We start from the raw sequence: 115343 nt of genomic DNA, 5'->3' as shown, positions 1-115343 counted from the left end.
GAATGCGGTCAACGGAACCGATTTCGGACAGCATGTTGAGCGCTGCTTCGTTGGCGCCGCCGTGTGCCGGGCCCCAGAGGCAGGCAATGCCAGCTGCGATACAAGCGAACGGGTTCGCCCCGGAAGACCCGGCGAGACGAACGGTCGAGGTGGAAGCGTTCTGCTCGTGGTCGGCGTGCAGGATGAAGATACGGTCCATGGCGCGGGCCAGAACCGGGTTCACCTTGTATTCCTCGCAAGGAACCGCAAAGCACATGTGCAGGAAGTTTGCCGCGTAGTTCAGGTCGTTGCGCGGATAAACGAACGGCTGACCGACGTGGTACTTATAGGCCATGGCTGCGATGGTCGGCATCTTCGCGATCATGCGCAGCGACGCAATCATGCGCTGGCGCGGATCGGAGATGTCGGTGCTGTCGTGGTAGAAGGCGGACAGGGCGCCAACGACACCGCACATGACGGCCATCGGGTGTGCGTCGCGGCGGAAGCCGGAGAAGAAGCGCGACATCTGCTCGTGGATCATCGTGTGATAGGTCACACGGCTCACGAAGTCTTCCTTTTCCGGCTTGGTCGGCAGGTCGCCGTAAAGCAGCAGGTAGCAGGATTCCAGGAAGTCGCCATGGTCTGCAAGCTGTTCGATCGGATAACCGCGGTAGAGCAGCGTGCCCTCGTCACCATCGATATAGGTGATCTTGGATTCGCAGGACGCCGTGGAGGTGAAGCCCGGGTCGTATGTGAACATGCCGGTGTCCTTGTACACGGACGAGATGTTCACCACAGACGGCCCGATGGTTCCGTCCAGGACGTCGAAACCATGTTCGCCGCCGCCTACGGTCAGCTTGGCGTTCTTGTCAGCCATTCAGATAACCTCCTATGTCAGAAACTCGCCGCAGCCCCCGGCGTGAATGCAGGAATTGCCCGGATGAGGGCCGGACAGAGACCCAGCCTGAGGGTGCTGGAGGAATGGTCGGCTCTTGCGTAGCCCATTTGTTGCGGGGCCGCAAGCGCAGGACCATACCGCTTTGGTCAAATCCGTTGCCGGAATTTTGCGCCGCAGGGCAGGCGATGCTGCCCTGCGGTATATTTCGTCAGGATGCCTGGTCCGCGATACGGGCGAGGCTCTCGTCGCGTCCGAGGGCAATGAGAACGTCATAAATGCCCGGAGATGTGCCCCGGCCGGTCAGCGCGGCGCGCAGCGGCTGGGCGACCTTGCCAAGCTTCAGTTCCTTTTCTTCCGCATAGGCCTTAACGGCTGTTTCCAGTGCCCCGGCTTCCCAGAGATTCGCTCCGCTCAGGAGCTTGTGCAGGTCTGCAAGGATCGCCTTGGCTTCCGCGTCAAGGATCTTGGCTGCTTTCTCGTCCACGTCCAGCGGGCGCTGGCGCCACAGATAAGAGGCGCTCTCGGTCAGCTCGACAAGCGTCTTGGCGCGTTCCTTGAGGCCGGGAAGGGCGGTCAGAACGGTGGCGGTGTTGTCACCTGTTGCCATCCAGTCGAGCACCGCCTTGCCGTCCTCGCGATGAGCAAGGCAAGCCTTCCAGTGCTCCAGGAGCTCCGCATCGTCCGTGGAGCGCATGTAGTGGCCGTTCAGGTTCTCCAGCTTCTTGAAATCGAAGCGGGAGGGAGACTTTCCGATGGCATCCGTGCCGAACCACTTGATCATGTCTTCCGTTGACATGATTTCCTCGTCGCCGTGGCTCCAGCCAAGACGGGCGAGATAGTTGCGCATGGCCGCCGGCAGGTAGCCCATGGCGCGGTAGGCCTCCGCACCGGTTGCGCCGTGACGCTTTGAGAGCTTTGCTCCGTCCGGGCCGTGGATCAGCGGAATGTGCGACATCTCCGGCACGTCCCAGCCCATGGCCTGGAAAATCAGGGTCTGCCGGGCTGCATTGGTCAGGTGGTCGTCACCGCGGATGATGTGGGTCACGCCCATGTCATGGTCGTCCACCACCACAGCCAGCATATAGGTTGGCACGCCGTCAGACCGCATCAGCACCAGATCGTCCAGATCCTTGTTCGGAAAGACAACACGTCCCTGCACCAGATCGTCAACCACGGTTTCGCCTTCCAGCGGTGCGCGAAGACGGATCGCCGGGGCAATGCCTTCCGGGGCTTCGGATGCGTCGCGGTCACGCCAGGTGCCGTCATATCGCGGCGGGCGGCCTTCAGCGCGGGCCTTCTCCCGCATTTCGGTCAGCTCTTCCGGGGTGCAGTAGCAGCGGTAGGCTGTGCCATTGGCAAGCATGGCTTCGACCACTTCCTGATGGCGGGCGACACGGGCAAACTGTGAGACCGGTTCACCGTCCCAATCAAGCCCGAGCCAGGTCAGGCCATCCAGAATCGCGTCAACCGCTTCCTGTGTGGAACGGGTCCGGTCCGTGTCCTCAATGCGCAGCAGCATCTTGCCGCCGTGGTGTTTGGCAAACAGCCAGTTGAAGAGAGCCGTGCGGGCGCCGCCGATGTGAAGGAAACCGGTGGGGGAAGGCGCAAAGCGCGTGATGACGTTATTGGCCATGGTGGTTCTTGATTGTCTCTGCCAGAATGATGCCTTGGCGGGAAACCGCCGGGTTGGCGCGGTCTTAGCATAGCAGCGCCAAACTCCAAAGACCCGGGGAGGGTTTTCGCCTTGGCCGGCACGGGGGACAGGTCCGGATCGGGACCTGATCGGAAGGAGCCGGGGCAGCGGGCGGGCCGGGGACTGGGACGCAAGGGCAGGCAGGAGCCTGATACCCCAGCGTCCGCCGGAGCAGCGCAAGGCCCCAAAGATGACACGCCGTCAGCTGGCGCGGTCTCAACTTCTGATACCGGAACTTTAATAGCCCGCGGGAAAGAGACACGGCTTGGTTTTGAACGGCCGAACTGGACCCGTCCGGAGGCTTACGGCTTTGCGCCAGCAAAGCGGGACCATGAGAACGCCCCCTATCGCGCGCCTAAGGCTTTGCGGGAAGGACGGCTCAGGGAAGAGCAGGGGCTGCTCTGGGGTGGTTTCGCTCTGGCATCCGGAATACTGGCTTATTTCTCCTTGCCCGAAGAGCCGTCCGCGCTGGCGGTTATAGGCGCCGCGCTGGCGCTTGGCCTCTGGGCTGCCTGGCGTGACCGCTCGCGGGGTTTCAGCCTTGCGGTGGTGCTCAGTCTCTGGTTTGCCGCAGGCTTTACTGCGGGAACTCTGCGCACCGCTCTTGTGGCCGCGCCGAAGCTGGAGGCGGCCCGGACCCTGGAGATCAGCGGCATCGTCGCGGAACGCGAACAGGCCGCTTCCGGCCCCCGCCTGATCATCGATGTTCTTCAGGCGGGTAATCGCGGGCGCATGGCGCCGCCAGGGCCTCAGCGTCGCGGCCCGGTCATTCCAGCGCGGATCCGTGTCTCCGCTCCGCAAGAGAGCGGCGCCAGGGCGGGGGATCATGTGCGGCTGAAGGCCCGTCTCTTCCCGCCGTCCTCTCCCATCCGTCCGGGGGGCTACGACTTTTCCTTCACCGCCTATTTTTCCGGGATCGGCGCGACCGGATTTTCCTATGGCAAGCCGGAGATTGAGGCGCAACAGGCAGGTTTCGGTTTCCGGCGGGAGCTGGATGACCTGAGGCAATTGCTCGCCGCAAAAATCCGCCGCACATTGCCGCCGGGCGACCCTGCGGAACTGGCGGTCGCTCTGCTTGTGGGGGAACGGGCAGGTCTGTCAGAACAGGCAGAGGAGAGCCTGAGGGCCGCCGGGCTGGCCCATGTGCTGGCCATCTCGGGCCTTCACATGGCTCTGTTCGCCGGAGGGGCCTATACGGCTCTGCTCTTGCTGCTGGCCTTGTTCGAGCCGCTGGCGCTACGGCTTCCCTTACACAAGATTGCGGCTAGTGCCGCGCTTATGGCTGCGGCATTCTATCTGCTTCTGTCCGGGGCGTCCGTCTCCACCCAGCGGGCCTTTATCATGATCTCGCTGGTGTTCATCGGCATTCTCACCGCCCGGCGCGGGCTGACCCTGCACAGTGTCGCTCTTGCGGGCATCACACTGCTCCTGGCCCGGCCGGAGCAATTGTTCCATCCAGGTTTCCAGATGTCCTTCGCTTCGGTGATCTGCCTGATTGCCGTTTATGGCCGCTGGTCGGAAAGCCGGCTCCGGACCCTGATGAGAACAGGGCACGCACATGAGACAAGCCTTGCGGTGAGGCTGGCGCTGACGCCGCTTCTCTGGGGCGGCGGGGTTCTGGCGACAACGGCCATAGCGGGCCTTGCGACCGGCATCATCGGCGCGCATCACTTCGGGCGGATTGCGTCCTATGGAATGATCGGCAACCTCCTTGGCATGCCGCTGGTGTCGCTTGTCATCATGCCCATGGGCGTTCTTTCGCTGGTGCTGATGCCGTTCGGCCTCTCCGCGCTGCCGCTCTTCGTCATGGACAAGGGCCTCTCCATGCTGCTGGCCGTGGCGGCCTGGACTGAGGCGCTGGATGACGGCAAAGGCGCCCTGATACCGCCCGGGGCCCTGGCGACCCTGTTCCTGACCACTGGTCTGTTCTGGCTGCTGCTGACACGTGGCAGGTGGCGTTTTGGTGCTGTTGCACTTATTTGCGCCGGGTGGGTGGGGCTCTCATGGGAAAGGCCGGCGGACATACAAATTGCGGACCTTGGCGGGGTGATTGCCGCAAGAGATGCGGAAGGCGTTCTGAGATTATCGTCGGTAAGGGCGAGCTTTGCCGGAGAGATGTGGCTTCAGGCAGAAGGAGTATCGCCCGAGGGGCTGAAATCACGAAAGATGGCAGCGGATCAGGCCGCCTGCGATGAGACGGGCTGTGTCTATCTGGCCTATGGGCCTGATCCCACGGGTCCGGAACGGAACTGGGGCGGCATGCTTATGTCGCTGTTCGGGATTGGACCAGGCGTTTCAGGACAGGGGGAGGGGGTGGGTAGAATAAACGTTCGAAAACAGCGGTCTAATCCGGCTTCTTCAGATTCCGAATCGGATTTGGTTTTGCGGCAGCCCTTGCGAGTGGCCTTGCCGAAAACGCCGGAGGCGCTGGAACTCGATTGCCTGTTTGCGGATATCATCGTGACGGCGCTGGATGTTCCGTCTGACTGCGCCGTCCCGCTGGTGATCGGCGGCTCTGACCGGCTCGAAATTGGGGCACTGTCTTTCTGGCTCAAAGACTCACAGGTTACAGACAGCCTGGAGCGGCCCGGAGGCGTGACCGGTGCCCGCGAAAATACACAAAAAGATCCGGCATTGGGCGCAGGTCCTGCCACTGGCGGGGAGCGGCCTTTGCGGGTGAAAACCACTCTCTCAGCCTGGACCGGAGCCAAGACGAGGCCACCGCGCCCATGGCACAGATGAGAGGCATCTGATGATGGCGCAGCTCCCGGCCGCTCATTCTTGAGGTGCCCGGGAGCAACTGCCCGGTACAGAGGATCAGTATTGGCGGATCAGTATTGGCGGAACAGGGCGACGAGACGGCCCTGAACGCGCACACGGCCGGGACCGAATATGCGGGTTTCATAGGCCGGGTTGGCAGCTTCCAGGGCGATGGAGGCCCCTTTCTTGCGCAGGCGCTTCAAGGTGGCTTCCTCGCCATCGACCAGCGCCACGACGATATCGCCGCTGTCGGCGGTGTCCGTGCGGCGGATCAGAACCGTGTCCCCATCCAGAATACCGGCCTCGATCATGGAATCGCCGCGCACTTCAAGGGCGTAGTGCTCGCCCTTGCCGATGAGTTCCGGCGGAACGGTGATGGAATGGCTGTGGGTCTGGATCGCCTCGATCGGAACACCGGCGGCAATGCGGCCCATGACTGGAATCTCAACACCCGAGGACACCTCGACCGGCGGCGGGGGCGGTGTCTTGGCAGGCGCCTTGCCAAGATCCCCTTCGATGACCTCAGGAGAGAAGGAGCCGCGGGCGGGCGGTGTGGCAAGGCCAGGGGCAATGGAGTCCGGCAGGCGGATCACTTCCATCGCGCGGGCCCGGTTCGGCAGGCGCTTGATGAAGCCACGCTCTTCCAGGGCGGTGATCAACCGGTGAATGCCGGACTTGGATCTGAGATCGAGCGCGTCCTTCATTTCATCAAAGGACGGCGGCACGCCGGTTTCCTTTAATCTCTCATGAATGAACATCAGCAGTTCGTATTGCTTGCGCGTCAGCATGCCCGGTGATCTCCACTGCGGCGATAGTACAAATCAGGAACGTACCATACCTGTTCACAGTGTGTTCTACAAGCGTTAAGGGTTTCTTTCGAGTGTTCGCCTTTGGTCCCAGTGGTGGCGAACTGACCGAGAGGGAGCGGAGAACACGGAAAACGGCGGCGGGGCAGAGGAAAAACCGGGCGTTTGCCGCCAAACAGAGACGCTCTGGTGCCTTGATCAAGATACCAGCGCCGCCAAGCCCTTGGCCGCGCCGTTTTCAGCCTGGATCCGAAAACAGATCAGCTGCCCGGCAAGACGGCAAGGTGGGATTGGGGACTCGATTTTGGAGCATTGTGAGCTGCCCAAAATGATAGCCTTTCCGGGCAAACAATGGCCATAACAATGCCCCTGCCAGGAGCCGTTCCGCCGGAAATCTACGCTGTGGGCAGTCCGCGTAAGATTTAGCCGCCGCGCGCTTCCTTTTGCAGCTAATAGCTGCATAACGCGCAGCTGTCACGGAAGCGACTTTGCGCCGCATTAACTGCGGATGTCCGTTTCGCTAGTTTCTAAAGCCGAAACAGCCATCGCCCAACGATAGCCACCGCCAATCTGCACTCTTCGCGGAGGATAGATGTCCGGTCTCGGGGCCTCGCGCTGCGTGGCTGCAGATCTGGCTCAAGATCATCAAAACTGCGAGGTCCCGCTAATTCGCGGATAGGACCGCGAGGACTTTGCCCACCTCCTGCTCCCGCACCACAAATGGCAGCTTGGATGCCTAGCCGTAAAGCAGCTTGGGCAGAAAGGTGGCGAGGCCGGGGAAGAGGGCGACGAGGCCGAGGGCGGCCATTTGCAGCAGGATGAAGGGCAGGATGCCGGCGTAGATCGCGGAGGTTTTCAGTTCCGGCGGGGCGACCTTGCGGAAATAGAACAGGGCATAGCCGAAGGGCGGTGTCAGGAAGCTCATCTGCAGGTTCATGCTGATCAGGATCGCGAACCAGACGGGATCGATACCGGCGGCCATCAACGGCGGCCCGGCGACCGGCACGACGATGAAGATGATCTCGACGTATTCGATGATGAAGCCGAGCAGGAAGATGACCGCCATGACGGCGAGAAGCGCGGTGCCGCTTCCTCCGGGCAACCCCTGCAGTAAATCCTCCACCATCCGGTCGCCCTCAAGACCGCGGAACACCAGCGACAGCATGGCCGCTCCCAGAACGATCAGGATCATCATTGTGACCATCCGGGCCGTGTCGCGGGAGACCGCCAGAAGATCGCCCCGGCGCAGTTCCTGCCAGACCGCGAGACTGATGCCCGCGCACAGAATGGCGAAGGCGGAAGCGCCAAGGCCGAACAGCCGGGGCATGGCGCCAGAGCCGCCATGGAATTTCAGAAGAACAAGGGCCACGGCGGCTGGGATCGCCGACTGAAGCAAATGTCTTTGCCAGCGGGCCTGTCCGCCCCGGTCGAGCGCCACCATGATCAGTGCACCGGCAGCCCCCAGTGCCGCGCTTTCGGTAGCCGTTGCCACGCCGCCGAGAATGGAGCCGAGGACCAGCAGGATCAAAACCAGCGGAAGCAGCAGGGGCTTGAGGTTTGCCGGGCCTGAAACAGGGCCTTCCTGCTGGGTTGAAAGGGTTTGCCGCGGCACCGGCGGGCAGGTTTCAGGGTTCAGCCAGGCATTGACCGCCGTATAAGCCAGATAGAACAGCACCAGCACGAGCCCGGGCAGGATCGCTCCGGCAAAGACTGCGCCAGTGGACACCGGTTCGGGTGAAAAGGCGCCTGCCGCCCTTTGCCCGGCCTGATAGGCGTTGGAGACCTGATCGGTCAGCAGGATCAGCAGGATCGACGGTGGAATGATCTGGCCGAGAGACCCCGACGCGCAGATGACGCCTGCGGACAGGCGCGGCGAATAGCCCGCATCCGACATGGCGGGCAGGGCGATCAGCCCGAGCATGAAGATGGTGGCACCGATAACCCCGGTGGAGGCGGCGAGCAGCGCCCCGACAATGATCACCGCATAGGCGATGCCGCCCCGGCGCTCGCCAAAAAGAGCCCCTGCCGCCAGCATCATCCGCTTTGCCATGTCCGAGCGTTCCAGGAGCCCGCCCATCAGCACGAACAGCGGCAGGGCCATGAAGATGGGATTGACCAGGACACCGAAGGCCCGCGCGGGAAAGGCGGCAAGAAAGGCCATGTCGAAATGGCCAAGCATGGCACCGAGGCAGGCCGTCAGAACCGGCGCGCCCAAAAGGACGAAACCCACCGGCGCGCCGGAGAGAATGCCGCCGGTCAAAAGCACGCCGAGAAAGATCAGGAGCGCGCTGCTCATGGCGCTTCCCGCCGGTAGGGACGCCGCTTGAGGCCAAGGACGAGCGCGGTCAGGGCGAGGCTGGCGAAGAAGGCGGTCATGGCCCCCTTCAGCAGGAAATAGCCGGGCAGTCCGCCCACGCTTGGCGAGGCTTCCAGCACCTTGAAGGAGCTGATGGTTTCCGGCAGCGACACCCAGGTGGCCCATGCCATGGCCGGAAAAAGCAGAAACAGAAGAGCAATGCGGTCGGCAAGGGCCCGGTGCTGATCACTCCATCTGGCGTAGAACACATCCACCCGCACGCTGCCGTCAGCGATCAGGAGAGCCGGGGCCGGGGCAATGGTTGCCAGAAAGAACAGGTAGGTGAGAAGATCCAGGGCCCAGGGTGTGCCATAGGAAAAGACATAGCGCAGCGCCACGACCAGGACCTGAAACAGAAGCAGCGCGATCAGAAGGGCGGCTGCCACGCTCTCAAGAGCGCCGGAAAGCCGGGCAAAGCGGCCTTTGGCGCATTGAACAGAGGGGGGCTGGTCCGGAAGCTGGTCGGTCATGGGCGGAAGATCCGGAAACGATGTGTTCAGAGGCGGGGATCAGGCAGCTAAGCGGTGCAGAGGTTCCTCCGCGGTCATCATCAGGTCTGCCGGTGGACGGGGCAGGACAGAGTGGATCGCGTCTGGCTAGTCTGCCGGGCTCTCCTGCCAATCTTCGCGGCCGTGGCGAACGCGGACGATCAGTACATCACCTTCCTCATCAATCAAGTAAATGACGATATGTGACCTGAACGGATGAATACGGACGGGCGGGTCAATCTCGTGCCGGTGGCGGGCAATTTGCGGATTGTCAGCCAGCAGCTCGAATGTTGTTTCCATCTCCGCATGATATTTTTCAGCTTGGGCAAGACCGAAGGCGGCAACACCTTCGATATAGATGTTTGCAATATCTTCAGCCGCTTTCCGGGACAGTTTATATGTCATCTGAAGAGCGGGCGGTTCCTGTCTGCGCGCGGACAGCCATCAAAATATCGGTCATCGACCGATCGCTTATGCCGCTTTCAAGTCCTTCGGCCACCAGCTTCTGCAGAGCCGAAATCTTGTCAGCACGTTCCTGATCGCGGCGGATCAGATCGCGGACATAATCGCTCGCGTTTGCGTAACGCCCTGTTGCCGTTTGTGCTTCCACCCAGTCCTTCATCGGATCGGGCAAGGACACATTCATTGTTGCCATGGCTCTATCTCCTTCTCATTAGGATGACAGAAATTGGCAAAGACTGTCAACTTACATTAAGGTTTGCAGGTGCTTGTTTTAGTGCGGCCAAGAAGACACGAACCAATACCGTCTATCCGCGGTGATTTCCCACCGGCTTGCAAACTGCTCGATCAATGAGAGAAGGGTTTGAACGGCGTCTTAACTCTCCGCCCTCGGCAGATGTGACAGGAACGCTTCCACAGCTGCGACCTTGGCCATATCCGGCAGGCAGACCGCATAATGGGCCGCGGCCAGATTGGAGTCGGGAATTGGAATGCCCTTGAAAGGATCTGCGGGAGAAAGCTCCACGTCCAGAACCACCCCGAAACCCAGGCCGCTTGCGATCATGGCGCAGATGGATTCCCAGGAGCCGAGAGACAGAATCGTTTCCGGCTCAACACCGGCAACTGTTGCCGCTGCCTCAAAGATCTGGCGCGTGCCCGAAGATTTTTCCCGCTGGATCAGGGGCAGGCCCGCCACAGTCTTCCAGTCGAGAAACGGCTGCAGCGCAAGGTCATGGTCCGTTGGCACGGCCAGAACGACTTTGGTGGCGCACAGCTTCAAGCCAGACAGGCCGGTTGGCAGCGCGCGGGCGGTGATGAAAGCGACGTCGATCTTGCCGGCCTCCAGCATGATCAGGAGATCGGCACTCGCCGCCGACAGCGCCTCAATGGAGATCCCCGGATAGTCATTCATGAAAGCGGAGATTTGAGGGATGGCAAGCTGGAAGGCGGAGTAGCCGATCCGCAGCTGCCCCTTGCTGCCCTGGCTCTGGTCCAGAAGCTCAGCCTCAAGGTCATTGGCAAGGCTCAGCAAGGCCCTGATCCGCGGCAGTAAGGCCGAGAGAGCGGGAGAGGGCCGGGCACTATGCCCATCACGGACAATCAAACGGGCCTTGAACCGGTTTTCAAGCGCCTGGATGTGATTGGAGACGGACGGTTGCGCGATGCCCAGCGCCTTTGCGGCCAGGGAAAAGCTGGAGGTCTCAACAACCGCATTGAGAGCCTGCAACTGGGCCAATGTCAGCCTTGAGCGGGGTCTGTCAGCCATGACTGCCTGTTTCCGGTGAGTGGGATCGTCCTGCTGCTGGTAGCACTTGTGGCCCCGTTTGGGGAAGGCGGGCAGCGCTTGGGGAGGGTCTGGTCCGGTTCCCGGGCGGCTTGAAAAGACAAAATCCCGATGGCGTTCTCTTGCCGCCAAGGCTATCAAGCCGGACTGAGGCGTGTCTGGCCAGACGGGTCAGACCTCCCGACAGGAAAGGATTCCCAATGACTGAAATCACCCGTCTCGACAAGGGCCCGCGCATGAGCCAGGCCGTGATCCATGGCGGCCTGGTCTGGCTGGCAGGCCAGGTCGGAGCGCCGGGCGAAAGCGTGACCGAGCAGACCAAGGCCGTGCTGGCGAACATTGACGCTCTTCTGGCCCGCGCCGGTACCGACAAATCCCGTCTGCTGAACGCCACCATCTGGCTGGCCGATATGGGCGATTTTGCCGAGATGAATGCTGTTTGGGACGCCTGGGTCGATCCGCAGAACGCTCCGGCCCGTGCAACCGGCGAATCCGCTCTGGCAACGCCGGACTATAAGGTCGAGATCATTGTGGTCGCGGCCTTGAAGGACTGATCCGAAAAGATCATCGAAAGCGGGCGGCGGGAAACGCCGCCGTCCGCAACAGGCATGGCACTGGCGGGAAGGTGAATTGGTAAGCCGAAGGCCCCGGCGGGTCCTCCTGCAAGATTCCTGGAAAACACTTCCCGGAAGTTTCCTGATCCGAAGTCTTCGCAGGAATGCATGTGCGGCAGACTGGCGGCATGATCAGGGGGGACAAAAAATCCCACAATTGCTGCGATTGCGAATTTCTTTCCCCATCCAAAGTGGAATTATGCCGCGGTTTTTTGTGCCTGTCTTGATATCTGTTTGTTTTGTATTCGAAAAGTTATTTGCTTCCGGACTTTGATGCCATCTCGCATTAGCGCTGTTTTTCTTGTGCGCTGCAAGAGGTGCTAATTCAAAGGTATTATATTCCGTGCAATTATCGCGCGCGTCTATAGTTGTCTCAATGGTTTGTCTTGATCGTTGCCTTTCTGGCTTGCTACTCTCCTTGATCTCTAGGGAGGAGACGTCGGATGAGCACAAAAGGCGATCCGCAAGACCAGCTTGTGATCAAGTCCATTCTGGTCATTGATGACCATCCACTTTATTGCGATGCGCTGGCCGCGACGCTGGAGAAACTGTTCCGCTCGCGTTCTGTGAAAACCGCCACATCCCTGAAGGAAGGGCTGCGGCTGGTGGGAACACGGTTCCAGCCTGATCTTGTCATGCTTGACCTCAAGCTGCCTGACGTGACGGGGCTGAGCGGCTTCCTGAAGGTCCGCAGTAAACTGCCAGACGTGCCGGTGCTGGTGATTTCGGCGGAATCATCAGACGAGACCATTAGCGCACTGCTGTCCGCAGGAGCCGCGGGGTTCATTCCCAAGGACGCGACCCACAAAATCCTGCAGCAGGCGCTGCTGGATGTGAGGGAAGGGCGCAGGTTCCTGCCGCCAGGGTTTACCCCGTCGAAGCGCACCACGGCCCAGGAAATGACGTCCCAGCAGGTGGCTCACAAGATTGCGGAACTGACCCCTCAGCAGAACCGCATCATGAAGCTGATCTGCGCTGGCAAGCCCAACAAGCAGATCGCCTATGAGCTGTCTCTGGCCGAGGCGACGGTCAAGGCGCACATCACGGCTCTGTTGCGGCGTCTTGGGGTCAACAACCGCACCCAGGCGGCGGTCCTTGTCCGCAGCGCCAGCCTTTCGGCGGGGCTTCCTGCCATGTCGGAGTCCGACGCCCGTGCGTTGCTGAGCTAGTAAAGCTGGTATGAACATGAACCTCTTTCCTCCGGGGCTGCCGCGCTCCGGCAACACCGGCCAGGGCGCTGCGCCGGAAACGGTGCAGGTAGGGGTTTCCTATGCCGTAACGGCGGCAGAGGCGGTGGCTGAAGCCGCATCTGGCATGGATGCTCTTGCCGCTTGTTTCCTGCTTGTGTTTGTACCGGACAGTCTGGATCCGCGGGATGTCGCTGCAGAATTTGCCCTCCAGCTGCCCCGGACTACCGTGTTCGGGTGCAGCACCGCCGGTCAGATCACGTGCAAGGGCTACGAGAGTTCAGCCCTGTTTGTCATTGCCTTTCCAAAGAAGCATTTCCGTTGCTCGTCGGCGCTGTTCAAGCCGTTGAAGCCGGTCTCGATCGAGAAGGCTGCCAATCAGGCCCGGTGCCTGTCCGCTCGCTTCCGGCCAACGGCAAATTGGAAAAGGGTCGCGCTGGTCTTCGCGGATGGCCTCTCCAAACAGGAAGATCTTCTCGTCTCTGCCCTGGAAGCGGGCCTTGCCAATATTCCGGTCTTTGGCGGATCTGCCGGGCACGGTCTGGCCTTTGATGAGACCTTTGTTCTGCACGGAGGTGCAGCCCATACGAATGCCGGGCTGCTGCTTCTGCTGGAAACCAACCTGGAGTTCTGCGGGCTTGGCTTTGATCACTTCGTGCCGACACCGATCCGGATGGTCGTGACGCGGTCTGTTCCTGAGGAGCGGCTGGTTCTGGAGATCAATGGCGCGCCTGCGGCCAGGGAATACGCCCGTTGCGTCGGCCGCAAGATCGAGGACCTGTCACCTAAGATCTTTGCGGAAAATCCGGTGCTCGTGCGCAACGGCAACAGCTGGCATGTACGGGCGATCCAGCAGGTGGAAGAGGGCGGAGGCCTGTGGTTCTTTTCAGCCATCGACGACGGTCTTGTCCTGACCCTCGGCCAGGGCACGGAAATCCTCTCGATGCTGGATAGCGGCCTGCGCCAGGCGTCCTCGATGGGACGGGAGCCTGATTTCATTCTCGGCTTCGATTGTTTCCTGCGCAAGCTTGAGATCGAGCTGAATGATCTGGTGGAGGATGCCTCTCAGATCTTGCGCAAGCACAGTGTGCTGGGCTTCAATACCTATGGCGAGCAGCACCTGGGCGTGCATGTGAACCAGACCTTTGTCGGAGTAGCTTTCTACCCGCCGGTTTCAGGAGGGGGTCTTGATTGATCCGCAGGAGCCACTTGAAGTTCAGATAGAGCGGCAGGCGAAGATCATCGATGCTCTGATCCAACGGGCCACGCGCGAAGATGATATCGGCGGCTCGGCCTATTCCCTGTTCCAGTCTGCCATCGCTCTGCAAGGGGAAGTCTGGGAGAAAAACCGGGAACTGGAACGGGCGCTGGATACGCTTGGACGGGCAAGCAATCAACTCCGGATCGCCGAGTTTGCCCGGGAACAGACACAGCGCAATCTGGCCGATGCGATGGAGGCGATGGAAGGCGGCTTTGCGCTGTTTTCCGATTCAGAACTTGAGATCTGCAATGACCAGTTCAAGCATCTGGTACCTGACCTCACCGATATGATCGTGCCCGGCCTCCGGATTGAAGAGTATCTCGGGGCTCTCTATCAGAGCAAGGATGTGATCTGGGATCCCTCTGCAGGAGGCCCGGCTGCGACACGGGGAATGGGTGTTGAGCGGGCGGATGGATCCATCGTGCCGCCTGTATTCGGGTTGCGCGGCGACCGCTGGTTCCAGATCACGCACAAGCGGGCGAGCGAGCGCAAGATGGTGCTCCTTTCCACGGAGATCACCAGCGTCGTCCGTCAGAACCGCTTTGAAAAGGACCGGCTGATTGACGAGCAGACCCGCTTCGTTCAGGCTGCCTTCGATCACATGACCCAGGGGGTCTGCACCTTCTCCGCACAGGGATCTCTTCTCATCCACAATGACCGTTTCAGGGAATTGTTGCGTTTGCCAGTGCAGCTGGTCCGGAAGGGAACAGCCGTTGCACAGATCCTGGACTTCATTTTCCGCAACAATATGCTGTCGAGCATTGTCGAGCCCCTGGAATTAAGAGCTTGGGAGGAGCAAATCAAATCCGGCCAGGGTTTGAGAAGGCAATTCCGGCATCTCAGCGGCGAAACGCTGGATATTCAAATCCATGCGCTGCCCGACAAGGGCTACATCATGAACGTCATGGATATCACCGCCGAGATCCATACGACCCATATCCTGGAACAGAGAGTGAAGGAGCGCACCCTGGCACTTACGCGCGCCAACGAGAGGCTGAAGCGTAAGAATGAAGAGCAGGCGCGTGTTGATGAGCAACTGCGGATCGCGAAGGAGCAGGCGGAAGACGCGATGCGTTCCAAGACCCGGTTTTTTGCTGCGGCCAGTCATGATCTGCTTCAGCCCATCAATGCGGCTAAGCTCCTGATTTCAAATCTTTCCGAATATGCCGGAGATCTGCAGATCGGGGATACTGTCAAACGGCTTGACCGCTCATTCGTCTCCATCGAGAGCCTCTTGCAGGCGCTTCTGGATATCTCGCGGCTGGATTCGACTGGCACGGAAATGTCGATCGGGAACTTCTGCCTCGGGGACCTCCTGACGGGAGCACGGGAAGCCTATGCGGGACTGGCGGAGGAAAAGGGCCTTCGTCTCGATGTCGTTACAAGCAGCCTTTGGGTGCGCAGCGACCAGCGGTATCTAAGCCGGTCGATCCAGAATCTCGTCGTCAATGCCATTCAGTACACTTCGAGAGGCCGGGTGCTGGTTGGCTGCCGCCGCAGGGGGGACAAGGTTGTTCTGGAGGTCTGGGACACAGGGATCGGCATTTCCAAGAAGGATCAGCGCCGCGTCTTTTCCGAATTTACCCGCGTCACGTCCGACGGTGCCGGCTTCGGCATGGGGCTGGGCCTGTCGATCGTCGACCGGGCTTGCCGCCGTCTCGGGCATCCCGTGTCCGTGCGGTCAAAGCCCGGTATCGGCTCAGTTTTCTCGATCACCTTGCCGATGGTGGTTCAGGAAAAACCGGATGCTTGCTGCGATCTTGATCAGAGTGATTCACCTGCGGAGGACCTGGATCTCATTGTCTTGATTGTCGAGAACAATCCGGATGTTCTCTTTGCCACCACGCGAAAGGTCGAAAGCTGGGGCGCCAGCGTCTTGACCGCGTCCTCCACAGCAGAGGCCCTGGCGCAGGTCAGTGAACTGGGGATGGCGCCGGATATCATCCTGGCCGACTATCAGCTCGACGGTGATGATAGTGGCATCAAGACTATTTTGTCGCTGCGCCGGGAAACCGGCGCCCACATTCCCGCAATCATGATCACCGCGAGCCGTGAGGAAACGCTTGCCGCAGACAGCAAACGGCATGATTTCACCATTCTCACCAAACCGGTGCAACTCTCGCGCCTGAGGCCGCTGATCGACTGGAAAACCAGCAAAGCCTCCCAGAGGGGCGAAGAGGAAGAGGACGAGGAAGAGTCCGCTTGACCTGCATCTGGCCTGCAACGCCGACCTTTGTCTGCGGTGACAGAAGGACCAGCGGGGATAGGCTCGGAACTGGGCAGACAGGCGATGGCTTGCAAGGGGGAGGCCTTGCCGCCGTGCCAGATGCATCTGGGAGGATTTGCTATCATGCGCCGTGTGACGCGCCAACTTCTGGCCGGTCTCGCCGGTCTTTCCCTGGTTCTTGGGGTCATGGCCGGGCCGCTTCAGGCCGGGTCCAGTGATAAAGTCAAGGACACCACCACTTATGACCTGATCTTCAAGGAAGGGACGCTCGACGGCCTGGACCGGAATGTCATGCTGACTTATAGCAAGCAGGCGGAGGCCAAGGGGCGGCCCGACATCGGTGAAAAGACTTCCGGCACCATCCGTCTGGCTTTCGCGCCGGACAATATGGCCGAGCTGCGCTTTGCTTCCAAGGGAGAGGAGAGCGGCCGGTTCCGGACGCTGGCAGAGTTCCCTGCATCCGTGGGCAATCCACTGATCCTCTATTTCGTCGAGACTGTTGTGCGTGACATGGCAGCGACAGCTGGCGGCAGCCCCTATTATATCCGCAACAGGGTCAAGGCCTCCCTCCTGGAGACCGTGCCGGTTGAGACGGCAAGCCAGTCCTATCAGGGGAAGGATATCGACGTTCAGAAACTGACCCTGAGGCCTTTCAAGTCGGATCCCAACCGGGACCGGATGCAGGGGTTCGCAGATCTGGCCCTGACGGTGACGGTCTCAAAGGACGTGCCAGGCTGGTATCTGGACCTTTCCGCCACAGCACCTGCAACCGGAGGGGAAGAGCCGGTCTATAGCATGGTCCTGCATCTGGAGGGCGAGGGCGTCTCTGATACCCCCGTGAAACAGGAGGCAACGCAATGAGGGTTCTCCGCAAACTAGGTCTTCCGGCCGGGCATTCTGCCCGGCGGAGCTATTCTGCTAGGGGGAGCTTCTACACGGCAGCTTGGACGCGAAGGGTGCTGGGCGCTGGGCTCGTCTCCCTCGTGATGCTTCACACACCCGCCGTCTTGGCTGCGGGGCCCAAACCGTCCGTCGCGGATCAACTGAATGACTATCCAACCGAAGCGCGGGCAGACTACGTCTTCGGCTGCATGGCGACCAACGGGCAAAGCAGTGATGTGCTGCGCCGCTGTTCCTGCTCCATCGATGTGATCGCGTCCATCCTGCCCTATGACAAATACGTGGAGGCAGCGACGGTGCTTTCCATGCGCCAGACCGGAGGCGAACGCATGGCAATCTTCTCCCAGGCTGCAAGCGCGAAGGAACTGGTCGCCAACCTGCGGCGCGCTCAGGCCGAAGCGGATATCGTCTGTTTTTGAGTTTCTGTCCGTCAGCCGGTTCTGGCGGACACGAGTGCCGAGCGGTCTGGTGCGGAACCCGGGTTTAGCCCCGGTGCCTTGGCGTTATCCTTCAACCTGCTTGGGCAGTGTCTTCTCCCAGCTGTTGCCTTCCGTATCTTCCACATGGACCTTCAGGTCAGGTGAGCCGTTGTCGGTGTAGCTGAACCGGAAAACCGGGTTCTCGCTGATCGAAATGCCGCCCTCCATGGAGAACAGCAAGTCGTCGCCCTGATAGACGTCCAGCTTGTCGATGAAATGGGCGGCGATGAAGAGCTGGGTGATCTGATCCCTCTGCAGTCCCGAGTAGTTCGGGTGCCGGATCATGACCTGGGTTTCCCGCCGCTGTCCCTCTGGTGTGGACATGGCTGCGGCCGTTCCGGCCTGCGGGAAGTTGCGGACGCGGATTTCGCCCATCGTCGACAAGGCAAGCTGCGGATCGCGTGTCGCAGGCGCGGAACATCCGCCGGACGCCTTGACGAAACGGCCGGTCATCACCGGTCCCTGTTCCGTATCGGCAACAAGGCGCACATTGGAATACTGGTTGACCCGCACCCTGAGCTCCATGTCCAGAGGATGCATGGCGGCGCCGAAGGTCAAGGTGGCAGCAACCGGCGCAGGATTCTCGTCGATGATCAGCTTGGCGGACAGAATACGCGGGGCGGCAGCGCTGGGCTGGGACAGCACGATGGGAACTGTTGCTGCATCATTGGCACGGTAGGGGGCGCCGACCGAAATGATACCACTGCCGTCTGCCGGAGCCTGGTCTCCCAGGATATCCGCCTTCAGATCCTCCCAGGTGCTGCCGGGTTGAAGAGGTGGCGCTGCGGGCTCCTGTTTGGCGGCAGGGATGGCTGATAATTTGCCGGCGGCAGGTGTCTTCGTCTCAGCCAGCGCCAGGCCGGACGCAGCCATGAGGGCTGGCACAATGACCGCAGCAGCGGCAGCCCGCATGAGAGGCGGTTTGGCAGCGCGGAGGATCGCGGACGATGATCTGGACATGAGAATTCTCCCCTGGCGGGGGCAGACCCCACGGGGACAGAGCCTGCCCTTTGCCAGCCAATGCATGCATTTTAAGCACTGAAGTCTACGCCCAAGTTGACGCTACGGGAATACAGCCTTCCGGATATGTTGCCTGTGCTGCCCCGGAGCGGGAAGTTGGGATCCGAACAGGCAGGATGCGCAAGGACGGGAGCTAGGCGGCCATGTTTGAGATTGTGGTGATGCTCTGCCTTGCCTCTATGCCTGCAAACGGCCCGTCCGCCCCGGCAAAAGCGGAAGAACCGGTCTGCAGACAGGTTCTGTTGCCCGGCCATGAGGCCCTCGATCTCAAGGCCTGTGAGACTGCTGCCCGTGCGTTGGAGCTTCCATCCATCTGGCCGGAGGGCATCTTTGCGGAAGGCCGTCAGGAGGTCCGGGGGGAACCTGTCTGTGCCCCTTTGGGCAAAGCGCTTGATGTGACGGAAATTTCTCCCGGTGTTTTCGTTCATGAGGGAGCTATTGCTGAACCTGGACCGGGCAACGCTGGTGATGTGTCCAACAGCGGTTTTGTAATCGGGAAGAGCTCGGTCGCGGTGATTGATTCCGGTGGTTCCCGGCAGGCTGGCGAACAGCTTTACCGCGCCCTGCGGCAACATACGGACTTGCCGGTCAGTCATCTGATTCTGACGCATATGCATCCCGACCATGTTCTGGGCGCGTCCGTGTTCCGGGAGGCTGGCGCCCGCGTGGTCGGCCATCCTGGCCTCGCCCGGGCGTTTGAGGACCGGGCCGGATCCTATCTTGCCTCTTTCGGGCGTTTGACTGGCGATCCTGCTTTCATTGGAACGCGGGTGATCCTGCCCGATGAAGCGGCACTTGATTCTCTGCCGGACATCGATCTGGGGGGGATGAAGCTCCAGCTGAAAGCCTGGCCTCTGGCGCATAGCCCCACTGACCTGACCGTTCTGGAGAGTGCGTCCGGAACGCTTTTCACCGGCGATCTGTTGTTCGACCGTCACGCGCCTGCGCTGGATGGATCGCTCAAGGGCTGGCTGCAGGCTCTGGATGAGCTGGCGGGGGAACCCGTCTCTGTCCTCGTGCCGGGCCATGGTGGTCCGGTGTTGAGGTCTCCGGGAGGGATTGAGCCCTTGCACCGGTATCTGGACGTGCTTGCCAGTGACACCCGGAAGGCCATTGCGGCAGGGGAACCCTTGAGCACAGCTGCCCAGCACATTGGCGGCAGCGAGGCGCCCAACTGGGCGCTCTTCGACCTCTACAATCCGCGCAATGCAACGGCGGCCTATTCCGAGCTGGAATGGGAATAGGCTGCCAAAGCAGTGCAATCAGTTGGCTGCCGGCTCCTGAAGCAATTTCGACAGGGCATAGAGGCGCTTTTCCAGAAGAACAGGTGTTTCACAGACATAGGTCAGCGATTTGGTGCGGTCCGTATAGACGCGCTCGTCCCAGTCGATCTGAACTTCGAGCTTGTCGACCGCGTCATAATCCGGTTCGGGCTTTGCCATCAAGGCCGACATTTCCGTGCGTGCCTTTTCGATTCGCTCCGACAAGGCGATCTGTTTCTTCGAATAGCGCTCGATCCCCGACATAATCCGGCTGCGGTCACCGGAGAGTTTCTGGAACACAGTCAGAAAGATCTGGGTCATGAGCGCTTCATCCGCATCCGGATGGGCAAGGCGGAAAGCATCAACAAGGGGGGCTGCCTCCTCAACGGAGATCCGGCGCAGGGCCAGCTTTTCCGCCAGCGTTTTCGCGTCCTCACTCAGCTTGCCACTTGGTTCTGTCTGGATAAGTCCAGGCCACATCAGGCCAGGCGACAAACGCTCGACCTTGCGCTGCTGGCAGGGCCAGCCGGGATCAGAAAAGTCAGCAGCGTGAACGCCTTGCGGTATGACCGCGCCAAAGAGGGCGGCGGCGGTCAGAGCATTGAGGAGCATGCGCGCCATTGTCATTAACCTCCCGTGACTGGCTGAAGGGATTTTGAACCGGGTGAGCACGGGGCAAAACCCACACCAAGGTCGCAATTGTCCGCTTTGACCCCGCTCTTATAGTCGGAAGAACAGATCTGCTGCACCGGATTACGTAGCGGCGGACGGAGGAAACCCGGAGTTTTTTGATGCAGACGAGAGCGGCTTTGGCGGTTGGGGCGGGCAAGCCCCTTGAGGTGACGACGGTCAATCTTGAAGGTCCGAAGGCCTTTGAGGTTCTGGTCGAGATCAAGGCGACGGGCGTTTGCCACACGGACGAGTTCACGCTGTCTGGAGCGGATCCGGAAGGCCTGTTCCCGGCGATCCTGGGCCATGAAGGCGCGGGCGTTGTGGTCGAGGTTGGCCCGGGCGTGACCAGTCTGAAGCCGGGCGACCACGTGATCCCGCTTTATACGCCCGAGTGCCGCCAGTGCGAATACTGCCTCAACCCGAAGACCAACCTGTGCCAGTCGATCCGCTCGACGCAAGGGCAGGGCCTGATGCCGGATGGCACGCCGCGGTTCTCGACGCTGGATGGGGATCCGATCCTGCATTACATGGGCACCTCGACCTTCTCCAATTTCACGGTGGTGCCCGAGATTGCACTGGCGAAGATCCGCGAAGATGCGCCGTTCGACAAGGTCTGCTACATCGGCTGCGGCGTGACGACGGGCATTGGCGCGGTGATCAACACGGCCAAGGTGGAGATCGGCTCCAAGGCGATCGTCTTTGGTCTGGGCGGCATTGGCCTGAATGTTCTCCAGGGCCTGCGGCTTGCAGGCGCGGATATGATCGTCGGCGTGGATCTCAACCCGTCGAAGGTTCCGATGGCGGAACGGTTCGGCATGACCCATTTCGTCAATCCTGCCGAAGTGGAGGGCGATCTGGTTGCCTATCTGGTCAACCTGACCAAGGGCGGTGCGGATTACACCTTTGATGCCACGGGCAATGTGAAGGTGATGCGCACGGCGCTTGAATGCGCGCACAAGGGCTGGGGCGAATCGATCATCATCGGGGTTGCGCCTGCGGGGGCGGAGATCTCGACCCGTCCGTTCCAGCTGGTGACGGGCCGGTCCTGGCGCGGCACGGCCTTTGGCGGCGCGCGCGGGCGCACGGATGTGCCGAAGATCGTCGACTGGTACATGGATGGCAAGATCGAGATCGATCCGATGATCACCCACACCATGCCGCTCGACGACATCAACAAGGCCTTCGACCTCATGCATGCCGGCGAATCCATCCGCTCCGTCGTCATTTACTGACGCTTTTGGAGGGGCAAGAGCAATGGATGTTGTCTCGGAGAACAGGTGTTTCGGCGGTGTTCAGACCGTCTACAAGCACCGGTCGGCCACCTGCGGCGTGGATATGACTTTCGCGGTCTATCTTCCGCCCGACGCAGAAGAGGGTCCTGTGCCGGTGCTCTGGTACCTGTCGGGCCTGACCTGCACCCATGAGAACGCCATGACCAAGGGCGGGTTTCAGGAGCATGCAGCGGAATATGGCCTGGCGCTGGTGTTTCCTGATACCAGCCCGCGCGGTGAAGAGGTTGCCAACGACGAGGCCTATGATCTGGGGCAGGGCGCGGGATTCTATGTGAATGCCACGCAGGCTCCCTGGAAACCGCATTTCCGCATGTATGACTATGTGGTCGATGAACTGCGGCAAGAGCTGCCAAAGGTTCAGCCTTTCAGCGGTGCCCATGGCATTACAGGGCATTCGATGGGCGGGCACGGGGCTTTGACGATTGCCCTGCGCAATCCCGGGCTTTTCCACTCGTTGTCTGCCTTCGCACCGATCGCCAATCCAACCCAGTCAGACTGGGGGCGAAAACAGTTTTCGGCCTATCTGGGCGATGACGAGGCGGTCTGGGCGGATTATGACGCGACGATCCTCCTGGGTGAGAAGGGCTGGAAGGGCGACATCCTGATCGATCAGGGAACGAGCGACCAATTCATCGACCTGTTGCGTCCACAGGCGCTGGCAGAGGCGATGGCCAGCCGCCGCCAGCCGGGTGTCGTGCGTCTGCAGGAGGGCTACGATCATAGCTATTTCTTCGTGTCCACGTTTGCCGGAGATCATGTCCGCTGGCACGCTGAACGGCTCCATAACGCTGGCCGCGCCTAGTAGAGGAAGGGTATCTATCAGAAAATGCCTACCTACCTAAGTTGGTCTTTTCGCCGTTCTGCCGCACAGGCAGAGTGGAACCGCCGCAAGGGCAGAGTTGCCGGCTCGAACGGGTGCAGCGTCAAGAGCCAGACAGGCACCTGGAGCAAGACTGAGGGGATGAACGCAGATTGGTCATGAACCTGGTCAAAGCTGCTGATGATCTCCTTCAGGCGATGTCCTGACAGGGAAGCTGACGGGATCCTGGACACTCCGGATCCAATCGCTGCGGTCTTTTAGATTTTACGCTGGTGCAATGAGGGGCCTGGCGTCAACCGGAAGAGGGAGGAACGAGCCGAAGGACTGCAACGGGCTTTGGAATGCTGGTTCCGCGTGGCGCTTGATCCGGGAGAGAGTGTGGATCCGTCAGGGGGGCTTCTGAGCGCATTCCGACAGCTGTTTTTCAAACCGTCTTATCACCATGGGAGGTGGAGATGAAAAGGTTACTGACCGCCGTAGGTATGCTGGCCCTGTGCGCTGGCAATGCAATGGCAGATGCCGAATTGCAGAAGATGATGGATGACCCGAACCAGTGGGTGATCCAGACCGGCGATTACAAGAACCAGCGCTATTCCAAGCTGGATCAGATCACCAAGGACAATGTGAAGGATCTCCAGGTCGCCTGGACCTTCTCCACCGGTGTTCTGCGCGGCCATGAAGGCTCGCCGCTGGTGATTGGTGACGTGATGTACGTCCATACCCCGTTCCCGAACATCGTCTATGCGCTTGACCTCAAGAACGATGGCAAGATCCTCTGGAAATATGAGCCCAAGCAGGATCCGAACGTCATTCCGGTGATGTGCTGCGACACGGTCAACCGTGGTCTGGCCTTTGCCGACGGCAAGATCTTCCTGCATCAGGCTGACACCAAGCTGGTCGCGCTGGATGCCAAGACCGGCGCAGAGGTCTGGAGCGTGGTGAACGGCGACCCGTCCAAGGGCGAAACCAACACCGCGACCGTCATGCCGGTCAAGGACAAGGTCATCGTCGGGATTTCCGGTGGTGAATTCGGTGTGCGCGGTTCTGTGACCGCCTACAACATCAAGGACGGCTCCAAAGCCTGGCGGGCTTATTCCATGGGTCCGGACGAGGACATCCTGGTTGATCCGGAAAAGACCACCCACCTGGGCAAGCCGGTCGGCAAGGATTCCGGTACCAACACCTGGGAAGGCGACCAGTGGAAGATTGGCGGCGGCACCACCTGGGGCTGGTATTCCTATGATGCGGAAGAAAACCTGATCTATTACGGAACAGGGAACCCCTCCACCTGGAACCCGGCACAGCGCCCGGGCGACAACCGCTGGTCCATGACCATCATGGCCCGCGACGCGGATACCGGTGTGGCCAAATGGTTCTACCAGATGACCCCGCACGACGAGTGGGACTATGACGGCATCAATGAAATGATCCTTACGGAGCAGGAAATTGATGGCAAGACCCGCAAGCTGCTGACCCACTTCGACCGGAACGGCTTCGGCTATACGCTTGACCGCGTGAGCGGTGAGCTTCTTGTTGCAGAGAAATACGACCCGGCAGTGAACTGGGCAACCGAAGTTGTTATGGACCCGAACTCGGATCAGTATGGCCGTCCACAGGTGGTGGCTGAATACTCCACCGAGCAGAATGGTGAGGACGTCAACTCCACCGGCATCTGCCCGGCGGCACTTGGCTCCAAGGACCAGCAGCCGGCATCCTACTCGCCGGAAACGGAACTGTTCTACGTGCCGACCAACCACGTCTGCATGGACTATGAACCGTTCCGCGTCAGCTACACGGCGGGTCAGCCCTATGTGGGCGCAACCCTTGCCATGTATCCGGCTCCGGACAGCCATGGCGGCATGGGCAACTTCATTGCCTGGGACGGCAAGAAGGGTGAGATCAAGTGGTCGATCCCCGAGCAGTTCTCTGTCTGGTCCGGCGCTCTGGCAACGGCTGGCGGCGTGGTCTTCTACGGCACCCTGGAGGGCTATCTGAAGGCTGTGGACGCCAATACGGGTGACGAGCTTTACCGCTTCAAGACCCCGTCAGGCATCATCGGCAACGTGATGACCTACACCTCTGACGGCAAGCAGTATGTGGCGATCCTTTCGGGTGTCGGCGGCTGGGCCGGGATCGGCCTTGCAGCCGGTCTGACCAACCCGAACGACGGTCTGGGCGCCGTGGGCGGTTATGCCGCTCTCAGTGACTACACCGCTCTGGGTGGCCAGCTGACGGTCTTCAAGCTCCCGAACTAAGCGGGCTTCCCTACGGGGCAGACTGGCGCGGGCTTCTGCGCCAGTCTTTCATCCAGAGAAGGAAATTCAATGCGAAATTCGGTATTGCTGCTCGCAATGGGGATGCTGCTGGCAACCGGGCAGCCGGGTCTTGCGGATGATGCAGAGCTGATCAAGAACACCAAGGCGGATCATGAGGAAAATGGCCGCTGGTACACGTCCGACGATATCCCGACCTATAAGATTGCCGAGGACGGCACTGTAGACTGGCCGACATTCTCAGGCTTCCGCCGCTACAATGCGGAATGCTTCCAGTGTCATGGTCCAGACGGCGCGGGCGGTTCCTATGCTCCGGCTCTTGCGACGTCCGTCATGAATATCGACTACTACAAGTTTTACGAAACGGTGGTGAACGGTAAGCAGGAGGTGAATGCAGCCCAGAACCTGGTCATGCCGGCGCTCGGCGAGAACAAGAACGTCATGTGCTATCTCGACGATATCTACTCCTACCTTCGTGCCCGCGGCACAGGTGATCTGGGACGCGGACGCCCGGCTAAGAAGGAGAAGAAATCTGAAGCCTTTACCGAGAACGAAAATGCCTGCATGGGCGAATAGAGAAACTGGCAAAAGGCTTGTCCGGGCCGGAGGGCTGGCGTTGGCCCTCCTTTCCGGAATGGCCGCCGGTGCCTTGGCGCAGACCTCGGATCTTGTGTCCCGTACAGCCTTGCGGGTCTGCGCGGATCCCGCCAACCTGCCCATGTCGAATGAGGCGGGGGAAGGTTATGAAAACAAGCTGGCGGAGCTGATTGCGGACCGGCTTGGCCTGCCGGTGGAATACACCTGGTATCCGATGGCGACCGGGTTCATCCGCAACACGCTCAGGGCAAACCGGTGCGATCTGGTGATGGGCTATGCCCAGGGCCACGAAATGGTGCTCAACACCAATCATTACATGACCTCCTCTTATACGCTGATTGTTCCGGAGACCGGCCCTCTTGCGGCTGTCACCGCCCTGGCGGATCCTGCCCTGAAGGGCAAGACGATCGGGATTATCGCAGGCTCGCCGCCGGCAACGCACATGGCCCGAAACGGTCTGATGATGAAGGCAAGGCCCTATCATCTCGTGGTCGACAGGCGGTTTGAATCACCTGCCGTCGACATGCTCAAGGATCTCAAGACTGGGGAACTCGACGCGGCCATTCTCTGGGGACCGATTGGCGGTCCCCTGGTGAAGCAAGGCTATCCGGGGTTCAAGGTCATTCCGCTGACCCAGGAGACCCTGCCGCCGCGTCTGTTCTATCGGATCACCATGGGCGTGCGGCAAGGCGAGAAGGTCTGGGAGCGTAAGCTCAATTCCCTGATCCGGCGCAACAAGGCGCAGATCAACCAGATCCTGCAGGAGGCGGGCGTTCCCTTGCTCAACGACATGGGGACCGGCCCGCTGGAGGCGACGAACTGATAAGCCGTCCATATGCCCGTGCGGCGGAAGGCGTTTGAACCGCCGCAGCGGGGGGCAGAAAGGCAGCAGCAATGCAAAGGCTGAGGATGCGGCAGTCTGAAGAGGTGGCTTATGCGGCCCGGTCCGGTTCTGCTGCCCGCAGGGCGCTTGCCGCTTTTCTCACCGTTGTTGTTGCCGTCATTGCCGTCCCGCAGGTGGTCCGCGCGGATGGCGTTGCCGAGCCGCCAAACTACCGCGAGGAGGAATACCGCGGACCGGTCCCGGAGACGCTCAAAGGCGCGGTGGTCGTCGGCACACCGGAGGCGGTGCGGCTCTGGAAGGAGGGCAAGACCGCCTTCATCGATGTGCTGCCGCAGGCACCGAAGCCCGAAAATCTCCCCAAAGGCACCATCTGGCGCGACAAGCCGCGCCATTCCATTCCGGGAGCGATCTGGCTTCCGAATGTCGGCTATGGCCGTCTTGCACCGGTGACCGAGACCTATTTCAAGACGGGCTTGGCCAAGGCCACCGAGGGCAACCCGGACCACCCGGTGCTGTTCTTCTGTCTGGACGAGTGCTGGATGTCCTGGAACGCGGCGAAACGCGCGCTCACCTATGGCTACACCCACGTCTACTGGTATCCGGAAGGCACGGACGGCTGGACCTTTGACGATCAGCCGGTGGAAGATCTGAAGCCGGAGGCGTTTCCCGGGTGATGCGCCGGACCGGGGGCTTGGTGAGCCACAGCGAACTTTAAAATGCCGGATAGGAATGAAAGGCAATGCCGGTCAGGCCGGCTTGCTTTATGCCGTCAACAACGGCACTGGATAAAAAACGGCCCGGATGAACATGCTTGTCTTTCCAGGCATGCGCACTGCCGATCTTTTCCAGACTGAAGACGAAGGCCCCGGTGCGGGGATCAAAGGATACGTTCTGAAATTTTGCCGTGGCGCGATCGCGATCCATGGTGTCAAGGCGGTTGCAGATGTTGAAGAAATACATCTGCCGGGCAAAAGTCCCGTCCCGATAGACAACTTCTATCGGAAAGAACTGATGCACGCCCGGCTCATGGTTTTCGATGATATCCTTAAACGCGCCGGAGACGAGAATGAGGCCCCCGCTCATGAAGACATCGTAGGGCTTGTATCGCTTGCTCTGCCACTCCACCCGTGTCGGAATATTCTCCGGCTTGACAGCACGTCCAGCGTACAAATCACCCGGCTCGAACAACGGACTAAGTCCCGGATCGACAGACGTATCGATGTATTCGATCTTGTCGATATTCCCATCAAGGGGGGGAGCGCCGATGATATGGGGCGCCACGTCCGTAAACCCGAAACTATATACGACACCTTCAGACATGGCATGTTCCTCTTGTTGATTGATCGTGCCCGTGCTGGGCTGATACCCCTGTTCTGGCGTGCGTTTCTCACGGTGGAAAACCGGGCCTTTGCATTGTTCAGGTTGCAGAAAAGATACCCGCGCTTCGATGTCAATATCTCCGTTCTCAAGAACGCTGGAAACGGAGCGCGGCTTTTCTTCAGGTCGTCATCCCGCACTTGATGCGGGATCCATGCCGTTCCGTTTCCGAGAGGAACAGCTTTTCTGAAAGGCAAGGTTACGGCATGGATGCCATGGTCAAGCCATGGCAGGACGAAGAAGGAGAGGCCCCTTTGCGCCAGGCCGTCTGATGGAAACCTGCGGCAATTTCTAATGTATAAGTTTAAAAATTTTACTTAAAGTACCGAAATTATAACAAATCAATACCCGGGAAGCGTAACTTCTGCATCGGAGGTTGCTCCGTCCGTGTCCTGCATATGGACGCCTGCGGTCCGGCCACCGGGGGGGACGGTTAATTCCAGCCGCGGGTTTTCGCTCAAGGAGATGCTGCCGGTGATGTCCACATAGGGCGCGCCATTGACCGAGATGTTCAGCATGTCGATGAAGCGGGCGGGAATATAGAGCAGGGAGATCTGGTCCATCTGCATGCCGGAATGGCTGGGGTGCTTGATGTTGACGGTGAGATCCAGATCCTTGTCCGGTCCATTCAAGACGCCCGCAGCAAGGCCGCTGGCGCTCTGGTTTTCAGCCAGGGGCGCGGTTTTCAGCGCCAGCTCCATCTGTCCGAGGGTTTTCAGGGCTTCCTTCGGATCTGTGCCGGGAGGGGCCGCACATGCGCCCTGGCCGGAGGTCTTGACGAAGCTTTCGGCCATAAACCGCTGGCCGTTGTCGAAGGTTGCCACCGCATGGACCGGGGTTGGGCCGTTGATCCGGAAAGTTCCGGTGATTTGAAACCGTTCAACCGGCTGGGCAAAGGTCAGCCTTGCGGAGACGGGCATGGGGTTTTCGTCCAGGATCACATCCAGTCCGGTGATCAAAAGCCCCTTGGGCGCATGAACCTTTGCGCTCACCAGCGTCCGGGAATCATTGTCCGTTCTGTAAGGCGCGTCGAGCCTCAAGACCTCGGGGCTTTGGGCGAGAAAGACGCTGCCGTAAAGCTCCGGCCTGAGGTCTTTCCAGGTGGAAGCGTCTTCCGCCAGCGCGAGTTGGGATAGCAGAAGCAGGCTTAGCGCAGCCGCTGCAAGGCCTGGGGTTAGCGGGTGCCGCGGCATGGGGTTTCTCCTTCGGGAAACTCGGCGATGAAATGACCGAATGCTCTGGGGCCGTCTCCGGTTCCGATTTCTCCGGTCACTTTCAGGCTCTCAGGATCGGTGAGGCTGACGGTGTTGGAAAACCAGTTGGTCGAGACGATCAGACTGCTATCCGGCGTTGCCTGGATGCCTTCAGGATATTCACCCACATCCAGAACCGCTTCCGGGCTGAAGTCTGCCAAGCTGTAGACGCTGAGCGTATCGGCATATTGGTCCGTGACGAAGGCGCGGCCCCTGGCAAAGGCGACCCCATAAGGCCGCTCTCCAACCGGGACTTCGGCAATCACCGTGCGCTTGGACGGATCGACCACACTGACGGAGTTGGAGCCCACGTTGGCAACGTGCAAAAGCCCATCCGGCCCGGTGGCCAGACCGAAGGGGCGCTCTCCGACGTCCACGCGGGCCAGAAGATCAAGACCGGGGAGCGAGTAGAGTGAGACCTGGTTTGCGTCCCGGTCGGCGGAGGCCACCCAGCTTTCATCCGCTGCGATGGCAATTCCGGCTGGGGCGCCGCCGGTCTCCAGTTCGCGGATCAGCTTGAAGCTCTGCGCCTCCACCACATGGAGGCGGGCATTGTACCAGTCGGAGACGAAGATCAGGCCATGCTGCGGGGCGACCGCAATGCCCGTCGGGCCACCTGGCAACTGGAGGCTGGCGGTTTCTGTGCACGTGCTCAAAGAAAAGCGGCGCAGGGTTTTGCTGTCCGGACTGACGGTGAAAAAGGACTTGAGGGCCTGGGAGACGGCCACGCCTGCAGGTTTTCCGGGAACCGGCACCCGCAGGATCTCCGTCCGCTCTGTCAGGTCGAGCACACTGAGATCGGAGCTGTTCTGGTTGGTGACAAACGCGAAGGCCCCGGCGTGAACCGGGGCCGAAGCAAGCAGAACGGGCAGGGCGAGGAGAAAAGCCTTGCCCCTGCCGTCATGTGAACGCCCGTCACTTCTTCGCAAAGCGTTCCGAAAGCGCATCGAGACCTGCCTGATAGACTGCGCTGACAGCCGCAATCGCCGCTTCGTCATTGAGATTTTCCGGGGGGTCGTTGTTCGGATAGCCGCGGTAAAAAGCGCCGCGCCATTCGATCAGGGAGCCGCCGTCCTTGCCCGGCTTGACCGTGAGATGGGACGAATAGTTGGTGACCGGCAGCACTTCGACCTTCACATCGGTGATACGGTAGGAATAGCTCATCTTCTCGGCGCTGTATTTGTAAAGCACTTCCGAAATGGTCGGTCCGCCTTCCTTTCCGAGCGTTACGACGCGGGTCGCGTCGATGTTGTTGCCGCCTTCACCAGTTGTCGAAAACACGGCGGGATGCCAGCTCATGTCCTGGAAGTTTCCGATCACGGCCCAGACGTCGGCGGGGCTCGCCGGAACTTCCGTTGTCAGGGTGATTTTCTGACGGCTCGGGCCATGAGCCCCGGATGGGGTCATGGCGCCGGTGATTGCCAGCAGGCCTGCGGCGAGCAGAGTGAGAAGCGGCGTCCTGTGAAGTTTCCGGCGCATGTGCCGGATCAAGAAGGGAAACTGGTTTCGGAGCATTGGACCCTCACGTCTTGAAGAATGCATTCTTGAGGATGTAGCGCATGCCGCGCTGCCAGGAGTCGTCCGTGTTGGAACGGATTTCGACGGAACGCGCCCGGACGATCTTGCCGGACGGCACCTCGCGCATGACGAGATTCATGGAGAGGATCAGGTTGGAGACCTTTTGCACCAGGCCTGTCACCACATAATCCGCCTTGATCTTGGCCGCCATGCGCACTTCGCAGCCGTAGCAGTTGCTCGGGTTGACGGTGCGCTCAAGCTCCTCAGCGATGGGCGAAAGGTCTGAGAGCGTTAAACCTTCCTGCTCGAACCGGCTGCGGACCATGTCCTGCAGCATCAAGGTGCGGCGGGTTTCATCCTCACGCACGCCATTAATCGCGCCTTCAGTCGAGGTATCGAGAAAGGTGAGGCCGAGAAAGGCTACGGTGCCACCGTCTTTCAACGGTGGCGGAGAGGTCTGCTGGGCGCCTGCCGGAAGAGAAGCGTTCAGAAGGAGAACGGCTCCGGACACCAGCAGGGCAAGGGATGCAAGACGGGTCATGAAAGCATTCTAGGACCCGTCCGATGCGCCGCAATGGCTCCTAAAGTATCGGTTTTTCTGTTGGGTGCATTTCTGGCAAGCTACGGGAAAATAAAGACTTAGGGGAGACGTTCATGAAGGCACTACGCCTTGTGGTTTTGCCATGGGTCTGTTGCACCCTTCTTGCCGCGGCAAGCCTCGCAAGTGCTGTTTCCTCGGTGGATGCCCTGGAGATCAAGACAGGCGTTTTGAAAGTCGAATACCCCACGCTTCCACCTGTCTCCCGCTACGATGAAGCGCCTGAGGACCTCGGGTTTGCCGGTGCCCAGCTCGGCAACGAAGACAATGCGACCACCGGAAGCTTTCTCGGGCACAGCTTTTCCCTTGAAACGCGCTCCGTCCCGCCGGAGGGGGCAGACGCGGCCGTGAAGGAACTTTTGGACGCTGGCGTGCACACGCTGGTGTTGATCGCAAACGGGGCCGATACGGAACGCCTTGCCAAGGCCGCCGGAGACGGAGTGATCGTTTTCAACGCTGCTGCCCCCGATGATGAGCTCAGAGGCGAAAAGTGTCTCGCCAACCTGCTGCATGTGGCGCCGAGCCGGGCAATGCTGGCCGATTCTGTCGCGGAATTCGTCATCTGGAAGCGCTGGCCGCGCTGGTTCCTGATCGAAGGATCCAATCCGGCGGATCAGGCCTTGGCGGCTGCCTACAAGCGCGCCGCCGCCAAGTTCGGCGCGAAGATCGTCGAGGAGCGGGTGTTCGAGGACACTGGCGGGTCGCGCCGCACCGACAGCGGTCTTGTTCTGGTTCAGCGCCAGATCCCGGTTTTCACCCAGGATGCGGAAGAGCACGATATTGTGATCGCTGCTGACGAGAGTGATGTCTTCGCCCCCTACCTGCCGTTTCACACCTGGACACCCCGTCCTGTTGCCGGCTCTGCCGGTCTGCGGCCCGTTTCCTTTCATGCAGCCCATGAGGCCTGGGGGGCGACCCAGTTCCAGCGCCGGTTCGAGAAGCTGACCGGGCGCTATATCCAGCCCGTCGATTACAACAGCTGGCTTGCCGTGCGCGTGGCCGGAGAAGCCGTCACCCGGACGGGCAGCGACGATCCCGCGGTCCTGAAGAAGTATGTTCTCAGCAAGGACTTCGAGCTGGCGGCCTTCAAGGGGCAGAAGGTCACGTTCCGCGATTGGGATGGCCAGTTGCGCCAGCCCATCCTTTTGACCGACAGCCGTATCACCGTCAGTGTTTCGCCGCAGGAAGGGTTCCTGCACCAGTTTTCCCCGCTGGACACGCTCGGCATCGACCGGCCGGAGACGTCCTGCAAGGCCTTCGCCCAATGAGGCGTCACGTGAGGTATGACATGAGCAAGTTCCGGCTGCCCCGATCTCTCCTGCTTGGCTGCGCCGCGCTGGCGCTAACGGCAGGGGCGGCTTCACAGGCCTTTGCGAATAAGGTCTTCGTGTCGAACGAGCGGGGCAACACGGTGACCGTGGTTGACAGTGCAACCTGGGAGACTGTGACGGAGTTTCCTGCCGGCAACAGGCCGCGCGGCATTGGCATCAGTCCGGACGGCAAACATCTTTACGTCTGCGCTTCCGATGACGATGCCATCAAGGTCTTCGATACGGAGACCTACGAGTTTCTGTGGTCATTGCCCTCAGGCCCGGATCCGGAGCTTTTCGTGGTCAGTCCGGATGGTTCAAAGATCTACGTGTCCAACGAGGACGACAATCTGGTGACCGTTGTCGACACGCAGAAAAAGACCGTTGAGGCGGAAGTGCCGGTCGGGGTGGAGCCGGAAGGCATGGCGCTCAGTCCCGATGGCAAGTTCATCATCAACACCTCCGAGACGACGAACATGGCGCATTTCATCGACAGCGCCGATTACAAGATCAAGCACAATATCCTGGTGGATCAGCGGCCGCGTTATGCGCGTTTCACCAATGACGGATCGCTTCTGTTTGTCTCTTCCGAGATTGGCGGCACGGTTTCGGTCATCTCCATGACGGGCGAAAGCGGTCCGGAGCTGAAGACCAAGATCAGCTTCGAAGTGCCGGGTGTTCTGCCGGAATGGCTGCAGCCTGTCGGTATGCGCGTGACTGCCGACAACAAATGGCTGTTCGTGGCGCTGGGACCGGCCAACCGGGTGGCCGTGGTTGATGTGGAGACTCTGAAAGTGGTCAAATACATTTTGACCGGACAGCGGGTGTGGCAGCTCGAGTTCACGCCGGATGAAGCCTATCTTTTGACCACCAACGGCAATTCCAACGACATCACCGTGATTGATGTTGCCGCTCAGGAAGCCATAAAGTCGGTGCAGGTTGGCCAGCAGCCATGGGGTGTGGTGGTCGCACCGGATTGAATGATGCCGCAGCGAGCCGCTGCGCAAGGACAAGAGCAGGCGTTGCCGGGGGAGCCGCTGAGACAGCGGGGAAACGGCCTGTCAAACGGGAGGACAGCAGATGACCGGTTTCGGAAAAGGGCACAGGGTCTTGAGTACCCGTCTGGTGGATGGCCGGAAGACCCATCCCTGGCTTCACGGATTGCGCAGCAGCATGAGCGCCGCTGCTCTTGCCTTTCTCGCTTTTGTCATGCCCTGCAATCAGGCCAGGGCCGAGGAGCCGGTGGTTCGCGCGGCAGTGCTGAAAACCGGCACCGTGAACTGGGAGCTGGATACGATCCAGCGCAACGGGTTCGACAAGGCCAACGGTTTCACGCTGACGCTTCAGCCCTACGCGGACAACGGCGCGACACGGGTCGCGGTCGAAGGCGGTGAGGCGGATGTCATGGTGGCGGACTGGCTCTGGGTTGCGGTCCAGCGCGCCGCTGGCAAGGACTATGTGTTTCTTCCCTATTCCACCGCCGTCGGCTCCATCGTGGTGCCCCAGGACAGCCCGGCCCAAAGCCTAGCTGATCTCAAGGGCAAGAAGATCGGCATTGCCGGCGGTCCGCTGGACAAAAGCTGGCTGATCCTCAGGGCCTATGCCAACAAGGAATATGGCATGGATCTGGCCGCTGAAACGGAACAGGTTTATGGCGCGCCGCCGCTCATCTTCAAGTCCGCCCTCGACGGGGAGACCGATGCGGCCATCAATTTCTGGCATTTCCTGGCCAAGATGAAGGCTGCCGGCATGCGGGAGCTGGTGTCCGTCAGTACAGCCTCGGAGGCGCTTGGCCTTGATCCGGATATACCGCTGCTCGGCTATGTCTTCAAGGAAAGCTATCTGGCGGAGCACCCGGACGTTCTGAAGAGTTTCTATCAGGCGTCCCGAAGCGCAAAGGATCTCCTCGGCTCCGACGAGAGTGCCTGGGACGCTCTCCGGCCGATGATGAATGCCAAAACGGATGTGGAATTCAATCAGCTGAAGAAGGATTATCTCGCAGGCGTTCCAAAACCGGGACCGGTCAATGAAGACGGAGCTGCAACCTTCTTCAAACTGATGGCGGATTACGGCGGTGAAAAACTGGTGGGAGATACAGGTATATTGCCCCCCGGTCTCTTTGCGAAAGTCGAGTAACGCCGTTGCAAAACCCGTCCGCCCGGTTTCTCTCGCTCCTCTGCCTTGCAGGCCTTTGGATTGCGGCGTCTGCGCTGAGGGGAGACCCCTCGGTGCTGCCGTCGCCTCTGGCTCTGGCGGAACCGTTCTGGCGTGAGCTGACGGACGGACCCCTTCTTTTCCACCTGGGCATGACCACCTGGCGGGTGGTGCTGTCCTTCGCTCTGGCGATGGCGATCGGAACCGCGCTCGGGCTCATGATGGGAACGCGGCCCGGTCTCGACAAGTGGCTCGATCCCTGGCTGGTCGTGTTCCTGAACCTGCCGGCCCTGGTGCTGATCGTGCTGTGCTATCTCTGGATCGGGCTGAACGAGACAGCCGCCATCGCTGCGGTCGTCCTGAACAAGATTCCAAACGTTGCGACGCTGGTGCGGGAAGGCGCGCGGACGCTCAGCCCGGATCTGAAGGCCATGGCCACGGTCTACCGCATGCGCCGCATCCCCTATCTGCGCCATGTGGTGCTGCCGCAGATGGGACCGGTTCTGACGGGCGCGGCCAGATCCGGCATTGCCGTCATCTGGAAGATCGTTCTGGTGGTGGAGTTCCTGGGCCGCTCGAATGGCATCGGCTTCCAGATCCATCTCTATTTCCAGCTCTTCGACGTGCCAATGGTGCTGGTCTATGCCTTCAGTTTCATCGCCTTGATGCTTCTGATCGAGGCCCTGTTCCTGCAACCCTCAGAGCGGCGGGTGACTGCCTGGAGGCGCGCATGATCCGCGTCGGCATCAAGCGCAAGGATTTCGGAACTTTGAAGGTGCTGGAAGATGTCCGGTTCGAGGTGAGGGAGGGCGAATGCCTTGCCATTCTCGGTCCCTCCGGCGTGGGGAAGTCCACCTTGCTGCGCCTTGTCGCCGGCATAGACAAAGACTTTGAAGGCAACATAGAGAGGCCGGAGCGGCTTGCCTTCGTGTTCCAGGAGCCCACCTTGCTGCCCTGGCGCAGCGCCATCGACAATCTGCTGCTGGTTCACGAGGGGCTGACCCGGGACGCCGCGCTGGCGATGCTGGTGCGCACCGGGATCGCGGATAAGGCGGATGTCTATCCGGGCCAGATGTCTCTTGGCCAGCAGAGGCGGCTGGCCCTTGCCCGCGCCTTCGCTGGTCAGCCGGAGCTGCTCATCCTCGATGAGCCTTTCGTCTCGCTGGACGACGCAACCGCGGATCAGATGCTGGATCTGACCGCAGACCTTTTGCGTGACGTGCGCCCTGCCGCGCTGCTCGTCACCCATGACAAGCGGGAGGCGGACCGCCTTGCCACCCGCATGCTGCAGCTTTCGGGAAAACCCGCAAGTCTCGGGCCGGTGCCACAGAGCTTTTCAGGTGGCCGGACCTATCACTCTGGGAGGAAATGAGAATGAAAGCCCTTTTCAAGCCGCTTCTTGGCGGTGTCTTGCTATCAGCCGCCATTTGCGGTCCGGCATTGGCCCATGAATTCGGCTTTGCCGGAATTCTGGATCACGCCAACAAGGAGGAGCTGCCCGAGTTGACGCTTTCCAGCGGCAAGCCGGTCTCTGAAGCGCCCTGGAAGCTGAAGTCCGGCAAAGTGTATGAAGTGGAGATCGTCTCCGACGGCACGGCAGAGCTTGGCCTGGAAGGCTCGGGCTTCTTCCGCGCCATCTGGATCAATGAAGTTGTGGTCAATGGCCTCGAAATCCGGCCTTATGGTCTCGATAGTGTTGAGTTCGATGAGGCCGGTACCATGGAAATTGAGTTTCTGGCCATCAAGCCGGGACGGTATTTCCTGCGCCAGCCTGGAACGACCGGCGAAAGCCAGCGTGTCGAGATTGTGATTGAGTAACGGATAGCAGCGCCTATGAGCGTCTTTTCGGTTGAAGATGTCAGCTACAGCTATGGCAGCCGGAGGGCGCTGGACCATGTGTCGATCGAGCTTGAGGCAGGGCGGTTCTGCGCCCTGCTCGGGCCGAACGGGGCAGGCAAATCGACCCTCTTTAACCTGCTGACCCGGCTTTTCGTCACAGGAGAGGGCCGGATCCGTATTGCGGGGCATGATATCGCCAGCGAACCGCGCCAGGCGCTGGCGCGTCTTGGTGTGGTTTTTCAGCAGCCGACGCTGGATCTTGATATGAGCGTGGAGCGCAATCTCCTTTATTTTGCCGGGCTTCAAGGCTTGTCCGGGAAGCTTGCGCGCAAACGCTCTGCCGCAGCTTTGGAGCGTCTTGGCATGGCCGAGCGGGCCAGGGAAAAGGTTCGGGCCCTCAATGGCGGCCACCGCCGCCGGATGGAAATTGCCCGCGCGCTGATCCATGAGCCTGCGGTTCTCTTGCTCGACGAGCCGACCGTCGGTCTGGATGCCCCAAGCCGGGCAGCCATTACCAATCACGTCCATGATCTGGCAGACAATGGCCTTCTTGTCTTCTGGGCGACCCATCTGGTCGACGAGATCCGGGATAGAGACGAGGTGGTTGTTCTTCACAAGGGAAAGGTTCTGGCGCAGGACAAGGCCGGAACGCTCGCTGGCAGCGGCACCTTGACCGAGGCCTTTGTCCGGCTGACCGCCTCCGGTGAAACACCGCCGCCTTCGGTCATGACCAGCGCGGGGGCGGCGGAATGACAAAGGGCATGATGGCCTATCTTGTTGCGCTTCAGGCGATCACGGGCCGCGAGGCGCTGAAGTTTTTGAACCAGCGCAGCCGGTTTCTGGCCGCTCTCGTGCGTCCGCTCGTCTGGCTTGTTGTCTTTGCCGCCGGGTTCCGCGCCGCCCTCGGTCTGTCGATCATTCCGCCGTACCAAACCTACATCACCTATGAGGTCTATATCGTGCCGGGGCTCTGCGGCATGATCCAGCTCTTCAACGGCATGCAGTCGTCCCTGTCTCTCGTCTATGACCGGGAGATGGGCTCCATGCGCCTGCTTTTGACCAGTCCCTTGTCGCGCTGGTGGCTGCTCTTCTCCAAGCTGCTCGCCTCCACGCTGGTGTCGATCCTCCAAGTCGCGGTGTTTCTGGTCGTGGCCTATCTGTTCGGCATCAAGATGCCGCCGCTTGGCTATGTCTTCGTGCTGCCGGCGCTGGTTCTGAGCGGCCTGATGCTGGGCGCGCTCGGGCTGCTGATTTCCTCGACCATCAGCCAGCTGGAAAATTTCGCTGGCGTAATGAATTTCGTTATCTTTCCGATGTTCTTCCTGTCCAGCGCTCTTTATCCGCTCTGGAAGATGGCGGAAAGCTCTTCACTCCTTCGCGATATTTGCGCGCTGAACCCTTTCACCCATGCGGTCGAACTGATCCGCTTTTCGCTCTACGGGCAGTTCAACGGCATGGCTCTGGTCTGGGTGCTTGGGGCCTTTGCCGTGTTCTTTGCCGGTGCCCTGATCGGCTATGATCCCGCGCGGGGCATGATCCGGCGAAAGGGATAAAACTCAGCTTTGGCTGCGCGCGATCTGCCACCCGGCCCAGGACTGGCTGACGGGCATCACCTCCAGCGAATTGATGTTGATGTGCCTCGGCTGGGTTGCCACCCAATAGACCGTGTTGGCAATGTCCTCCGGCTGGATAGCGTTCGCGCCGCCATAGAGCGCGTCATAGGCGGCCTTGTCGCCGCCGGTGCGCACCAGGGTGAATTCGCTTTCGCACAGGCCCGGTTCAATGGAGGTGACGCGGACGCCCTTGCCGTGAAGATCCGACCGCAGTCCCAAGGAAAACTGGCGCAGGAACGCTTTCGTGCCGCCATAGACGTTGCCGCCGGGATAGGGCCAGCTCGCCGCGATGGACGAGATGTTGACGATCATGCCCTTGCGCTCGATCAGGGCGGGCAGCAGAGCGCCGGTGATGGTCACAAGACCGGTGACATTGGTGTCGATCATGGTCTTCCAGTCGGAGAGCTTCGTCTCGGGGGCAGACGCCGTGCCCAGCGCCAGACCGGCGTTGTTGACCAGAACATCGATCTCAGAAAACGGCGGGGTGAGACTGCCCAGCGCCTCCTTCATGGCCTTTTCGTCGGTGATGTCGAAGACGAGGCCGAGAAAGCAGCTGCCAAGTTCCGCGCCCAGTTCATCCAGCCGCTCCTGCCGCCGTCCGGTGCCGATCACGTTCCAGCCGTTCTTCGCAAAAAGCCGGGCGGTGGCCTGTCCAAAGCCGGAGGTCGCGCCTGTGATGAGAATGGTTCCGGTCGTCATGGGGTCTCCTGAGTGAGGTTGGGGAGAGGAAGGAAGGGCAAAGCTTGAGACGTCATCACCTCTCTATTGGCAAGATTTTGCCCAAGCATTTCAGGATCAGATTGCAGTTCGGCATCAACCGCAGGTCACCCCGGGCGTGCAACGCGAGACCCGGGGCCTACTTGCTGATCCTGCTGCGAACAGAGAGGTTAGTTTTCGCGTTGGCCCTTTTCTGCTGGCAACATGATCGTTCTGCAAATGAGTTGGCCCCGGGTCTTCGCTTTGCTGCGCCCGGGGTGACCGCAGCTGCAATCCGCTGACAGGGGCGATCAAGATCTCTTTTGTTTCTGATCTCCGTCTCTTGCGTTGTCTTTCAAGATTAGCGTCCGCCCTGCCGTCCGGCAAAGCCCGGGAGCAGGATTGGAGGCTCTGGCCCTCATGAATGTCGCCGCTGGCTCTAAGTCCTGCTGCCGCTTCGCTCCTATGGGTGAGAAAGACCAACCTGCCTTCAGGGACACATTCCGATGAACGATCTGTCTTTCTCCATGGACCATCACTGGCTGCCTTTCACCAACAACAAGCTGTTCCATGCGGAGCCGCAGATGTTCCAGAAGGCGAAGGGCGTCAGGTACTGGACGCCGGAGGGGCGGGAGGTTCTGGACGGATCCTCCGGGCTGTTCACCTGTGCCGCCGGTCATGGCCGTCAGGAGATCGCCGAGGCGGTCTATGCCCAGATCCAGGAGCTGGATTACACGCCGCATTTCCAGCGGGCTGCCCCCATCTCCTTCAAACTGGCTGAGAAGCTGGCAGGCCTTCTTCCCGAAGGACTCGACCGGGTGTTCTTTGCCTCGTCCGGCTCCGAGGCCGTCGACAGCGCCATGAAGATCTGCCTTGCCTATCACAAGGCCAAGGGCGAGCCGCAGCGCACAAAGTTCGTCTCCCGCGCCTGGGGCTATCACGGTGTCAATCTCGGCGGCACGTCTCTGGCGGGCATGGTCGGCAACCGGCGTGATTTTGGCGGCGTCACCTGCGACGTGGTTCACATGCGCCACACCTGGAACGAGGAGCAGCGCTTCACCAAGGGCCAGCCGGAGGAGGGCGCGGATCTGGCGCTGGACCTTGAGGAGATCTGCAAGACCTATGGTCCGGAGACCATTGCCGCCGTCTTCGTAGAGCCGATTGCGGGCTCCATCGGTACGGTTGTGCCGCCGATGGGCTATCTCAACAAGCTGCGGGAGATTGCTGATAAATATAGCATTCTTCTGGTTTTCGATGAAGTGATCACCGGCTTTGGCCGGACGGGATCCGCCTTTGCCTCCCAGGAATTCGGCGTCACACCGGATGTCATGACCATGGCCAAGGCTCTGACCAACGGGACGATCCCGATGAGCGCGGTGGCCGTCAAGCGGGAGATCCAGGAAGCGGTGATTTCCTCGGTTCAGGCGGACCGCCCCGAGCTGATGCATGGCTATACCTACTCGGCCCATCCGGTCGCCTGCGCCGCGGCCCTTGCCACCTTGCAGATCTACGAGGACGGCAAGCTGTTCGAGCGCGGCAAGGCCTTGTCCGAGGTCTTTCTGGAAGGCGTGTTCTCCCTGCGCAACCTGCCGCAGGTGTCGGATCTGCGCGGCTATGGCATGATGTCCGGCATTCAATTGACGCCGGGCGATGTGCCGGGTGCCAAGGGCTCCATTGTCCAGCGCCGCCTCTTTGCCGAGGGCTTGCATGTCAAGGCAACCGGCGATGCGCTGATCTTCGCGCCCGCGCTCGTCAGCACCGAAGAGGATCTGAGCGCCATGGTGGATGTGTTGCGCAAGGTTCTAGGCGCGTCCAGCCTCTAAGGCGCAACTTGCTGCTCGTTTTGTTCCAAGTTGCTGTTTGAGGCGCCGGAATCAGTGGGTCATACGCTCCCCATCCGTCCTGCCATGCTTGACCATGGGGCCAATGCCCAATCCTTCCGGTCCTCGCTATCCCGCCGCCACCGTGCTTTTTTGCGCAAGGCGGCTGGAGAGGAGGGCGCCGGTTTCCTCTGCGATCGGATAGGCTGTCAGCGAGAAGGACGTGTTGATTGTCTTCAGGGCCCGCAGAGTTTCCTGGTGCAGGTTGCTTGTTTCGATGCTGGCGGTGTTGCCCGAGCGCAGCCGGTCAAGATGCCGGGCCTGCATGTCCTGCTCGGCCTGGCGGATGTGATCCTTTTCCTCGACCAGCTGAAGCGCGGCACCCTGATCGTGGGTGATCATGACATTGAGGGCGAGCTGGGCGTTGGTCACCACCCGGTCATGGAAGTCTGTCAGATCGCGCCAGCCGTCATCGGAGAACCTGAGCGCCTTCTCGTTCAGCTTCTGGGCAATCTCCAGAAGGGCGGTGGAGATCTGGTCACCCGCTTCCTCCAGGTTGTTGGCAAAGCCGGCCAGATCCATGGCACGGCGGCTCTGATCCGGGGTGAGCGGCTGCTGCTGAAGCTTCGCGATATACAGCTTGGTTTCGAAATGCATCCGGTCGACTTCGTCTTCCAGCTCCCGGATAGTGGCAGCGCTGCCGCTTTTCCAGCTGCGCATCAGATCCATGGCAGGGACCAGCATCTGATGGGCGGTTTCCCCCATGCGCAGGACTTCACGGGCAGCACAAGCCAGTGCCCGTTCCGGGTGGGACAGGGCGGCTGGGTCCAGAGCGCTCGCCTGCACCACTGGATGGGCAGGGCTGCTGCTGGTGCGGAAGCGCTGGATGGCCGCCGTCAGCGGGGCTGCCAGCGGCAGGCCAACGACGGCAACTGCGGCGTTAAAGGCCAAGTGCAGGTTGATCAGCTGCCGTGCGCCGGTGCTGCCAAGAAGGGACAGGTCTGGGGAGAACTGGATCAGCACAAAAAGCGTCAGCAAAGCGCCGCCGCCGCGCAGCAGGCCGTTGCCGATGACGATGTTGCGGCTGGCCGCCGGTGCACCGGAGGTCAGGAACAGCGGGATCAGCGTGCCGCCGGTGTTGGCACCAAGAACCAGTGCCGCGGCAACGGTAACCGGCAGCATGCCCTCGGCCACGAAGGCGACGAAGGTCAGGATCGCGGCGACGCTCGAATGCATGGCGAATGCCATCAGCCCGCCGATCAGAAACGCGCTGACCATGTCGCGGGACAGATAGGAGACGATCATCTCCACCAGCGCGCTGCCAGCCAAGGGGGATGTGGCCGTGCGGATCATGCCGAGGGAGACGAAGATCAGCGCCAGACCGATCAGGATGCGGCCCGCTTCCTTGTAACGCCGTTCGCCGGAGCGCTGATAGAGCGTAACTCCCGTCAGCAGGAAGACCGGAATGAGCATCCCGGCGGGCAGCACAAGAGCCTGCACAACGAGGGCCGAGCCCACGTCTGCACCCAGAAGAAGGGCGACGCCTGCTGTGGCAGCAAGAGCTCCGCTGGCGGCAAAAGAAGTCGCAAGAAGCGCGACAGCGGTGGAACTTTGCAGGCAGAAGGCCGCGATTGCGCCGCCTAAGGCCGCGCTAAGGGGCGACTTGCCTGCGCGCCGGAGGCCCGATCTCAGCTGATTGGTGAAACCGCGCTCGACGCCATGGCGAATAAGTTTGACGGCCCATAGCAGAAGGGCAATCGCACCAGCGAGATGAAGCAGAAAAGCGAGCATTCACATAAATCCGGTCATGTCTGTGCCGTTCCGGCACATGGGGACCACCTGTCGGACCGGCGTGAGACATCTGGAGGCATGTCTGCCGCGCCTGGCTTGCGGACGCTATTGCTCATCGATCCCGGAATATAAGCCGGGTAAGAGCTAGGCGTATGATACGCAAAGCGAAAAGTCTGAGAAGGTGATCAAATCAGATTCAAATTCATCATCATGGTGTGTCATTTGCAACAGCATTCCGCACGAGAATAAGGTTTTTCGAAAAAATGATCTGGTGCCCATCAAAAATAGTGGGCTTAATTGCCGCTGGGAATTGGGATAAGAGGACAAGTTGGATGACAAGCAGGCGGAAGCTCCTGGGCGGAGCCCTCGCATGAGCGATCAGAAAGACAGTGAGCGCCGGAAGCAGATCCTTCACACCCTGAAAACACGGCCTCACGCCAGAATCAGCGAACTTTCAGATCAGTTTAGGGTGTGCAGTGAGACAATCCGGCAGGATCTGGATGATCTCGGCCAGATGGGGCTGGTGCCGCGCGGATGCAGTGGCATCCTGCCCGAAACAGGCGCGCACCGTCTCTATCCCGATATGGATACCCGTTCTGCAATGCGGCGGGAGGAACGCGAGAGGATCGGCGCTCATGCGGCGAAATTGGTCCTGCCTGGCTCAACAGTGATGATGGATGCCGGTACGACGACCTTGCAAATGGCGCGCATGCTGACGATTGCAGAGACGCCTTGTACCGTGATTACCAACAGCCTGCCGATTGCCATGACCCTTGGCCAGTGCCGGACCTCGGACGTGGTGCTGTGTCCAGGAGACTATCTGGCGACGGAAGCTGCGGTGTCGGGCGCTGAAGCCCTGGCCTTTCTGGAGCGCCACACCGTGGACGCCTGCTTCATCGGCGCATCTGCAGTGGACGAGCGGGGTGCCAGCGAGGCTGTTCGTCCGCTCGCCATTCTCAAAACGGTAATGCTCGCCGCGGCCAGGACCAAATATCTTCTGGCCGGACGGGAGAAGTTCGGACAGCGGGATCTGGTGCATATCAGCGCTCTTGATGAGTTCAACGGCCTGATCTGCGACGGCGATCCCGACCCCGAATTTGGCGAGGTGCTCAACGCGGCCGGTCTGCCTGTTTATACAGGCACGTCTCCAGCCATCCAGAATGCCACCGGCTGAGCTGTCTCAAGAGCAGTCGTCGAAGGTGGCGAGAAACCCTTTCGTTCTGTCGCAGATATGCTTGAGGACAGCGGCAGATCCTTCCGCTGCTGCCATTCTGGTCATGGGAACCTCGATGCCGAGCGGCAGGTCCTGGGCAAGCGCGGCGAGGAAGGCCTTAAGGTCGATATCACCGTCGCCGGGCGCCAGACGTTCCGCCCGCGCTGTCTCCAGAAGCTCTTCTTCGGTGTAGCCCGGCTGGCAGGGCGCATCGCAAAGATGGGCAAAGGGCAGCCGGTCTCTGGGCAGGGAGCGCAGCATGTCCAGTTGCGAGCCGGACCGGTTGAAATGGAGACTGTCCACCAGCAGGCCCGTGTGCGGGCCCGCCTGGCTTACCACTTTCCAGCAGGCCGCGAGATTGGGCACACAGGTCCAGGGGAAGAACTCCAGAACAGTGCCGAGACCACGCAGATGCGCCTGTTCGGACAGGCGCCCAAGAGTGTTGGCGAGCCGGTTCAGGTCCGGGTCGTAAGGGGCGGTGATGACCTGCGCCGCGCCCAGTTCGGCGCCGGCATCCAGAAACGGCAACAGGGCATCAATGCATGTTTCCGGAGTGATCTTGACGAATTCGATGTCTGCCACGCGAAGACCGGTCGATGCCATCGCAGCCTTGGTCTGTCTCATGGCGTCCGGATCATGCATGAGCGGATATCCCGGTGTTGTCTCCGTGACACGGATGAGCCTCAGGCCGACTGCGTCAAATCCCGCGTCTGCCGCAGCCTCCAGAAAGGCAGGCGGATCAAGGTCGATGGCGGAAAGGTGGGCAGCGGAGAGGGGACGGGGCATCAGATGTCTTTCCCGGCTGCATGGCAGCCTGCGATATAGCCGAAGGTGAGAGCCGGGCCGAGATTGATCCCGCCAGCCGGATAAAACCCGCCAAAAACACTGGCTGCGTCCGCGCCTGCTGCATAAAGGCCCGCTATAGGCGTGCCGTCCGCCATGAGAACTCGGGCATTGGCATCAGTCGCAAGTCCGGCGAAAGTGCCGAAACTGCCCGGCACGACTTTCACGGCATAAAATGGTGCGGAAGCTATCGGCGCGACACAAGGATTGGGTTTTTGCTCCGGGTCGCCCTGAAGGCGCATATAGGGCGTGGAGCCACGGCCAAATTCCGGATCCTCGCCAGACGCAGCATGGCTGTTCCAGGCTTCAATGGTTGCCGCCAGACCGGTGGGGTCGATGCCGCAGGCCACCGCCAGCTCTTCCGGTGTCTTGCCGGTTTTCAGATAGCCGTTGCGCAGCCAGTGGCCGGAAGGAACCGGGGAGGGGCGGACAATTCCCAGGCCATAGCGCCGCAGAAAGCGGTGATCACAGACGAGCCACGACTCGGCCTTTTTGTCCTCCCTGGTGGCCTCAAGCAGGGCCGTAACATAGTCGTGGTAGCCGAGCCCTTCATTGCAGAAGCGGCGCCCGGAGGCCAGAACGCCGATCACGCCCGGTTTGCCCCGGTCGATGATATGCGGGAACTGGCCAGTCCTGCCATTTCCCCAGGGAACGCTTGAGACAGGACAATAAGCCGCCGGATCGGCAAGGCTGAAATCCATGGAACCGCCAGCCCCGCTGGCGAGCCTCAGTCCATCACCGGTCGCGCTTTCAAGGGCAAGAGAGTGGTGTTCGCTGTTGCGCGGGATCACGCCTTCTCTGGCTTGCGGGTTTTGGGAAAACCCGCCGCAGGCCAGCACCACGCCTCTTGAGGCGGACAAGCTGGCGCCATCGGCCAGGTCGACGCCGGTGACCCGGCCTCCGGTTCCGCTGAGCCGTTCAATCGAGACCCCGGTGCGAATGTCAATGCCAAGGTCGAGGGCAGACCGCAAAAGCCGGGCGGCCAGCGCATTGCCATTGCGCAGGTCCATGCCCCGGCCATGCAAGGCCAGATCCCGGAAATGGCGCAGGGTCCGCTTGATCACGTGAACAAAGCTGGTGCTGGATCGCAGCATGGTCAGGAAGGCCCGCAGGTCAGGTCCTGCCTGAATGGTCATGCCGAAGAAGGTGGTCTCGTGCATGGGCTTGCGCAGCAGCTCGAGGGCCGCGCCGAGCTTGCGGGCGTCATAGGGCCTGGCAATGACGGAGCGGCCGCCCATGCCTGCACCCGGCAGGTGGCTGTAGGTGTCCGGAATGGCGAGGCCTCCCTCGAATTCCAGCGCGGTGTTCTCCTCCAGAAAGCCGACCATCCTGGGGGCGGCTTTAAGGAAAGCGTCGATGCGGTCGGCCTGGAAGTGGTTGCCAAGGAGAGACTGGAGATAGAGGCGCGGGGCTAAGCTGTCTTCCACAATGCCGGCTCTCTGGACAACCGGATTGCACGGCGCCCAGATCCAGCCGCCAGACCAGGCGGTTGTGCCGCCGATGACGTCTGTCTTTTCCAGAACACAAACCTTCAGCCCGTGTTGAGCCGCTGTGACGGCGCAGCTAAGCCCGGCCGCGCCAGAGCCCGCGACAATCAGGTCGAATTGCTCATCTGAACTAGGGCTTTCCGATACCCTTGCGGTATCCGTCATGCTGCTCCTCCCGGACCTCATCTTTCCCGCTCCCTGGCTGGAAGTTTCACCCGGGCACTCTTAACGTCAATTATTGAATTGGCCACCAGCGTAACATGGTGTTAATTTGAGCCGGGAGGAACTGGTCTTGCGCGAAATTACACTCAGGCAGATCGAGGTGATCCGCGCCGTTATGCTGCGTGGAACCATCAATGGGGCGGCGGAACATCTGGGCGTCTCGGCCCCCGGGGTCAGCCGGCTGATCAAGCATACCGAAGAGTCTCTCGGCATCCGGCTCTTCGAACGCCAGGCCGGGCTTTTTGTGCCGTCGGTGGAGGCGGGGGCGGTCTTTGACCAGATCGGTCAGGTCTACAAGGGCGTCGAAAACCTGCAGTTGGCGCTTGATTCCCTTCAGAAGGGCGTTGATGTGCGCCTTGCATTCGCGTCCGCGCCTTCTGTCGCACAGTTCATCGCCGCCCGGGCAATCCGCTCCATGCGAAAACGCTATCCGGATCTCTTTATTGATCTTAACATCCTGAAGATCGAGGAGACCCTGGACTATCTGCTCTTGGAACGGGGGGAGTTCGTGATCATGAGTTCGCCCGTGAACAACCCGGGTGTTGAGAACGAGGAAATAGCGCGCGGCCGGATCGTTGCGATCCTGCCGGAAGGGCACCGCCTCTCGGACAAAGCCGGGATTTCGGTTCACGATCTGAAGGATGAACCGCTGATCGGCATTGATCCGGGCGATCCCTACGGCGCGATAGTCGCCCGGGCCTTCCTGCAGGCAAAACTGCCTCTGCGCCACAGCATGCGCGGCCGCTTTGCCCAGACAGTGGTGAGTCTGGTCCGCCACGGGTTGGGAGTGGCCTTGATTGACGAATTCTCGGTTGCTGAGGTCTACATGCCGGGTGTCGTCCGCAAGCCTTTGACGGAAAAGGTGGACGTGACGATCTATGTGGTCAGAAAGAAGGGCAGGGTTCTTTCCAATTTTGCCGATTTTGGTATTCAGCAGTTCCGGAAGGAACTCAATGAGGCCCACCTGCACTGGGCTGCTTCAGTGGTCAAAAAAATAACATCAAGTTAATTGATCATTGAATTAGGTATTTGACGTTAGCTTCAGGATCGGCAAATCTCGAGCAATAGACGGTTTTGGGAGAAAGCCGTCCCTCAATTCCAAGGGAGGAAACTCATGAAGAAATTTATCATCGGCGCTGTCTCCGCGCTGGTCATGGCAACATCCGCTGCAAGCGCTGCTGATTATCCGACGCAGGAAATTCAGGGCATCATCCAGTGGGGTGCCGGTGGCTCCACCGACACCGTGATGCGGTCCGTTACCCCGCATGCGGAAAAGGCTCTTGGCGGTACCGTCATCATGCAGAACATGACTGGCGGCGTTGGTGCCATCGCGCTGAACTATGTCGAAGCCCTGCCGGCAGACGGCTACACTCTGCTGATGGGCGCCGAAAACCCGCTGCTCTACAAGGTGATGGGTCTCGGCGAAAAGGACTACAGCGACTTTATTCCGATCAGCATTCTGGCCCGCGGCACCCCGATTTTGGTGGCAAACCAGGATGCGCCGTTTGATGACTACGCCGGTATGATGGCCTATATCAAGGAACATCCGGGTGAGCTCCGCCTTGGCGCGACTGGCCCTGGCGGCCTGCCGTCCGTCATCACTGCGATGATGAACACGGTTGAAGGCAAGCTCGATGTGATTTCCGTTCCCTACGATGGAGATGGCCCGGCACTGACGGCTCTTCAGGGGGGCGCGATCGATGTGATGCCGGCTGTTCTGGGCGCCTCCATCGAAGGTATCCGTGCGGGCAACATGAAGCCGCTTGCGATCTTCGATGTTACTGCCAACGAAAAGCTGCCGGATGTGCCGACCATCACGTCCTTTAACGACAAATACAACGACATGCTGCCCTGGGGCCCGTTCTTCGGTGTCTTCGTGGCGAAAGGCACGCCGGATGACATCGTCGCCAAGCTGGCCTCCGCTTATGCGGAAGGTGCGAAGAACCCGGAATTCGTCGAGCTGATGGACAACCGCGGCTTCACAATGATGGGCATCAGCGGCCAGGAAGCGCAGGATTTCCTGTCCAAGTGGCAGCAGAACACCACCTGGCTTCTGCAGGACGCAGGTTTGACCAAGGCGTCTCCAGAAGACTTTGGTATCGCGCGCCCGGCGAAGTAAGCCTGGCTTTGCGGACCTGATCAGGCGCTGCCGCACCATGCAAAAGGGCGCCGCTCTTCCGGACCGAAGGGCGGCGCCACTTTTTTAAGCGTGCTGGGAATGACGGCGGCCCAACGGAACGGCAAGGCAAAGTGCCGGTTCCCTGAAGCAAGGGCTGCCGGAATGGGATGGATGGATCACATGCAGGATCAAGAATACGACAACCACGACGGAACATCGGATGCGACACCAGGTGGATATCCGGACCGGCGCAGGCCGGGGGAACTGGCGTTCGCGGGGTTCCTTCTGGCGGCCAGCCTTTACCTTCTCTATTCGGCCTACGGTATTGCCGGATTTGAGGCGCTGTCGTCGCCAGGTGCAGTGCCCATGGCAACGACCGCTGTAATGGTGATCTCGGCGCTCATCGTGGTGATCCGCACTGCAAAGCTGCATACCTTCGCCAACGAGACGATCTCGGGCAGCATTCTGCCGCGCACGGTGATCATTTTCACCGGTTTGCTCATTGCCTACGGCTTGCTCCTGAAGCCGCTCGGCTTTCTGCCAACCTCCGCGCTGTTCCTGATTGCCTCCATCCGGATCCTGTCAGACCGGGGCTGGGGCTTTGTCTTTGCGGTGTCCACCGGCAGCCTTCTGCTCATCTGGCTGGTCTTCCGCATCATCTTCACGGTCCTGATGCCCGCCGGCATCGTCCCGGAAGCCGAATTCATCCAGTTCTTCCGTGATCTCTTTCAACACGGAGCGGCATGATGGATAGTCTCCTGGCTTTCTTCACGGTGTTCACGCAGCCCGAGCTTCTCCTGCTCGTCGGTGTCGGGACTTTCGCTGGTGTCTATATCGGCGCCATTCCTGGTCTATCCGTCACCATGGCGGTGTCGATCCTGATTTCCTTCACCTTCTCCTGGGACGTCTATCCGGCAATCTCGCTGATGATCGGCATCTATATGGGCGGTGTCTATGGTGGCGCGCGCACAGCGATTCTGTTGAACATCCCGGGTGCTCCCTCGGCGATTGCGACCGCTATGGACGGCTATCCGCTGGCCCAGCGCGGCGAGGCGGGAACGGCCATCGGCATCACCACGGTCATGTCCTTCTTCGGCGGCTTCGTGGGGATCGCGGTTCTGGCGGTTGCGGCTCCTTTCGTGTCGGATTTCGCCCTGAAGTTCCAGCCGCGCGACTACATGCTTCTGGCGGTGCTCGGCATTCTGCTGGTGGGCTCTCTCTCGACCGGCAGTCTGGCGAAGGGGATCTTCGCAGGGGCTTTCGGCATTGCTGTTGGTGCGGTGGGCATGGATCCTTTGACATTCACGCAGCGCTTCACCTTCGACATTCCGCTCATGCGGGGCGGCATCAGCTTCATTGCGGTCATGATCGGCATGTTCGGCGTGTCCGAGGCGCTGCTTCAGCTCCATCATATCGGCTTGCCGGCCATCCGCCAGAAGATCACCCGCATCGTCCCGTCCTGGGGCACGCTGCGCAAGCATCTGCCGCTGTCCCTGCAGACCTCCGCCATCGGTGTGATGATCGGCGCTCTTCCGGGCACCGGAGGCGATATCGCGGCCCTGATGGCCTATGACCATGCCAAGCGCGTGACCAAGAACCCGGAACGCCCCTTCGGTCAGGGCGCGATCGAAGGACTGGTCGCTCCCGAAACGGCGAATAATGCCGCTGTCGGCGGCGCCTTCATCCCCATGATGACCCTTGGTATTCCCGGTGATGCGGTGACAGCGATCATGATCGGCGCGCTGTTCATCCATGGTCTCAACCCGGGGCCGATGCTAATGATCGATCAGCCGAACATGTTCTGGTTCATCGTCGGCGCCCTGGTCACGGCCAACTTCTTCATGCTGCTGTTCGGCCTGACCGGCATCCGGCTCTTCGTGAAGATCGTGGAAATGCCCCGTTCCGTCCTGATCCCGCTCATCCTGCTTCTGTCGATTGTCGGCGCTTATGCGGTCAACAATTCGATCACGGATGTCTACTGGATGCTCGGCTTCGGCTTCTTCGGCTACTTCATGCGCCACTATGGCTATCCGCTCGGGCCGGTGATCCTCGGGGTGATCCTGTCCCGGCTTCTGGATGACAATTGGCGCCGGGCGATCATTTCCGAACGTGAGGATCTCGGCCGCTTCTTCTGGGGCATTTTCAGCAGTCCGCTGTCGCTGACCCTGTTTGCCGCCGTTGTTCTGATCTTCGTTTCCCAGACCCCCGTCTGGTCCAAAGCAAAGTCCGCCCTGGCACGCCGCCAGGACCGGTAGGAGAGAAATCCATGACCCAAGATCCGGCGACCTCCGGACCTCTGAAACTGGGCCTGATCGGCGACAACATCGCCGCATCTAGGTCCCCCTTGCTGCACCGGCTTGCCGGCCGGCAGAACGGCATGGATGTAAGTTACAACCGGCTGGTGCCGAAGGATTTGGGGCTCGGTTTTGAAGAGGTGTTCGCGCTGGCACAGCGCGAACATTACCGCGGAACCAACATCACCTATCCCTACAAGGAGCGGGTGACGGCTCATGTTGCCATCGACGACCCGCTGGTCCGCGGCATGGGCGCGGTCAACACGGTCATCTTCGGGGAAAGCACCCCAAAGGGCTACAACACCGACTATTCCGGTTTCATGGCCGCTTACCGCCGGGTGCGCGGGGATGAGGCGCCAGGTGCGGTGCTGATGATCGGTACGGGCGGTGTTGGCCGGGCCGTTGCCTTCGGGCTGATCGGCCTTGGCGCGACCGAGTTGCGTCTGGTCGACCGGGACCGGGTCAAGGCGGAAATCATGGCGGAAGCTGTCCGGAAGGCCGCTCCCGGCATGAAGGTCAGCCTGTGGGATAAGGCGGAGGAGGCAGCAAGCGGCGTCTCCGGTCTGGTCAATTGCACGCCGGTCGGTATGGTAGGCTACGAGGGAACGCCGGTCGCCGCTGAGGCCATGCAGGGCGCACAATGGGCATTCGATGCCGTCTATACACCCGCGGACACGCAGTTCCTCAGTGATGCATCAGCTGCCGGACTGTCCATTATTTCCGGCTGGGAACTGTTCTTCTATCAAGGCGTTCATGCCTGGAAGCTGTTTTCGGGTAAGCCGCTTGATGAGGACAGTCTGCGTCACGACCTGATCCACACGGGAGAAACCGCATGAAGACTTCGATTGCCACCGTTTCCGTTCCCGGTAATCTCCGGGAAAAGCTGGAAGCCATCTCCGCTGCGGGGTTCGATGGTATCGAGATCTTCGAGCAGGACTTCATCGCAGATGAGGGCAGCCCGCGTGACGTGGGCCAGCGTATCCGCGATCAAGGGCTGGAAATCACCCTGTTCCAGCCCTTCCGCGACTTTGAGGGGCTGCCGGGCGCTCTTCGGACCAAGGCTTTTGACCGGGCAGAGCGCAAGTTCGATCTGATGCAGGAGCTGGGCACGGACCTTGTTCTCTTCTGCTCTTCCGTGCATTCGGAGGCCCTTGGCGGTATCGACCGGGCAGCCGACGACTTCCGGGAACTGGGAGAGCGGGCCGCCAAGCGCGGCATTCGTGTCGGCTATGAGGCTCTGGCCTGGGGGCGTCATGTCAACGATCATCGGGACGCCTGGGAAATCGTGCGCCGGGCGGATCACCCCAACATCGGTCTGATCCTCGACAGCTTCCACACGCTCGGCCGCAAGATCGATCCGGACACGATCCGACGCATTCCCTCCGACAAGATCTTCTTCGTTCAGCTGGCCGATGCGCCCTTGATCGAGATGGATCTTCTCTACTGGTCCCGCCATTTCCGCAACATGCCGGGCGAGGGGGATCTGGATGTCACCGCCTTCATGCAGGCCGTCATGGCGACAGGCTATCAGGGACCGGTGAGCCTGGAAATCTTCAACGACCAGTTCCGGGGCGGCAGCCCGGCGTCCGTCGCCAAGGACGGGCTTCGCTCCCTGGTCTGTCTGATGGATGACGTGCGCCGCAAGGAGCCCGGAGCCCAGGTTGACCTGCCGGACATGCCGGAGCGGGTCAAGGTGTCCGGAACGGCTTTCATCGAGTTCGCCTCGCAAGGGGAAGAGGCCAGGAATCTTGCCCATTTCCTCACCACCCTGGGCTTTCAGGAAACCGGTCAGCACATCACCAAAGATCTGACCCTGTGGCAACAGGGCGATATCCGCATCATCATCAATCAGGAAGCCAGGGATTTTGCGGGTACGACCTATACGGTTCATGGCACCAATATCTGCGATATCGGTCTGGAAGTTGCCTCTGCGGAAGAAACGGTCGCCCGCGCCACAGCCCTTGGCGCCGAGCCTTTCCAGCAGCCGCTGACAGAAGGCCAGATCGACATTCCGGCCATTCGCGGTCTTGGTGGAAGCCTGCTGCATTTCTTGGACGGGTCCTCCTCACTGTCTTCTGTCTGGTCCTCCGAATTCCGGATGATCCAGCCGGTCAGCGGAGGGGCGGGGCTGAAGCGTGTCGACCACGTGGCCCAGACCATGTCCTATACGGAGATGCTCAGCTGGACGCTGTTCTACACATCCCTTTTCCGTATGGGCAAATCGCCGATGGTGGATGTGATCGATCCCGACGGGCTTGTGCGCAGCCAGGCCGTCGAAGCGGACGGGCAGGGCTTCCGGATCACGCTCAACGGGGCGGAAACCCACCGGACGCTGGCAGGCTCGTTCCTGGCCGACAGTTTCGGTGCGCCGGTCCAGCACGTGGCCTTTGCCTCTGAAGACATTTTCGCCAGTGCCGAAGCCCTTGAAGAGGCGGGGTTCAAGGCGCTGCCGATGCCTGACAACTATTATGCGGATCTGGTCAGCCGGTTTGACATTGCCGAGGACCGTCTCGCCCTCATGAAACGGCACAATATCCTCTATGACCGGGACGCCGGCGGCGAGTTCTTCCAGATCTATTCCCGGCCTTTTGGCGGCGGCATGTTCTTCGAGGTGCTCGAGCGCCGCGGAAATTACAGCGGCTATGGCGCCCCTAATGCGCCGTTCCGGATTGCCGCTCAAAAGCGGATGTTGAGGCAGAAGGGTGTTCCCCGGAAATAGAGCGAACCGCCAATCTTTGCAGGTGTAACACGCGGCGGATGTGCACGGCATATCCGCCGTTTTCATTAAGGGGGCCCGATCTGATCAATCTGCGCAATCGTTCCCCGCTTATCGATAGTGCTGGATACCCGATTGCCGGGGTCGCACCCGTTCTTTCCTCCCGCCGGGCAGTGAGCGGATCAGCTATTGGCTGAAGTGCCGTAGGATCTTACAAATATGTAACTGGAAAAGAAGGGAAACTTCTGGAAAAAAATAATGCGCAACCGGATTAGATCTGGTCTTCTTTTGGTCGTGTATGCCGACTCGTTTATGCGCGGAGAGTATACCGCGTGGTTTTTTGTTTTTTGATCGATCGGGTTGCCCGCGCGATGCCTGCTCTGATGGCAGCCGCTGCAGCTTGTGATATTCCGCCGGGGGGCAAGTGATGAACGCCGAAGCTTCGAACGGACAATCCGTAAAAACCTGCTCCCGTTACGGCAGATTGCACCGGTCCCCCTTGAGAAGCGCATTGCTCGGAACCGCCGCGCTCTGTCTTCTGGCAACGCCCGCGGCGGCGGAGAACAAGTGGTGGTTGACGGGCGAGGCAGGGAGCGATGGACGCATCGTCTATACGCTCCATTCCGGGGAAACAGTTCCAACCGGTATCGCGGAATCCCTAGGCAATATTGAGCTGACGCTTGCCGGATTGCGCTTCGTCAAGTTGTTCGGGGCGCCTTTCCCAATCCCCTATGGAGGTCCTTTCAAGGTCTCCGGCGCGGTCGATCTCGATCTCGCCTTTGCCGAGGGCCAGGTCATTCCGACGGGTGGCCGCCCGATCACCCTGCAGACGGACGGATTTACAGAGGCGGAAAGCACCAGCAAGCTTTGGTCCATCGTTGCCCAGTCGGCATTCCGCAAAAATCCTTTTGTTGGATCGTTCTTGGCCCCCTTCAGCTTTCCGGGTCTGACAGGAACGGACAGCCCGGTCTATGGGCCTCTCGTGGACATTGCCTCGCGGGGCAGTCTGACCGGGGTTTCGACCTCTCCGATGGTTCTGATCACCTCCTTCGGGGAGGATGGCGCCAACGGCAGCAATGGGAGCTTCTTCCACTCGGGTCATCCGGGCCACGTGGGTCAGGACGGTGGTGATCTCAAGTTCACCAATAGCGGCCAGATCAACAGCAACGGAACCAGCACAGCCACGCCAGAAGGCTTGCCCGCATCGGGCACAGTGACCGTTGCTTCCACCGGTGGTGACGGTGGTCATGGCGGCAAGGCTGGCGGTGGCGCAATCGGCGGCCACGGCGGGAAAGGTGCCCGCGGCGCCAATGGCGGCGGTGTTTTCGTTATCAACGACAGCGCGGGTACGATCCAAAACAAGGCAGACAATGAAGCCGGTATTCTTGCGCTTTCCATCGGGGGCGAAGGTGGTGCGGCTGGCGGGGCGTCGTGGGCCTCTTCAGGAAATGATGGCGGCGTTGGCGGCGACGGCGGATCAGTCAACGTCAACAATGCCGGGAAGATCATAACAAGTGGCTCCAATGCTGCCGGTATTGACGCAGAAAGTCTTGGCGGCGGTGGCGGCAGCGGCTCCGGCGGTGGATGGTTCGGCGGTTCCGGTGATGGCGGCAGCGGCAACGCCGGGGGCGTGGTCGCCATCGGCACCACGGGCGAAATCACAACCAGCGGCGCTTCGTCTGCCGGTATCTTGGCCTCCAGCACCGGCGGGAATGGCGGGGACGGTGGCAGCGAGACGGGCATCGTCGCGGTCGGCGGCGATGGTGGCAAGGGTGGCAATGGCGGCGCGGTTTATCTGGGGGTTGACGGTATCTTGCAAACCTCCGGCAAGAACGCCGCCGGTGTCTTGGCTCAGTCGGTCGGCGGCGGTGGTGGCCGGGGCGGCAACGCGACCGCGATCGGGATCGTGAGCGTGTCCGTCGGCGGACGGGGCGGCGGCGGCGGCGATGGCGGCGCCGTTTCCGGCATCGTCAAAGGTGATATCACCGCCTCCGGACAGAATTCCGATGGCCTCGTTCTTCAGTCCATCGGCGGCGGCGGCGGTCATGGCGGGTCTGCGGTCAGCGTCGCGCTTGGGCCTGTCGCGGTGAGCGTTGCCGTCGGCGGCAGTGGTGGATCTGGCGGCAAAGGAGGGGCTGTCACTGGCAGCGTGGACTCTGGGGCATCCATCATCACCGGACAACAGCCCCTGATCGATGACACCAGTTCCGGTGACACTCTGACGCCGTCAGATGTCACCAAGCTGGCGGTCAATCAGGACAAGGGTGATCATTCCTATGCGGTTCTGGCCCAGTCCATCGGCGGCGGCGGGGGTAAGGGCGGGAATGTCGTCTCCGTGGCGGTCAGCGCAAATCCGGATGGGGCCAGTGCGGGTGTTGCAGTTGGTGTGGGCGGCAACGGCGGTTCTGGCGGAAATGGCAGTTCAGTTGATTTCACCAATGCGGGCGATCTGACAACATACGGCCGGCATGGCACGGCCATGCTGCTGCAATCGATCGGCGGTGGCGGCGGGGCAGGCGGCGCGTCTACCACGGTGGCTGCCTCTGTCGGCGAAGTGGCTGCCTCCGTCTCCGTCGGCATTGGCGGCAGCGGCGGCGATGGCGGCAATGGCGGCACGGTGACTGGTAACAACTCCGGTTCGATTTCCACCTGGTCCAGCCAGTCCTTAGGCATTCTGGCGCAGTCGATCGGCGGCGGCGGCGGTTCAGGCGGCAATGTTACGGATGTGGCCGCCTCGCTCGGCAGCACTGCGGCCTCTGTCGGGGTAGGTGTCGGCGGCAGCGGCGGGCGCGGTGCTGACGCCGGAAGCGTGACCATCACCCAGTCAGGCTCAATTCTGACCCAAGGCGCACAGTCTCATGGAGCCGTTGCGCAGTCCGTCGCGGGCGGCGGCGGGCATGGCGGCAACGTGCACAGCTATTCGGTCTCTGCGGGTACGGGCGGCTCCTCAAGCGGCGGAAAGGCCTTCTCCCCGAGTGTTGCAGTTGGCGGCAGCGGCGGGGCAGGTGGAACCGCCAGCTCGGTCAGTCTGACCAACACAGGGACCATTGTCACTTACGGCGCGAATTCCTTTGGCGTCGTGCTTCAGTCCATCGGTGGTGGCGGCGGCCTCGGCGGAAATGTTTCCGCTCTGTCTGTTGCCGCCGCGCTCAACCGCTCATCTGGCTCGGATTCTTATGGCGGGACAGCGGTTTCCGCGAGTGTCGCGGTTGGCGGCAGGGGCGGCTCAGGGGGCGCGGGCGGCACCGTGAGTTTCACGGCGGACGCCGGGTCGTCCGTGATGACGGGCGGGGACGAGTCCAGTGCCGTCGTGGCCCAGTCCATCGGCGGCGGCGGCGGGGCTGGCGGCAGTGCCCAGACCATCGCCGTTTCGACCCTCGTGCCCAATCCCACGGAAGCGCGAAACGGTATTTTGAACTGGCTGACCAAGAAGTTCCCGAGCGTGCCTTGGGACGAGCCGGGTACGAACAATCCCGGCACGTCCTATTCCTTCTCGGCTGCTGTCGGCGGCGAGGGGGGAACCGGCGCGACCGGTGGAGCGGTTAACGTCACACTCGACAAAAGCTCCAGTATCATGACCTCGGGCGGCCACTCCCATGGGGTTTTGAGCCAGTCCATTGGCGGTGGCGGCGGCAACGGCGGGGCCGCGCATTCCTATGCGATTGCCGGCTATGGAACGTATGGTGTGTCGCTCGCCATTGGCGGGTCTGGCGGCTCGGGCAACCACGGCGGCACAGTCACCGTCACGGACAATACCACGAACGCACAGACCGGCATGATCCGGACGGTTGGGGATCATTCCAACGGCATCCTGGCGCAATCCATCGGCGCAGGCGGAGGCGATGGTGGAACGTCGGGCGGAAGCTCGCCCAGTATTCCAGGCATTTCCAAGAAGACCTTTTCGCTGGCCCTTGGCGGCAGCGCAGGAGCATCTGGCGACGGTGGAACGGTTTCCGTTACCCGCGAGGGCGGAATCTGGACATCAGGCGCAAACTCCTATGGCATCTTTGCCCAGTCCATCGGCGGGGGCGGCGGAACGGCGGCTCAGGGCGATGCCTCCAAGGGCGGAGGGCTCTTCGCCTTCTCACTCGGCGGAACCGGCGGCTCTGGGGGCAATGGCGGCTCAGTCAATATTGCCGGTTCGGGAACGGTTCTAACGACCGGAGCCCAGTCCCACGGTATTGTCGCTCAGTCTGTCGGCGGCGGCGGCGGAGCAGGCGGGGCATCGTCCGGAGGGGTCTATGGCATTCCTGTCGGCTTGTCCCTGCATCTTGGAGGCGGCGGCGGTTCCGGCAGCAATGGCGGCACGGTGACTGTGAACCGGGGCGGGGAAATCACCACCACCGGCACCCATGCTATAGGTATTCTGGCCCAGTCCGTTGGCGGCGGTGGCGGAATCGCGGGAACCGGCGAGTTGATCACCGGTACAGAACTGCCCGTGAATGTTCATCTGACCGATGGGGGCAATGGCAATGGCGGGGCTGTAACCGTCAGCGATGCAACGGCGGACAGCGCCTTGGTCGTCAGCACAAGCGGCACTGGAGCTCATGGTATTTTTGCGCAGTCTGTCGGCGGCGGCGGCGGTTTCTCGATCATTGCGGATCAGAACACGGATTCCGTGAATTTTTATGAGCCGGGCTCCGCAACAGCAGGCGATGGCGGGAATGTTACGGTTTCCCTGAAGGGAACTGTCGGGACCACAGGGGCCCATGCTTACGGCATTTTGGCCCAGTCCGCAGGTGGCGGGGCCGTGGTGCATGCCGATGACAATGGCATGACGATCCTGTCCGGAAACGGCACGTCAGGCCGCGTGAACGTGGCAACGGCTGACGGCAGCCTGATCAGCACATCTGGTGCAGGCTCTCACGGTATTTACGCCATTGCTGCAAACAGCCATGGCGTTTCCGCTCCCTCTTCAAGCGACAGCGCAGGGCTCGCCGTCGAAGTTAAGGGAGCTGTTACGGCTTCAGGTGCGGGTGCTGCTGCGGTCCGGACGGCCAATGGCACAAGTCCGGCCGGAACGTCCGAGGATCTCTTTTCCACCACCATCGAGGTCGACAGCACAAGCCTTGTGTCCTTTACCGGCATTGGCGGCGAAGGCTATGGCATCTATGCGCAGGACGTTTTTGACAACATCTATGTCGACATTGCTGGATCCGTCGTTACGGCAGGTGACGGCATTTCCGACAGTCAGGCAGCCATCAAGCTGGACGGCAGCGGCACGGTTTTTGTCGAGGCTGGCGGTTCTGTCTATGGCGCGATCCAGGGCAATTTCGGGTCTTTCACCCTGATCAACAGTGGTACGGTGCAAGGCAGTGTGTCAGGCATCAGCAACTACCTTCTGAACGGCGGTCTTCACTATCTGCCCATCGATCTTGCCAGGGGAACAGCCGCAACGATCAACGCCAGCACCTTTACCCTGAATGGGGAGGTGCGTCCGTTGCTGTCAGGGTTCGGCACTCTCTCCGGCCCGAAAAAGATCATCGATACGGATATGTTCAACGGCAGTCTTGGGCAGGTCACGGATAGTCTGCTCACGGACTTCCAGATCTCGCTCGACAACAATGACGTGACGCTAACCGGTGTTGATCTCGACTTCAGCCGGGCCAGCGTCAGCGGCAATGACGCAACGGCGCTCAGCACCATCAAGACGGCTGTGGAGAGCTGGACGAGTGGTGCGGCGGTTGCGGCGTCTGATACGGGGCTGCACACTCTGGCGCTGGATGTCGCCAATGCCCGTAATCAGGCGGAGCTTGATGCCAAGCTTGCGGCGCTGGATCCGACCCAGCACTACCAGACTGCCGAAAATCATGCCGCTGCCGCCAGTGCAGGTGCCTCGGCCATGTTGAGCTGCGGCATGGCGTCCGGCAGCTTTGCCGCGATCCGCGAGGGTGAGTGTACCTGGATCAAGGGGCTGGCTTCCAACGAGAAGAGCTTCGATACGAACGCAACCAGCCGCAGTGCCGGTTTCGCGATCGGCCATCAGGCCGCCTTGTCGGACACCTGGCGTCTTGGTGTTTCTGCCGGGTTCCAGGGGACGTCCCTGGACGGCCGTACCGTCAACAGTGATGGCGAGCGGTATCTGGCAGGTGCCGTGCTGAAATACACCGACGGCCCCTGGCTGGCAGCCGCATCTCTGGTTGGCGCTTACAGCGAAGCGGACGCCACCCGGCGGATCGATACGAGCGCAGGCACCAGTTTTGCAACCTCGCATCAGCGGGCTGCCTCGCTCAGCACCCGTTTGCGGCTGGCGTATCTGTTCGAGTTCGGCAGCTTCAACGTCATGCCACTGGCGGACCTCGACGCCCACTGGATCCATGATTATGGCTACCGGGAGCGGGGGGCAGGCTCGTTGAACCTTCAGGTTAAGGAAGCCGATCATGCTCTGTTCGATTTCCGCCCGGCGGTTCGCTTTGGCCGGGATTTCAAGTTGCAGGACGGTTTCACCTTCCGGCCCTATCTCGAGGCAGGCGCCCGGTTTGCCCTCAACGACAGCAATCTCACGAGCTTCCTTCCGGACAGCCTGGCGGGTCTGAACCCGCGCAAGCTGACACTGGAGCGGGAGGATGTGTCGGCAACGATTGGTCTGGGTCTGGATCTGCTTGGCGACAACGGCTTTGAGGCCAAACTGCGCTACGATGGCCAGTTCAGCGACAGCGCCGTCGGCCAGGCGGTCAGCTTCAAGCTCGGCTACAAGTTCTGACGGTATCGAGATGAAATTGCGGGCTGATTTCCTGAGACGGGAGATCAGCCCGCGATCATATCCACGGCTTGGGTGGTTGTCTGCGAACCTGCGGTGCGAAGGGCACCCTTGACCGGCGCGACATCGAAATAGTCACGTCCACGGGCGATAACCACATGATCCAGCCCTGCGCGCATGGCATTGGTCGGGTCAAATTCAACCCAGCCCATGGAGCTGCCGCACCAGGCCATGACCCAGGCATGCATGGCATCGGCACCTTCCAGCCGGGGCTGGCCTTCCGGTGGAATGGTGCGAAGAAAGCCGCTTACGTAACCGGCCGGAATGCCGAGATCGCGCAGGGCGGAGATGGCAATGTGGGTATAGTCCTGGCAGACCCCCCGGCGTCCCTTGAAGGACTTAAGCACGGGCGTATCGACCGTGGTCGCTTCCGGATCGAAGGTCATCTCGCTATGAATAGCCATGCAGACTGCATCGGCGATGGCCAGTACGGACTGCCCTTCCTTTATGAGTCCCCGCGCCCAGTCGCCGATTTCCGTATCGCGCTCTATGCGCGGCGAGTTGAAACGGAAATTGTGGGGGGAGAGCCCAGCCACGGACTGAAAGCTGTCAAGTTCATCAGCCAGTCCAGCAAGATCGGGAGATTCGTCCAGGAAATTGTTGGGCTCCTGCCGTTCCACCCGCGACTTCATCACGAAGACGGTCTCCGACACAGGGTCGCTGAAGGCGATATCGACACAGCCATTGCCGAAGAAATCCTGCCGCCCGAGGCGTTCACAAGGCTGCGGTTCGATAGACAGGTTGCTCAGGATGACCCGCTGCTCTCCCGGCAGATCCGCGGGGATCATGCGCAGGATCTGATGATCAGCATCGGCCATGCTGTCGTAGGAATAGGTGATGCGGAGCGTGATATCGTAGATCAAGGCTGCACCTAACCGAGATAGGAGCGGGATAGAAGAGCCGAGAATTGCGCGGTTTCCGCGGCAATTCCGTTGAGCCTTTCCGGCGTCACTTCTTCAGGCGAGGACACCGCGAGTTCTGTTTCCAGCGTCATGACATTGCGCAGCAAAGGAGGCACGGCAGCACCATGGTCATCGGCGACCGGCAGGAAACCCAGATGCTCCTTGATGGCCTGAAGCTGATACAGCACCGAGCGCGGGTTCATGGCATCCAGAAGCAAAAGGTCGATCACCGTGTTGCGGCTGGTCGACACGGCATAGCGGCGGCGGTGGGTCATGATGGAATCCCCCGCCTCAATCGCCAGATCCAGCGCACCTTCCGGAGCATCCGGATGGGTAAAGCCGGCCAGAAAGCCGGAGGTGGCCCAGGTCCGCTCGATGGCGCGGCCGATGGTCAGGAAACGCCAGCCGATAAACCGGTACATGTTCTCATGCACCAGACCTGTAAAGCCGGAAATCTTGCGCAACAGGACGCCCATGGCCCGGGCCGTATCGTCACCGGGCTTGAGCCTTGGCGCCATGGACTGGACGGTCTGGAGCAGATCGGCAAGAGCGTTCCAGCCATCTGTCGAGAAGCGGTCACGGATCTGACCGGCACTGGCGAGCGCCGCGCTGATATCGCTGATCAGACCGGCCGGCAGCGGCTCTGCCGGAGAAAGCCCAAGCCCTTCCAGATGGGTGGCCAGGAACGCCGAAAGGGGCAGATCTGCGAGATCCGTCTCGGCAAGGCGCAGATGATAGGCCCGGAGCAACCGCATTTTTTCTTCTGCCCGTTCCACATACCGGCCGAGCCAGAAAAGATTGTCGGCAGCCCGGCTGGGCAGGACGCCAAGTGTGCTGCGGTGGAAAGGCTTGTCAGGCTGCTCAAGCAGGGTTTCGTTCTTCACGGGCTCCTTAGCCACCACCCACACATCGCAGACGGAACCGCCGCGTTGCATGGAAATGTCCGTGCTGCTGCCGGAGTGGCCAATACGGGCGAAGCCGCCAGGCATGACCTGCCAGCCGTCCGGTGTGCGGGCCAGGAAAACACGCAGGCTCATGGGCCGGGGTTCAAGCCTGCCGTTAACAAGCGCTGGTGCGGTCGACAGGGAGACGATCTCCTGCGCAGCCAGCTTTTCTGCTTTTGCGTCAATCCACTCCGGTGCGACCAAGCCGCCATCCGTGGTGCGTCCGCCGATTACCACCTGATCGCCATGATCGAAGGGCAGGCGGGTCGACAGGGCATCGTCAATCGTCATCCGCTCCGCGTTGGCCTTCACATAGTCCCTTGCGCGCGCGCCGCCGCACCACCAGGTCGCGATGTTTGGCAGCTGCAGCGGCCGGCCGTTGAAGTGCTCGGCGATACCCGGCATGAAGGCCATGAGCGCACGCATCTCAAGCACACCGGAGCCCAGGGCGTTGATCATCGTGAAGGAGCCTGCCCGCAAGGCGGACAGAAGGCCGGGCGTGCCAAGACGCGACATTTCCTCCAGTTCCAGAGGATCGGACCAGATCGAATCCAAGCGCCGCCAGAGCACGGAGACCGGGCGCAAGCCCGCGACGGTACGCACCATCAGCTCGCCGTCGCGCACAGCCATATCCTGTCCCTGCACCAGCATGAAGCCGAGATAGCGGGCGATATAGGCATGCTCGAAATAGGTGTCGTTCATCGGCCCGGGGCTGAGGATCGCCACCCGGCTGCTGTCATCGGGCCGCATGTTGAGCAGGGTGTCCCGGAATGTCCGGAAGAAGCCAGCGAGACGCTCCACATTCGAGCGGGTCATCATGCCCGGAAAACTGCGCGAGATCGCCATCCGGGTTTCAAGGGCAAAGCCCGCACCTGACGGCGCCTGTGTCCGGTCGCCCAGAACCCACCACTGGCCATCGGGTCCACGTCCAATGTCGAAGGCAATAAAATGCAGGTAATGGCCGCCGCGTGGCGGCACACCGGCCATAGGCCGCAGCCATTCCGGGTTTGCTGCCAGAAGTGATGGCGGCAGGCGGCCTTCGGCCACTAGCCGGTTGGGGCCATAGACATCCGCCATGACCTGTTCCAGAAGGTCTGCCCGTTCGACCAGGCCCGCCGCGATCTCCGCCCATTCGTCTTCATCGATCAGGAGGGGAACGTGGCTGAGCGGCCATTCGCGTTCCGTGTCATCGCCCGGCCCATAGTGGCGGAAGAACACACCGGCATCGCGCAGATATTGATTGCCGCGAGACAGACTTAGTTCCAGCGCCTCTTCGGGAAGCTGCGCCAGCTCCCGCAGGAAAGACTGCCAGACGGGACGCACCGCACCGCTGGAATCCATCAGCTCATCGGAAATACCCGGCACTGTCTTGTAGGTGCCGAGCAAGTCGCCGTAGTCGCTGATACAGGCCGGGTCCGGTCTGGTGTTCATGGTCAGATGCCTGCCTTCCGGCGCATGTCGAGTGTCATTGGAAATTCCTCATGGGAGTATTCCACCTGCGGCCAGTAACCTCCGGGCGTGTGGCCGTGCTTTTCGAACCGGGCCAGGCGGCGGGCTTCCGCCTCATTGGCATTGACCGGGAAAACATCGTAGTTCCGGCCGCCCGGATGAGCGACATGATAGACGCATCCGCCCAGTGCCCGTCCAGACCAGGTGTCGAATACGTCAAATGTGAGCGGTGCGTCAATTGGCAGAACCGGATGCATTGCCATGGCAGGCTGCCAGGCCTTGTAGCGAACGCCCGCCACAGAAACACCGTTGGTTGCCGTCTTTTTGAGTGGCACTTTCCGCTGGTTGCAAGTGACAATGTAGCGGTCCGGATTGGCCGTGGTCAGCTTGACCTGCAGCCGCTCAGTTGAGCTGTCCGTGTAGCGGACCGTGCCGCCAATCGCGCCGGTTTCCCCCAGCACATGCCAGGGCTCAAGGGCCTGGCGAAGCTCCAGATGCACGCCCTCCAGTTCGATTTCGCCGCAGAAGGGGAAGCGGAACTCGCACTGGGCTTCGTACCACTCGGGTCTGAAGGCAAAGCCATGGGTCTTGAGGTCCGCAAGCACATCCAGGAAATCCTCCCAGATGAAATGGGGCAGCATGAACCGGTCATGGAGGCTGGTGCCCCAGCGGCTGAAGGTGCCAGTGGCTGGCGCTTTCCATAACCGGGCGATCAGGCCACGGATCAGCAACTGCTGGGCAAGGCTCATGCGGGCATCCGGCGGCATCTCGAAACCCCGGAATTCCACCAGACCGAGGCGTCCGGTCGGGCCATCGGGGGAATAAAGCTTGTCGATGCAGATCTCCGCCCGGTGCGTGTTGCCGGTGACGTCGGTCAGAAGGTTGCGCAGCAGCCGGTCCGTCAGCCAGGGCAGCGGCGGAACGCCATTGTCCGGATGGGGGATCTGGTCGAGCGCGATCTCCAGCTCATAAAGACCGTCATGGCGGGCCTCGTCGATGCGCGGAGCCTGGCTGGTCGGCCCAATGAACAGGCCGGAGAACAGGTAGGACAGGCTCGGGTGCCGCTGCCAATGGAGGATCAGTGAGCGCAACAGGTCCGGACGGCGCAGGAACGGGCTGTCCATGGGCGTTGCCCCGCCAACAACCACATGATTGCCGCCGCCGGTGCCCACATGCTTGCCGTCGATCATGAACTTGTCCGCGCCGAGCCGAGACTGGCGGGCTTCCTCATAAACCGCGTTGGTGATCTCGACGCAGTCCTGCCAGTTCGAGGCCGGGTGAATATTGACCTCGATGACGCCCGGATCGGGCGCGACCCGGATCACATTGATGCGCGGATCATGGGGCGGAGCATAGCCTTCGATATGCACCTTGAGACCCAGGGTCTCGGCAGCTTTTTCCGCGGCCTCAAGCAGTTCCAGGTAGTCTTCCACCCGCTCCACCGGCGGCATGAAGACACACAGCCGCCCGTCGCGCGGTTCGACGGCAAGGGCCGTGCGCACGGACGAGGACGACAGGTCGAGATGCTGCTCGACCCGGTCCTGCAGCTCACCGCCCGGCGTGAAATGCGCGCGCTTCTGATCGGGATCCGCCGCTGCCGGGATCTCCGGTTTCAGCCGGTCCGGTAGAGGCGGCCGGGGGACGGTCGGGTCGGCGGTGTTCACATAGGGATACTGGGAGGGCGGCACAAAGGGCAGGGCGCCGAGCGGCAGGCGGTAGCCCACAGGACTATCGCCCGGCACGAGAAAAACATGACCGCGCCGTGGTTTCCATTTTTCCGACTGCCAGCGGCGGTGATCCCGCGCCTGTGTCTGCCAGCGCTGGATCGGCAAGACGAAACCCGCCGGCTCGGTCAGGCCACGGGCAAAGACCTTCGCGATCCTGTACCGTTCTTCCGGGTCCTTCAGCTTGGAGTTCTCCGGTGTGACATTTTCCGGCAGATTGGCTTCCTTCAGCACCCATTCCGCAGGGTCCTCGAAGGCGGGCACAGCATTATCCGGATCCACCATCAGCTGGCTGGCGATTTCCCGGACGAGATTTCCCGCATCCCCGGCGGTGACGCCAGTGTCTTCCTTCTCTGCCGCAATCAGCTCCGGCTTCGACCAGACAGGCTTTCCATCCCGGCGCCAGTAAAGCGAGAAGGTCCAGCGGGGCAGGGTTTCGCCCGGATACCATTTGCCCTGGCCGTAATGCAGGAAGCCGCCCGGCGCGAAACGTTCACGCAGGCGGCGGATCAGCTGGTCTGCGAGGGCCCGCTTCTGCGGGCCAACCGCATCCGTGTTCCATTCCGGCGATTCAAAATCATCGATGGAGACGAAGGTCGGCTCCCCGCCCATGGTCAGCCGGGTGTCGCCCGCCTCCAGGGCCGCATCCACTTTGCGGCCCAGCTCATCGAGAGCGGACCAGCTTTCTTCCGAGAACGGCTTGGTGATGCGCGGGTGCTCGGCAACACGGGAGACCTGCATGTCGAAGCTGAAATCCACCTCGGCGTAGCTGGCGACGCCGGAGATCGGTGCGGCATTTCGGTAATGCGGCGTGGCCGAGAGGGGAATATGGCTTTCGCCGGTCAGAAGTCCGGAGGTCGGGTCCAGGCCGATCCAGCCGGCGCCCGGCAGGTAGACCTCGCACCAGGCATGGAGATCGGTGAAGTCGTGATCTGTACCCGCAGGGCCATCGAGGGAAATAAGATCCGGCTTCAGCTGGATCAGATAGCCGGAGACAAAGCGGGCGGCAAAACCCAGATGCCGGAGCACATGAACGAGCAGCCAGCTTGTGTCCCGGCAGGAGCCTTTGCCCACTGTCAGGGTTTCTTCGGGCGTCTGCACGCCCGGCTCCATGCGGATCACATAGTCGATCTCCTGCGACAGGCGGGCATTCAGCCCGACGATCACATCGACCGTCCGCCGGGGTGTCTTGTCGACGCTCTCCAGAAGCGCAGCGAGTTTCGGTCCCGCGGGCTCCGCCTGCCGGTAGATCGACAGATCGTCCTGGATCTCTTCAGGATAGGAGAAAGGCCATTCTTCGGCAGTTTCCTCGACGAAGAAATCGAACGGATTGTAGACGGTCATATCCGCGACGAGATCGACCTCGATCTTCAACTCGCGCACTGGCTCCGGGAAAACATAACGGGCCAGCCAGTTGCCATAGGCATCCTGCTGGTAGTTGACGAAATGGGGGTCTGGACTGACCTTAAGCGAATGGGAAATGACCCGTGTCCGGCTGTGGGGCGCAGGGCGGAGCCGGATGATTTGCGGTCCCAATGTTACGGGTCTGTCGTAGCGGTAGTGGGTTAGATGCCTGATTGCCGCCGTGATCGCCATGCGAAGTCTGCTCCTGGATCGTCTAGGGTCGACAGCCTGTCACTTTTACCTGCCTTACACAAACCAAAACAAAAGTTTTTCGGTTGCTTTTCTAGGCGGAAATTTATCCGGGCAGGTTAAAGATTGGGCAAGCGGATGGAGTCTCGAAGATCTTCGCGAATGGCTTGAATTCGTTATTTCTTTCCCGTTTGCAAGGCATGGTGTTTGTGTGCTGGAGTTGAGATGCGGGGCAGGCCTTCTGCCCTTCAGCCCGCCGGAGTTTTCAGGATCGGACGCCATGCAGCTTCAAGCTATCGCCTATTTCAACGAACTTGCCCGCTGCCGCTCGATACGCGAAGCAGCGCAGAACCTTGGCGTTTCTCCGACCGCCATCAGCCGGCAGCTTGAAAATCTCGAGTATCATTTCGGCGCGCCGCTGGTGGACCGGACCGCCCGCGGGATTGAACTGACCGCAGCCGGTGAGCTTCTGGTGCGGCGCTCGCGAAGCGCCATGAGGGAGTTCGACCTTGCCCGCCAGCTCATCGACGACATGCGCGGCCTCCAGCGCGGGGAGGTGACCGTCTATGTCAACGGAGCAACGGGCGGGGCCATTCTGGCCGGAGTGCTGTCCGGATTCTCAAGAGACTTTCCGGCGATACGGGCCAGGCTTCTGGAAGGGTCCGCCACTGAGGCCCTGAAGGCTGTGCACGAGGGCGATGCCGACATGGCGCTGACCCTGTTTTCCCCTTGCGAGCCGAAGGTCGCCGCCCGCAGCCGTGTTCCGGTCCGGCACGCGGCGATCCTGTCGCCTGCCCATCCTGCTGCCGGATTGCAGGAACTCTCCCTGGAGACACTTTGCGCCTATCCTCTGGCCATGCCGGACACAAGCTTCAGCCTGCGGCAGGCCTTTGAAGAGCGGCTGTCTGCCGCCGGAAGATCACCCGCAGACGTGGTGTTCACGACGCCCTCCGTCACCATCCAGAAGGAACTTGCCCGGCAAGGGGCTGCCATCCTCATCCTGCCGGAGATTTCCGTTGCGCGGGAGGTCCGCTCCGGAGAGCTGGTTGTCCGGCCCTTGGCGAAGGATGCGGCCATCGACACGCTGATCCAGCTGAGCCTTCCGCAGGGGCGTTCCCTGAGCTTTGCCGCCGAAAAGCTTTCTGCCTATCTGGAGGCCCGGTTGCGATCCTATGGAGAAACGGGGCGCATGGGATGAGTGCAACGGAAACCGTAGCACTGCGGTCACAATATCGTCGTTGAATTTACACGGAAAGTTCGGGCAGAGTTTGGATGCAGGCGATGCAAAGCGCCTTCTTCCCCGACTGGAAACCGGTGGCAAACTGCCGGATTTCCCTCCTCTTCCTTGACGTTACCGGATGGTGCAATGAGCGGCTTACTTGATCTTGGAGTGCGCGATCTTCTGAAGGCTTTTTCCGGCAAGACCGTATCGCCGAGCGACTACATGGCAGCGGTCTGCGCAAGGGTGGAGGCGAGCGAGCCGAAGGTGGGCGCGCTCTATGACTACAGGCCAGAACAGGCAATGGCACAGGCGGAAGAGGCGACACAGAGATGGCTCAAGGGCGAGCCGGATGGCGCGCTCGATGGTGTGCCCGTCACGCTGAAGGAGCTGATTGCCACCAAGGGAGATCCGGTCCCCATGGGCACGGCAGCAACCGAACTGGTGCCTGCCGATGCGGATGCGCCGACAGCCGCAAGGCTCAAGGAAGATGGCGCGATCATCTTCGCCAAGACCACTTGTCCCGATTACGGCATGCTGAGCTCCGGGCTTTCCACCTTCCACCAGCTGAGCCGCAATCCATGGGATCTCAGCACCAATCCGGGCGGGTCCAGCGCCGGAGCGGCCTCCGCCGGGGCTGCCGGCTACGGTCCCTTGCATATTGGAACCGACATTGGCGGGTCCGTGCGGCTGCCCGCTGGCTGGACCGGGCTTTTCGGCTTCAAGCCGACCCAGGGGCGGGTGCCGGTCTATCCCTATTATCCGGGCCGCTGCGTTGGCCCGATGACCCGTACCGTCGATGACAGTCTCATGGTCATGCCGGTCATTACGCGGCCGGACTGGCGCGATGCAACCTCCGTTCCCTTTGAGGCACTCGACTATGATGTTGCTTCTGCAAATGTGAAGGGCATGAAAATCGGGCTGATCCTGGACGCTGGAACCGGATTGAAGGCCGATCCGGACGTGCGTGATGCGGTGCTCGCCGCTGCCCGCATGTTCGAAGAGCAGGGCGCGGAGATCATCGAACTTGGCCCCTTGCTGACGCGGGAAAATCTGGATGGCCTCGACACGTTCTGGCGTGCCCGGTTCTGGACCCAGATGCAGAAACTGAGCGAAGAGGCGCGCTCGAAGATCCTGCCCTATATTCTGGATTGGGCCAGTGCTGCGGCGGAGATCGACGGGGCTTCTGTCGCGGCAGGCTTCGATCATATGCTCGCCATGCGCCAGTCTTGTGCAAGCGCCTTGAATGGGGTTGATGCCATTCTTTCGCCGGTCAATCCCATCGTCAGCTTTCCGGCGGAATGGGCGTCACCGACGAATGATCCGGCGCTGCCCTTCGAGCATATCTGCTTCACCATGCCCTGGAACATGGGCGACCAGCCGGCCTGTTCCATCAATTGCGGGTTCTCGAAATCGGGCATGCCGATCGGTCTCCAGATCGTCGCGCCACGGTTTGAGGACCTGACCGTGCTGCGCCTTGCCAAGGCCTTCGAGGATTGGCGGGGTCCGATCACCAACTGGCCGGTGATTGCGTCGTGATGCCGGGCGGTACCTGGAGGGCGGCTCCTGCCTTATCCCCGGCTGATGGTCCGGGCGGCCTGGACCAGAAGCGGCGCGAACTGCCGGGTGAAGTCCTCGGGCGTCCATTCGGACAGGGAACCGGCCACATGGATGGCGGCAACGGGCCGTTGCGCCTGATCAAGAATGGCCGCGCCGATGGCGATTTCTCCCGGCAGAACCTGCTCGAGCGCGGTCGCGTAACCGGCTTCGCGGGTTTCCCGGATCTTTTCCTTGAGCGCGCCGAGGTCCGTCAGGGTTTTGGGCGTGACCGCCTTCCTGCGGGAGCGGGTCAGGATGCTGTCGGCTTCGTCCTCTCCAAGCTGGGAGAGAATGGCCCAGCCGCCGGAGACGCAAAACACCGGAACGCTGTAGCCGATGAAGGTCGATGTGAGGATCTCGCGCTTGCTTTGCAGCCGGGAGGCGTAGACCAGCCGCAAATCGTCCCAGATGCTCAGATCGACCCTTTCCCGGACGGCCCGGCGCAATTCGAGCAGGATCGGGGTTGCCTTTACCACGACCGGGTTGAGCCGGAGAAAGTCGAGGGAATGGTCAAGCAGTCTGAGGCCGGGAACATAGCCCCGGTCATCCGGATCGCGGGTGATGTAGCCAAGCGAGCGGAGGGTGAAGACAATCCTCTGGACATTGCTCCGGCCAAGGCCCGTCAGAGAGCTGATTTCCTGCAAGGAAAGCGGCCGGTCGATCTGATGAAAGATCGACAGAACATCCATGGCCCGCGCAATCGACTGAACGAAAAGAGCATCCTTTTCAGTCTCGCCATTCTCTGGCGGTGTTCTGGGCAGCGATCGCAAATAATTTGGGCTCATGGTGCCTTCAAATAAGCCGGTCCGGCGATTGACCAGAGGTTGAAAAACCATCTAGCATGAACATAGATACGACTGTATCGCATAGCGATACTCCGATTCAAGACAAGATTTGGCGCAGCGCGGAACGCAAGACCACCGTCGGGTGGTTCACGGATCCGGTTGAAATGATCTCGGGCAGAGCGGAGGCGGTTTGAAGTGACCAGACGTGTGGCTGTTGCAGGGTTTCTTCATGAAACCAATACCTTCGCACCTTCACCTGCAACATTTTCTCATTTCGAGGAAGGCGGCGGTCACATTCCGCTCAGCCGTGGATCTGAGGTCCTGAGCCACAGCAAGGGTGTCAACATCGGCGTTGCAGGGGCGGTGAGGTTTGCCGAAGAGGCTGGCTGGGAACTGGTGCCGCTGCTTTGGGCCGTCGCCATTCCCTCCGCCCATGTGGAAGAAGACGCCTTCGAACGGATCCTTGGCGAACTGATCGAACGCCTGAAGGCAGCTGGGCCTCTGGACGGGCTTTATATCGATTTGCATGGCGCCATGGTTTGTGATCATCTGGTCGATGGAGAAGGCGAAATCCTTGCCCGTCTTCGCGCCGCGCTCGGACCAGACATTCCGGTTGCCGCCAGTCTGGACCTTCATGGCAATGTGACAGGTAAGATGGTCGACGCCAGCGACGTTATGGTTGCCTACCGCACCTATCCCCATGTGGACATGGCCGAGACCGGCTACCGCACGGCCGTTCAGCTGGACGCACTGATGAGCCGGGGCAAGCCCATCGCAAAGGCCTTCCGTCAGCTCCCGTTCCTGATCCCGATTCCCTGGCAGTGCACGGATATTGAGCCGGCTAAGAGCCTTTATGCAGACCTGGCCGGACTGGAAGCGGGTGAAGTGTTCAGCGCGTCCTTCCTGATGGGCTTTCCGGCGGCCGATTTCGCCGATTGTTGCCCCTCGGTTCTGGTTTACGCTGAGGATGAGGCAGCGGCGGCCGCCGCCGCTCACAGGTTTGTATCCGCAGTTCTGGAGAAGGAAGCGGATTTCAAGGGCGAAGCATATGAGCCGGACGCCTGCGTGGCGCTGGCGCAAAGTCTGAGCCGGGGAGCAGAAAAGCCTGTTGTCATTGCCGATACCCAGGACAATCCCGGAGCCGGAGGGGATTCCAACACCGCGGGAATTCTCCGTGCCCTGGTCGGGGCTGATGCGCAGAAGGCTGCCATCGGGCTGATTGTAGATCCCCAGGCGGCGCAGAAAGCTCATGAAGCCGGTGAGGGGGCTGATGTCACGCTGACCCTCGGCGGCAAGTCCGGCGTTGCCGGAGATGAGCCGTTCACGGCAACTTTCACGGTCGAAAAACTCTCTGACGGGGAATTCACCGCGACCGGCCCGTTCTTCGGCGCCTCGCATATGAGCCTTGGTCCCTCGGCCTGTTTGAAGATTGGCGGTGTTCGGGTGGTTCTCGCAAGCCGCAAGGTGCAGCTTGCCGACCAGTCCATGTACCGGTTTGTCGGGATCGAGCCGACAGAACAGGCCATTCTCGTCAACAAGAGCTCTGTGCATTTCCGGGCGGATTTCACGCCGATTGCCGAAACGATCCTGGTCTGCAAGTCACCGGGACCGATGGCTCTGCTTGCAAGCGATCTGCCGTTTGAAAACCTGAGGGAAGGCATCCGCATGTCCCCGTGCGGCCCAGCTTTCCGCGCGCCTGTGCCGCTGGCGGCGGGACAGGCGCATTGACCGATCCGGGTGCACGGGGCCACTCTTGCGGCCCTGCGCTTCGCCCGCACTCAACCGGCCGGAAACAGGCCGGGAAAAATCAAAACACAAAACATCACCTAACCAGACAGGAAAAGACATGTTGAGTGTAAGAGACAGGGTTCAAAAACAGGCGAAACCGAAAGGCTTCTGGTCCGGCATGACCCACCGGGCAGCCAGTGGTCTCATCGCAGGCGTGCTCCTTGCCGGAACAGGGCTCGGAACAGCAGCACAAGCCGAAGAAAAGGTCATCACCGCGGTGATGCACTCCGGCTTGCGCGTGGTCGATCCGGTGATCACCACCGCCCATATCGTCCGTAACCACGCCTATATGATCTATGACGTGCTTGTCGCCGTGGACGAGAACTTCAAGCCGCAGCCGCAGATGGCCTCCTGGGAAATCTCCCCGGACAAGAAGGTCTATACCTTCACCCTGCGCGACGGCCTGCTGTTCCATGATGGGGCTCCCGTAACAGCTGCCGATGCGGCTGCGTCGCTCAAGCGCTGGGGACAGAAGGACTCCGGTGGTCAGCTGATCTTCGATGTGACCGAAAGCCTGGAGGCCAAGGACGACAAGACCCTCGTCTGGACGCTGAAGGAGCCCTACGCGCCCTTGATCGACACGATCGCGAAACAGTCCGCTCTGCCGCCGTTCATCATGCCGGCCAGTGTGGCAGCGACCCCTGTCGACACTTCCATCACCAGCTTCATCGGGTCTGGTCCGTTCAAGTTCGTTGAGGCTGAGTATCAGCCCGGCGTCAGCGTGACTTACGAGAAGTTCAAGGAATACGTGCCGCGCTCCGAGCCGGCGAGCTGGATGGCCGGTGGCAAGGTTGTCAACGTGGACAAGGTCAAGTGGGTGACCATGCCCGACAGCCAGACGTCCATCAATGCGCTGCTCTCCGGTGAAATCGACTACATGGAACAGGTGCCGGTGGATCTTCTGCCGATCCTGGAGGGAAGTGACGAGGTTGTTGCCGAAGTGCGCGACCCGCTTGGCTACCAGACCATGGGCCGGATGAACTTCCTCTATCCGCCCTTCGACAATGTGAAGGTGCGCAAGGCGGCCCTGATGGCCCTGAGCCAGCAGGAGGTTCTGGGAACGCTGATCGGCAACCCGGACTATTACAAGGTCTGCGGGGCGGTCTTCGGTTGCGGCACGCCGCTGGCGGATGAAACCGGCGCTGAAACCCTGATCAACGGCGGCGACATCGAGGGCGCGAAGAAGGCTCTCGCCGAAAGCGGCTATGACGGCACGCCGGTCATCCTGATGCAGCCGACGGACGTTCCGACCATCTCCGCCCAGCCGATCGTGGCAGCTCAGGCCCTGCGCAATGCCGGCTTCAACGTCGACATGCAGCCGATGGACTGGCAGACGCTGGTGACCCGCCGTGCAAGCCAGTCCAAGCCGTCAGAAGGCGGCTGGAACCTGTTCTTCACCAACTGGGGCGTTCCGGAAATCAACACGCCGCTGATCAACCCGATGCTCAACGGCCGTGGCAATGATGCCTGGTTCGGCTGGCCGACAGATCCGGAACTTGAAGCCCTGCGCAAGGACTTCATCAAGGCGGAAACCCCGGAAGAACAGCTTGCCGTGGCGAAGCTGATCCAGGCCCATGCGCTTGATGTGGTCAACTACATTCCGCTTGGCCAGTATCTCTCGCCTCAGGCCCGCAGCACCAAGCTGGTCGATATGATCCCGTCGCCGGTGCCGGTCTTCTGGAATGTGAAAAAAGAGGACTGACACGCCGCATGTTCAGCCGGGCGGACCGGGGCCTTGTGCTCCGGTCCGCCTGATCCTCCGACCTCAAGATCCTGAAAGGCCCTTGAACGCCGATGATAGGCTATATTTTCCGACGTGTTCTGGCCGTAATACCGGTGATCACCATTGTCGCGGTGTTTGTTTTCCTGCTGCTGCGGCTGACCCCGGGCGACCCGGCTGCCATCATCGCCGGAGATGCGGCAACACCTGCACAGCTTGAAAAGATCCGCACCTCCCTCGGTCTGAACGATCCGCTGCCGGTGCAGTTCGCCACGTGGGTTGGGCATCTATTTCAGGGCGACCTCGGCATCTCGCTGATTTCCAACACCTCCGTGTCCAGCATGATCGCGGACCGGATCTGGCCGACCATCAACATCGCGATCATGACCATCATCCTCTCCGTTCTTCTGGCCGTTCCCATGGGCGTTCTGGCCGCCTGGCGGCACAGGACCTGGGCGGATTACGCAGTGATGAGCTTCTCGGTTCTGGGCTTTTCCGTGCCAGTCTTTGTCATCGGATATATCTTTATTCAGGTTTTCTCCATCGAACTCAGATGGCTGCCGGTGCAGGGCTATACGGCGCCCTCAAAGGATTTCGCCAAGTTCCTGTCCAAGGCGATCCTGCCTTGTCTGACCCTGGCCACCATCTATGTCGCGCTGATTGCCCGCATGACCCGCGCCAGCATGCTGGAAGTGCTGGGCGAGGATTTCGTGCGCACCGCCCGTGCCAAGGGCGTCAGCGAGACAGTGGTCCTGTTCCGCCATGCGCTGCAGAACGCCGCCGTGCCGATCCTGACTATCATCGGAACAGGCTTCGCGTTGCTGATTTCCGGCGTGGTGGTGACAGAGAGTGTCTTCAACATTCCCGGCATCGGACGCCTGACCGTGGATGCCATTCTGGCCCGTGACTATCCGGTGATCCAGGCCATGATCCTTCTGACCAGTGCCATCTACGTCTTCATCAACCTTCTGATCGACGTGTCCTACAGCCTGATTGACCCGAGGATCCGGTACTGATGACAGCTCCTTCTCAAGCCGTGTCCCATCTCCAGCCGGTGCTGCGCCTCCTGTCCTTGCCCCGGCGCATGCGTCTTGGCACCGGGCCGATGATTGCAGCGGTCGTTCTGCTGATCATCGTTCTCGCCTCGCTGTTTGCGCCGCTTTACATTCCCCACGATCCGCTGGCGATCGATGCGCTTCACCGCCTCAAGGGACCGAGCGAGACCTATCCGCTTGGAACTGATGCCTTCGGCCGTGACCTCTTCTCGCGGGTGGTCATGGGCGGGCGGGTGTCTCTGTTCATCGGTGTCGGCGCGGCGCTGGTCAGCGTCGGCCTGGGCCTCATGATCGGTCTCGTTTCCGGGTTCTTCCGCACAGCCGATGCGGTGATCATGCGGATTATGGACAGCCTCATGGCGATCCCGTCGATCCTGCTGGCGATTGCCTTGGTCGCGCTCAACGGGCCAAGCCTCTGGTCCGTGATCTGCGCCATCACCATTCCGGAAATTCCGCGTGTGGTGCGCCTCGTGCGCTCCGTCGTGTTGACCTCCCGCGAAGAGCCCTATGTGGAAGCGGCAATCGCGCTCGGGTCTTCCATGCCGAAGATCCTCTGGCAGCACCTGATGCCCAACACGCTGGCACCGCTGACCGTTCAGGGGACCTATATCTGCGCCTCGGCGATCCTGGTGGAAGCGATCCTGTCCTTCCTGGGAGCAGGCGTCAGCACCGAAATCCCGACCTGGGGCAACATCATGGCCGAGGGCAGGCTCTACTTCCAGATCAAGCCCATGCTGATCTTCTGGCCGGGGCTGATGCTCTCCCTCTGCATCCTGTCGATCAATCTCCTTGGCGACACCGCCCGCGATCTTCTGGATCCGCGTCTGAAGAAACGGGAGGCCTGAGCCATGAAGTTCAGCACAAAATCCTTCGAGGGCGTGCCTCCGGTGCTTTCCATCGAGAACCTGACCGTTGGCCTGACCGGGAACCCAACAGCCAAGCCCGTGCTCAACAGCATTTCCTTTAAGATCAGGGCAGGGGAAACCCTCTGCCTTGTTGGGGAAAGCGGGTCCGGAAAATCCGTCACCTCTCTGGCTGCCATGGGGCTGTTGCCAAAGTCCGCCCTGGAAGTGACCGGCGGCAAGATCCTGCTTCAGGACCGCAACCTTCTGGATCTCAACGGCCGCCAGATGCGCGACATGCGCGCCCGGCATCTCTCCATGGTGTTTCAGGAGCCGATGACGGCTCTGAACCCGGTCATGCGCGTGGGCCAGCAGATCGAGGAAGTGCTCAACACCCACGAGCGGATGTCCGCCAAGGAGAAAAAGCAGCGCGTTCTCGACATCATGGAGCAGGTGCATCTGCCCGATGTCGAACGCATCTACCGCTCCTATCCGCACCAGCTGTCCGGTGGCCAGCGCCAGCGCATCATGATTGCCATGGCGCTGATCCTGGAGCCGCAGTTGCTCATTGCCGATGAGCCGACCACTGCGCTGGATGTGACCACCCAGCGGCAGATCCTCGGCCTGATTGCCGAGCTTCAGGCCAAACACGGCACCGCCGTGCTGTTCATCACCCACGATATGGGTGTGGTGGCCGAGATTGCCGACACGGTTCAGGTCATGAAACATGGGGAGCTGGTGGAACAGGCACCGGTCGAAACGCTTCTGCGCAATCCGCAGATGGACTACACCCGCAAGCTGCTTCAGGCCGTGCCCAGCCTGACCCCGCGCCCGGCCCGGGAAACGGCAGCAGCGGCCTCGGCCCTGACCGTCCAGGGGCTGCGCAAGGTCTATGGCGCCTCCGGATGGCTGGTAAACCGGGAGCCGACCAATGCAGCCCGGGACGTCAGTTTCGAGATCCCGCGTGGCCGGACCCTAGGCATCGTGGGAGAAAGCGGCTCCGGCAAATCTACCGTTGCCCGCTGCATCATGCGGCTGATCGATCCGACGGAGGGTTCGGTCAAGGTGGGGGATCTCGAGATCGCCACCTTGGGCCGGGCAGCCCTCAGGCCCCATCGCCGTCACATCCAGATCGTGTTCCAGGATCCGTTCCGCTCGCTCAATCCGCGCTGGACAGTGGGGCGCAGCCTTGTCGAGGGTCCGCTCAATTGCGGTCAGGATAAGCAGGTGGCCATGGCCAAGGCGCGGGAGCTTCTGGCGCTTGTCGGGCTTCCGGCTGATGCCATCGACCGATATCCGCACCAGTTCTCCGGCGGCCAGCGCCAGCGTATCGCCATTGCCCGCGCGGTCGCCATGGAACCGGATGTGCTGGTGGCCGATGAGGCCGTTTCCGCATTGGACGTCTCGGTGCAGGATCAGGTGCTCAAGCTCTTGGATGAATTGCAGCAAAAGCTCGGGATCGCGATCCTCTTTATCACCCACGATCTCCGGGTCGCAGCCCAGATCTGCGACGATGTCCTTGTCATGCAAAAGGGCCGGGTCGTGGAGCACGACACGGCGGCCAATGTCCTGGGCAATCCCAAACACCCCTACACAAAGGCCCTGATCGAGGCCGCACCCGGCCGGAACTGGGATTTCGCCAATTTCCGCGAGCTCAACGCCGCCTCCGCCTGAGGGACTATCCCTCAGGCTCCAGCCAGACACTTTCTCCTTTCCCTCTCAGGAAACCCACCATGTCCGTTCTTCCGAAAATCGCCGCCTTCACCGATGACCTGGTCGCCCTGCGCCATGATTTCCATGCTCACCCGGAAATCGGGTTCGAGGAGGAGCGCACCTCGGACATCGTCGCCAAGCTCCTCGCCGGTTGGGGCATTGAGGTGCATCGCGGCCTCGGCAAGACCGGCGTCATCGGTGTCCTCGAGGGCAACGGCGGCAGCGGCAAGACAATCGGCCTGCGCGCTGACATGGACGCGCTGCCCATGGATGAGCAGACCAATCTGCCGTTCAGCTCGACGGCTCCGGGCAAGTTCCATGGCTGCGGCCATGACGGCCACACCACCATGCTTCTGGGCGCGGCGCGCTATCTGAGCGAGACCCGGAACTTCAAGGGCAAGGTGGTGTTCATCTTCCAGCCCGCGGAGGAAGGTCTGGGCGGCGCCCGTGCCATGCTGGCGGATGGGTTGTTTGAGAAATTCCCCTGCGATGAAGTCTATGGCATGCACAACAACCCGCTGGCCGCGCCGAACAAGGTGGGCCTGAGGCCCGGCGTTGCCATGGCGGGCGCAACGTCCTTTGACATTGTCATCGAAGGACGCGGCAGCCACGGGGCAGCACCACAGCACTCCAAGGACGCGGTCCTTATCGCGGCCGCCCTGGTGCAGAGCCTCCAGTCCATCGTCAGCCGCAACGTTGAGCCGATCCAGCCGGCGGTGCTGTCCGTCACCCAGATCCATTCGGGCAGCGCCTATAATGTCATTCCGGAAAAGGCGGTCCTCTCCGGCACGATCCGCTATTTCGACGATGGGGTGAAGGAACTTATCTATAGCCGGATCAAGGACATGTGCGCTGGTTTTGCCATCAGCTACGGCGTGGAGGTGACGCCGGACCTGCGCCCGACCTTCTCGGTCCTGCGCAATGATCCGGACCTGTCTGCGGCCTATCTGGAAGCGGCAGCCGATATCGTCGGGACGGAAAACGTCTCCGACCAGTCGGCCCTGGTTCCGGCCAGCGAGGATTTCGCCGACATGCTGAATGTGGTTCCAGGCGCTTATTGCACCGTTGGCCATGCGGGTGGCATCCCGGTTCACAATCCGGGTTTCGTGCTGGATGACGCCATCCTGCCGGTCGGCGCCAGCATCTATGCCCGCATCATCGAGCGCCGCCTCGCCCTCTGAACGGCAGAGCCTTCACCGACGTCAAGATCAGGACAAGACGATGAATTTCAAGGAATTGCCGTTCGATTCTCACCAGATGCTGCAGGGCCTCAGGACCTGGGTGGAATGCGAAAGCCCGACCTTCGATGCCGCCGCCGTCAACCGGATGATGGATCTGGCCGCCTATGAGCTGGCGGCCCTTGGCGCGGAGATCGAGCGCATTCCGGGCCGCATGGGCTTTGGCGGTTCGCTCCGGGCCCGTCTGCCGCACAAGAACAAGGGCACGCCCGGCATCTTGCTCAGTGGCCATCTCGACACGGTGCATCCCATCGGCACCCTGAAGGACCTGCCGTTCCGCGTTGAAGGCAACAAGGCCTATGGGCCGGGCATTCAGGACATGAAGGGCGGCAATTACGTCAGCGTCGAAGCTCTGCGCCAGATACTGGCTGCCGGGCTGGAAACGCCACTGCCGGTCACCGTCCTCTTTACCCCGGATGAGGAAGTCGGTACGCCCTCGACCCGCGACCTGATCGAGAACGAGGCAGCACGCAACAAATATGTGATGGTGCCGGAACCGGCTCGGCCCGACGGTGGCTGTGTCACGGGCCGCTATGCTATTGCCCGGTTCAACGTCAAGACCGTGGGACGCCCGAGCCACGCGGGTTGGGCATTGAAGGATGGCCGCTCCGCCATTGCGGCCATGGCCCGCAAGGTTCTGGAAATCGAGGCCATGACTGGCGAGGACTGCACCTTCAGCGTTGGCGTGATCCACGCGGGGCAGTGGGTCAATTGCGTTTCGTCCTCCTGCGCTGCCGAAGTTCTCTCCATGGCCAAGCGCCAGGAAGATCTGGACGAAGGCGTCAAGCGCATGCTGGCCTTAAGCGATGCCTCCGGTGACGTGATCGTGGAAGTGACCCGGGGCGTGACCCGTCCGGTCTGGGAACCTGATGCGGGCACTCTTGCGCTCTACGAGATCACAAGGTCGCTTGCGAAAGAGATCGGCTTCGACCTGACCCATGCCAGCGCGGGCGGCGGTTCGGACGGCAATTTCACCGGCGCCATGGGCATCCCGACAATCGATTCCATCGGCGTGCGCGGCGCGGGTCTTCACACGCTCAACGAACATATCGAGATCGACAGTCTCACCGAGCGCGCCAAACTGGCAGCTGGCCTGTTTTTGACGCTGACCTGAGGCCTTCGGATTATCCTGATTGCGTAAGGCACCGCGGCGTGCCTTCCGTCAGACTGCTGACAAACTTGCCACCCCTCCACCGTCATCCTCGGCCTTGAGCCGAGGATCTAAACAAGTCAATGGCTTGCAGATGGCCGGGGCAAGCCCGGCCATGACGAACAGGAAAGGGGCCCTTTGTCACCAACCTCGCGGAAGACACGGCGGCGTGCCTTCCGTTTGGTTGAAGTCATGGTTCCTTGTGAGGAACGTCCGGGCCTATCCACTCACTCGGCGGCGGATTTCGCCCCTGTTTTCCTGCCCGCCCATTCCTGAGGTGATAACGTCTTGATATCGAACTGGTCGCGGGTGCGGGCATAGGTGTGGCCGCCCATGCGGCCGACCGCATCCATCAGCTGCTGGTCGATATGGAGGTTTTCCGTGTTGACCGCGTCGCTGCGCACGAAGACGCCGGCGACTTCCCCCAGAATGATTTCCCGGGCAGGGCCGACCTGAAGGGTTGAATGACTGCGGCATTCAAGGGCGGCTGGAGCTGCCAGGATGCGCGGGCTTGCCACCATCTGGCCGGGAACCGTCGCAAGACCTGCTTCCTCCAGTTCATTCACCTCCGGCCCGAACTTGATCGCACAGACCTCCATCTGCTCGACAAGGGCATTGTCGCAAATGTGCACCGTGAACTCGCCGGTCTCGCGGATGTTGCGCGCCGTGTCCTTGAACCGCATGTCCGAATAGTTCTCCACCCCAATGGCGACGATGGCCGGGTCATGGGTCAGGACGTTGAAGAAACTGAAAGGCCCCGCATTCGGCCGGCCATCCTTGCCAACGGTGGTCACCAGCGCAATCGGACGCGGGATCACCGTCCCGATCAGGATCTTGTAGCGCTCCCGCTCGGTCAGTCCGGAGAAATCGAAATGGGTGTGTTCAGTCATTTCATGCTCCGCGGAGGGAAGGGAGTTTGAATGTGCCGATCAGGCGCATCTTTCCGATTTCAACTTACCGTCTATTCCACCGAAGCACACAGTTCATATTAAGTGTCAAGCCCATGATGTTGCGAAGGAAACGTTCTGTACGCGGTTCTGTTCACGCAACTTTTCGTGCGCGTATGGTCGCTTGTGTGCGGGGATCAAAGGGATACTTGATTAAGGGGGTAATGAACTGGATTGGGGAACGCAGAAGGGCGGCATGATGGTTGAAGCAGTCGTCCGGATGCTGATTTCTAAAATGGCGGAGGCGCGCTCGCCCGCTCTCGTCTCTGATGTCATTGAGCAGAAGCTTAAAGCTCGCCGGGAGGAAATCATGCGTCGGCAGAGTAAGGCTGAAGCTGAACTCGCAGAGTTGGAAGCTTAGGCAAACGGGACACTCGTAAGAAATTGCAGGCCCGCCGGGGAAACTCGGCGAGCTTGCATTTTGCCTCCTTGGCGCGAAGATCACTGAAACCAGAGGGAGAGGCCGCGCAATGGGGCAGGACGAATACAAACAAGAGATAATTCGCAAGATCCGGGATATTGCCAGTAGGAACGATGGTCGCGCACCCGGGCGCGAGAAATTTCAGTCTGAGACTGGGATTAGGCCACATGAATGGCGTGGCAAGATTTGGAGAACGTGGAGTGATGCCATTGTTGAGGCGGGCTTAGAGCCCAATGATCTTCAATCCGCCTATTCCGACAAAGATCTTTTGCGCTTCGTTTTTGAAGTTGCGTCAGACCTAAAGCGCTTTCCATCCTACGCTGACCTCGATTTTGAAGCCCGCCGAAGAGCGAATGCGCCGACTATGAAGACGATTCAGGCACGCTGGAAGATGGTTGACTTAGCAAACGCGCTTGTCGGGTATGCGGAAAGTCTTCGTGCCGAAGACGTAGCGTCGCTTGCTAAGGGATACGTCCCACCGCGTCGAGCGGAAGCATCCAATGACGATGTTTCAACATCTGATCCGCTCGGCTATGTATATATGCAGCGTCACGGCTTAGACTATAAAATCGGCTTAACCAACTCCCTCAACAGGCGTGGGCGACAAATACAGATTGAGCTTCCGCAGGAGATTGAGCTTGTGCATTCAATCTTGACCGATGATCCGGCGGGTATAGAAGCTTACTGGCATAAGAGGTTTGCCGCGAAGCGAACGCGGGGCGAGTGGTTCAAATTGTCGAAGGCAGAAGTGGCCGCGTTTAAAAGATGGTCGAAGATTTGGTGACGTGCCGATCTAGCTGACGCGGATCAACTTCTTGGCATCGGTGACTTCAGTAAATGGCCAAGAGACGCCTAGAGTGAATTCAACCCTGCTGACATTTGATGCCTCGGATTCCCGCTCACCATTCGCACCGATCTTTACCGACCAGACCTCTATTCCCGCTTCGCCGCCGCCCTTGGTTTTCGTTCCAGCGGAAATGGCTATGTCGAACTTAATTGTATCGATCTCCATTTCGTCAGGATTGACCACCTTTGGGTTCACGTATCCGATCTTTTCAGCCTTCTGCCGGTCCACAATTGTCTCTTGCACGGCGTCCATTACGTCGTTTAGCGCGGCCTTTACAAACGATTTTAGGTCCACAGAATCACCCTCCATTTTGCTAGAGGGTGAGACACAAAAAAGGTCATGGCAATAAAGGCTACAAGCTCCATGTGGAGCATCCACATAGTTGTAACACATGCGATTTTTCAAAACCGCCTAACTCATTGATTTTATTTTAAAAATAAGGTGTGGCTGGGGAACCTGGATTCGAACCAGGACTAACGGAGTCAGAGTCCGTGGGTCTACCGTTAACCTATTCCCCAATAGGAAACGCCGGAGCGTTCGGTGGATCTTGTTTTGGCGGAAGGCCTTAGAAAACAAATATGATCCGTCGCGCCGACGCTGTGTGCCCCGGCGTTGAGAGGGGGTATACATCCAAGTCGGCTCAGGATGCAACAGGGCATGTGAAATTTTCTTGGCGGTTTTTAACAGCATATGTGAAATCCGCTGCAAGAGATTGAGACGTCTCTGGTTTTTCCAGTTTTCGGGCTTCTCCTGAGCGCAGCACGTGGCAGCCCATAGCCGCTGAGGGGCGGGGGACCAGCCTGAGGTTACTGGGTGGGCCAAACCGGAATCAGCCTGCCAACGCGCCGGACGGGGGAGGCAACTTCTCAAATGACCGGTTCGCGGGGTGGTTGGGGCTGCGAACTGCTAAAGTCCCCTTTGCGAGGCAGTTTTGAGAAGCGCAAAACTGCATGGACTACGCAATGGCCTTTCAATCGCTGGGCCTTGGGTCCGGTCTCTTTAGCCGGTCTTCATGCGGAAGGCGGAGTTCCTGTCCCAAGGGTGCTATCCCTTTGCGGGGCAACCTGTTACACTTTCGTCAACGATAAGTTTGAGCGCTGGAGCGGGCTGAAACAGCCGCTCCCGGGCGCCGAAAGGTTGAAGAGTGACAGAATCAGGTCAGGAACCGCCCGGAGCCGGGCGCGGATCCGCTGAACTGTCCGCAAGGGGTCTGTCCGTAAAGGGCAAGGCCTCTTCCAAGCGCCGCCGCCGGAAGCAGCGCGGCAGCCAGACGCCCGGAACCCGTCAGGGATCCGGACCGGAAACCGGCCAGACGCCCGAAATCCGTCCCACAAAGGCGGAATCCGGCGTTTCAAAGGGCCGGGACACCGGGACAGGGCAGGAGAGCGGACGGATTGGCGCAAGTGAAGCTGACGGACGGTCTGGTGGACCGTCTGGCCAAGTGTCTGGTGGACTGTCTTGCGGGCCAGCGCAGGTGCCTGCCTCCGGACCAGGGCAGGCTGCTTCCTTTCCCAAATCCAGCCGGAAGAACCGCAAACGCAGGGGCAAACGCCCTGGACAGAACCTCTCTGCCCAGAATTCCTCTGCTCAGGCAGGGGGGCAGGACAGCGGCGCCTCGTCCCAGGATCTGACGCCCGCCGGTCAACAGGCTGCTTCGGGCACGGTTGCCGGGGAGGGCCGCTCCAAGCCGAAGCGCCGCGGCGGACGGCTTGGCGCGAAGGCTGCCCTTGCCCGCAAAGGTGCGCGTAGGGCGGACCATGCTGGTGGCGCGCGGCCGGGTCTGCAGCTGGAAACGGCAGCGCCGGAGAGTCCTGCCGAGACGATGGTCGGAGGCGCCGGGGCCGAAAGCCTCGATGAGGCAAGATCAGGTGGACGCCGCAGAGGCCGCCGCCGCAGGATGGACTCTGCACGCACTGCTGATATCCGGCACCGGGACACCAGTGGGGTGTCTGGAGGTGTGTCTGGCGGGGCGGCAGATGCGCAGACGGCAGGCGGCCGCAACGGTGCGTCTGCACAGGCTGCTGACACGCTTGGTTCGGGGAAGAATTCAGTCCACACGGTCGAGACCAGCCACCGGCAGGAGATCCGCCGCGACGGGGGAGGTTTCCCCGTCCGCCCGAGCGAAGGAGTGCCTTATCCGGGGCCGCGTGTGCTTTCTTCGCGCTCAGGTCCGCTTTATGCAGCGCTCGACCTTGGCACCAACAACTGCCGCCTGCTGATTGCCCGTCCGGAAGAACGCGGCTTCCGGGTGGTGGACGCCTATTCCCGCATCGTCCGGCTCGGCGAAGGGGTTGGGGCTAGCCGCCGCCTCGGCGAACCGGCAATGGAACGCGCCATCGAGGCGCTGGCCAATTGTCACCGCAAGCTGCTGGAGCGCGGCGTCGAGCGGTCCCGGCTGATTGCCACGGAAGCCTGCCGTGCGGCCGAAAACGGCGATGAGTTCATTGCCCGGGTAAAGTCGGAGACTGGTCTGGCGCTGGAAGTGGTCAACCGGGAGACGGAAGCCCGTCTCGCGGTTGCCGGCTGCGTGTCACTGGTGGACCAGGACGCCGAAGGGGTGATCCTGTTCGACATCGGCGGCGGCTCTTCGGAAATCGTCTGGCTGGATCTCAGGAACCGCTGCGGCGCGCGGGGCTTTGCCCTGACGCGCTTCATCCGGGCCTGGACTTCCCTGCCGGTGGGCGTGGTCAATCTGGCCGAGCGCCATGGCGGGGTGGATGTCACCCACGGCGTGTTCGAGGCGATGGTGGCCGATGTCGCCTCCCATCTTCAAAACTTCGATCTTGGCAACGAGTTGACGGCGGCCATTGCAGGCGGCGGCGTCCATATGTTGGGCACGTCCGGCACGGTCACGACCCTTGCGGGCGTTCATTTGGGGCTCAAGCGCTATGACAGGCGCAGGGTCGATGGAGCCTGGCTTGAGAATGATCAGGTCAGCGCCATGATTGATCACTTGCGCGAAATGCCTTACGACCAGCGGGTCGAGAACCCCTGTATCGGCGCAGACCGTGCCGATCTCGTGCTCGCCGGCTGCGCAATATTGGAAGCAATCCGCCGCCGCTGGAGCTGTTCGCGCCTCAGGGTCGCGGACCGGGGGCTCCGCGAAGGTATTCTGACGGAACTGATGGCCGCTGATGGTGTCTGGTCGAGACGGACCGGCCCGCGCAGGCCCAGCCGCCAAAGAGGCAGAAAATGAGCCGTTCAAGCAAAGGGTCCGGTGACCGCGGGCTTCACGTCAAGGTGAAGACCGCCGCAAGGCGCCGGGAATCCTCCACCCGCTGGCTGGAGCGCCAGCTCAACGATCCCTATGTCCGCCGGGCAAAGCAGGAGGGGTTCCGCTCGCGCGCGGCCTTCAAGCTGATCGAGATCGACGACAAGCATAAACTCCTGAAGCCGGGGTACCGGGTGGTGGACCTTGGAGCGGCTCCCGGCGGCTGGTGCCAGATAGCCGTCGACCGGGTGAAGTCCAAGCCGGAAGCGCCGAAGGTGGTGGGGATCGACTATCTGGAAATGGATCACATTCCGGGTGTCACCTTTCTGCAGAAGGATTTTCTGGATGATGATGCGCCGGATGCGCTGGTCGAAGCCCTCGGCGGCAAGCCAGACGTAGTGCTGTCTGATATGGCCGCGCCCACAACCGGTCACCGCCAGACGGATCACCTGAGGACGACGCACCTGTTTGAAGTTGCCATCTACTTCGCGCAGCAGAACCTTGTTCCTGGCGGATCGTTTCTGGCCAAGGTGTTCCGCGGTGGCACGGAAAACGCTCTGCTCAACGAGCTGAAGCGGGATTTCAAGACCGTGGCGCATATCAAGCCGCCGGCGAGCCGCAAGGAAAGTCCGGAGCTCTACGTGATCGCCAAGGGCTTCCGCGGCCGTCCGGAAGACCGGATGGGAGATGACGAGGAAGAGTGACCTTCCTTCTTAGGAGGCCAAAAGCCTGAGTTTTATGATAAACCTAAGGCTTCAGGATTATCTCTCCGCGCCGTACCGGCCTTGAGCCGGGACCTGTCTGAAAACCCTATTTCCTTAAATAGAATAGATAGAAGAAAGATCCCGGATCTTCGCTTCGCTACGTCCGGGAAAGCGCGGTGGTGGGGTTTATCAGCAGTCTGAGGCGCGTTCCGGCTGAAACCGGATCGCGCCTTTTCATGTTCTCGGATCAGACGGCGGGCGGGCTTCGCCACCTGCTGTGGCCGCATGTCCGGAAACCGCATCCCCTGCTTTCGGGTCGAGGCTCCCAAATGACAGCACCGACAGCAGCATGATCCCAGCGACTAGCAGGAAGGCCATGTCATAGGCCGAGCTGGTTTCTCCCGGTGTCCCGATCAGCCCAGGCAGGAACTGCAAGGACAGGGCGGCGATCGTGACCCCCATGGACAGGGACAGCTGCTGCGCCATGGCGGAAAAGCCCGTCGCCCGGCTCATCTGCCGCTCATCAAGATCCGCGAAGCCGAGCGCGTTCAGGGCGGTGAATTGCAGCGAGCGGAAGAAGCCGCCGGTGAAGAGGATGAAGATCATCAGGAAAGCTGGCGTGGCGCTGTTGAAGGCTGCGCAGACGGCAATCGAACAGGAGGCCAGTACTGCATTCCAGATAAGTACGGTGCGGAACCCCAGCCGGGACAAGGCGCGGGGGGCTGCAAACTTCATCGCAAGAGCACCTGCTGCCGCGGCAAAAGTGATGCCACCGGAGGCCAGGGCTGACTTCCCGAAGGCTTCCTGCAGCATGAGCGGCAGCAAGAAGGGAATGGCGCCGATGCCGATCCGGAACAGAGAGCCGCCGATGATCGAAACCCGGAAGGTCGGCACTTTCAGTAGCCGTATATCAATGATCGGTGCGGGGTGCCTCAGGGCGTGGCGGATATAGAAACCGGTGACCGCAAGGCCAAGGGCGATCAGGATATAGCCATAGGGACCCATATCCCTGGCGTGAGGGGTAAGTTCCAGACCGAAGAGAATGCCCGCAATGCCCGCGGCCGACAGTACGAATCCGGTCTTGTCGAATCGTGGCACGTCGTCTGCCTTGATGTTCTCGAAATAGATCGTCGACATGATGATGCCGAGAATTCCGATGGGCACGTTGATCCAGAAGATCCACGGCCAACTGGCATAGGTGACCAGAAAGCCGCCAAGCGGTGGGCCGACGACAGGGCCAATGAGAGCGGGAACGGAAACCCAGGTCATGGCCTGTACCAGGGAGGATTTGGGCACGGCGCGCAGCAGGGCGAGACGCGCCACCGGCAGCATCATGGCTCCGCCTATTCCTTGCAGGAACCGCATGCCGACAAGCCAGGGCAGGGAGGTGGACGCGCCGCAGCCGATCGATGCGCCAATGAAAACGGTGATGGCGAGACGGAACACGGTGCGGGTTCCGAACCGGTCGGCAAGCCAGCCGCTCATGGGCATGAAGACGGCAAGCGCGATCAGGTAGGAGGTCAGGGCCAGATGGAGCCGGACGGGATCCATGCTGAAGGAGCGGCCAATGGAGGGGAGTGCCGTGCTGAGGACTGTTGAGTCCAGGTTCTGCATGAAAAGGGCACAGGCAACGATGAGAGCAATCAGGCGCTGGCGGGAGGTCAAGGAGGCGAATCCAATTAAGAATTCTTCCTTTATAGCTCGAAATTGGCCGCCGGACGGGCAAGGTTGCACTTATTTGATTATTTCACCCGGAAAGAGAGTGCCCAGTTGGGCCAGGCGGTCTTTCCACCGCAGGCATCATGAATTTGCTGCGCATGGGGTTTCCATACTGTCACCTGCATGTTATTGACCCGCGCCAACTTCTCCGGCACAGCCGAAACGACTCGTTGGATGCAAGGGGCTTCCCTTTGCGTCCCGCTCCAGCATTCTTTTTAAGGGGAATTGGCAATGGCTTCATTCTATGTTCCGTCCACCGGCCACGAAGCGCTGACCTTCGATGACGTCCTGCTGATCCCCGGTCACTCCGAGGTTATGCCGGGGCAGACCGACCTGCGCACGCGGGTGACGAAGTCTCTCGAACTCAACATTCCAATCCTCTCCTCCGCCATGGACACGGTCACGGAAGGCCGTCTTGCCATCGCCATGGCTCAGGCCGGCGGCATCGGCGTCATTCACCGCAATCTCAGCCTGGATCAGCAGGCCGAGGAAGTGCGCAAGGTGAAGAAGTTCGAATCCGGCATGGTGGTCAATCCGCTGGTCATCGGACCGGACGCGACGCTGAAGGATGCGCTGGATCTCATGGAGCGCTTCGGCATTTCCGGCGTCCCGGTTGTTGAGAACGGTGGTGCAGGCGGGCAGATCACGGGCCGTCTGGTCGGCATTCTGACCAACCGCGACGTGCGCTTTGCCACCAACCCGGAGCAGCGCGTCTATGAACTGATGACCCGTGAAGGTCTGGTCACCGTGACTGACAACGTCAGCCAGGATGAAGCCAAGCGCCTTCTGCACCATCACCGCATTGAAAAGCTGCTGGTCGTCGACAAGGACCAGAACTGCATTGGCCTGATCACCGTCAAGGATATGGAAAAGGCCAAGCTGAACCCGAATGCGTCAAAAGACAGCCAGGGCCGCCTTCTTGCCGCAGCTGCTACCAGCGTAGGCGACGAAGGCTTCGAGCGCGCCGTGCGCCTGATTGACGCCGGTGTTGATCTCGTCGTCGTCGATACCGCTCATGGCCACTCTGCCCGCGTTCTTGAAATGGTGAGCAAGGTCAAGAACCTGTCCAATTCCGTTCAAGTGCTGGCGGGCAACGTCGCCACGCCGGAAGCAACCAAAGCCCTGATCGATGCGGGCGCGGATGCGGTCAAGGTTGGCATCGGGCCGGGCTCCATCTGCACCACCCGTATCGTTGCCGGTGTCGGCGTTCCACAGCTGACCGCGATCATGGAATCTGCCAATGAGGCCGCAAAGCACGGCATTCCGGTGATTGCCGACGGTGGCATCAAGTATTCCGGCGATTTGGCCAAGGCCATCGCTGGCGGAGCCTCCGCCGTCATGATCGGCTCGCTTCTGGCCGGTACGGAAGAAAGCCCGGGCGAAGTCTATCTGCACCAGGGCCGGTCCTATAAGTCCTACCGCGGCATGGGCTCCGTTGGAGCTATGGCACGCGGCTCGGCCGACCGTTACTTCCAGGCGGAAGTGCGTGACACGCTGAAGCTGGTTCCGGAAGGCATTGAAGGTCAGGTTCCCTACAAGGGCCAGCTTTCCAGCGTTCTGCATCAGCTGGCAGGTGGCCTGCGCGCCGCAATGGGCTATGTTGGTGGCAAGACCATCGAGGACTTCCAGGAGAAGGCCCGCTTTGTCCGGATTTCCGGCGCAGGTCTGCGCGAAAGCCACGCACATGACGTGACGATCACGCGGGAAAGCCCGAACTATCCGACCAATCTGTAATCGACACATAAAGGGGGCCTGCCGCAAGCGGCTGGCCCGCCAGGAGTATACCCATGAGGGATGGTGGCCGCCTGTCCGCTGCAATTGAAGTACTGAGTGAGGTGGAAACTCGTCACCGGCCCGTCCAGCTCGCGCTGCGCGACTGGGGCACATCCCACCGTTTCGCAGGATCCGGTGACCGCACGGTCATCGGCAATCTTGTCTATGACGCTCTGCGGTACCGCCAGTCTCTGGCTTGGCGCATGGGCTCCGACGAGCCGCGGGTCCTCGTTCTGGCAACCTATGTCCTGACCTGGGAACAGGGTCTGGACCGGCTCAAGACCGTTCTGGCCGAAGACCACCATGCCCCGGAGCCCTTGAGCGAAACTGAAGAACAGCGTCTGACCGCAGCACCTGATGGTGCGCCGGAAGCTCAGGACGCGGCGGATGTTCCTGCCTGGCTCTGGCCGTCCTTTACGGAAATCTTCGGGGATGCTGCCGAGGCCGAGGGCAGGGCGCTTGCGACCCGAGCCCCCATCGACATGCGCGTCAACACGCTGAAGTCGAACCGCGACAAGCTGCTGAAGCGTCTTGCGCACGCGGGCGCAGAAGCCACTGCGATTGCTGCAACGGGTCTGCGGATCGCGCCCAAGGCCGGGTCTGCCCGCATGCCCCATGTTCAGGCGGAAGAAGGCTATCAGAAGGGCTGGTTCGAGCTTCAGGACGAAGCCAGCCAGATTGTTTCCCTGCTGGCTGGCGCCAAAGCGGGCGAGCAGGTTCTGGATCTTTGCGCTGGCGGCGGCGGCAAGACCCTTGCCCTGGCCGCTTCCATGGAAAACAAGGGCCAGATCTACGCCTATGACGCTGACCGTCTGCGGCTTGCACCGATCCATGACCGGTTGAAGCGGGCTGGCGCCCATAATGTTCAGGTCCGCGACCCGGCCAGCTCCAAGCTGGACGATCTCAAGGACGGCATGGACCTCGTCTTCATCGATGCACCATGCACCGGAACCGGTGTCTGGCGCCGCCGTCCGGATTCCAAGTGGAAGCTGACGGAAAAGGCGCTGGCGGACCGCATTGAGGATCAGGCCCGCGTGCTGGAGACCGCTGCCACCTATGTGAAGCCCGGCGGACGGCTGGCCTATGTCACCTGTTCCGTTCTGCCTCAGGAAAACAGCGGCCAGATCAAGGCGTTCCTTGAGCGGCATCCGGAGTTCTCCGTCCGCCCGGCGCTGGGGCTCTGGCAGGGGCTGTTCGGCACGGACAAGGATCCGGTCCATGCGGGTGAGCTGGGTGACCTGTTGCTGACGCCGGCAACGACCGGCACGGACGGCTTCTATTTCGCGCTACTTGAGCGGGCGGCCTGATCTGTCATCAAGGAATGATGGCGGAGCGGATTTCCTGCTCCGTCACAGATTTTACTCAACGCTATCCTGGCCTTGAGCCGGGACCTGTCTAAAAATACTTGTTTTCAATCCAACGGCCCGGCCAAAGACTCCGCCGTCTCAACCAGCCGTGCGATCCCCGGGAGAGGCGAACAGATCGATCTGTTCCATCTCTTCGCCGCTCGTACCGCTCTCCGGCTCGCTTTCATGCGCCGGTTCTGACATCTCAGCCTGAGGCTCAGCCTCGAAAGCTGGCTCCGGCTGCTCTTCTGCCGCTTCATGTGCGCTTGAGAAAGGCGGCTTGGCCGGCTCAATGCCTTTTTTGAGGTTCTCTGCCGCAGCCGAAAGCTCGGCGGCTGTCTGAAGGGCCTTCTGCTGCTCTGCGGCCAGACAGGCCTCGTCCACACGGTCGAGCAAGGCATCATCCATCGGGGTCTTGCGGGCGATGTTGGTCAGAACGGCCCGTGCGACCAGCATCTGGCCAAGGGCGGCGAGCGCCGAGCCGAGCGCATTGCCGGCCTCAGGGTTCTGCGGCGACACGCGGACCGCCTGGCGGGCATGAAGCAGCGCATCAATGCCGTTGCCCATCTTCCGGCAAACCGTGCTGAGACGCACGAGGGTCTCCAGCCGGTGGCCCGGATCGACTTCGATCGCCTTCATCAAGGCGTCATGGGCCTCCTCGAAGGCACCTTGATGCTGCAGGGCATCGGACAGGATGCGCAAGGGAGCGCCCGCTGAAGGCTGAAGCTCATGAGCCCGCCGCGCCAGGTCCAGCGCTTCGTCAAACCGCTTCCGCCGGATGCAGAGCTCGGCAAGCGTGATCAAGGCCGGTTGATAGGACGGGTCGATGCTGACGGCCTTGCGCAGGGCGGCTACCGCGTTGGACGCCTGTGCGTCGGTGGAAACAATCTGGCCATAGAGGGTCAGAACCGGTGCGCTGTCCGGCAGAAGCGCCATCAGCCGCATGGCCGGATCAAGAGCTGCCGCCCGCTTGCCCTGTTCCAGACGGACCGTCGCCAGCCCATACAGCGCATTGTGGTTTTCCGGTGAGGCGGCCAGTACCTCAATGAAGTTGGTTTCCGCATTGGCATGGTCGCCGAGGAGAAACTGGCAATTGCCGAGATTCGCACGGGCCGCTGTGTTGTCCGGCTCGACGAACACGACCCGGCGCAGCTGCGAGGCCGCTTCCTCCAGATGCCCGGCCCGGAGCAGGGCCGTTGCCGCCCGGTAGGCGATTTCCATGTCATCAGGAGCCAGTTCAAGCGCAGTCAGATAAGCATTGAGCGCGCTTCCGCTGTCTCCCTGCCGGTCAAAGTCGAGGGCCTCGTCAAAGGCCTTCCGGGCCGGTGTGGTCATCACAATTTCCCTGTGGAGGTCTCCCTCCGGGCCAATCCTGATGCCGGAGGCAGCCTTGGGCCGCCGTCTGGCATGTCACAAGTCTTCGGGGCGCAGGCTGCCCTTCATGAGGGCGGCTCGCCGCCGCTGCCCCCTAAGGGCCGGATCCGGTTTCCGTCAAAGACGCGCAGCAAACCGAATCTCAGAATAGTTTACACGCGCGATTGCGGTCATCCGATGGCGGATTTGCTGAGGTTCTGCCGGTTTGGACAAAAGCCCGCCCCAAGCCATGCTGGCACAGAGAGGCACAAAACGCGCCCCATAAAAAACTGCCACCCACAACATCATTTTGACCTTCATTTTAGACCGCGAAGACGTTAGAAGCTTGGCCCATGACACAGCATGACCGCCTCCTCATCATCGACTTCGGTTCCCAGGTAACGCAGCTGATCGCGCGGCGCCTGCGTGAACTCAACGTCTACTGTGAAATCCATCCCTACCAGAACGTGACGGACGCCTTCCTGGCAGAGTTCGCGCCAAAGGCCGTGATTTTCTCCGGCGGGCCCGATTCGGTCGTGCGCGAAGGCTCTCCGCGCCCGCCCCAGTCGGTCTACACGCTCGGTGTGCCGATCCTGGGCATCTGCTACGGCCAGCAGGTCATGATGCAGGATCTGGGTGGCAAGGTCGATGGCGGCAAGATTTCCGGCGGTGGCGGTACTGCCGAGTTCGGCCGCGCCTTCGTCACGCCGGCGGGCGAGCCGCTGCCCATCCTGAACGGCTGGTTCAGCGGAGGCCGCGAGCAGGTTTGGATGAGCCACGGCGATCATGTCAGCAAGATCGCCCCCGGCTTCGAGGTCTTCGGCGTTTCGCCGAATGCGCCCTATGCCATCACCGCCGATGTGTCGCGCGGCTTTTACGCGGTGCAGTTCCATCCCGAAGTGCACCACACGCCCAACGGCAAGAAGATCTACGAGAATTTCGTCAAGCTTGCGGGCTTCAAGGGCGACTGGACCATGGGCGCCTACCGCGCGGAGGCCATCGCCAAGATCCGCGAACAGGTCGGGGACAAGAAGGTCATCTGCGGTCTTTCCGGCGGTGTCGACAGCTCGGTTGCCGCTGTGTTGATCCACGAAGCCATTGGCGACCAGCTGACCTGTGTGTTCGTGGATCATGGCCTGCTGCGCCAGAACGAGGCGCAGGAAGTGGTCACCATGTTCCGCGACCATTACAATATTCCGCTCATCCATGCGGATGAGAGCGAATTGTTCCTGGGCGCCCTGGAAGGCGAAAGCGATCCGGAAACCAAGCGCAAGACCATCGGTAAGCTTTTCATCGACGTGTTCCAGAAATACGCCAATGAAATTGAAGGCGCCGAGTTCCTGGCCCAGGGCACGCTCTATCCGGATGTGATCGAGAGTGTTTCCTTCTCCGGCGGCCCGTCAGTGACCATCAAGTCGCACCATAATGTCGGCGGCCTGCCGGAAAAGATGGGTCTCAAGCTAGTCGAGCCGCTGCGCGAGCTCTTCAAGGATGAAGTCCGGGCTCTCGGCCACGAACTGGGCCTTCCGGCGAGCTTCATCGGCCGTCATCCGTTCCCCGGACCTGGCCTCGCCATCCGTTGCCCGGGTGAGATTACCCGCGCCAAGCTGGACATTCTGCGCAAGGCCGATGCGGTCTATATCGACCAGATCCGCAAGCATGGTCTCTATGACGAGATCTGGCAGGCCTTCGTCGCGATCCTGCCTGTGCGCACTGTCGGCGTCATGGGCGATGGCCGCACCTACGACTATGCCTGCGCGCTGCGGGCTGTGACCTCGGTCGACGGCATGACCGCAGATTACTATCCCTTCAGCCATGAGTTCCTCGGTGAAACCGCAACGCGGATCATCAACGAGGTCGAAGGCATCAACCGCGTCACCTACGACATCACCTCGAAGCCTCCGGGAACCATTGAGTGGGAGTGATCCCGCCTTGGTCTGCCTGTGCTGACCGGAATGCAGAGTGCCGCCTGGGACCAGGTCCCGGCGGCATTTTTGTTATCGGCTTTCGGTCAAGCCCTTGCTCTGTCAGGAGGCAGGTTTGTGAGCCGGTCTTCCGGAAAAGGGCTCGGGATTCAGGCATGGCGTCCGGGGACATCCGCCCCGGGAGCCGGAAGGGGTCACAGCAAAACCTCTTCCTGAATGGTCTGCTCCTTATACTCCCATTCCAGATCACCCGAATACCGCCAGGCCATCCGGCCTTGTTCATCAAGGGCGAAGAGGTGGAGCCAGCGGTTGTCGAACAACTGCCTGACCTCCGGATGACGCTCCAGAACGCCGGTGATGGCCTCGCGCGGGGCTTCGATCAGCACCGACAGCCGCAAAGGCTCATGCATCAGCCGTTCCCCGTCATGAACCGACTGCCAGGGCAAACCGGCCCGAAGAAGACCGCCGTTGCCTTCGACAACGCCAAATCCGCCGGTCACATTGTGCAGCAACTTGTTCCCAGCCCCGAAGATACCGGGTGCAACGGCCGAGCCGTAATATTGCAGACTGATCCAGCTCGCGACCACGACAGGCGCGGTGAGAATGAGTTCCAGCACGCCGAAGCCTTCATCCCGCTGCCAGTCATAGTCATGCAGGAAAGCCCGGCCGGAGAGGTTCTTGCCTGCGGTGCGGAACCTCGGAGCTGCAACGAAGGTCTGGCACCCGGCGAGCGCCCATTCTGGCCGCAGCTCCGCCCAGTCGCGCGCCCGGTGCAGGACATCCTGCCCCCGGGCGGCCCGGGGCAAACGCGCCGACCGTTCGGCCCGCGTCAGACCGCCAGCTGTCCGGAGCCAGTTTTGCGCCTGAGCCAGGTCTTCCGCGTGCTCTGAAGAGGGATGGTCCGCATCGTAGATAGTGACGGTGTCCGTCACTGTGTCATGCAAGGCCCCCAGGAAGAGCGTGTCTTCCGGGATCACAATCCCTAGAGCCGCAAGACCGGAGCGAACCTCGCTGTCGTTCAGCAATGAAGCCAGCAAACGGGCATTCACGTCTCCGGCATAGCCGCCGCAAGCCCCGCATTGGAGGGCACTGGCATGCGGGTTGTTGACGACACCTGCACCATGCCCTGCCAGAAGAACGAGCCGGGAGAAGCCGCTCGTCAGCGACATCGCCCTCAGCACTTTCCCGGCCATGGCGACACGTGTTTCGGGACTGAGCGCGGTGGCCGGGCGGGGCGCAGGATCACTCTTCACCGGTTTTCCTGTCTGGCCCAAGGCTCCGCGCACAAGCTTTGCGGCATAGAAGGGACCGGTGGCCTCGACGAAGGCGAAGGAGGATATGGCCGCCAGCTTGAACCGTCCCCAGGCGCGTTTTGCCCGCGCGTTAATCCTGGCGGAGAGGTCCGCTTCCCGGGTTTCGGGATCAGTCTCGCCCGAACAGGTGAACACACCGGGGGACAGCAGCACGGGAAGCCGGGCCTCGACCACATCGGAGGCAAAGCGCCGGTGGCCAATGCCAAGACCGAAGAAACCTGCAAATCCAAGCGTTTTGATGCCTGGGTCAAGGCTCTCCAGCGCCCGCCGGAACACCTCGGAGCGTACATCTATACAGAAGGCCATCTGCAGCGCGGGACGGCTGGTATCCGGCGGAGTGAGGGAGCCAGCGAAGAGCGCAGCAAGCTTCCGCTGGGCGGCACGTTCTGCTGCTTCCTGAAGGATCGCGTCGATGGCGTCGTCACTATCCGGCACGAGTGGCTCTGCATAGGCGGACGCTGAGGCGGGCCATTTCATCCCAATCGTCTCGCAGTATTGATCGAGCAAAGCCGCGTCCCAGGTCAGACGGACGGCGAGAAGGCCTGTGATGTCCTTGTCGGTCTTTCCCGTGAGTTCTGCCTGCCAGAGCTTGTAGCGGGCGGCCTGTGCCCAGCCGCCAAGGCTGGTGAGCAGCCGGTGGAAATAACCCTCAAGAGCCGCTTCTGTCAGTCCTAGGCGAGCGACGCTTGCAGCAAGAGCTGCCTCCACTGTCTCCGGGGCATCGGCAACAGTCCGGGCAAACCCCTTGAGACCGGAGATTTCAGGCGTCAGATCGTGGATCGCGAATGCTCTCCAGGTTTCATAAGCGCAGCGAGCCTTGGGATTGGCCCATAATGCCTGTCCCTGATCGAAATATGCGGCGGCCCAATGGCTGATCCGTTCGGCGGTAAAAGCGGGCCAGTCGATCCCTGATGCTTCTTTTGCAAGATCTGCAACGGTCGGCAGAGCGGATGGCTGAGGCGCCTCTAAGAGGGCTGCGGCCTTAAGCTCCGCGAGCGATCCGGGCCGCGACGAGGCCGGGGCCGCTGTCAGCGCTTCCGTCAGATCCATGTCGGTAATTTCCCCGGACCGGAGCCGCTCTGCGAACCAGGACCGGGGCATGGTCAGCCGTACCCCGGCTGCACGTTTGAGCCGGGCCGCTGCTGCAGCCAGCGGTTCTCCCGTCTGTCCGAGGAAGGGATTGACCGCGACGCTCGAAGCGAGCGGCCAAAGCGGCGGAATGGCACGTGCTGCGCGGTTCGCTGCCTCCAGGATGAGGTCAGGCGGCAGCAGCGGCGCTTTGGAAATGGTCATCAGCATCTGCATTTTCCTTAGTCTTTCTCATCACGAGGGCTTGCGGACGACCCAGCCGCCGAGCACGCGATCGAACAGGGTGTTCGCATAAAGGCCGTTTGAGAGGTGAACACGCAGGCCGGCAGCCGCTGGGTGGGAGGCCCACAGCGGGAACAGGGCCTGTGCGATGGCAACCAGACCGAAGCTGAGAACCGCAAGGCCCATGAGCGTCCATTCCAGGCGCCCCGGTGCGGGAGGTTGTGGCAAGACGCCTGCGGTCAGCCATTCCGCCGCAGTTTGAAGCGCGAAGTATCCGGCTGCGGCGAGGCAGGAGTAGAGAGCCGTTTTCCGGGTGAGGGGGCGCGGTGCGGCATCGGCCAGCCCCTGAGCCAGGAGATACGCAACACCGAAGATCAGGATTGCGCCAAGAGCCAGAGCTTGCGGGGATTTGTGCTCGAACCCGAACAACAGCCCGAACACTGCCCCGATCGTGGCATAGATTGCCAGCGCTATCAGGAAGGCCTTTCCGACAGCCGGTCCGTCTGGCACGGCGACCGGCCCGGGGCGGCGTGTTCCCGCAACCTGTTCAACCGCGCCGCCGGATGCCAGGAAAGCATGGGCCTTGTAGAGTGAGTGGGCGATGATGTGGAGCAGTGCGAGTGGAAACAGGGCAAGACCGCATTGCAGGATCATGAAGCCCATCTGAGCAACCGTTGACCAGGCAAGGGAGGTTTTGACCGCCGGTTGGGTCAGCATCACCAGGGCCCCGAACAGGGCCGTGAACCCGCCGATCATCGCGAGCAGGGCCAGAATGCCTGGAGCCAGCAGCATCACGTCTGCAAAGCGGATCAGCAAAAAACCACCTGCGTTGATGACCCCCGCATGGAGCAGAGCTGAGACCGGTGTGGGTGCTTCCATCACCTCTGTCAGCCACCCATGGGTCGGAAACTGTGCGGATTTCAGCAAGGCCGCGAGGGCGAAGAGGGCTGCTGCGGCGACGATTGTCCAAGAGGCATCACCGCTGCGGGCAAGCGCGTTTATTCCGGCAATGTCGGTGGTTCCGGCCCACAGGGCCGCAAGAGCGGCTGCCGAAGTCAGTGCGGTTGCTCCAACGACAGAGAACAGCTGCTTCTTGCGCGCCGCGCGCTGTGCGGCCATCCGCTGCGGATAGAACAGGAGGAGGTGATGAAGGGCAACGCTTGCAGAGAACCAGGCGGCAGCCAGCTGCACCAGATTTCCGGCCTGAACGAAAAGCAGCACTGCGGCGAGAGCTGAACAGAGCCAGCCGGTGAAGGCTCCCTGACGGTCTTCTCCGTCTAAGTAAGTCCGGCTGTAGCGCACCACGATCCAGCCCGTGAAGGCGACCAGAAGCAGCATTGCCACGCTGACTGCGTCGAGCCGGGCGGACAGGCCAACACCGGCCCAGCCGATCAAGGCACTGGTGCCAGCGCCAAACAGAACCAGAAGGACAAGTGAGGCGATGGCAACGAGCAGCGATCCGAGAGCAGCCCCTTCCGCGAGGATCAGGACGGCGCGCGGTCTGCGTCCGGGCCGGGCAAAACAGATCGAGGCTGCGAGAAGCAGAAGGAGGGGCGCCGCAAGAGGGGCGTAGTAAGGCAGCAAGGCAATTCTCCAGCAACGGGTTCGGTGTGACTGGCTGTAGCAAATCCGCTGATGCTGAAAAAATGCATTGTTCATCAATTATCGTTCGTTATTATCGAACGTTATGGCTGCACTGAACTACAATCATCTCCGCTATTTCTGGGCTGTCGCCCATGATGGAAACCTGACACGGACGGCGGAGAGGCTGAATCTCACCCAGTCCTCGCTTTCGGTTCAAATCCGGAAACTGGAGGAACGCCTTGGGCATTCGCTCTTTGAACGGCGGGGCCGGCAACTGCATCTGACCGAAGCGGGCCGGATCGTGCTGGACCACGCGGACGCGATCTTTGCGACCGGAGACGAATTGATCGGCACCTTACGCAACGCCGGTGCCGGCCGGCAGGCGCTGCGGGTCGGGTCCCTTGCGACGTTGTCGCGCAATTTTCAGCTGGAGTTTCTGAAGCCGGTTCTGGGGCGGACCGATATTGACCTCATTCTGCGCTCCGGCAGCACTGCGGAACTTCTAAGGGCGCTTGAGGCGCTGAACCTGGATGTGGTGCTTATCAACCAGGCGCCACACGCCGATGCCCTGACACCGCTGGTGACGCACAGGCTTGCGGAGCGGTCGGTCAGTCTGGTGGGAACTCCGGACAGGCTCGACAGCGCCGATGGCCTTGCCGATCACCTGCGCAATCATCCCGTTATTCTGCCGACAGTGGACAGCAGCGTGCGGACCGGCTTCGATGCCTTGGCCGACCGTCTTGGGGTAAGGCCGCAGATCGTGGCGGAGGTTGAGGACATGGCCATGATGCGCCTGCTTGCGCGCGAAGGCATCGGGCTGGCCGTTCTGCCGCCGATTGTCGTCAAGGACGAGATCGAAAGCGGCGTTCTGGTCGCTGTGGACCAGCTGCCCGGCATTGCCGAGACGTTCTACGCGGTCACAATGGCCCGTCGCTTTCCCAACCCGCTGGTCCGCCAGCTGCTTCAGCCGGCAGAGCCGCTTGGTGCGGTCCCGGCAGACTAGCGGTTCTCAAACGCCGGAGTTTGCAGCTCAAACGCTCTGTGCCAGCGTCAGACCATTCAGCACCTGAAGTGGATGGGGGATGGACTTGCGGTCGATTTCCTTGACCTGCGACCGGCAGGAATAGCCGGTGGCCATGATGATTTCATCCGCACCGGCCTTGGCCACGATGGGGGCCCAGCTCATGGCATAGAGCTGTTCGGAGGTGGCGCGGTTTTTCGCTTCGTGGCCGTAGGTTCCAGCCATGCCGCAGCAGCCCGTACCGGCAATGGCAAGCTTGATGCCTTGAGCCGCAAAGATGCTCTGCCATTCCTTCATCGCCGATGCGGCGTTCGTGCGTTCGGTGCAATGAGTCATGAGCTTGTAGCTCTTTCCTGCAGCCAAAGGCGAGGCGCTTAGGCGGTCGAGATGCTGTGCCAGCCATTCCTGAGGCAGCAGGACCTTTGTCTTTAGCGCCGTTCTGGACTGGGCCGCATATTCACTGCGGAAAGCAAGGGTCATGGAAGGATCGAGGCCGACCAGCACAATGCCGAGGTCTCCGAGCCGGTCCAGATAGATCCGGGTCTTCTCGGCCTGTCTCTCGAAAGCGCCGAGATATCCATGCACATGCAGCGGCTTGCCGTTCTGGTGCGGTGCTGCCAGATAGGGCGTGAAGCCGAGCTTTCTGGCCAGCTCCACGGCGGCGGCGGCCACGGACGGGTCGAAATATTCGGTGAAAGCGTCAGTGACAAAGACGACGGCCTTCTGCCGCTCTTCTCGTGACAGCGATCCCATGAGAGCTTCGGTTGCGACCCGCACACCCATCCTTGCGGCTTCCCGGCGGAGCGTCAGCTGCGGCAGAGCGGGCAGGGCAGTGAGGCCCGCGAGCTTCAAAGCGGCCTTGCCGATCACGCTGCGCACGCCAAAATTATAGACCGGCTTCAGATGGGCCATCAGCGGCAGCATGGCCTCAATGGCGGCGACCAGCGGGTCCTTCATGGGGCGCAGATAGCGGCCATAATAGACTTCCAGGAACTTGGCGCGGAACGCCGGAACGCTGACCTTCACCGGGCACTGGCCTGCGCAGGCCTTGCAGGCAAGGCAGGTGTCCATGGCGTCGCGCACTTCATGGGAGAAGTCGTTGCGGTTCTCCGGGTTGAGAGAGTTCCAGACCCGCTTGGGCAAGGAAAGAAGCGCGGCGGGAGAGCGGATCTCTTCGGCTTCCTTGCGCGGATCGATACCCTGTTCGGCCAGCAGGCTCAGCCACTCGCGCATGAGCGAGGCGCGGCCCTTGGGCGAATAGCGCCGGTCCCGTGTTGCCTTGTAGGAGGGACACATAGGGCTCGTCTCGTCAAAGTCGAAACAGGCACCGTTGCCATTGCAGTAAGCGGCATTGTCGAAGCCGTTGCGGATCTCCAGACCGAGGATCTTGTCGCTTGTCCCGCGCAGCGGCACTTCGTCGATCTTCAACAGAGATGCGCCCTCGGGAGCCGCGATCTTGCCCGGGTTGAGCCGGTTTTCCGGATCAAAGGCGCGCTTGATGTCCTGCAGGCAGGGATAGAGCGGGCCGAAGAACTCAGGCACATATTCCGAGCGCACGCCCTTGCCGTGTTCCCCCCAAAGCACGCCGCCATATTTGCGGGTCAGCGCCACCACCGCATCGGAAATGCGCCGGACCATGGGCTGATGATCGTCGCGGGTCAGGTCGAGGGCTGGCCGCACATGGAGGACGCCTGCGTCCACATGGCCGAACATGCCGTAGGCAAGGCCCTCGCTGTCCAGAAGGGCGCGGAACTCGCGGATGTAAGCGGCAAGGTTTTCCGGCGGCACCGCCGTATCCTCGACGAAGGGGACCGGACGGACGGCGCCATCAACGTTGCCCAGCAGACCGACCGCGCGCTTGCGCATGGTCCAGATCGCCTCCACGTCCTTCGCCTCGCGGGTGATCGTATAGCCCTTGTGCTGCATGGAGGCAGACCTGTCGAGCGCCGCAGTCAGGGTGTCCAGCTTGGCGGAAATCTCTTCATCGGTCTCGGCGAGAACCTCGACGATGTTGATGCCATTGGCAGGATCGGCGGCGTCGTCCGGGAAGTACCGCGCAATGCCGCCCCAGACGATGTCACCCTTGGCAAGGCCGAGCACCTTTTCGTCAACGGTTTCGACGGAGGCAACATTCATCGCGGTCAGAGAGCGGGCATCCTCCAGCGCGGTGTTGAAGTCGCTGTAGCGGATGTTGACCAGCGCGGAGCGGGCCGGGACCGGCAGCAGGTTAAGTTCCGCCTCGGCAATCATCGCCAGCGTGCCTTCCGAGCCGCACAGGACCGCGTTGAGATCGAAGCTGCCATCTTCCCGCAGGACATGGGCCAAATCGTAACCGGTCATGTAGCGGTTGAGATTCGGGAAGATCGTCTCGATCTCTGTCTTCTTTTCGCGGACGATCGTCTCCACTGTCCGGTAGATATCCCCGGCGCGGCCGGGCAGCAGCACGGCCTCTTCCAGCTCTTCAGAGCTCATGGTCCGGGAGTTCAGCTCCGAGCCGTCCGTCAGCACCACGCGCAAACCCAGAACGTGGTTGCTGGTCTTGCCGTAAAGGCACGAGCCCTGACCGCAGGCATCTGTCGAGATCATGCCGCCGATGGTGGCGCGGTTGGATGTCGACAGCTCCGGCGCAAAGAACAGCCCGTGCGGGGCCAGCGCCCGGTTGAGCTGGTCCTTGACGACACCCGCCTCTACGCGGGCAAGGCGCCGCACCGGATCGATCTCCAGAATGCGGTTCATGTGGCGTGAGCAGTCGAGGACGACTCCGCTGGTGAGCGACTGGCCATTGGTGCCCGTGCCGCCGCCACGCGGCGCCACCACCACATGGGCATAGGCCGGTTCGCTCAGGACGCGCCCGAGGGTCTTGAGGTCCTCGATTCCCTTGGGAAAAAGCACGCCTGCAGGGGGTACTTGATAGATGGAATTATCGGTCGCATAGACCGTGCGCATGGCTACGCCTGTCTCTATCTCTCCCTTGAAGCCCGATTCGATCAGCCTTTCGAAAAAGCCAGCGGGCGGAAGAGTGGACGCGAGCTTCGATTGAAGGCGAGGGATCATGGCATCGGACCGTTTGCACAAGACTGACGATACCGTCTCTGATGGACGGATGATTGCGTCCTTATAGGTGAGGCGAAACGGGGAACCAATCTCGAATCCGCATCCGCCTGAATTGTTTGGCCAGCGGGGCCCCGACCTGTCTCTGAACGGCTCGCCGGAGTAGACCGGTCAGCACAAAAAACCGGAAAAAGGGAGGAGAACGGTTCTATGTGCCGGATCCCGAGGCATATTATACAGTAGAACGTGCCGGAAAGAGCATCATAGAAAGATCTGGGAGCAAGCGTTTGCAAGCCGAAGCCTCAATTTTACTCGATACCTACGAGTTGACGTTGTCTCCCATCACCTTTGACGATGTGCCAAGGCTTCATGAATTGTCCATTGGCGTGAACTGGCCGCACCGTCCTCATGATTGGGAGTTGCTGCTGTCGGTTGGGCACGGTTTCGCCGCACGCGACGAGATTGGCCGCATTGTCGGCTCTGCGATGTGGTTTCCCATGGGGCCGGGGAGGGCAACGATTGGAATGGTGATCACGTCTCCACGGCTTCAGGAAAACGGTGCGGGCCGCTGGCTGATGAAGCATGTTCTGGCTCAGACGAAGGGGCGGGAAAAGGTTCTCAACGCGACGAAACCCGCCTATCGACTGTATCTGTCCCTTGGCTTTGCGCCGCTGAAAACAGTGTTTCAGCACAATGGTGTCGCTCATCATGTCCCGGACGGACCGGACCATGCGCGGCCTATGACGGAAGATGACCGGGCCGCCATCTGCCGTCTCGACAGTCTGGCTCAGGCCGCCGATCGCAGTCATATTTTCGATCTTCTTTTTCCTGTTTCGCAAGGCACAGTGATTGATCGCAACGGCACTATCGAAGGTTTTGCCCTGTGCCGGGAGTTTGGCCGTGGAAGGGTGATCGGGCCCGTGGTGGCGGCGTCGGAAGAAGACGCCATCGCCCTGATCCGGCCCCATGTGATTGCCCATAAGGACAGTTTCCTGCGGATGGACACCCGGGAGGCCGGCGGGAGGCTCAGCAGCTTCCTGAATGACGCGGGTATTGCCCTTTACGACACCGTGACCACCATGACACTGGACTGCGGCGATCCCCAGACCATGTTCTCCTCCAGCCCTTACACAGTTTACGGACTGGTCAATCAGGCGCTCGGCTGAGGCCGAGGAGCTTTAGAAGTCCGCAACCTTGCCCCAGGAGCTCTCTTCGAACCGGGACGGACGATAGGGCCTGGCATCCAGAACTGGTTCCTTGCCCATGACGATGTCGGCGATCATGTCGCCAGCGCCCGGCCCGATGCCGAAGCCATGGCCGCTGAAACCGGCTGCCAGAATGAATCCGGGCAAAGAGGTTTCGCCAATGGCGGGAACGCCATCCGGGGTGCTGTCGATATAGCCCGCCCAGGACGCGGTGACCTGGTTTTGAGCGAGGGCTGGCAGGAGTTTGCGAGCGCGGGCCAGCGTTTCCCGGATTTGCTTCCCATCTGGAACGGGATCTAGGATCCGCATCCGCTCCATGGGAGTTTGCTGGTCGAGGCGCCAGCGGGATAGGCTCTCGTGACCGCTGCGGATGCCCTGAAAACCACCAAGAGCCAGGGAATTGTGACGCTTCAGGAACATCGGGATGAAGGTTGTGCCGAAGCGCAGCATCTGCGCGGTCGGATCGACCCGCGCCTTGCCGGAAATCGCCAGCGTATGGCTGCCATCACCGCGGGCGGTCAGGGAAACTTCCGCGGTGTGCAGGGCGTCGGGAATATCCGCCGCCGGGCTGACGGCCAGAATCGAGGACCGGACCGAGGCCTGGGGAAAACGGATCCCGAGCTGGCGGCAGAAGCTTGACGCCCAGGCACCGCCGGACAGCACCGCGATCTTCGTCTGAATTGTGCCCCGCTCCGTGACGACGGCACTCACACGCCCCGCTGACAGTTCCAGTCCGCGCACGGCACAGTTCTGGATGACCTGGCCACCATGGCGGATGGTGGCGGCGGCGATGACAGGCGCTGCGCTGGCGGGATCTGCGATGCCGTCCGTTGGCGAGAAGACGCCGCCTTTCCAGCTTTTAGCCGTGGCCTTCCCCCGGCTGGCCGCTTCGTCTGCCGTCAGCATATGCGTTGTCACGCCCTGCGTGCGGGCGAAGTCCCGCCATTTGGCCCAGCCCTCAAGTTCGGCGTCGTTGTTGGACAGATAAAGCAGCCCGCAGCGCCGGAAGCCAAGCGCGCTGCCGCAGTCGGCTGCGAGTTCGTCCCAAAGCGCGAGGCTGCGGGTCGCCATCGGCAGCTCGCGGGCATCGCGGTTCTGCTGACGGCACCAGCCCCAGTTCCGGCTCGACTGCTCCGCGCCTACAAGTCCTTTTTCCAGAAGCACCACCCGCAGCCCGCGTTTGGCAAGGTAATAGGCCGTGCAAGTGCCGACGATCCCGGCTCCGATGATCACCGCATCAGCATCTTGCGGCAGGGTGGTGTCAGTCTCGATCTTGAGCAGAGGCGCGGGCATGGAAAATCTCCTTGTGTCCCATGCTTAGCGCGAACCTCAAGGGAAAAGGTTCTAGAAGTGGCGTCATTGCAGCATTTTATGCTGAAATCAGACCCGATAATTTTCCCTGTCTGCCAGAAGGTTTTGAGATTTTTGCATATAAACGATACCGGACGGATTGAAGAGGCAGCATTTTCTGCTTAAGCTCCGCGAAGCAGCCAGAGGGCATTATGAAACTCGACCGTATTGACATCAGAATTCTGCATGAGCTGCAGAAAAATGGCCGGATCACCAATGTGGAGCTGGCTGAGCTGGTGCATCTGTCTCCAAGCCCTTGCCTGATGCGGGTGAAGAAACTGCAGCAGGCTGGTTTCATCACCGGCTACTCAGCGCAGATCGATCTTGCCAAGCTGGGCCCGACCATCACCGTCTTTACCGAAGTCACCCTGAAAAACCATCGCAAGATGGATTTCGAGCGCTTTCAGCAGGCGGCAGAGAAGGTTGAAGAGATCATAGAGTGCCATCTGATTTCAGGTGGTTATGACTATCTTCTAAAGTTCATCACCGGGTCTATTGGCGACTATCAGGCAATCATGGAGCGCCTGACCGACATGGACATCGGCATCGACAAATATTTCAGTTTCGTGGTGATGAAGTCCTCCTTCATCAAAACCCACCTGCCACTGAAAACGATCTTTCCGATGTGAGCCGGATAGGGAGCTGAGGCTCCTGAGATTTTTGGGGCTCTGTGCTCTAGGCTCAGTTGCCGGTCGCTGCAAAGCCGGCAGGCAGACTGTCCAGCCATCCGGTGTCGAGTTTCGGTACGGAGGCAAACAAGAGCTGGGAGTAATGATGGTTCGCGCCTTCCGGCAGCTGGCTGTTGGCGAGAAGCTCGACTGTCCGCCCGTTCTGCATGACCATCACCTGATCGCAGATCGACTGCACGGTGGACAGGTCATGGCTGATGAAGACGTAGGATAGGTTCAGACTGCTTTGCAGCTCCTTGAGCAAATCGATGATGGCGGCAGCCACTACCGTGTCGAGCGCTGAGGTGATTTCATCGCACAGGATCACGTCCGGATTGGCGGCAAGGGCGCGGGCGAAATTTACCCGCTGCTTCTGTCCGCCTGACAGTTCGCCGGGCATCCGGTGCCTGATGGCGCTTGGCAGATGCACCATATCGAGCAGTTCCTTGATCCTGGCCTCGCGGGCCGCGCCCTTCTGGCCATGGTAGAAGGTCAGGGGACGGCCCAGAATGTCGGCAATCGACCGGGCCGGATTGAGGGCCGTGTCTGCCAGCTGAAAGACGATCTGCATGCGCCGCAGGTCTTCCTTTGAGCGCCGTGCTGCCTCTGTGTCCAGCTCACGCCCGTTGAACTCGACCGTTCCCCGGGCTGGCGGCAACAGGCCGGCGACAACCCGGGCCAGGGTCGACTTGCCGGATCCGCTTTCACCGATCACGCCCAGGTTCTGGCCCTTGTAAAGCTTGCAGCTGACGTCGGAGAGCACGACCTTGGCGGGAAGGCCGTCGCCGCCGAGCGGTCCGTAGCCTGCATAGATGTTGCTGACCTCCAGTACGGGCCGGCGCACCACAGACTTGGTATCCTTGGGCTCGTGAGGCTGAAAAACCGCCGGTTCGAAGGCGGAAAGAAGCTCGCGGGTATAGGGATGGCGGGCATTGTGCAGGATCTCCTGCGTCGTGCCTTCCTCCTGGATTTCACCGCCCTTCAGCACAATGATCCGGTCGGCGATCTGGGCCACGACGGCAAGGTCGTGAGACACATAGATCCCCGCCATGCCGCCCTTGCGCATGACGTCTTTGAAGGCGCGCAGAACCTCGATCTGGGTGGTCACATCCAGAGCTGTGGTGGGTTCATCGAAGATAAGGAGCTGGGGATCGCCAATGAGCGCCATGGCCGCAGCCAAGCGCTGCAGCTGTCCGCCGGAGACCTGATGCGGATAGCGCTCGCCAATGGTCTCAGGCGCGGGCAGGGCAAGGGCGCGGAACAGGCTGATGGCTTTTGCGCGGGCTTCCGCCTTGGGCATCAGCTTGTGAATGCCGGCAACTTCAATCACCTGATCGATGAGGCGCTGCGCAGGATTGAAGGCGGCCGCTGCGCTTTGCGGCACGTAGGCAACATCCGTTCCCCGCAAAGCCTGCCTCTGTTTTTCGCTCATGGTCACCAGATCGCGGCCGCCAAGGGTTACCTTGCCGCCGGAAATGCGGCAGCCCGGGCGGGTATATCCCATCATGGTCAGGGCGATGGTGGTCTTGCCGGAGCCGCTTTCGCCGATCAGCGCAACGATCTCCCCCTTTTCCACCGTGAAGCTGACCCCTTTGATGATCTCGACCTTGCGGCCGGAATCTGTCCGGGCTTCGACCATCAGGTTCTGGATATCTACGAGCGGCTGGGTCATGAAGCGCGGTCCCGGATCTTGATGGGCAGATTGTCGATCAGAAGATTGACGCTGATTGTGAGACTGGCGATGGCAATACACGGAGCGATCACCGCTGGGGCTGCAAAGGACAGCCCACCGATGTTTTCCTTCACCAGCGAGCCCCAATCCGCATCCGGCGGCTGGACCCCCAGCCCCAGGAAGGACAGACCGGACAGCAGCAGCACGATGAAGACGAACCGCATGCCGAGATCGGCCAGAACCGGGCCGATGATGTTCGGCAGGATCTCATGCAGGATCAGATAGGGCGTTTTCTCGCCCCGGGCCCGGGCAACCGTGACAAAGTCCATGGTGTTGCAATTGACCGCAAGCGCCCGCGCAAACCGGTAGGATCCAGGCGTGTAGATCACCGCCAAAAGCACAATAAGAACCGGAATGGACGAGCCGATGGCTGCCACCATGACCAGACCGAAAAGCTTGGACGGGATCGAGTTCAGAGCGTCCAAAATGCGGCTGAGAATCGTATCAAACCAGCCGCCAATGGCCGCGGCGCTCATCCCCGCGGCGACACCGGTGAAACAGGCCATGCAGACGGAGGCAAAGGAAATGCCGACCGTGTAGCGTGCGCCCAGAATGATCCGGGAAAAGATATCCCGGCCAAGGTAATCCGATCCTAGCCAGAGCTGGTCCGAGATGGGCCCGTAGAAATCGAAGTCGACGATATCACCCGGCGCATAAGGGGCAAATCTGGGGCCGACAATGGCGACGCCGGCCCAGAACAGAATGACAAGACTTGCAAGAATGCCGGTGGCGCTCATGCGCAAGCCGAAGCGGGGCAGAGACAGGGATCGGGACATTGGCTTTAAGCTCATGTGCGCAGCCTTGGGTTGGCCAGGATGGCGATGATGTCCGCAAGCGTGATGAGCAGGAGAAAGCCAAAGCAGAAGATCATGGCACAACTCTGGATCAGCGGCAGGTCGCGGGTCGCGACCGCATCGACCATCAGCTTGGCAATACCGGGATAGTTGAAGATCGTTTCGACGATGATCACGCCGCCCAGAAGATACGAAAGTGACAGCGCGATGGCGTTGGCAATCGGGCCGATGGCATTCGGCAGAGCGTGGCGCAGGACCATCCGGGTTTTTGACGCACCTTTCAGCAAAGCCATCTCTACAAAAGGCATTTGCAAGGCGTCGATCACGGCAGCCCGGGTCATGCGCACCATCTGTGCGGCAATCACGCAGGTCAGCGTGATGACCGGCATGGCGAAGACCTTCAGAAGCTGTCCAAAACTCTGAATCTCGTTGGCAAGAGACAGCGCGGGAAGCCAGCGCAGCCAGACGGCAAAGATGAGAACGGCCAGCGTGGCAATCAGGAATTCGGGCACGGAAATCACGGACACGATGATCATGGTCACGGCCCGGTCATAGATGGAGCCGCGGTACATGGCTGCCGTAATGCCGAGAAAAAGGGCCAGAGGAACGGCCAGCAAGGTCGTAACGGCTGCGAGGCGCAGCGTGTTCATCAGCCGTCCACCGATCATATCGGCGACGGGCATGCTGTTGGCGTAAGACACGCCGAAGTCACCGTGCAGCAACCCCAGCAGCCACTGGCCGTAGCGCACAAGGGCAGGGGAATCGAGATGCATGGCCTCACGCAGGCCTGCTACCGCTTCCGGCGTCGCGGCCTGGCCCAGCAGGATCTCGACCACGTCCCCCGGCAGAAGCAGGGTCGCCGCAAAAACAACGAAGGAAACGATCAGCAGCGTGATGAGTGTCACGCCAAGCCGGCTCAGGACCAGCAGAGGGATTTTCCCTGGCATTCGGACCGACCTCTCCGGAAATAAGAACGGCTGACCGGAGGCGCGAACGCCTCCGGTTGCGAAGAAGGATGCTATCAGGCTTCGAGCCAGACGTATTCCGCCATGGCATAGCCCATCTGACCGCCAAGCGGGTTCGGCAGCAGGCCTTGCAGCTTCGTCTGCTTTGCATCCACGTTGGAGAGGTAAACCGGGATCGCCGTGCCTGCCTCGTTGGCAATCATGGCCTGCATGTCGCCGTAAATGGCTTTGCGCTTTTCGAAATCCAGCTCGCCGCGGGCTTCGAGCAGCATGGAGTCGAACTTCTCCGACTTGTACTGGCTCTCGTTCCAGGGCGCGTTCGATGCATAAAGCAGCGAGAACAGGATGTCCGGCGTCGGACGCGGGTTGATGTTGCCGAAGTGAACCGGCGCCTTCAGCCAGTAGTTGGACCAGTAACCATCGGACGGAACGCGCTGAACATCGAAATTCATGCCGATCTTGCTTCCTGCCTGCTGCAGAACCGTGGCCATTTCCACCGAAGAGGTTGCCGCGTCGGAAGCAACCACCGGAATGCTCTGGCCGAGGAGACCTGCCTTCTCGAACAGGTGCTTAGCCTTTTCCGGATCGAAATCCCGCGGCTTCAGTTCAGCGTTGTGATAGGCGCTCATCGGAGCGATCGGCTGGTCGTTGGCAACTTCGGCCAGACCGCGCATCACGGACTTTTCGATCAGTTCGCGGTTGAGCAGGTGCTTCACCCCCTCAATGAACCCGGCCTTGTCACCCGGCGACATGTCGAGGCGCATGTTGAGGTTGGTGTAGTTGCCGGAGGTGGATTTCACCACATCGACATTGCTCTGGCCCTCGATCAGGCGGAGCGACTGCGGTTTGACGGAGGCGCCGAGGTGAATATCGCCGGAGAGAACCGCGTTGACACGGGCCACTTCATCGGAAATGGCGAAATACTCGAAACTGTCGACATGCGCGCCGCCTGGTTTGAAGTAGTTCGCGTTGCGGCTCATCATCGAGCGGACGCCAGGCTCGAAGCTTTCCAGCTTGAAGGCACCCGTGCCGATGCCCTTGGAAAAGTCGGTGGTGCCGTCCTGGACGATCATGAAGTGGTGCATGGCCAGGATCGTCGGCAGATCCGCATTGGCGGCTGCCAGCGTGATCTGAACGGTGAGCTTATCGACGGACTTGATCTCTTCCATCTGCTTGGCGATGGAATTGACCTTGGAACCGGTTTCCTTGTCCAGATGACGCTTCAGCGAGAAAACCACATCATCTGCAGTAAGGCTCTTGCCGTCATGGAAGGTGACGCCGGACTTGAGCTTGATGGTCCAGACCTTGGCGTCTTCGCTGTCGATCGTATCTGCCAGTTCCATCTGGAGGTCGCCGCCCTGAGCCAGGAAGGTCAGGCGGTTGTAGAGGGAACAGCAGCGCACATAGTCGGTGGACAAGGAGGCTTTCGCCGGATCGAGTGTATCCGAAGTCGACGAAGACCAGCCGGCCGCCTTGAAGTGTCCGCCCTTGACCGGCGTGGCCGCGAGGGCGGCCGTCGCGCGGGTGAAAATGGAACCGCCCGCAGCAAGGCTGATACCGCCCGCCAGGAACATGCGCAAAATATCGCGGCGGCTGGCGCCGCGGCGGATTGCATCTTCGACCATCGCGTCATCGGCGCGGGTCCAATTCGTAATACCGTTGTTGCTCATCTGTTTTCCCCTTGTAAGAAGGTCCGTGGCGCAAGATGCGCTTTGGATAGCGGCCTGGAGGTTGTGGCGGCATTTTCTGCCACTTATTGATCCGGTCTCATGCCGGCTTTGTTTTGAGATTTTGCCAGCCTTGGCCTGACTTCTGGCGTTTAGTTTGTCTTTAAATCAGGTTGGAAATGCTCCGAATGTGACTTTCAGGCAGCATATTGTGCTGAATTGGTGCCGCTGGAAGCGTGCCTACCGTTCAATAGCCTTTCCGCTTGTCCACCAGTCCGGGCACCGGTTTTCCGGCAAGATGGGCTCGGATGCCCGCAATCACGTGATCTGCACCGTCCTCCGCACGGGTCTGGCTCGCCACATGCGGGGTCAGCACAATCTGCGGATGCTCCCAGAAGGCATGATCTGCCGGCAGCGGTTCTGGATCGGTTACGTCCAGCCACGCGGCAGAAAGCTGCCCAGATGAAAGCGCCGCGGCCAGAGCGGCATGATCAAGCTGCTTTCCCCGTCCCGCATGAACAAGTGCGGCACCTTCCGGAAGACGGGCGAAGAGATCCGTATTGATCAGGCCTTCCGTTTCCGCCGTCAGAGGCAGAAGACAGACCAGGATGTCCGTGCCGCTGAGAAAGGCTGCAAGGTCAGTGAAGGTCTCCACGCCATCGATGGTCTGCGGGCTGCGGCTCCATCCGCGCAGCTTGAAACCGAAGGGCCTGAGCGCCTCCAGAGAGGCCTTGCTCAGCTGGCCCAGCCCCATGACGCCAACCGTGCGGCTGCCCGCAGGCGCATTCTTGTGCATCTTCCAGAGATGGCCAGCTTTTTGCGCCATGTAGCGCGGTAGATCCCGGTGGAGGCCGAGAACCGCCAGCGTGACATATTCCTTCATTTGTTCGGCAATGCCCGGTTCCAGCATCCGAACGACGCCAACGTGAGGGGGGAACGCTTCAAGGTTGAACTGATCCACACCTGCGCCAACGGAAAAGATCAGCTTCAGGTTCGGATAAAGCGCCCCGGCGCCTTCTGGAACCGTCCAGGTGATCAGATAGTTCACCTCTTCCGGGTGGGGGGCGGTGTTGAGGAAAAATGGCTGATCGGGCAGGGCCGCGGCAAAGCGTCCGGCAAAGACGGCTCCGCGCGCTGCCTCGGATGTGTAAAGCACGGCCATGGATCAGGCCACCGCCGCGCGGACATCCGGATCCGCGAGCGTCTGGTCGAGGGTCAGGCGCGTGCGCTCAACGATCTGGTCGATCTCGTCCGCCGTGCAGCACAGCGGCGGAGCATAGCCGAGAACACCCTGTGCGAAGGCGCGGATCACCAAGCCGTTTTCCCAGGCCCGGTCAAAGACCTTGACGGCTGGCTTTGCTGCCGCGGGGAGCGGTGTCTTCGCAGCCTTGTCCGTCACCAGTTCGACGGCGGCGAGCATGCCGCGCCCACGAACATCCCCGACCAGAGGGTGATCCTTGAGTGAGGCGAGACCGGCCTGAAGCCGCTCACCCATCTTGCGGCCATTCTCGAACAGGCTGTCTTCATAAAGATCCAGGACGGCAAGTCCGACAGCCGCGCTCACCGGATGGGCGGAATAGGTGAAACCGTGGCCGACAGCTGCCGGCCCCGCCGCATCTGCCATGACCTGATACATGTGATCCGAAAGGAACACGGCGCCCATCGGCACATATCCCGAAGTCAGACCCTTGGCGGCGGTCATCATGTCCGGGACGATCTCTTCCTCAAGGCAGGCGAAGATCGGGCCGGTGCGGCCGAAACCGGTGATGACTTCGTCGGCGATGAAGAGAATATCCATCTCGCGGCACGCGTCCCGCATTGCTTTCATCCAGCCGGCCGGCGGCACCAGAACGCCGCCGGAGCCCTGGATCGGCTCCACATAGAATGCGGCGACCCGCTCAGCTCCGCCAAGGTCTTCGACCTTGGCCTTGAGGGCTGCAAGCGAAGCCGCAATGATGGCTTCCGCGCTGCTTCCAGCCGGATTGCGGTAGGCGTAGTGAGATGGAATCTTGTGCTGCCAGTTGAAGGGCACGCCGAAACCGGCGTGGAAGGCGGGCAGGGCAGTGAGGCCTGAGCCGACCGTGCTGGAGCCATGATAGCCTTGCTCGACCGAGATGAACTGATCCTTTTGCGGCTTGCCCTTGGCATGCCAATAGTAGGAGACAAAGCGCACCGTGGTGTCGACTGCATCCGAGCCGCCGAGGGTGAAATACACATGGGAGAGATCTCCCGGCGCATGATCGGCCAGCCGGGAAGCCAGCCGGATGGCTGGTTCCGAACCGAGGCCGAAATAGCCTGTTGCATAGGGCAGTTCACGCAACTGACGGGTTGCCGCCTCGATCACGCTGTCCTGACCATAGCCTGCATTGACGCACCAAAGACCGGCAAAACCATCCAGCAGCGTTTTGCCGGAGGCATCTGTCACCGTGGCGCCTTTGGCGGACTTCAGTACACGGACCCCTGACGCCTCGTGGCCGCGCCAGCTGGCGACCGGATGGATTAGATGGGCACGGTCGAGTTCGATGAGAGAATTGGCGAGCATGATAGTCTCCGGAAAATGAAGTCAGCCAAGGGCCTGGGCGGCGAGGGCGAAGGTGCGGGCGTTCATCGTCGGGCTCACGGGCTCTGCTTTGCCAAGGCGCATGGCGGTGCCGCCGCCAGCCAGGGTCAGGCCGTGCTGTTCCAGCCAGGGGGAAAGGCCGGTTCCGGCCGTCGTATCCACCCGCAGGAACCGTCCCTCGCAGTGACTGATGATGTGGCTCATGAGCCGTTTTGCCTCTCCGGCATCAGCTGCAGCCACCGGTCCCAGAACCTCGCCCCGTCCAAAGGGGCGGAGTACGGCAAAGCCTGTGATCCTGCCTGCTTCGCGCAGCACGAAAATCTGGCCCATGGACAGAAGAGCCTCAATCAGCCCGGACCGGTCCATGCCGGATGCGTCCCGGTCAAGGGATGCGATGGCTCCAGCATCAGCGGGGGCCGCAAGATGAAGACCATCCGCATCTCCGGCAGCAAGCGGCTCGCATTGGGTAGCCGCCTTGGCGATACCCTGGTGCTGAACCACGTCGCCATAGGCTTCAAATCCCAGCTTCTCATAAAGCGGGCGGCCCTCTTCCGTCGCGATCAGACGCCACTCCTGCGGAGCGGCCAGTTCCATTACTCCGGACATAATCTTGCGCCCGAGGCCTCTGCCCCGCATGCGTTCATCCACAATGATCATGTTCACCGTCGCCACAGGGCCAAAGGGCGTAGTCAGGGCGGTCGCAACCACCTCGCCCTTTTCGATCATGGCAAGGCCGCGGGACAGGGATTGGAAAAGCATCCAGTCTTCTTCCCTGTGCGGCCAGTTGGCGGCCTTGGACAGGCGGTGGGCACCGCTGATGTGCTGAGGTCCGAAGGGCTCAAGGATGATCGTGTCGTCGGTCAGCATGGTTTCCTGCGCTGAAAGAGGGAGTGTTAGAGGCAGTCTATCGGTGTGGCGGGCGAAGATGCGGCGCTTGCGGCTGAGTGGACGGTATCTTCAGCCGTTCAGGTGGGCCTCCTTAGCAGGATCTGCCACGAGTGCCAGTCTCCGGTCTTGCCGGGCTGGGGCAGAAGGCCCGTTTGGGCTTGGCGGCGCAATAAGGTGCCGTGGCGCTGCGGAGATACGGCGGAATGTGCTTCCGGGCAGCCCCAAAGCGGCCGGTGGTTTTTCAGGACCTGTCTAGGATGACGTCTGAGCTTCTTTTTGAGGGGCCTGACCTTCCACCTGCGCCAATAAGACGGGGAACAGACATGACCTTCCGACCGAAATACGTGACCTTTGATTGTTATGGCACCTTGATCAACTTCGACATGGCCGGTGCCGCCCGCCGGATCTATGGTGGCATGTTGAGTGAAGACAAGATGGCGGACTTCATCGTTCATTTTGCACGCTACCGCATGGATGAAGTTCTGGGCGCGTGGAAGCCCTATGCGGATGTGGTCTACAATTCACTTCAACGCACCTGCAAGCTGACCGGTGTGGCTTTCCGCGACGAAGACGCCCTGCGGATCTACAATGAAGTGCCGACCTGGGGGCCGCACCCGGATGTGCCGGAGGGGTTGGCTAAGGTGGCGAAGGAAATCCCGCTGGTCATTCTTTCAAACGCCATGAACAGCCAGATCATGTCCAATGTGGAGAAGCTCGGCGCGCCGTTCCACAAGGTGATCACCGCCGAGGAAACCGGCACCTACAAGCCGCAGATGAACGGCTTTGAATATATGCTGGACGTCCTGGGATGCGGCCCCGAAGACATCACCCATGTGTCCTCGTCTTTCCGCTACGATCTGATGACTGCTTATGATCTGGACATCAAGTCCAAGGTTTGGGTCAACCGCGGCCATGAGCCGGCCAATCCCTTCTATGAATATACGGAGATCAAGGACATCTCCGGTCTTCCCGGCGTTTTCGGTCTTTAAGGAGCGCGAGACCATGAAGTTCGCAGCCTATTGGCAGGACACGGCACCGGCCTTCACGGGCGGGATGACGGCCGCTCCATCGGGACGCTATGACGTGGCAGTCATCGGCGCGGGCTTCACCGGTCTCGGCGCAGCCCGCCGGCTTGCCATGGAAGGGCGGCGGGTGATCGTTCTGGAAGCTGGCACCGTTGGATCCGGCGCATCCGGCCGCAATGGCGGCCACCTCAACAACGGGGTGGCCCACAGCTTCACCGGGGCTGTGGCTGCCTATGGCGCGGAAACGGCCAAGGCCATGTACAAGGCCTTTGACGATGGCATCAGTACCATCGAGCGGATCATTGCGGAGGAAGGCATAGCCTGTGATTTCCGCCGGTCCGGCAAGCTCAAGCTGGCCTCCAAGCCCGCGCATTATGAGGCGCTGGCGAAAAACTTCGAGGCCATCAACCGGCTTGCCGATCCGGACACGGCGCTTTTGAGCAAGGC

90 protein-coding genes and 1 tRNA gene (2 of these 91 running past the window's edge) are annotated in these 115343 nt (G+C 61.1%); 52 read left to right on the top strand and 39 right to left on the bottom strand.

Annotated elements, in window-relative coordinates; genetic code table 11:
• Both gltA and gltX read right to left on the bottom strand, forming a co-directional pair.
• On the bottom strand, nt 1-856 hold the 5' portion of the coding sequence (gltA, locus tag IG616_RS05810; protein ID WP_192147178.1) for a citrate synthase. The gene continues 437 nt to the left of window position 1, outside the view; only the first 856 of its 1293 coding nucleotides appear in the window; its start codon is at nt 854-856; its stop codon lies off the left edge, out of view.
• 229 nt (nt 857-1085) lie between these two features.
• Nucleotides 1086-2510 (bottom strand): glutamate--tRNA ligase, encoded by a 1425-nt coding sequence (gene gltX, locus IG616_RS05805; RefSeq protein ID WP_192147177.1) that lies wholly within the window; start codon nt 2508-2510, stop codon nt 1086-1088.
• Between the two features lie 111 nt (nt 2511-2621).
• On the opposite strand from gltX, the gene IG616_RS05800 reads away from it, so the two are divergent.
• Nucleotides 2622-5312, top strand: coding sequence for a ComEC/Rec2 family competence protein (locus IG616_RS05800; protein WP_192147176.1), 2691 nt, complete (start codon nt 2622-2624; stop codon nt 5310-5312).
• Nucleotides 5313-5401: 89 nt separating this feature from the next.
• Here the strand turns inward: IG616_RS05800 and lexA are convergent, their stop codons facing one another.
• The 6 genes from lexA to IG616_RS05770 all read right to left on the bottom strand — a co-directional run bounded on the left by lexA (nt 5402) and on the right by IG616_RS05770 (nt 10706).
• Nucleotides 5402-6118: a transcriptional repressor LexA gene (lexA, locus tag IG616_RS05795; RefSeq protein WP_192147175.1), complete on the bottom strand. Its 717-nt coding sequence runs from the start codon at nt 6116-6118 to the stop codon at nt 5402-5404.
• Nucleotides 6119-6872: 754 nt separating this feature from the next.
• Entirely contained in the window at nt 6873-8432 is a 1560-nt protein-coding gene (locus IG616_RS05790) for a TRAP transporter large permease (RefSeq protein WP_192147174.1), read from the bottom strand.
• On the bottom strand, nt 8429-8962 hold the full coding sequence (locus IG616_RS05785; RefSeq protein WP_192147173.1) for a TRAP transporter small permease subunit: 534 nt from the start codon (nt 8960-8962) through the stop codon (nt 8429-8431). Before IG616_RS05785 ends, IG616_RS05790 begins: the two co-directional genes overlap by 4 nt.
• A 126-nt stretch (nt 8963-9088) precedes the next feature.
• Nucleotides 9089-9385, bottom strand: coding sequence for a type II toxin-antitoxin system RelE/ParE family toxin (locus tag IG616_RS05780; protein WP_192147172.1), 297 nt, complete (start codon nt 9383-9385; stop codon nt 9089-9091).
• The gene (locus tag IG616_RS05775) at nt 9375-9635 is read right to left on the bottom strand and encodes a type II toxin-antitoxin system ParD family antitoxin (protein WP_192147171.1); all 261 of its coding nucleotides are present in this window, start codon (nt 9633-9635) and stop codon (nt 9375-9377) included. The genes IG616_RS05780 and IG616_RS05775 overlap by 11 nt, the downstream gene beginning before the upstream one ends.
• A 180-nt stretch (nt 9636-9815) precedes the next feature.
• Nucleotides 9816-10706 carry a LysR family transcriptional regulator gene (locus IG616_RS05770; RefSeq protein WP_192147170.1) on the bottom strand — a complete coding sequence of 297 codons (891 nt, stop codon included), beginning with the start codon at nt 10704-10706 and terminating at the stop codon, nt 9816-9818.
• 218 nt (nt 10707-10924) lie between these two features.
• Between IG616_RS05770 and IG616_RS05765 the strand changes: the two genes are divergently transcribed.
• The 6 genes from IG616_RS05765 to IG616_RS05740 all read left to right on the top strand — a co-directional run bounded on the left by IG616_RS05765 (nt 10925) and on the right by IG616_RS05740 (nt 17332).
• Nucleotides 10925-11278, top strand: a complete 354-nt coding sequence (locus IG616_RS05765; protein WP_192147169.1) for a RidA family protein — start codon at nt 10925-10927, stop codon at nt 11276-11278.
• A 503-nt stretch (nt 11279-11781) separates the two neighbouring features.
• Nucleotides 11782-12507 carry a response regulator gene (locus IG616_RS05760; protein ID WP_192147168.1) on the top strand — a complete coding sequence of 242 codons (726 nt, stop codon included), beginning with the start codon at nt 11782-11784 and terminating at the stop codon, nt 12505-12507.
• A gap of 16 nt (nt 12508-12523) precedes the next feature.
• Nucleotides 12524-13720, top strand: a complete 1197-nt coding sequence (locus IG616_RS05755; RefSeq protein WP_192147167.1) for an FIST N-terminal domain-containing protein — start codon at nt 12524-12526, stop codon at nt 13718-13720.
• Nucleotides 13713-15992, top strand: a complete 2280-nt coding sequence (locus IG616_RS05750) for a hybrid sensor histidine kinase/response regulator (protein WP_192147166.1) — start codon at nt 13713-13715, stop codon at nt 15990-15992. Before IG616_RS05755 ends, IG616_RS05750 begins: the two co-directional genes overlap by 8 nt.
• Nucleotides 15993-16136: 144 nt before the next feature.
• A complete protein-coding gene (locus IG616_RS05745) occupies nt 16137-16874 on the top strand; it encodes a hypothetical protein (RefSeq protein ID WP_192147165.1) in 738 nt (245 codons plus the stop codon).
• Between the two features lie 125 nt (nt 16875-16999).
• Complete coding sequence (locus IG616_RS05740; RefSeq protein WP_209007318.1) at nt 17000-17332, top strand: hypothetical protein; 333 nt, start codon at nt 17000-17002, stop codon at nt 17330-17332.
• Nucleotides 17333-17416: 84 nt separating this feature from the next.
• Here the strand turns inward: IG616_RS05740 and IG616_RS05735 are convergent, their stop codons facing one another.
• Nucleotides 17417-18352 carry a quinoprotein dehydrogenase-associated SoxYZ-like carrier gene (locus IG616_RS05735; RefSeq protein ID WP_246476122.1) on the bottom strand — a complete coding sequence of 312 codons (936 nt, stop codon included), beginning with the start codon at nt 18350-18352 and terminating at the stop codon, nt 17417-17419.
• 203 nt (nt 18353-18555) lie between these two features.
• Between IG616_RS05735 and IG616_RS05730 the strand changes: the two genes are divergently transcribed.
• Nucleotides 18556-19656: a quinoprotein relay system zinc metallohydrolase 2 gene (locus tag IG616_RS05730; protein ID WP_192147163.1), complete on the top strand. Its 1101-nt coding sequence runs from the start codon at nt 18556-18558 to the stop codon at nt 19654-19656.
• An 18-nt stretch (nt 19657-19674) separates the two neighbouring features.
• On the opposite strand, the gene IG616_RS05725 is transcribed toward IG616_RS05730, so the two are convergent.
• Nucleotides 19675-20295 (bottom strand): hypothetical protein, encoded by a 621-nt coding sequence (locus tag IG616_RS05725; RefSeq protein ID WP_209007300.1) that lies wholly within the window; start codon nt 20293-20295, stop codon nt 19675-19677.
• 170 nt (nt 20296-20465) lie between these two features.
• Between IG616_RS05725 and IG616_RS05720 the strand changes: the two genes are divergently transcribed.
• From IG616_RS05720 to IG616_RS05695, 6 genes are all read left to right on the top strand, one after another.
• Nucleotides 20466-21578, top strand: coding sequence for an S-(hydroxymethyl)glutathione dehydrogenase/class III alcohol dehydrogenase (locus tag IG616_RS05720; RefSeq protein ID WP_192147162.1), 1113 nt, complete (start codon nt 20466-20468; stop codon nt 21576-21578).
• A gap of 22 nt (nt 21579-21600) precedes the next feature.
• On the top strand, nt 21601-22440 hold the full coding sequence (gene fghA, locus IG616_RS05715; RefSeq protein WP_192147161.1) for an S-formylglutathione hydrolase: 840 nt from the start codon (nt 21601-21603) through the stop codon (nt 22438-22440).
• 473 nt (nt 22441-22913) lie between these two features.
• The gene (xoxF5, locus tag IG616_RS05710) at nt 22914-24713 is read left to right on the top strand and encodes a lanthanide-dependent methanol dehydrogenase XoxF5 (RefSeq protein ID WP_246476121.1); all 1800 of its coding nucleotides are present in this window, start codon (nt 22914-22916) and stop codon (nt 24711-24713) included.
• Between the two features lie 69 nt (nt 24714-24782).
• Nucleotides 24783-25307 carry a c-type cytochrome, methanol metabolism-related gene (locus IG616_RS05705; RefSeq protein ID WP_192147160.1) on the top strand — a complete coding sequence of 175 codons (525 nt, stop codon included), beginning with the start codon at nt 24783-24785 and terminating at the stop codon, nt 25305-25307.
• Between the two features lie 58 nt (nt 25308-25365).
• The gene (locus tag IG616_RS05700) at nt 25366-26151 is read left to right on the top strand and encodes a substrate-binding domain-containing protein (protein WP_192147253.1); all 786 of its coding nucleotides are present in this window, start codon (nt 25366-25368) and stop codon (nt 26149-26151) included.
• A gap of 86 nt (nt 26152-26237) precedes the next feature.
• Complete coding sequence (locus IG616_RS05695; RefSeq protein ID WP_192147159.1) at nt 26238-26846, top strand: PQQ-dependent catabolism-associated CXXCW motif protein; 609 nt, start codon at nt 26238-26240, stop codon at nt 26844-26846.
• Between the two features lie 37 nt (nt 26847-26883).
• Here the strand turns inward: IG616_RS05695 and IG616_RS05690 are convergent, their stop codons facing one another.
• From IG616_RS05690 to IG616_RS05670, 5 genes are all read right to left on the bottom strand, one after another.
• A complete protein-coding gene (locus IG616_RS05690; protein ID WP_192147158.1) occupies nt 26884-27492 on the bottom strand; it encodes an imm11 family protein in 609 nt (202 codons plus the stop codon).
• A gap of 398 nt (nt 27493-27890) precedes the next feature.
• Nucleotides 27891-28742: a quinoprotein dehydrogenase-associated SoxYZ-like carrier gene (locus IG616_RS05685; protein WP_192147157.1), complete on the bottom strand. Its 852-nt coding sequence runs from the start codon at nt 28740-28742 to the stop codon at nt 27891-27893.
• Nucleotides 28724-29749 (bottom strand): YncE family protein, encoded by a 1026-nt coding sequence (locus IG616_RS05680; protein WP_192147156.1) that lies wholly within the window; start codon nt 29747-29749, stop codon nt 28724-28726. Before IG616_RS05680 ends, IG616_RS05685 begins: the two co-directional genes overlap by 19 nt.
• Nucleotides 29718-30281, bottom strand: coding sequence for an SRPBCC family protein (locus IG616_RS05675; RefSeq protein ID WP_192147155.1), 564 nt, complete (start codon nt 30279-30281; stop codon nt 29718-29720). Before IG616_RS05675 ends, IG616_RS05680 begins: the two co-directional genes overlap by 32 nt.
• Before the next feature lie 43 nt (nt 30282-30324).
• Entirely contained in the window at nt 30325-30861 is a 537-nt protein-coding gene (locus tag IG616_RS05670) for a DUF3280 domain-containing protein (RefSeq protein WP_192147154.1), read from the bottom strand.
• Nucleotides 30862-30974: 113 nt separating this feature from the next.
• On the opposite strand from IG616_RS05670, the gene IG616_RS05665 reads away from it, so the two are divergent.
• The 8 genes from IG616_RS05665 (at nt 30975) to IG616_RS05630 (ending at nt 37774) form a co-directional block, all read left to right on the top strand.
• A complete protein-coding gene (locus IG616_RS05665) occupies nt 30975-32186 on the top strand; it encodes an ABC transporter substrate-binding protein (RefSeq protein WP_192147153.1) in 1212 nt (403 codons plus the stop codon).
• A gap of 35 nt (nt 32187-32221) precedes the next feature.
• Nucleotides 32222-33208, top strand: coding sequence for a PQQ-dependent catabolism-associated beta-propeller protein (locus tag IG616_RS05660; RefSeq protein WP_425504156.1), 987 nt, complete (start codon nt 32222-32224; stop codon nt 33206-33208).
• A gap of 193 nt (nt 33209-33401) precedes the next feature.
• Entirely contained in the window at nt 33402-34364 is a 963-nt protein-coding gene (locus IG616_RS05655) for an ABC transporter substrate-binding protein (RefSeq protein ID WP_192147252.1), read from the top strand.
• A 5-nt stretch (nt 34365-34369) separates the two neighbouring features.
• A complete protein-coding gene (locus IG616_RS05650) occupies nt 34370-35116 on the top strand; it encodes an ABC transporter permease (RefSeq protein WP_192147151.1) in 747 nt (248 codons plus the stop codon).
• Nucleotides 35113-35754, top strand: coding sequence for an ABC transporter ATP-binding protein (locus IG616_RS05645; RefSeq protein ID WP_192147150.1), 642 nt, complete (start codon nt 35113-35115; stop codon nt 35752-35754). The genes IG616_RS05650 and IG616_RS05645 overlap by 4 nt, the downstream gene beginning before the upstream one ends.
• Before the next feature lie 2 nt (nt 35755-35756).
• Nucleotides 35757-36200, top strand: a complete 444-nt coding sequence (locus IG616_RS05640; RefSeq protein WP_192147149.1) for a hypothetical protein — start codon at nt 35757-35759, stop codon at nt 36198-36200.
• A 15-nt stretch (nt 36201-36215) separates the two neighbouring features.
• On the top strand, nt 36216-36974 hold the full coding sequence (locus IG616_RS05635; RefSeq protein ID WP_192147148.1) for an ABC transporter ATP-binding protein: 759 nt from the start codon (nt 36216-36218) through the stop codon (nt 36972-36974).
• 8 nt (nt 36975-36982) lie between these two features.
• A complete protein-coding gene (locus tag IG616_RS05630; protein WP_192147251.1) occupies nt 36983-37774 on the top strand; it encodes an ABC transporter permease in 792 nt (263 codons plus the stop codon).
• Nucleotides 37775-37777: 3 nt separating this feature from the next.
• On the opposite strand, the gene IG616_RS05625 is transcribed toward IG616_RS05630, so the two are convergent.
• Nucleotides 37778-38533, bottom strand: coding sequence for an SDR family oxidoreductase (locus IG616_RS05625; protein WP_192147147.1), 756 nt, complete (start codon nt 38531-38533; stop codon nt 37778-37780).
• A gap of 503 nt (nt 38534-39036) precedes the next feature.
• Here IG616_RS05625 and aptA point away from each other — a divergent pair.
• Nucleotides 39037-40353, top strand: a complete 1317-nt coding sequence (aptA, locus tag IG616_RS05620; protein WP_192147146.1) for an omega-aminotransferase AptA — start codon at nt 39037-39039, stop codon at nt 40351-40353.
• A 126-nt stretch (nt 40354-40479) separates the two neighbouring features.
• Here the strand turns inward: aptA and IG616_RS05615 are convergent, their stop codons facing one another.
• On the bottom strand, nt 40480-42141 hold the full coding sequence (locus IG616_RS05615) for a Na/Pi cotransporter family protein (RefSeq protein ID WP_192147145.1): 1662 nt from the start codon (nt 42139-42141) through the stop codon (nt 40480-40482).
• A gap of 370 nt (nt 42142-42511) precedes the next feature.
• Here IG616_RS05615 and IG616_RS05610 point away from each other — a divergent pair, with 370 nt between their 5' ends.
• Complete coding sequence (locus IG616_RS05610; protein WP_192147144.1) at nt 42512-43315, top strand: DeoR/GlpR family DNA-binding transcription regulator; 804 nt, start codon at nt 42512-42514, stop codon at nt 43313-43315.
• Between the two features lie 6 nt (nt 43316-43321).
• Here IG616_RS05610 and IG616_RS05605 read toward each other — a convergent pair whose 3' ends face one another.
• Together IG616_RS05605 and IG616_RS05600 are read right to left on the bottom strand one after the other, a co-directional pair.
• Nucleotides 43322-44140 carry a sugar phosphate isomerase/epimerase family protein gene (locus tag IG616_RS05605; RefSeq protein WP_192147143.1) on the bottom strand — a complete coding sequence of 273 codons (819 nt, stop codon included), beginning with the start codon at nt 44138-44140 and terminating at the stop codon, nt 43322-43324.
• Nucleotides 44140-45849 (bottom strand): FAD-dependent oxidoreductase, encoded by a 1710-nt coding sequence (locus IG616_RS05600; protein WP_192147142.1) that lies wholly within the window; start codon nt 45847-45849, stop codon nt 44140-44142. Before IG616_RS05600 ends, IG616_RS05605 begins: the two co-directional genes overlap by 1 nt.
• Nucleotides 45850-45976: 127 nt before the next feature.
• On the opposite strand from IG616_RS05600, the gene IG616_RS05595 reads away from it, so the two are divergent.
• The 7 genes from IG616_RS05595 (at nt 45977) to IG616_RS23260 (ending at nt 59738) form a co-directional block, all read left to right on the top strand.
• Nucleotides 45977-46915, top strand: coding sequence for a LysR family transcriptional regulator (locus IG616_RS05595; RefSeq protein WP_192147141.1), 939 nt, complete (start codon nt 45977-45979; stop codon nt 46913-46915).
• Between the two features lie 105 nt (nt 46916-47020).
• Complete coding sequence (locus IG616_RS05590; protein ID WP_192147140.1) at nt 47021-48025, top strand: Bug family tripartite tricarboxylate transporter substrate binding protein; 1005 nt, start codon at nt 47021-47023, stop codon at nt 48023-48025.
• A 180-nt stretch (nt 48026-48205) separates the two neighbouring features.
• Complete coding sequence (locus IG616_RS05585) at nt 48206-48772, top strand: tripartite tricarboxylate transporter TctB family protein (RefSeq protein WP_209007298.1); 567 nt, start codon at nt 48206-48208, stop codon at nt 48770-48772.
• Entirely contained in the window at nt 48769-50280 is a 1512-nt protein-coding gene (locus tag IG616_RS05580; protein ID WP_246476120.1) for a tripartite tricarboxylate transporter permease, read from the top strand. Before IG616_RS05585 ends, IG616_RS05580 begins: the two co-directional genes overlap by 4 nt.
• A gap of 11 nt (nt 50281-50291) precedes the next feature.
• The gene (locus tag IG616_RS05575) at nt 50292-51155 is read left to right on the top strand and encodes a shikimate dehydrogenase family protein (protein ID WP_192147138.1); all 864 of its coding nucleotides are present in this window, start codon (nt 50292-50294) and stop codon (nt 51153-51155) included.
• Complete coding sequence (locus IG616_RS05570) at nt 51152-53038, top strand: bifunctional sugar phosphate isomerase/epimerase/4-hydroxyphenylpyruvate dioxygenase family protein (RefSeq protein ID WP_192147137.1); 1887 nt, start codon at nt 51152-51154, stop codon at nt 53036-53038. Before IG616_RS05575 ends, IG616_RS05570 begins: the two co-directional genes overlap by 4 nt.
• Before the next feature lie 508 nt (nt 53039-53546).
• Nucleotides 53547-59738, top strand: a complete 6192-nt coding sequence (locus tag IG616_RS23260) for an autotransporter outer membrane beta-barrel domain-containing protein (protein WP_192147136.1) — start codon at nt 53547-53549, stop codon at nt 59736-59738.
• Nucleotides 59739-59782: 44 nt separating this feature from the next.
• Here IG616_RS23260 and IG616_RS05560 read toward each other — a convergent pair whose 3' ends face one another.
• The 3 genes from IG616_RS05560 to IG616_RS05550 are packed head-to-tail and all read right to left on the bottom strand — an operon-like array spanning nt 59783 to nt 66410.
• Nucleotides 59783-60658, bottom strand: a complete 876-nt coding sequence (locus tag IG616_RS05560; protein ID WP_192147135.1) for a transglutaminase family protein — start codon at nt 60656-60658, stop codon at nt 59783-59785.
• An 8-nt stretch (nt 60659-60666) separates the two neighbouring features.
• Complete coding sequence (locus tag IG616_RS05555; protein ID WP_192147134.1) at nt 60667-63072, bottom strand: circularly permuted type 2 ATP-grasp protein; 2406 nt, start codon at nt 63070-63072, stop codon at nt 60667-60669.
• A gap of 2 nt (nt 63073-63074) precedes the next feature.
• Nucleotides 63075-66410, bottom strand: a complete 3336-nt coding sequence (locus tag IG616_RS05550) for a transglutaminase family protein (protein ID WP_192147133.1) — start codon at nt 66408-66410, stop codon at nt 63075-63077.
• 277 nt (nt 66411-66687) lie between these two features.
• Between IG616_RS05550 and IG616_RS05545 the strand changes: the two genes are divergently transcribed.
• A complete protein-coding gene (locus IG616_RS05545; protein WP_192147132.1) occupies nt 66688-67605 on the top strand; it encodes a LysR family transcriptional regulator in 918 nt (305 codons plus the stop codon).
• A gap of 168 nt (nt 67606-67773) precedes the next feature.
• Nucleotides 67774-69165, top strand: coding sequence for an amidase (locus tag IG616_RS05540; protein ID WP_192147131.1), 1392 nt, complete (start codon nt 67774-67776; stop codon nt 69163-69165).
• Between the two features lie 32 nt (nt 69166-69197).
• Here the strand turns inward: IG616_RS05540 and IG616_RS05535 are convergent, their stop codons facing one another.
• The gene (locus IG616_RS05535) at nt 69198-70010 is read right to left on the bottom strand and encodes an IclR family transcriptional regulator (RefSeq protein WP_192147130.1); all 813 of its coding nucleotides are present in this window, start codon (nt 70008-70010) and stop codon (nt 69198-69200) included.
• Between the two features lie 195 nt (nt 70011-70205).
• Here IG616_RS05535 and IG616_RS05530 point away from each other — a divergent pair, with 195 nt between their 5' ends.
• The 7 genes from IG616_RS05530 (at nt 70206) to IG616_RS05500 (ending at nt 79480) form a co-directional block, all read left to right on the top strand.
• Nucleotides 70206-71738: a M81 family metallopeptidase gene (locus tag IG616_RS05530; protein ID WP_192147129.1), complete on the top strand. Its 1533-nt coding sequence runs from the start codon at nt 70206-70208 to the stop codon at nt 71736-71738.
• 118 nt (nt 71739-71856) lie between these two features.
• On the top strand, nt 71857-73500 hold the full coding sequence (locus IG616_RS05525) for an ABC transporter substrate-binding protein (protein WP_192147128.1): 1644 nt from the start codon (nt 71857-71859) through the stop codon (nt 73498-73500).
• A gap of 92 nt (nt 73501-73592) precedes the next feature.
• Nucleotides 73593-74534: an ABC transporter permease gene (locus IG616_RS05520; RefSeq protein ID WP_192147127.1), complete on the top strand. Its 942-nt coding sequence runs from the start codon at nt 73593-73595 to the stop codon at nt 74532-74534.
• Complete coding sequence (locus IG616_RS05515) at nt 74534-75418, top strand: ABC transporter permease (RefSeq protein WP_192147126.1); 885 nt, start codon at nt 74534-74536, stop codon at nt 75416-75418. Before IG616_RS05520 ends, IG616_RS05515 begins: the two co-directional genes overlap by 1 nt.
• Nucleotides 75419-75421: 3 nt before the next feature.
• Nucleotides 75422-77089, top strand: coding sequence for an ABC transporter ATP-binding protein (locus IG616_RS05510; RefSeq protein WP_192147125.1), 1668 nt, complete (start codon nt 75422-75424; stop codon nt 77087-77089).
• A gap of 59 nt (nt 77090-77148) precedes the next feature.
• Nucleotides 77149-78309: a M20 aminoacylase family protein gene (locus IG616_RS05505; protein WP_192147124.1), complete on the top strand. Its 1161-nt coding sequence runs from the start codon at nt 77149-77151 to the stop codon at nt 78307-78309.
• Nucleotides 78310-78349: 40 nt separating this feature from the next.
• Nucleotides 78350-79480, top strand: a complete 1131-nt coding sequence (locus tag IG616_RS05500) for a M20/M25/M40 family metallo-hydrolase (RefSeq protein WP_192147123.1) — start codon at nt 78350-78352, stop codon at nt 79478-79480.
• A gap of 263 nt (nt 79481-79743) precedes the next feature.
• Here IG616_RS05500 and IG616_RS05495 read toward each other — a convergent pair whose 3' ends face one another.
• The gene (locus tag IG616_RS05495; protein ID WP_192147122.1) at nt 79744-80406 is read right to left on the bottom strand and encodes a flavin reductase family protein; all 663 of its coding nucleotides are present in this window, start codon (nt 80404-80406) and stop codon (nt 79744-79746) included.
• A 253-nt stretch (nt 80407-80659) separates the two neighbouring features.
• On the opposite strand from IG616_RS05495, the gene IG616_RS05490 reads away from it, so the two are divergent.
• Both IG616_RS05490 and IG616_RS05485 read left to right on the top strand, forming a co-directional pair.
• Nucleotides 80660-80824, top strand: coding sequence for a hypothetical protein (locus IG616_RS05490; protein WP_192147121.1), 165 nt, complete (start codon nt 80660-80662; stop codon nt 80822-80824).
• Nucleotides 80825-80933: 109 nt separating this feature from the next.
• A complete protein-coding gene (locus IG616_RS05485) occupies nt 80934-81668 on the top strand; it encodes a GIY-YIG nuclease family protein (protein WP_192147120.1) in 735 nt (244 codons plus the stop codon).
• Between the two features lie 9 nt (nt 81669-81677).
• Here the strand turns inward: IG616_RS05485 and IG616_RS05480 are convergent, their stop codons facing one another.
• Both IG616_RS05480 and IG616_RS05475 read right to left on the bottom strand, forming a co-directional pair.
• Nucleotides 81678-82025, bottom strand: coding sequence for a trypco2 family protein (locus IG616_RS05480; RefSeq protein ID WP_192147119.1), 348 nt, complete (start codon nt 82023-82025; stop codon nt 81678-81680).
• Between the two features lie 150 nt (nt 82026-82175).
• Nucleotides 82176-82249, bottom strand: a tRNA-Gln gene (locus IG616_RS05475).
• Nucleotides 82250-83184: 935 nt separating this feature from the next.
• Here IG616_RS05475 and IG616_RS05470 point away from each other — a divergent pair.
• Nucleotides 83185-84927 (top strand): Ppx/GppA phosphatase family protein, encoded by a 1743-nt coding sequence (locus IG616_RS05470; protein WP_192147249.1) that lies wholly within the window; start codon nt 83185-83187, stop codon nt 84925-84927.
• Nucleotides 84924-85646, top strand: coding sequence for an RlmE family RNA methyltransferase (locus tag IG616_RS05465; RefSeq protein WP_192147118.1), 723 nt, complete (start codon nt 84924-84926; stop codon nt 85644-85646). Before IG616_RS05470 ends, IG616_RS05465 begins: the two co-directional genes overlap by 4 nt.
• Before the next feature lie 234 nt (nt 85647-85880).
• On the opposite strand, the gene IG616_RS05460 is transcribed toward IG616_RS05465, so the two are convergent.
• A complete protein-coding gene (locus IG616_RS05460; protein ID WP_246476119.1) occupies nt 85881-87311 on the bottom strand; it encodes an MFS transporter in 1431 nt (476 codons plus the stop codon).
• 285 nt (nt 87312-87596) lie between these two features.
• Here IG616_RS05460 and guaB point away from each other — a divergent pair, with 285 nt between their 5' ends.
• Both guaB and IG616_RS05450 read left to right on the top strand, forming a co-directional pair.
• Nucleotides 87597-89099: an IMP dehydrogenase gene (gene guaB / locus IG616_RS05455; RefSeq protein ID WP_192147117.1), complete on the top strand. Its 1503-nt coding sequence runs from the start codon at nt 87597-87599 to the stop codon at nt 89097-89099.
• Between the two features lie 53 nt (nt 89100-89152).
• Nucleotides 89153-90445, top strand: coding sequence for an RsmB/NOP family class I SAM-dependent RNA methyltransferase (locus IG616_RS05450; protein WP_192147116.1), 1293 nt, complete (start codon nt 89153-89155; stop codon nt 90443-90445).
• Nucleotides 90446-90583: 138 nt separating this feature from the next.
• Here the strand turns inward: IG616_RS05450 and IG616_RS05445 are convergent, their stop codons facing one another.
• On the bottom strand, nt 90584-91819 hold the full coding sequence (locus tag IG616_RS05445; protein WP_192147115.1) for a tetratricopeptide repeat protein: 1236 nt from the start codon (nt 91817-91819) through the stop codon (nt 90584-90586).
• 371 nt (nt 91820-92190) lie between these two features.
• On the opposite strand from IG616_RS05445, the gene guaA reads away from it, so the two are divergent.
• The gene (guaA, locus tag IG616_RS05440) at nt 92191-93762 is read left to right on the top strand and encodes a glutamine-hydrolyzing GMP synthase (RefSeq protein ID WP_192147114.1); all 1572 of its coding nucleotides are present in this window, start codon (nt 92191-92193) and stop codon (nt 93760-93762) included.
• Nucleotides 93763-93956: 194 nt separating this feature from the next.
• On the opposite strand, the gene IG616_RS05435 is transcribed toward guaA, so the two are convergent.
• On the bottom strand, nt 93957-96374 hold the full coding sequence (locus tag IG616_RS05435) for a YbcC family protein (RefSeq protein WP_192147113.1): 2418 nt from the start codon (nt 96372-96374) through the stop codon (nt 93957-93959).
• Nucleotides 96375-96398: 24 nt separating this feature from the next.
• Nucleotides 96399-97970: a proton-conducting transporter transmembrane domain-containing protein gene (locus tag IG616_RS05430; RefSeq protein ID WP_209007297.1), complete on the bottom strand. Its 1572-nt coding sequence runs from the start codon at nt 97968-97970 to the stop codon at nt 96399-96401.
• 103 nt (nt 97971-98073) lie between these two features.
• On the opposite strand from IG616_RS05430, the gene IG616_RS05425 reads away from it, so the two are divergent.
• Nucleotides 98074-98973 (top strand): LysR family transcriptional regulator, encoded by a 900-nt coding sequence (locus IG616_RS05425; RefSeq protein ID WP_192147111.1) that lies wholly within the window; start codon nt 98074-98076, stop codon nt 98971-98973.
• Between the two features lie 27 nt (nt 98974-99000).
• Here the strand turns inward: IG616_RS05425 and ydiJ are convergent, their stop codons facing one another.
• On the bottom strand, nt 99001-102045 hold the full coding sequence (gene ydiJ, locus IG616_RS05420; protein WP_192147110.1) for a D-2-hydroxyglutarate dehydrogenase YdiJ: 3045 nt from the start codon (nt 102043-102045) through the stop codon (nt 99001-99003).
• 284 nt (nt 102046-102329) lie between these two features.
• Here ydiJ and IG616_RS05415 point away from each other — a divergent pair, with 284 nt between their 5' ends.
• Complete coding sequence (locus IG616_RS05415; RefSeq protein ID WP_192147109.1) at nt 102330-103208, top strand: GNAT family N-acetyltransferase; 879 nt, start codon at nt 102330-102332, stop codon at nt 103206-103208.
• A gap of 12 nt (nt 103209-103220) precedes the next feature.
• Here IG616_RS05415 and IG616_RS05410 read toward each other — a convergent pair whose 3' ends face one another.
• Nucleotides 103221-104540, bottom strand: a complete 1320-nt coding sequence (locus IG616_RS05410; protein WP_192147108.1) for an NAD(P)/FAD-dependent oxidoreductase — start codon at nt 104538-104540, stop codon at nt 103221-103223.
• 209 nt (nt 104541-104749) lie between these two features.
• Between IG616_RS05410 and IG616_RS05405 the strand changes: the two genes are divergently transcribed.
• Nucleotides 104750-105226 carry an Lrp/AsnC family transcriptional regulator gene (locus tag IG616_RS05405; RefSeq protein ID WP_192147107.1) on the top strand — a complete coding sequence of 159 codons (477 nt, stop codon included), beginning with the start codon at nt 104750-104752 and terminating at the stop codon, nt 105224-105226.
• 52 nt (nt 105227-105278) lie between these two features.
• Here IG616_RS05405 and IG616_RS05400 read toward each other — a convergent pair whose 3' ends face one another.
• The 7 genes from IG616_RS05400 to IG616_RS05370 form a co-directional block, all read right to left on the bottom strand.
• A complete protein-coding gene (locus tag IG616_RS05400; RefSeq protein WP_192147106.1) occupies nt 105279-106937 on the bottom strand; it encodes an ABC transporter ATP-binding protein in 1659 nt (552 codons plus the stop codon).
• Complete coding sequence (locus IG616_RS05395; RefSeq protein WP_192147105.1) at nt 106934-107773, bottom strand: ABC transporter permease; 840 nt, start codon at nt 107771-107773, stop codon at nt 106934-106936. The genes IG616_RS05400 and IG616_RS05395 overlap by 4 nt, the downstream gene beginning before the upstream one ends.
• A gap of 11 nt (nt 107774-107784) precedes the next feature.
• Entirely contained in the window at nt 107785-108738 is a 954-nt protein-coding gene (locus IG616_RS05390) for an ABC transporter permease (RefSeq protein ID WP_192147104.1), read from the bottom strand.
• A 74-nt stretch (nt 108739-108812) separates the two neighbouring features.
• A complete protein-coding gene (locus IG616_RS05385; RefSeq protein ID WP_192147103.1) occupies nt 108813-110426 on the bottom strand; it encodes an ABC transporter substrate-binding protein in 1614 nt (537 codons plus the stop codon).
• 244 nt (nt 110427-110670) lie between these two features.
• A complete protein-coding gene (locus IG616_RS05380; protein WP_192147102.1) occupies nt 110671-111585 on the bottom strand; it encodes a 2-hydroxyacid dehydrogenase in 915 nt (304 codons plus the stop codon).
• Nucleotides 111586-111588: 3 nt separating this feature from the next.
• Entirely contained in the window at nt 111589-112965 is a 1377-nt protein-coding gene (locus tag IG616_RS05375; RefSeq protein WP_192147101.1) for an aspartate aminotransferase family protein, read from the bottom strand.
• Nucleotides 112966-112986: 21 nt separating this feature from the next.
• Complete coding sequence (locus IG616_RS05370) at nt 112987-113850, bottom strand: GNAT family N-acetyltransferase (protein WP_192147100.1); 864 nt, start codon at nt 113848-113850, stop codon at nt 112987-112989.
• A gap of 344 nt (nt 113851-114194) precedes the next feature.
• Here IG616_RS05370 and IG616_RS05365 point away from each other — a divergent pair, with 344 nt between their 5' ends.
• A complete protein-coding gene (locus IG616_RS05365) occupies nt 114195-114860 on the top strand; it encodes a haloacid dehalogenase type II (RefSeq protein WP_192147099.1) in 666 nt (221 codons plus the stop codon).
• A 13-nt stretch (nt 114861-114873) separates the two neighbouring features.
• On the top strand, nt 114874-115343 hold the beginning of the coding sequence (locus IG616_RS05360) for an NAD(P)/FAD-dependent oxidoreductase (RefSeq protein WP_192147098.1). The gene runs 808 nt beyond the window's last position; only the first 470 of its 1278 coding nucleotides appear in the window; the start codon lies at nt 114874-114876; its stop codon lies beyond the right edge, outside the window.

Source organism: Roseibium litorale (assembly GCF_014842915.1).
Taxonomy (GTDB): Bacteria; Pseudomonadota; Alphaproteobacteria; order Rhizobiales; family Stappiaceae; genus Roseibium; species Roseibium litorale.
Note: the sequence above shows the minus strand (reverse complement) of the source record. Positions and strands in the feature narration are given on the sequence as shown.

Excerpts from the sequence above, each read along its gene's own strand:
- gltX (WP_192147177.1), bottom strand. The coding sequence starts at position 2,510 with ATGGCCAATAACGTCATCACGCGCTTTGCGCCTTCCCCCACCGGTTTC.
- lexA (WP_192147175.1), bottom strand. The coding sequence starts at position 6,118 with ATGCTGACGCGCAAGCAATACGAACTGCTGATGTTCATTCATGAGAGA.
- IG616_RS05790 (WP_192147174.1), bottom strand. The coding sequence starts at position 8,432 with ATGAGCAGCGCGCTCCTGATCTTTCTCGGCGTGCTTTTGACCGGCGGC.
- IG616_RS05785 (WP_192147173.1), bottom strand. The coding sequence starts at position 8,962 with ATGACCGACCAGCTTCCGGACCAGCCCCCCTCTGTTCAATGCGCCAAA.
- IG616_RS05780 (WP_192147172.1), bottom strand. The coding sequence starts at position 9,385 with ATGACATATAAACTGTCCCGGAAAGCGGCTGAAGATATTGCAAACATC.
- IG616_RS05775 (WP_192147171.1), bottom strand. The coding sequence starts at position 9,635 with ATGGCAACAATGAATGTGTCCTTGCCCGATCCGATGAAGGACTGGGTG.
- IG616_RS05770 (WP_192147170.1), bottom strand. The coding sequence starts at position 10,706 with ATGGCTGACAGACCCCGCTCAAGGCTGACATTGGCCCAGTTGCAGGCT.
- IG616_RS05765 (WP_192147169.1), top strand. The coding sequence starts at position 10,925 with ATGACTGAAATCACCCGTCTCGACAAGGGCCCGCGCATGAGCCAGGCC.
- IG616_RS05760 (WP_192147168.1), top strand. The coding sequence starts at position 11,782 with ATGAGCACAAAAGGCGATCCGCAAGACCAGCTTGTGATCAAGTCCATT.
- IG616_RS05755 (WP_192147167.1), top strand. The coding sequence starts at position 12,524 with ATGAACCTCTTTCCTCCGGGGCTGCCGCGCTCCGGCAACACCGGCCAG.
- IG616_RS05745 (WP_192147165.1), top strand. The coding sequence starts at position 16,137 with ATGCGCCGTGTGACGCGCCAACTTCTGGCCGGTCTCGCCGGTCTTTCC.
- IG616_RS05740 (WP_209007318.1), top strand. The coding sequence starts at position 17,000 with ATGCTTCACACACCCGCCGTCTTGGCTGCGGGGCCCAAACCGTCCGTC.
- IG616_RS05735 (WP_246476122.1), bottom strand. The coding sequence starts at position 18,352 with ATGTCCAGATCATCGTCCGCGATCCTCCGCGCTGCCAAACCGCCTCTC.
- IG616_RS05730 (WP_192147163.1), top strand. The coding sequence starts at position 18,556 with ATGTTTGAGATTGTGGTGATGCTCTGCCTTGCCTCTATGCCTGCAAAC.
- IG616_RS05725 (WP_209007300.1), bottom strand. The coding sequence starts at position 20,295 with ATGGCGCGCATGCTCCTCAATGCTCTGACCGCCGCCGCCCTCTTTGGC.
- IG616_RS05720 (WP_192147162.1), top strand. The coding sequence starts at position 20,466 with ATGCAGACGAGAGCGGCTTTGGCGGTTGGGGCGGGCAAGCCCCTTGAG.
- fghA (WP_192147161.1), top strand. The coding sequence starts at position 21,601 with ATGGATGTTGTCTCGGAGAACAGGTGTTTCGGCGGTGTTCAGACCGTC.
- xoxF5 (WP_246476121.1), top strand. The coding sequence starts at position 22,914 with ATGAAAAGGTTACTGACCGCCGTAGGTATGCTGGCCCTGTGCGCTGGC.
- IG616_RS05705 (WP_192147160.1), top strand. The coding sequence starts at position 24,783 with ATGCGAAATTCGGTATTGCTGCTCGCAATGGGGATGCTGCTGGCAACC.
- IG616_RS05700 (WP_192147253.1), top strand. The coding sequence starts at position 25,366 with ATGGCCGCCGGTGCCTTGGCGCAGACCTCGGATCTTGTGTCCCGTACA.
- IG616_RS05695 (WP_192147159.1), top strand. The coding sequence starts at position 26,238 with ATGCGGCAGTCTGAAGAGGTGGCTTATGCGGCCCGGTCCGGTTCTGCT.
- IG616_RS05690 (WP_192147158.1), bottom strand. The coding sequence starts at position 27,492 with ATGTCTGAAGGTGTCGTATATAGTTTCGGGTTTACGGACGTGGCGCCC.
- IG616_RS05685 (WP_192147157.1), bottom strand. The coding sequence starts at position 28,742 with ATGCCGCGGCACCCGCTAACCCCAGGCCTTGCAGCGGCTGCGCTAAGC.
- IG616_RS05680 (WP_192147156.1), bottom strand. The coding sequence starts at position 29,749 with ATGCGCTTTCGGAACGCTTTGCGAAGAAGTGACGGGCGTTCACATGAC.
- IG616_RS05675 (WP_192147155.1), bottom strand. The coding sequence starts at position 30,281 with ATGCGCCGGAAACTTCACAGGACGCCGCTTCTCACTCTGCTCGCCGCA.
- IG616_RS05670 (WP_192147154.1), bottom strand. The coding sequence starts at position 30,861 with ATGACCCGTCTTGCATCCCTTGCCCTGCTGGTGTCCGGAGCCGTTCTC.
- IG616_RS05665 (WP_192147153.1), top strand. The coding sequence starts at position 30,975 with ATGAAGGCACTACGCCTTGTGGTTTTGCCATGGGTCTGTTGCACCCTT.
- IG616_RS05655 (WP_192147252.1), top strand. The coding sequence starts at position 33,402 with ATGAGCGCCGCTGCTCTTGCCTTTCTCGCTTTTGTCATGCCCTGCAAT.
- IG616_RS05645 (WP_192147150.1), top strand. The coding sequence starts at position 35,113 with ATGATCCGCGTCGGCATCAAGCGCAAGGATTTCGGAACTTTGAAGGTG.
- IG616_RS05640 (WP_192147149.1), top strand. The coding sequence starts at position 35,757 with ATGAAAGCCCTTTTCAAGCCGCTTCTTGGCGGTGTCTTGCTATCAGCC.
- IG616_RS05635 (WP_192147148.1), top strand. The coding sequence starts at position 36,216 with ATGAGCGTCTTTTCGGTTGAAGATGTCAGCTACAGCTATGGCAGCCGG.
- IG616_RS05630 (WP_192147251.1), top strand. The coding sequence starts at position 36,983 with ATGATGGCCTATCTTGTTGCGCTTCAGGCGATCACGGGCCGCGAGGCG.
- IG616_RS05625 (WP_192147147.1), bottom strand. The coding sequence starts at position 38,533 with ATGACGACCGGAACCATTCTCATCACAGGCGCGACCTCCGGCTTTGGA.
- aptA (WP_192147146.1), top strand. The coding sequence starts at position 39,037 with ATGAACGATCTGTCTTTCTCCATGGACCATCACTGGCTGCCTTTCACC.
- IG616_RS05615 (WP_192147145.1), bottom strand. The coding sequence starts at position 42,141 with ATGCTCGCTTTTCTGCTTCATCTCGCTGGTGCGATTGCCCTTCTGCTA.
- IG616_RS05610 (WP_192147144.1), top strand. The coding sequence starts at position 42,512 with ATGAGCGATCAGAAAGACAGTGAGCGCCGGAAGCAGATCCTTCACACC.
- IG616_RS05605 (WP_192147143.1), bottom strand. The coding sequence starts at position 44,140 with ATGCCCCGTCCCCTCTCCGCTGCCCACCTTTCCGCCATCGACCTTGAT.
- IG616_RS05600 (WP_192147142.1), bottom strand. The coding sequence starts at position 45,849 with ATGACGGATACCGCAAGGGTATCGGAAAGCCCTAGTTCAGATGAGCAA.
- IG616_RS05590 (WP_192147140.1), top strand. The coding sequence starts at position 47,021 with ATGAAGAAATTTATCATCGGCGCTGTCTCCGCGCTGGTCATGGCAACA.
- IG616_RS05585 (WP_209007298.1), top strand. The coding sequence starts at position 48,206 with ATGCAGGATCAAGAATACGACAACCACGACGGAACATCGGATGCGACA.
- IG616_RS05580 (WP_246476120.1), top strand. The coding sequence starts at position 48,769 with ATGATGGATAGTCTCCTGGCTTTCTTCACGGTGTTCACGCAGCCCGAG.
- IG616_RS05575 (WP_192147138.1), top strand. The coding sequence starts at position 50,292 with ATGACCCAAGATCCGGCGACCTCCGGACCTCTGAAACTGGGCCTGATC.
- IG616_RS05570 (WP_192147137.1), top strand. The coding sequence starts at position 51,152 with ATGAAGACTTCGATTGCCACCGTTTCCGTTCCCGGTAATCTCCGGGAA.
- IG616_RS05555 (WP_192147134.1), bottom strand. The coding sequence starts at position 63,072 with ATGAACACCAGACCGGACCCGGCCTGTATCAGCGACTACGGCGACTTG.
- IG616_RS05550 (WP_192147133.1), bottom strand. The coding sequence starts at position 66,410 with ATGGCGATCACGGCGGCAATCAGGCATCTAACCCACTACCGCTACGAC.
- IG616_RS05545 (WP_192147132.1), top strand. The coding sequence starts at position 66,688 with ATGCAGCTTCAAGCTATCGCCTATTTCAACGAACTTGCCCGCTGCCGC.
- IG616_RS05540 (WP_192147131.1), top strand. The coding sequence starts at position 67,774 with ATGAGCGGCTTACTTGATCTTGGAGTGCGCGATCTTCTGAAGGCTTTT.
- IG616_RS05535 (WP_192147130.1), bottom strand. The coding sequence starts at position 70,010 with ATGAGCCCAAATTATTTGCGATCGCTGCCCAGAACACCGCCAGAGAAT.
- IG616_RS05525 (WP_192147128.1), top strand. The coding sequence starts at position 71,857 with ATGTTGAGTGTAAGAGACAGGGTTCAAAAACAGGCGAAACCGAAAGGC.
- IG616_RS05520 (WP_192147127.1), top strand. The coding sequence starts at position 73,593 with ATGATAGGCTATATTTTCCGACGTGTTCTGGCCGTAATACCGGTGATC.
- IG616_RS05515 (WP_192147126.1), top strand. The coding sequence starts at position 74,534 with ATGACAGCTCCTTCTCAAGCCGTGTCCCATCTCCAGCCGGTGCTGCGC.
- IG616_RS05510 (WP_192147125.1), top strand. The coding sequence starts at position 75,422 with ATGAAGTTCAGCACAAAATCCTTCGAGGGCGTGCCTCCGGTGCTTTCC.
- IG616_RS05505 (WP_192147124.1), top strand. The coding sequence starts at position 77,149 with ATGTCCGTTCTTCCGAAAATCGCCGCCTTCACCGATGACCTGGTCGCC.
- IG616_RS05500 (WP_192147123.1), top strand. The coding sequence starts at position 78,350 with ATGAATTTCAAGGAATTGCCGTTCGATTCTCACCAGATGCTGCAGGGC.
- IG616_RS05495 (WP_192147122.1), bottom strand. The coding sequence starts at position 80,406 with ATGACTGAACACACCCATTTCGATTTCTCCGGACTGACCGAGCGGGAG.
- IG616_RS05490 (WP_192147121.1), top strand. The coding sequence starts at position 80,660 with ATGATGGTTGAAGCAGTCGTCCGGATGCTGATTTCTAAAATGGCGGAG.
- IG616_RS05485 (WP_192147120.1), top strand. The coding sequence starts at position 80,934 with ATGGGGCAGGACGAATACAAACAAGAGATAATTCGCAAGATCCGGGAT.
- IG616_RS05465 (WP_192147118.1), top strand. The coding sequence starts at position 84,924 with ATGAGCCGTTCAAGCAAAGGGTCCGGTGACCGCGGGCTTCACGTCAAG.
- guaB (WP_192147117.1), top strand. The coding sequence starts at position 87,597 with ATGGCTTCATTCTATGTTCCGTCCACCGGCCACGAAGCGCTGACCTTC.
- IG616_RS05450 (WP_192147116.1), top strand. The coding sequence starts at position 89,153 with ATGAGGGATGGTGGCCGCCTGTCCGCTGCAATTGAAGTACTGAGTGAG.
- IG616_RS05445 (WP_192147115.1), bottom strand. The coding sequence starts at position 91,819 with ATGACCACACCGGCCCGGAAGGCCTTTGACGAGGCCCTCGACTTTGAC.
- guaA (WP_192147114.1), top strand. The coding sequence starts at position 92,191 with ATGACACAGCATGACCGCCTCCTCATCATCGACTTCGGTTCCCAGGTA.
- IG616_RS05435 (WP_192147113.1), bottom strand. The coding sequence starts at position 96,374 with ATGCTGATGACCATTTCCAAAGCGCCGCTGCTGCCGCCTGACCTCATC.
- IG616_RS05425 (WP_192147111.1), top strand. The coding sequence starts at position 98,074 with ATGGCTGCACTGAACTACAATCATCTCCGCTATTTCTGGGCTGTCGCC.
- ydiJ (WP_192147110.1), bottom strand. The coding sequence starts at position 102,045 with ATGATCCCTCGCCTTCAATCGAAGCTCGCGTCCACTCTTCCGCCCGCT.
- IG616_RS05410 (WP_192147108.1), bottom strand. The coding sequence starts at position 104,540 with ATGCCCGCGCCTCTGCTCAAGATCGAGACTGACACCACCCTGCCGCAA.
- IG616_RS05405 (WP_192147107.1), top strand. The coding sequence starts at position 104,750 with ATGAAACTCGACCGTATTGACATCAGAATTCTGCATGAGCTGCAGAAA.
- IG616_RS05400 (WP_192147106.1), bottom strand. The coding sequence starts at position 106,937 with ATGACCCAGCCGCTCGTAGATATCCAGAACCTGATGGTCGAAGCCCGG.
- IG616_RS05395 (WP_192147105.1), bottom strand. The coding sequence starts at position 107,773 with ATGTCCCGATCCCTGTCTCTGCCCCGCTTCGGCTTGCGCATGAGCGCC.
- IG616_RS05390 (WP_192147104.1), bottom strand. The coding sequence starts at position 108,738 with ATGCCAGGGAAAATCCCTCTGCTGGTCCTGAGCCGGCTTGGCGTGACA.
- IG616_RS05385 (WP_192147103.1), bottom strand. The coding sequence starts at position 110,426 with ATGAGCAACAACGGTATTACGAATTGGACCCGCGCCGATGACGCGATG.
- IG616_RS05380 (WP_192147102.1), bottom strand. The coding sequence starts at position 111,585 with ATGGCCGTGCTTTACACATCCGAGGCAGCGCGCGGAGCCGTCTTTGCC.
- IG616_RS05375 (WP_192147101.1), bottom strand. The coding sequence starts at position 112,965 with ATGCTCGCCAATTCTCTCATCGAACTCGACCGTGCCCATCTAATCCAT.
- IG616_RS05370 (WP_192147100.1), bottom strand. The coding sequence starts at position 113,850 with ATGCTGACCGACGACACGATCATCCTTGAGCCCTTCGGACCTCAGCAC.
- IG616_RS05365 (WP_192147099.1), top strand. The coding sequence starts at position 114,195 with ATGACCTTCCGACCGAAATACGTGACCTTTGATTGTTATGGCACCTTG.